We start from the raw sequence: 115,343 nt of genomic DNA, 5'->3' as shown, positions 1-115,343 counted from the left end.
CACCGCACCGCGTTTCGTCCCGGTGCAGGCGCCCATCCCGCTGCGCGTGATCGAATCCGAGGACAGCACCACGTGGTTGACCGAGGTCGACGAGGTCGAGCTGCGCGAGCCGTTCGACTGGCGCACCGGGCCTTTGGCCAGGGCGGTGCTGATCAAGGAGACCGACGGCACCAACGAGCTGATCGTGACGCTGCACTACGCGATCGCGGATGGCGAGAGCGCGCTGTCGGTGGCCAAGCAGGTGCTGTACGCGGCCGCCGGGGAAGCGGGCGAGATCCCGCCCGCCCCGGTGCGGCCGGGCCCGGAAGATCTCTTCCCGCCGCGCTTCCAGGGCGGCAGCGGTGCGCTGCGCACCGCGGCTTCGCTGCTGCGCGACCAGAAGTCACAGCTGCGCAGGCCGCGCAGGCTGGAACCGACCTCGCTGGCGCCGCCCGCGCAGCGGCGCAGCCGGGTGGTGCATCGCAGCCTCGACGCCGACCGACTGGACGCGCTCACCGCGGGCTGTGCACGCCACGGCGTCGGCCTGCAAGCCGCCTTGTCCGCGGCGCTGCTGATGGCGGCGGCCAGGGAAGCGGGCACCGGCAAGGCGACCTGGTACACCGTCGGCAGCTCGGTCGACTTCCGCGACCATCTCGACGGCGCCGCCGCGGACACCGAGGTCGGCACCTATCAGGGCATGATCGCCACCCCCGCGAAGTACGCGCCGTGGGCCTCGCTGTGGGAGATCGCCATCGAGATCGAGCGCGAATACGGCGCGCGGATGGATCGGCGCGATCATCTCTCCGCCTTGAACCTGCTGAAGGTGGCCGCGCCGAAATCGGTGGCCGCCAGCGCGTCCACCGTCGAACTCATGGATACCCGCGGCCCCGGTCATCTCTGTATGACCTACCTGGGCAGCTATCCCTTCCCGGACAAGATCGGCTCCTGGCAGCTGGAAGGCGCGCAGTTCGTCTCCGGCATGTCGGTGAGCGGGTTCATCATGGCCACCGCCAACGCGACCCACGACGAATTGTCCTTCAACGTCGGTTACGTCGAACCCGCGGTGTCGCGGGATCGAGCCGAACGCCTCGCCGATGAGAGTGTGCGCGCGCTGCTCTCGGCCTGCTGACCCGCCTACACCACAAGACAACAGGAGAGTCCCGGCATCGGCGAAGTCGATGCCGTGATTCGCGATATCGATAACTGGATAACTGTGGTAGCAGCTTTGCGTGTCAGAGATCAGGGTGGGCTTGGTTATCCGCGCACAGCCGGTGCCGCGATAGGAGTGACTGTGACATCCGAACCGAGTGCTACTCCCCATAGACCCGAGGCGTGGCCGGTCAGCGCGTACCAACGAGATGTGTTGTCCGTGGCCTTCCGGTACGGGCCTGCGCCGGTCACCAGGAACGCCTACTGCGCGTTCCTGGACGAGCCCTTCGATATGGCCCGGTTGCGAGCCGTGGTCCGCCGGGCACTGCTCGGTGACGCCGCGCTGCGACTGCGTTTCGAATTCTCCGAAGGCCGCTTCTGGCAGTGGATTTCGGACGAGCTGCCGGAAGTCGAGCTGATCGACCTGAGCTGGGCCTCGGACCCGGCCGCGGCCCGCAGGGACTGGGTGAACCGGGCCAATCTGACGCCCTCCCCGCCGCGCCAGCCGTTCCGGGTCGCCGCGCTGGTCGACGGACCCGACCACTTCTATCTCTACGTGGCGATGCACCACGCGATGATCGACGGGTGGGGCGTGAACGCGTTGTGGGCCGCCCTGGTGGACAACTACAGCCGCTCGGACCTGCCACTCGAACTGCTCGCCGAACCGGAACCGGTCACCGAGCAGACCGACCGCGGCGTGAGCACCTACCGCAAGATCGCGGCCGAAGACGAGGAGTATCTGTCCTCTCCGCAGTGGGTCGCCGACCGCGACGCGCTGGTCCGCCGCTTCGAAGGAGTGGTTCCCGCGCTCTTCTCCGGCCGGGCGAGCACCCCGAACGTGGACCGGGGACGCCGGCGCGTGGTGGTGGAACCCGCATTCCTGGACCGGATTCGCGCAACCGGCTTCTCCGTCTTCGCCTTCACCGTCTCGGCGCTGGCCGCGTACCTGACCACCGTCCATCGCTCCGAAGAAGTGGTGATCGGCGTCCCGATGCTGAATCGGCACAGCGCGGAGACCTTCCGCACCGCCGGACACCGGACGAACGTGGTGCCGCTGCGCATCCGGGTCGACCCGGCCGAGCCGCTGTCGGCGGTCGCGTCCGAGGTGACCGCGCAGATCCGGGAACTCAAGCGCTACGAACGCTTTCCCTACGGTGACCTGGCTCGTGCGCTCAGCAGCGATCCGACGGCGCCGCCGCTGTTCGACGTGGCGTACTCCTACATCAAGATGCCGTCGTCGGATCATCTCGACAAGATCCTCGGGACCATCGACATCATCAATCCGGGCACGGTGCTCGAGGCGCTGAACATCCTCGCCGTCGAGCACATGCGCGACGGTTCGCTGAATCTCCAGCTCTACTACGACCGAGACGTCTTCGACGAAAACTTCCCGTTCGAGTCGGTCGTGCGCAGCATCGGCGCGCTCCTGGCGGCGGCGCTGGACCGGCCCGACGCCCCGATCTCGGCATTGCCGCTGATGCCCACGCGAGAGCTGGCCGCCATCACCGCTTTCGAAACCGGGCCGCGCGAAGAGTTTCCGTACACCACGATCGACCGTTTGTTCCGCGAGGCGGCCGCCGAGCACCCGGACCGAGTGGCGATCGAGGCGGTGGCGGGCTCGGGGGAGCGGGCGCTGCGCTACGGCGAGCTGTCCACGCTGGCCGACGGATTCGCCGCCCGGCTGCGGGCTCTGGGCGTGACCGGCAACGAATGCGTCCCGGTGGTGCTGACGCGCTCGACGGAGCTGCTCGTCGCGATTTTCGGCACGCTGCGCGCCGGGTGCGCGTACGTGCCGCTGGACCCGGACTTTCCGGCCACGCGCATCGAAACCGTGCTCGCCGACTGCGGAGCGCGCTTCGTGGTGGCTGGACCCGAGCACCAGGCGGTGTTCGACAAGCTGCGCGTCACCCGGATCACGGTGGCCGACATCGTGCCGGCGCGCGGTATCGAAAATGTCTCGCATCCAGCCGATTTGAGCTATCTCATCTACACCTCGGGCTCCACGGGCGTGCCCAAAGGCGTGATGATCGAGCACCGGTCGGTGGTGAACCGGCTGACCTGGATGCAGCGGCGCTACCCGTTGCACGCCGAGGATGTGATCCTGCAGAAGACGCCGGTCACGTTCGACGTCTCGGTGTGGGAGCTGTTCTGGTGGGCGATCACCGGCGCCAGATCGGCGTTGCTGGAGCCGGGCGGGGAACGCGATCCGCGCCGCATCGTCGACGCCATCGGCGCGCACACGGTCACCGTGCTGCATTTCGTGCCGTCCATGCTGGCCGCGTTCGTCGACGAGCTGGCGGCCGACCCCGCGGCGGTCGCGCGGATCGGCAGCCTGCGCCGGGTGTTCTGCAGCGGCGAGGCGCTACCACCGGCGCTGGTGCGCCGATTCCACGCGGTCTTCACCGCGGCCGGGACGAGGGCGCCGGAACTGGTGAATCTCTACGGCCCGACCGAAGCCACGGTCGACGTCTCCTATTTCGACTGCCCCCGCGACGATGCGCTCGACGTGGTGCCGATAGGTCGGCCGATCGACAACATCGACCTGCTCGTGCTCGATGAAATGGGCCGCCGCGTACCGGTCGGGGTACCGGGCGAACTGAACATCGCCGGCGTCGGCGTGGCGCGCGGATATCGCGGCAGGCCCGAGCTGACCGCGGCCGCCTTCGTCGACGATCGCGCGGTGCCGGGACGGCGGCGCTACCGCACCGGCGATCTGGCGCGCTGGCTGCCGGACGGCAACCTCGAGTATCTGGGCCGCTTCGACGACCAGGTCAAGATCCGCGGCAACCGGGTCACGCTCGGCGAGGTGCACAACGCCATGCTCGGTTGCCGTGGGGTCCGTGCCGCGGCCGTGGTGGACGAACTGTCCGAGGCGCACGGCGTGCAGCTGGTCGGCTACTTCGTCGGAACCGACGTGACCGGCGAGGAGATCGCCGCGCAGATCGCCGACCGATTGCCGCGCTACATGGTGCCCACCCGGCTGATCCGGGTAGACCGAATCCCGCTGACCCGCAACGGGAAACTCGACCGCCGCGCGCTCGCCGAACAGCTCGTCCTCGGACACGGCGCCGAGCAGGTCGCGGGTGTCGAACCGCGTAACGACGTCGAGGCGCGGCTCGCGCGAGTCTGGTGCACGGTGCTCGGCGTCGAGTCGATCGGTGTACACGACAACTTCTTCACCCACGGCGGCGATTCCATTCTCGCGCTGGCCGTGCGCACCGCGGCCGAGGGCGCCGGGCTCTACTTCGACGTGGACGCCTTCTACCAAGCGCCGACCATCGCCGAGCTGGCGCGCGTCGTGCGCGACGACCGGGACGGCGACGACCACGCGCGCGTCTTGGCGCCGCTGGAGACGGTGCCGCTCATCGACCGCGCCGCGCTGCACCAGGTGGAGGACGCGTTCCCGGCCACGGCGCTGCAACTGGGCATGCTGTATCACAGCATCGAGCGCGCCGACTCCGTCACGTACAAGGACGCGTTCCGGTATCGGCTCGAAATGCCGTGGGATGACGCGGAGTTCCGTGCGGCGGTGGACCGGCTGGTGCGGCGCCAGCCCGCGCTGCGCTCGTCGTTCGAGCTGAGCAAATACTCGATTCCGCTGCAGATCGTGCACACCGAGGCGCCCTACGAGCTGGAGATCGTCGACCTCGGCGATACCGACGAGCTGGACGGCGCGGAACTGATCGAGTCCTATCTCCAGGAACGTACGCACGCCCAGTACGACATCTCGGCCGCTCCGCTGTTCGCCATCCGGGTGTTCGTCCGCCCCGGTCCGCACGCACCGGTGGGCACGGTGGACCTGGTTCTGAGCTTCCACCACGCCATCCTGGACGGCTGGAGTGTCGCCACCTCGGTGCTGGAACTGCTGCTGGACTATCTGAGCCACCTCGGCATGACGCAGACCCGCGTCGAGGCCACCCCGCATCCTGCGACCGTTCTGGCCGAGTACGCGCAGGCCGAACAGGGCAGCGCGCACGACACGGCGCGCGAGTACTGGCTGACCGCGCTCGCCGGGGCGGAACCCACCGCCCTCACCGCGCTCGGGGCGCACCAACCGCCGGTCGCCGAGGTCCCGCAAGTGAAGGCGCTGGTACCGCGCTGCTTGGCCCAGCGGGTGACGGCGTTCGCCACGCGCCACCAGATTCCGGAGAAATCGGTCTATCTGGCCGCGCACTGCCTGGCGCTGCGGGCACTCACCGGGCGTGCGGATGTCACCACCGGTGTGGTCAGCCACGGTCGCCCGGACCGCGCGGGTGCCGAACGAGTGGCCGGGCTGTTCCTCAATACGTTGCCCATCCGGCTGGACAGCACCGCGACCACGTGGCGTGCGGCGGTGGAGCAGATCGCGCGCCGGGAACGCGAGGCCTATCCGTACCGCCGCTATCCACTGCGGTCGATCCTCGCCGACGGCGCACCGGCGTTCGAGACGGCGTTCAACTTCGTCAACTACCACGTCTTCCAGCCCATGGTGGTGCTGGACGGGGTGCGTCTGGTGGACGTCGACGTCCGCGAGGAGACCAACTTCCAGCTGCTGGTGACCGCGGCGACCGACCCGCGAGACGGCCGGATGTGGCTGCGGGTCGACGGCCACCACACGCTGACCACCGAGCAGTGCGAGACGGTGGCGCTCACCCAGCTGCGCATGCTGGCCGGGATCGTTGCCGACCCCGACGGGGTGATCGACCGGGGTGTCGGCCCGGCCACCGCCCGCGACGTCGGCACGCTGGTGGCCGAGGCCGCCGCGCTGAACCCGGCGGGCATCGCGGTGGCCGGCGACGAGGAATCCGTCACCTACGCCGAATTGATCGAACGCTCCGATCGCCTGGCGCGTCGCCTGATCGGGCTGGGGGTGGCGCCGGGCGACCGGGTCGGCATTCTGATGAGGCGCCGTCCCGAATTGATCCTGCTCGTGCTCGCGCTGACCAGGATCGGCGCCGCGTGCGTTCCCCTGGACGTCAGCTACCCGCGGGCCAGGCTGAATCTGATGATCGACCGCGCACGCCCGCACCGCGTGGTCGCCGACGCCGACTATCGCGACATCGTCGACGACGCCGCCTTGGTGCTCGACACCACCCTGCTCTTCGACGACCCGGCAGACGACGCGGATGTCGAACTACCCGACCACGTTTCGCCCAACGCGGTGGCCTACGTGCTGTTCACCTCCGGGTCGACCGGCGAGCCCAAGGGCGTCGCGATGCCGCATCGCGGCCTGACCTCGCTGGTGGATTGGCAGATCCGCGCGGCGACCGGCACCGGCCTGCGCAGCACGCTGCAATTGGCGCCGTTGAGTTTCGACGTGTCGTTCCAGGAGATCTTCACCACCCTCGCGGCCGGGTCGACCCTGCGGGTGAGTTCGGCGGACCTGCGGTCGAACGTCGAGCAGCTGCTGAACACCGTGGTGGACGAGGGCATCGAACGGCTGTTCCTGCCGTACGTGGCGTTGCAGGCGTTCGCCGAGGCGGCCGTGGGTCTGCGAAAGTTCCCGACCGAGCTGAAGGTGCTGATCTCCTCCGGGGAGCAGCTGCGCATCACCGACGAGATCCGCGCCCTGTGCAAGGTGGTTCCGGGTTTGGTGCTGGAAAACCAATACGGCCCCACGGAATCTCACGTCGCCACGAAATTCACTTTGCAGGGCCCGGCCGACGAGTTCCCCGCGCTGCCGCCCATCGGCCGAGCCGTCGACGGCGACACGGTGGAGCTGCTCGACAGCGCGCTGCGCCCGGTGCCCGACGGCGTGATCGGCGAGATCTATCTCGGCGGCCGTTCCCTCGCGCGCGGCTACGAGGGCCGCCCCGCGCTCACCGCCCAGCGGTTCGTGGCCACCCATGCGGGCGGAATCCGGTACCGCACCGGCGATCTGGGCGTTCGGGTGTTCTCCGGCGACATCGTCTGCCTGGGCCGCAGCGACAGCCAGGTGAAGATTCGGGGCTTCCGGGTGGAACCGGCCGAAGTGGAGCTGTGCATCCTCGGCCTGGTGGAGAAGTTCCCCGGCATTACCGAAGCGGCCGTGGTGGCGCGCGGCTTCGGCGGTATCGACGGGTCGCTGATCGCGTTCCTGGTCGGCTCGGCGGAACAGACCGATCTGGCCGCGCTGCGGCACGACTTGCGGGCGGTGCTGCCCGCGCACATGGTGCCGTCGCGGTTCATCTGGCTCGACGAGCTGCCCCGCACGCCCAGCGGCAAACGCGATGACGCGACCTTGCGCGATCATGGCGAGCGCGTCGCCGATTCCGTGACGGCGCAACGGGAACCGGCCGACGAGTACGAGCGGTCGGCGGTGCAGTTGCTCGCCGAATACGGCGGTCTGCGCGCGATCGGCGTGGACGACGATTTCTTCGCGGCGGGCGGGACCTCCATCGGGGCGATGCGGGTGGTGATGGCGCTGTCGCGCCGGTGGGGTGTCGAAGTGCCGCTGGACGCGTTCATCAGCGTGCCCACCGCCGCCGGGCTCGCGGCGCTGGTGCGGGCGGGCGGCGATGTCCACCGCACTTTCGACCCGCTGGTGCCGCTCAACCCCGACGGCACCAAGCCGCCGCTGTTCCTGGTACATCCGATCGGCGGGAATGTGCTCTGCTACTTGACCCTCGTGCGGTATCTGGATCCGGATCGTCCGGTGTACGGACTGCAGGCGGCGGGCGCGGACGCGGGTAGTGCGCCGGAGAAGTCGATCGCGGCGATGACCGAGTCGTACCTGGAAGCGCTGCGGCGGGTGCATCCGACCGGCCCATATCATCTGGCGGGTTGGTCGTTCGGCGGCTATGTCGCCTTGGAGATGGCACGTCAGCTGCCGGAGCACGAAGTGTCCAGTGTGACGCTGTTGGACACCATGGCGCTACGCGCGCAAGCGCGCACGCCGATCTCGGAGGAGAAGCTGATCCGGTGGTTCTTCCTCGAGCTGCTGTGGTACGCGCGCGGAAGTCAGTCCGCCCTGATCGATTTCGAGCCCGACGTGCACGGTTCCGAAGAGCTGTTCGCGGCGATGCTGGCCGAGGCGGTGCGGTCGGAGATCCTGCCCTCCGCTAGCTCGCCGCGGGCGATCCGGCGCCTCTACGAGGTGTTCTACGCCAACTACTCGGCGATGCTGGACTACAAGCTCGAGCCCTACGAGCGGGACATCACGCTGCTGCGCGCCACCGAGGGACTGCCGCCGGGCGTCGACTTGGCGCACCAGACCGTCGGCAGCATGTTCGACAGCGCGGACAACGGCTGGAAGCAGTACGCGGCCCGCCGGTTCACGGTGATCTCGGTCCCCGGCGATCACCTGAACATGATGACCGAACCGAACATCAGCGAGGTGGGGCTGCGCCTGGACGAGGTGTTGTCGGCCGCCGATCCCGACCTGGCCCGGGAATGGGACGAATCCATGCTGGACGCTTGACTAGCTCACGAATTCGCCACGGCCGCGATCCCGCGCAGCGCGGCCGTGGTGAATTCGTCCAGCGGATAGAACAATTCGATGGCCAGTTCCGACAGCGTGACGTCGGCCGGCGCGCCGAAGGTGGCCATCGTGCTGAACATCGACAGCTCGCCCGCCGGTGTGCGGATCCGGATCGGCACTTCGAACGGGCTCGGCGGCGTGCCGGCCTCCGCGGGGTCATCGGCGTCCGGCGGTTCCGGGTAGCCGGACACCTCGTCGTACAGCGCCGCCAGCTCATAGTCGCCGCTCGCGCTGACCTGCCTGGCCAGCCGCTCCAGGAACAGCGCGCGTACCTGGACGAGGTTGGCCAGCCGGGACGCCAGTCCGTCCGGGTGCAACACCAGCCGGTACACATTCGGGTGCGGTGCCCGCACGTGCGCGGGAACGCCGTCCATCAGCACGCTCATCGCGGCGTTGCCGGCGACCACGTTCCACAGCCGATCGATGACCACGGCCGGATAGGGTTCGTGCGCGGCCAGCATGGTGTCCAGGGCGGCTCGGACCGGCGTGAGATGCGCGTCGTCGAGGCTGCTCTCCCGATACGCGGGCGCGTAACCGGCGGCCATCAGCAGCGTATTGCGTTCGCGCAACGGCACATCCAGCGTGTCGCACAGACGCAACACCATCGCCCGGCTGGGCGTGGCGCGCCCGGTCTCCACATAGGACAGGTGACGCGCCGAGGTATCGGCCGCCAGCGCCAGATCCAGCTGACTCAACCTGCGCCGCTGCCGCCATTCGCGCAGCAGGACGCCCGCTCTCGATCGCGTCTGCACCGATGTCATTCGATCAGCTAAGCACCCCTGCCACCGTCCGGCCATCGGTGGTGTGCACCTGATTTCGATGTGGGTGGCGCCGCGGGCGCGCGGGACCGGGGTGTCGGACCGGCTGGTTCGCGCGGTGCTCGATTGGGCCGTGGCGGGCGGCCACCGCGTGGTCCGCTTGGAGGTCGCCGAGCGCAATAGCCATGCCGAAGGGTTGTATCTGCGGAACGGCTTCGTGCGGACGGGTGTGAGCGGACCCATCGCCCCGGGCGACGCGCGCAGGGAATTGGAGATGGAATGGCATCTGCCGGAGTCCCGTTTGTCCGATCGTTCGTAGGGTAACCGGCCAGCGATGGCATCCAGGAAATCTGTCCGGCGCCGCGCAGCCGAGGACAGGAGACGGTGATGAACGAACACGAACGCCCGGATCTGGAGACCGGCGGTGTCCCTGACATCGCCGATGTGGGAGAGACGGCCGATTCCGGGCGGCAACGCGATCCCAGCGCCGGTTCGGGCCGCCACGCCGCGAAAGAGTCAGAGCAGGCGGAGCCGGAGGCGGCGACCGCAGGGCGACAGGCGGACGACACGGCAGCCGAAGTGGGCGGCCCTGCCGCCGGAGTGGCAGATATGACGGGGTTGGAGACGCCGACCGTGGGGCCTGAGGCGGAAGAGAGCGCTGCCGAGCTCAGCGCCGCCGCTGCTGCCGGAGTGGCAGGCATGACGGGGTCGGAGACGCCGACTGCCGGGCGTGCGGCGGAGGAAACCGCTGCTGAGGTCAGCGGCCCTGCGGCCGGACCGGCGCCCTTCGCGGAGGCGGAGGCGACCATCGCCGGGCGAGAGGCTGCTGAGTCGAGTGGCACTGGGGCTGGAGCGGCACCGCTGGGGGAGGCGACCGCCGCCGGGCGAGAGGCTGCTGAGTCGAGTGGCGCTGCGGCCGCAGCGGCACAGCAGGCGCAGCCGCAGACCGCCGTTGGGCGAACTGCCGAGTATCAGACCCAGCAGGCCACGCCAGCGGTGGACGAGTCCGTCCGACGCGCGGCCGAGCGCGCAGAGCTGGCCGAGGCCAACGCCGCGAGCGCTGCCGAACTCGGCGCTGCCGGACTGCCCGAAGCCATGGCCCATCCGGGCCGCACGCTCCTGGACACGCTCCGTGACAAGCCCATACTGGCGGCCGCGCCCGCCGCGGTGCTCGCCTTCATCCTCTGGCGCGCCATCCGTGGACGATGATGTTCCGGCCGGTGTGCCTCAGATATGCCGCCGGTAGACCTGCCGGGAACCGCCCTCCGGCCCGGTGGCCGCGGCTTCCGCGGGATTGAATCCCATGTGCTCGTAGAACGCCCGAGCGCCACTGGCCGCCGCGCCGGGATGATCGGCCCCGAAGGTGACCACTTCGAGTGTGCCGGGGCAGCGCACGTACCGGCGTATCGCGTCCGTGGTCAAGGCCCGTCCGATGCCGTGTCCGCGGGCCTGCTCCGCGACGACCAACCAGTCCACCCGGTAGGTCGGCGGCTGCGCGCCGAACATGATGGCGCCGAGCACGTCGGCCCCCGCGGATCGGGCGACGAGCGCCGTGCCTGCCCGAATGTGCCGCAACACCGCCGCATGGAATCCGGCCTCGTCGACCATCGGGCCGAACCAGTGCTCGACCTGCCCCGCCAGTTCGAGCAATCCGGCGAGGTCGTCTTCCCGCGCAAGCCTGACAATCATCCGCGCCATCGTGACAGCATCGGCCGCCGACGTCGACCCCTCGGACGGTTTCGGTCCGCGAACCCGCAGGGCGAGGTCGAGTTTCTCGCGGAAGCGGCCGAAATCCGCCACACCGTGCCTCGGCTCACGCACTTCGCGCAGCAACCGCCTCCGCCGTGCCATCAGCCTGCACGGCCGGTAGCCGCATCAGCGTGATGCCATACGTCGCGATCCAGGCGACCCACAGCAGCCAGCTCACCAAGCCCAGCATGCCTAGTGGGGTGACGTGGTCGAGTACGAGCGGACCCGCTGTCGCCCAGACGAATTGACCTGCGGCCGCGGTCAGTCCGAGCAGGGCATGCCAGCGCCGGATCAGTCCGGTACGCCATCCGCCGATGGAGAATCCGAGCATGGCCACGGCGAGAAACGTGCCGTTGAGGGCGAACAGCGCGTTGTGCAGAGCCCAGAGTCCCGCGGCGTCGCCGGTGCTGTGTGCGAGTGCGAGCCGCGTGGCGGCCACGCCGACGAAGGTGCTGTTCTGTAGCAGAAGTCCCGCGAAACCAGCCAGCGACCAGGCCGATCCGAGGGCCCGTTCACGCGGCCACAGTACAGCGACGACGGCGGCGCCGAACACGATGACGCACGCCCACGCCGCGGGAAGGAACACCGACGACAGTCCAACGGGCCCCGCGGCATCGGCGAAGAAGGCTTCCGCGGCGGCGATGTCGGCGCCGAACCGTGGCATGCCCGCGGGTTCGAGGATCAAGTTCGCGCCGACGATGACGAGCGCGAAGCCGAGGCCCGCCAGGCCGCCGATCCATGTGAAGGGCCGGGCAGATTTCGATTCTTCTATCATATATTGAATATAAGCACCGTAAACCGAAAGGTGAACCATGACCGCGGAACCGGCCCGGCGTCGCTACGACTCGCTGCGCCGCGCCGCCCAGGCCCAGCAGACCAGTGCGGAGATCGCTCGGGCTGCGCGAGAGTTGTTCTTGGCCAAGGGTTGGGCGTCGACTACGGTGCGTGACGTCGCGCGCGCCGCCGGCGTCTCGGTGCCGACGGTCTACGCCGCGTACGGAAACAAGACCGGTCTCACGAAAGCGCTCGCCGACGCGGCCGACTTGTCGGCCGACGTACCCTTGTTGCTCGCCGATCTGGAAGCCGCCACCGAGCCGCGTCGGCAGCTGGCCGCGATGGTCGCCTACGATCGCAGGCTCTATGAGCGAGCGGGAGATGTGATCGTGCTGCTGCGCGAGGCGGGACGCACTGAACCCGAACTGGCCCAGGCGTACCGCGACGGCCGCCGCCGCGGCGACGACGCTCACCGTCAGGTCCTGTCCGCGTGGCCCGTCGGCACGCTGCGCGATGGCATCGACGTGCCGACCGCCGTGGACATCTACGCGGCGGTCTGCAACATCGACGCCTTCACAGAACTCACCGCCGAGCGCGGCTGGTCACCCGGGCGAGTCGAGGCATGGTGGACAGCGCTGCTCACGCGTGAGCTACTGGACGAACGGTGATCAGCACAGTCCCGCCAGTTTGTACAGGACAAGTGATCCCGCCACCGCGACGTTGAGGCTGTGCCCGGTGCCGACCATCGGGATCTCCACGGTGATGTCGGCGAGTTCGAGTCCTTCGGGTGGGATGCCGGTGGTCTCGTGCCCGAGGACGATGATGGTGCGCCGCCGGGCTGCGGGAAGGTCGGCGAGGCGGATCGATTCGTCGGTCAATTCCACGCCGACGATCGCGGAGCCGCCGTGCCGCTGCCGGGCGAGCCATCGCTCGACCCGGCCGTCGACCCAGTGCACGCATTGCCGGTGCCGCAGCGTATTGCCTTGCGCGAGCGCGTCGGGCACCCAGGGCCGTCGCGGCACCGCCAGGCACGCGCCGACCGCGTCGCAGGTGCGCAGCATCGTCCCCAGGTTCACGCCGTGCTTCGGCCACAGCGGTGCGACGAGTAAATGATTCCAGCAACCGTGGCCGCGCCTGCGGCGCTGTCCGCGCAGTTCCGTGCGGGTCCTGGCCCGCGCGGCGCTCATATGGAAACGGGAACTGCCTTCCCGTGGGAGAGAACGAAATTCATCGAGACGATGCTTGGCGGCGCACCGGAGCCATCACCGAGGGCGGAAATGCCCGAGAGTCACTTCGTTCCCCAACGATACGCCAAGAACGCGGCCCGACCTGCTCGGGCCGGACCGCGAATGCACGGAGGGCACAGCCGGACGAAATCCGTTCGCGTTGTCGTTGCCGTGGCACGCGCGCGACGCTTTGGCGTAGGCGGCGCTGCGTCGAGGAAGCCGGGGCGCACTGTCCCGGCTTCGTCATGTCTGGGACTTGCCGCGCCATCGGTCCAGCGCGGCCCCCACTACCGCACGCGCCGCCTTGCCGGTTACAGACTGCGCGGCAAGTGTTTCGAATGCGCGGACATACAACGCAATCTCTCGGGGCTGAGTGATGGTCAGCTCCGCTGAAATCGCCTCCACGAGGATCATCCGATCGTCGAACATGACAAAATTCGTTGCAGGCGTGAGCCATTCGGCCTCGGAGGGCACTACGCCGAACAGCATTCGAGGCAATCCCATGACAGCAAGCAGCCGGTCCAGCTGACCGGTCATGACCTCGGCGTTTCCCACGGTCGTCGACAACGACTGTTCGGCTATCAGGATGTGGAACCGATGGTCACCACGGTAGAGAACCTGTTGCCGCTCGAGGCGTTTCGATACGCCTTGGTCTACGTCGTTGGGTATCCGGTAGAACTCGATGGCGCGGCGTAGTACTGCCTCGGCATACTCGGCGGTCTGGAGAATTCCAGGGATCAACACCGGTTCGTAGATCCGCATGAGCTTGGTCTGTTCGGCCAGCGCCACAGACCGTTCCTGACGTCGCCTGGTTCCGGCGTGCAGCACTCGCCGCCATTCGAGGTATGCGGCTTCGATGTTCCGCACGGTCGCTATCAGGTCTGCTAGTTGGTCCTTGGTGCCGGTGTGGGCACAATACGCGCGTAGATCCTGCTCCGAGGGACTACGGTCCCCGGTTTCGAGCTTTGACACCTTGGACTCGTGCCAGCCCGCCAGGGCAGCGAGCTGGCGTCCTGTGAGTCCTGCATCCTTCCGAATCTCGCGGAGGCGCTTACCGAGCGCTTCCCGCTGTTCGTGTACCGAGTTGGTCACTTCGGGGTGCTAGCCGCCGCGTAGTCCTCGAACGGTGTGGCCAGCTCCCACAGCCGTCGTTTCACGCTGACGCAGTGGTCAACGATCCAAGCGTCGGAGGTGACGGCTACACCGAGTCCGCGCCCTTCGGCATCACGGGCGTGGAAGGCTACTCGCTCGTCATCCAACAACCAGTAGTCCTCAGCGGGTACATCCCCGGCAAGCTGCCGAGGCAAGTACCGGATGTCTTCCCCAGCCGCAATGCTCTGGGGTGCAGTCGTGAGCATCCAACGGTGATAGTCAGTGTGTGGCTCGGTGAGCACCCGCACCCGTCGCACAGCTACACCCCGGCCGATCGTCTCCTCGATCAGCGACAGCCACGGACGAAACCACTCAAAGTCGCTGGCTGGCTCCCCGTCGAGGAACCGAAGCAACGGTTCCGACTCCACGGCGACGCCGTAGGAGTCACGGAGTTCCAGGTGGAACGCTTCGCGCTGGCAGGAACGAAGAAGATCCGGGTACGGATCACCTTGCAGCAGAAGCACCGTAATAGCTCCTCTCTAGCTTCGGCACCTCGATAGCCGTCTCCCCTTCGGCGAGGTCGAGCTGTGCCAGCGTGTCAGGTTCGGTGATCGGTCGGCCGGACAATGTGAAGGTACCCCGGCCGGTGTCTGTCATCGGTGCCCCGATGAACGTATCCGGCTCAGCGAACCCGAGTAGCAAGTGTGGGATCTCGACTGTGCCAGGGTTGCCGGTTCGCCAGCCCTGGACGACATACGAGTGTTCTGTCGCGAGCAGCGTCGGGCACTCGCCGACGTTCGAACCGCCCTTGCCGAGGAACTTCAAGCGCATGATATTGGCTCCCGTCCAGAAGTGTGACTTTGTGTGACACTCCTGTAGGCAATGGTGCCCCCCTTCGACCCGATATACGAGCCGTATAGCGGAGTTCTGTCAAGTTTCGTCAAGTTGGTAGTCCCTGAGGCACTGGGCTCCTTAGCGTCGTACCCGGCCCCCGTGACATGTGACGCCCAACCGGTCACGGGGTGCCTACCAACGGCAGAGGGGAACGACATGGTTGCGGACAAAGTCCGCCCGGGTGACGCGATTCCTGATCGCTCACCGAGGCGCACCGGGCTCTACGAGTTCCCCGGTGGTGTCCTGGAGATGACCGACTACGGCGACGACGCAGGGCCAGGGTTCTATCTGGAGTCGCGTACTCTGCCGCAACGGTTTCCGGGTGCTGCCGAGATGAATCCGCCGGGTAGCCCGTTCGAGCCTGCCGACGCCGAACTGTGCGGGCGTGTGCTGCGACTGCTGCGAGACCTGCCGTGATCACGCTCGGATGGTTCATTGCGCTTGGGGTTCCGCTGGCGGTGTTCGCTGCAGCGGTGTTCTGGCCTGAGCGGATACCGAAGGACCGGACTGTCAGGGGAATCCGCGAACGGATCGAACGCGAGGACACGGGCCGGATGAAGCCCGATGGGTCACGAGAGTACTGATCGGCTCCCGCGATAGGCCACTTTCGCGGCCCGGCCGCTCGGGCCAGGCCGCGAATGCGTAAGGCGCAGCAGGATGCACTGCGTCCTCGGCCCCGCGCAGGGCCGAGCGAAGGCCCCGTGCACCGCTTACGGCCGCAGCACAGATACCAGGAATTCGGTCTGGTCGTATACCGCCTTTTCGAAGACTTCGTCGAAGTAGATGTCGAAATGTCGTGCCGGGTAGCGCTTTACGACCGCGTGCTTGGTGCGTTCGGCGGCGCGCAGCGCCGATTTCACCGGGGCGACGGAGTCGTCGTCGCACAGTGCGTACAGCACCGGCATCTTCAGCGCCTTCGCGCGTCGTCCCGGTGCGTCGAACAGCGCGGAGAACGCCACGCGCGCGGCCACTTTCGGCTCGTAGGTCTCGCTCTCGTCGGTCAGCCTGCGGAAGCCCTCCGGCACGTCGGGTGCGCTCATCAGCGCCGCGGAGCGCTTGCGTCCGGCCAGCCGGATGCGGACGGGCTTGCGCCGGATCGTCCCCAGCAGCAGATCGGTCGCCGCGATGGTGGCCACCTTGGTCACGCTGATCGGTCCCTTCGCCAGCGCCGAGGACAGGCCGCTGGTGAACGGCACCTGCGCGACCACGGCCGCGATGTAGTCGTCGTCCGGCGCGACCGACAGTACGTGCCCGCCACCGAACGAAGTTCCCCACAACGCGATTCGGGTCGCGTCGATCCCGCGCAGGGTGCGCGCGTAAGCGATGGCGGCATGCCAGTCCGCACGCTGGCGTGCGATGCTGAGCAACTGCCGCGGCGTGCCCTGACTGGCGCCGAAATGCCGATAGTCGAACACCAGCACCGCCATGCCCGCGGCCGCGAAACGCCGCGCGTACCGGTCCAGTCCCATTTCCCGATTTGCCCCCAGCCCGTGTCCCATCACCACTAGCGGGCGGGGTTTGGGTGCGCCGTCCGGGCGATAGAGCCACGCCGCGCACTGCTCGCTTCCGGAAGGGAAGCAGACCTCGACACGTTCCATGGCCACTAACCGTACCCAGTATTCTGTTATCGCGGACGAGTTGGTCGGGCGGCCGCGGCGCTGGGAACGGGCACGGTCGTGCCGCCGCCCGGCGCCGAGGAAAGTCCGGACTCCACAGAGCAGGGCGGTTGCTAACGGCAACCCGGGGTGACCCGCGGGAAAGTGCCACAGAAAACAGACCGCCCACGGTCGTAGAGGCCGTGCGGTGAGGGTGAAACGGTGCGGTAAGAGCGCACCAGCGCCCCGGGTGACCGGGGCGGCTCGGTAAACCCCGCCCGGAGCAAGGTCGAAGGCCGCACCGTTCGCGGTGCGGCTGCGCAGGCGTTCGAGGGTTGCTCGCCCGAGCCTGCGGGTGGACCGCTCGAGGCACCCGGCAACGGAGTGTCCAGATGGATGGCCGTCCCCCGGTGCGAACCGGGGACAGGATCCGGCTTACAGACCAACTCGTCCGCCCACACCGCGCTCGCGGCCGTGCCGAGTCGCGCTCAGCAGCGGCGAGAAGAGGTGCCCGTCGTCGGCGGCATGCCGGATCCCGCCACCTGGACCGGCGCATCGCTGCCGGGTAGCGGTGCGCAGCTACCGCCGCCGACTTCGAGGTCGTACGTCCTCAGCGCGGAGGGATCAGCACATCAGCTCGGCCATCTGATAAATGGCCTTGGCTTCCTCCGCGGTCGGCTGGGTGTTGCCGCCCGCCCGCTTGGTGATGTCGGCGACGACGTCGTTCTCGGGCTTGCCCGCCTTGATGTCCGCGCAGGTCTCGGACAGGATGCTCGCGATCTTCGCGTCATCCTTGCCGTCGGCGAGCTTCGGGAACGCGCCACGGAAGCTGACGACGAATGCGCCCGTCTTCACGCTGTCGACCTGGGCGGTGGCGCCTTGCGACGCCGCGGTGGTGGACGAGGCGGCGCTGCTGGGCTTGTCGTCCCCGCAACCGGTGAGGAGCAGGGAAAAGAGGGTGGCGCTGGCCGCGATCGCGGCGGTAGTTCTTATCACGCGCGGGATGCTAGCGGCCGAGGATCACTGCCGCCTCCCGTCAGGTTAACGGGAGGCAACGAGTGTGGGAGAACAAACGCGCGGTCAGGCCGGGTTGATCGTGAAGACCTGAGCCCAGTACGCGGCCTGCTCGGGACCGAGCAGAGGCAGCAGGTAGTCGAACAAAATCGATGACATAAGTGTGCAGCTCCCAATTGTCGACGTATGGCACATTTTCGAAAGCGCGGGCGAACGCGACGCCCGACACGGCGCGTCACGTTAGCAGCGCGGGCGCTGTGGTGTCGCGGCGCGAGATTTTCCTCGTCCCGATTCGTGCGCCACTGGCCGTAAGCGTGATCGACGTCATAAAGTAGTCGCCGTTGGCAAGGGCCCGGTGCGGGGCAGCACCGGGCCATTCATACTTCGATCGCGGGAAAGCAGGTCTCAACACATATGCGAGTAGTTCGCTCCATGGTCGCCGGCGCATTGGTCGCAGGCGCCGCCTCGGTTTTAGCGGTGCTCGGCGCCGGCTCCGCCAATGCGGTCGCGGTGACGCCGCTGCCGGGTGGGGTTCAAGTCGACCTCAGCCCCACCGACACGGTGTGGGTGCATCAGAATCACGTCGGTCTGGCCATCGCCGGGCTGCCGCATCCGTCCGCCGCCTCCTTCGGTCAGGCGCTGGACGCCGCGGCACAGGTGTCGTCCTCGGTCCCTGGTGGCCGGGTCACCTTCACCGTGTACGGTCCGTTCGACCAGTTGAACGGCACCATGCTGGCGCTGCAGTAGGACCGGCACCGCAGCGTGGAACTGCACCAGCGGATCGTCTCGGCGCCGGTAGATTTCGGCGCCATTCGTTCCGAGTTCGGCTTGGCCTCGACGTATCCCGCCGAGGCCAGCGCGGAAGCCCGCGACGCGGTCGACGCGTTCGTGGGCAACCGGGTCGATCGCACGGACATCCCGTTCGTGACGATCGACCCGCCCGGGGCCATGGATCTGGACCAGGCCCTGCATCTCGTACGTACCCCCACCGGCTTCCTGGTGCACTACGCCATCGCCGATGTCGGTGCCGTGATCACTCCCGATGGCGCGCTCGCCAAGGAGTCCGGCGCCAGGGGGCAGACGTTCTATCTCCCCGACGGCACGGTGCCGCTGCACCCGCCGAGCCTGTCGGAAGGGTCCGCGAGCCTGTTGCCCGGGCGAACTCGCCCGGCCGCGCTGTGGACCATCGAACTCGACGAGCACGCCGAACCCCAGCGTTTCTCGGTGGTGCGGGCCGAGGTGCGCTCCCGCGCCCGGCTCGACTACTCCGGCGTGCAGGCCGACGCCGAGGCCGGCCGGTTGCATCCCTCGATCGCGGCCCTGCCGGAATTCGGCGCGCGGCGCATCGCGGCGGGCCTGGCGCGCGGCGCGATCGGGTTGCGGCTGCCTGCGCAATCCGTCGTCCAGGACGAGCGCGCCAACGGACACTGGCGGCTGGTGGTCGAACCGCGCACCGCCGCCGACGACTGGAACGAACAGGTCTCGCTGCTGACCGGCATGTGCGCGGCGCAGATCATGCTGAACGGGAACGTTCCCGCCGCGGAGCGGCTCGCGCTGCTGCGCACCATGCCGCCTCCGGCCGAATCCGCGATCGACTCCATGCGCCGCACCGCGCACGCACTGGGCGTGGCCTGGCCCGCCGAGGAAGCGGTCGGGCAGATGCTGGCGCGGCTGGATCCCAATACGCCCGCGGCGCTGGTGCTGATGTCCGAGGCGACAACGCTGCTGCGCGGTGCGTCCTACACCGTGGTCGCGGGTGCCGCCGGGGCACCGCCCACGCCGGAAGCGCTGCGGCACAGTGCTATCGGCGCGCCGTACGCGCACGTCACCGCGCCGCTGCGACGGCTGTCGGATCGATTCGCGACCGAGATCTGCCTGGCCCGCTGCGCGGGCACGGAGGTGCCGCGCTGGGTACGGGACGGGCTGGTGCGCACGGCCGACACCATGCGGCGCAGCGATGGCGTCGCGAGCAAGATCGAGCGTGCCTGCATCGATCTGACCGAGTCGACCTTGCTGGCGCGGCGGATCGGCACCGAGTTCGATGCCGTGGTGGTGCGCGAGGCCAACGGCAACCGTCCCGCGGTGATCTTCATCGCCGATCCGCCGGTCCTCGGGCCGTGCCTGGGCGAGCCACCGGAGGGGTCGGCGGTGCGGGTACGCCTGGTGTCGGCGGACCCGAGGGAGCGGAAAGTGAGCTTCGCGTACCCGGCGTGAATGGGCGCCTGGTGGGAGCGCAGCGCGCATCGGCTACGTGGGCGAGCCGACGGAACGGGCGACAGTACGGGTGCGGCCTGTGGTCAGCCGAATCAGTGGAGCGGAACCTTCGCTGCCTCGGATGGTTGCGCGTACCGGGTGTAGTCGACGGAGGCGGCGAGTGTGCGCCCAACCCTGTGCAGCGTCGGGTCCCCGATGCTACGGCGCTGGATAGGGTGGACTGCCGCGCCGGGGACGGGCGGGGACCTGACCAGCGGTGATCTACCCGAACAGCGCCGCGGCGGTGGCGGGATAGCGGCTCAGTTCGCGACCGGCCGCGGCGTCCTCGGCGTCCGCGAGGATCTCGTAGAGGTCCGCGGGCTCGCCCGCCGCGGCGGCGTCGGCCGCTCGATCGAGGACCGCCTGGCGGGATTCCACCGCGTCCCGGTGGTCGCCGAGTACCGTCTGCAGCTTCTTCGCGCGGCTGCCCAGATCGGCGGCATCGCCCACTTCCTGCGCCGCGGCCTCGCACGAATACCGTAAACGCTTGGCGCTCTTGCGAATATCGTGTAGCAACTCGATGCGCTCGGTCGCGGCGACCGTCGGCTCGGCGCGGACGAGGGATTCGACCCGGGCGAGATCGCTGCGCAGTATCTCGCCGAAGACGTCGGCGGCCTCCGCCGTGACGCGGGAGTGGCGCAGTGGCGGGTCGGTGCGCCATTCGGATAGTTCGTCGCGCAGCTTGCGGTAGCGTTCGCTGTCCAACGCGGTCAGGATCTCATCGTGGGCCAGGCGATAGCGCTCCCGTTCGGCGATCACCAAGCGCGCGGTGACCGGCCCGAGCTCGGCGGGCGGGGTCTGTCCGGCATGATCGGCCAGGAGGGTGGCGAATCGGTCGCCACGCACCTCCGCGTCGCGGGCCTCCCCGAGCAGCCCGGCCAGCCACTGGAGCTCCGCGCCTATCGCCGCGACCGGCGCCTTGACGAAAAGCCCACGATAGGACCGCAACACGCTACGCAGCCTTCGCGTGGCCACCCGCATCTGGTGCACGGAATCCGCTGCGTCGGAACGGACTTCGGGCTCGGCGGCCAGCAGCCGGTCGATATCGTCGCGCAGTGCCGCGACAAGTGCGTTCGCCGCCGTGGTCACCGCGCTCACCCCTCTTTCGCGAATCGGTCGGTCGCTTCGACCAGGTGATGGGTGATGCCGGGCTCGCTCGCCGCGTGCCCGGCGTCGGCGACGATGTGCAGGACCGAACCGGGCCAGGCCCGATGCAGCTCCCACGCGCTGACCGCCGGGCAGACGATGTCGTGGCGGCCTTGCACGATCACGGCGGGGATGTGCGTGATGGCACCGATGTCGCGCAGCAGCTGGCCCTCGTCGAGGAACCCGCCGTGGCGGAAGTAGTGGTTCTCGATCCTGGCGAAGGCCAGCGCGAACCGGGGCTCGGCCGTTTCGGCGATCCGATCCGGGTGCGGCAGCAGCGAACTCGTCGCGCCCTCCCAGGTGGACCACGCGATCGCGGCCGCGCGGGCGACCTGCTCGTCGGGCGAGTGCAGCAGCCGGTGATAGACCTCGACGAGATCTCGGTCGCGCTCGTCCTCCGGCACCGGCGCGAGGAACTTCGCCCACTCGTCCGGGTAGACGTAGCCGGCGGCGCCGTTGTAGTACCAGTCGATTTCCTTGCGGCGCAACAGGAAGATGCCGCGCAGCACCAGTTCGGTCACGCGTTCGGGATACCGCTGCGCGTAGGCCAGCGCGAGCGTGGAACCCCACGAGCCGCCGAACACCTGCCAGCGCTCGATGCCGAGATGTTCGCGCAACGCTTCCATGTCGGCGATCAGGTGCCAGGTGGTGTTGTGCTCCAGGCTCGCGCCGTCGGCGAGGTGTGGCGTGGAGCGGCCGCAGCCGCGCTGGTCGAACAGCACGATTCGGTAGGCGGCCGGGTCGAAGAACCGCCGGTGGTACGGCGCGGTGCCGCCCCCGGGGCCACCGTGCAGGAACACCACCGGCTTGCCGTCCGGATTGCCGCTGACCTCCCAATACACCGACTGGCCCGCACCGGCCGCCAGCATGCCGGAGTCGTACGGTTCGATCTCGGGGTAGAGGGTGCGCATTCGGCCCGCCCGGGTCAGAAGGCGAGTCCGGAGGCCAGGTCCGGAATTCCCAGTGCTTCGATGGCCTGCTGGCGCACATCGGGGCAGCTCTTGGTGGTGGCGCGGTCGATGATCGGCTTGTCGGCCAGCACCGCGGCGTTGATGCCGCCGTTGCGCAGCGCCCACTCGTGCACGAGCGCGTTGAGCCCGATCTTGCCCAGCGTTCCCCCCTGGATACGCCAGTTGGACAGTTCCGGCCGGATCATGTCGCACAGTTGGTTCGCCGCGGCGTCGGAGATCTCCGGGCTGGCCGGTGTGGTGCGGCCGGTGGTCGTGCCCGGCGTCGCGGATGCCGTGGTCGAAGTCGCGCTGCCGGTGGGGGCCGGGCTCGGCTCGCTGCCGCACGCGGTCAGGGCCGCGGCGGCGAAAACGCCCGCGATCAGCAGGGAGCTGCGTGAAATCCAACGGCTGTACGGCATCGGTACCTCTGGTCGTGTCGGCATTGTCGGCATCGAGTCTGCCATTGATTTCGCCGACCGGCCCGAACCGGTTGATTCCACTGGGAATAGTTCAGCCCAGCGGTTCCAGCGTTGGGCCGGACAGCGCGACGCATGGGCGCACTGCCCGGCCGGTCATCGTCTTCGGTGGGAACGCCGGGTCAGAAGCTGTGTTCGGGCCCGGGGAAGGTGCCCCGGCGCACTTCGTCGGCGAACGCGGCTGCCGCGGAGCGCAATTCGTCACCGATGTGGCCGAAGCGCTTGACGAACTTCGCGGTCTTGCCGCTGGTGTAGCCGGCCATGTCCTGCCAGACCAGCACCTGTGCGTCGGTGTCGGCGCCCGCGCCGATGCCGATGGTCGGAATGGTCAGCTTCCGGGTGACCTGTCCGGCCAGCTCGGCCGGCACCATCTCCATGACGACGGAGAACGCGCCCGCCTCCTGCACCGCGATCGCGTCGGCGATCAACTGCTCGGCACCGTCCCCGCGGCCCTGCACGCGGAAGCCGCCCAGGGTGTTCACGCTCTGCGGGGTGAAGCCGATATGCGCCATCACCGGGATGCCCGCCGCGGTGATCACCGCGATCTGCTCGGCGACGCGCTCGCCGCCCTCCAGCTTCACCGCGTGCGCCCCGCCTTCCTTCATGAACCGGGTCGCGGTGGCCAGCGCCTGCTGCGGCGAGGATTCGTAGGTGCCGAACGGCAGGTCAGCCACCACCAGCGCGTGCGGGGCGCCGCGCACCACACCGCGCACCAGCGGGATGAGCTCGTCCACGGTGATCGGCACGGTGGTGTCGTAGCCGTACACGACGTTGGCCGCCGAGTCGCCGACCAGCAGTACCGGGATGCCTGCCTCTTCGAACAGCCGTGCCGTGGAGTAGTCGTAGGCGGTCAGCATCGCCCAGCGCTCACCGTCGGCTTTCATCTGCCGAAGATGGTGCACCCGGGTCTTGCGCACGACCTTCTTGGTCTCAGCGGGCACCGCACCGTAGGCAGGGGTTTCCGAATCGGATACGGACATCATCGTCCCTTTCGTCTGTGTCGCCTCGGGGCCCGTCCGGGTCCCCGGGATTGTTTGACAAAACCCAGTGTGCCATCCGCCACCCGGGCGGATTAAGGCCGATGACCGGTGCAATTGGTCACAGCGCCAGGTGGGTTTGCCCGAGGGTGCGCCGGTGTTTGCTGGCAATATCAAGGTATGTCGACGGTGCGGAGTGGGCGCGATGCGCTCGTGGTGGCGGTGCTGGCCTCGGTTGTGCTCGGCGCGGGGTGTGCCATCACCCGCACCGAAACGGGGCAGCCGATGCCGACGCCGCCGGTCGGCCTGGAAAAGTTCTATGGCCAGACCGTGCAGTGGGGCGAGTGCACCGGATTCGGCGGACCGGACGACCGCCTTCCGCCGAACACCGACTGCGCGCGGATCACCGTTCCGGTGGACTACGCGGCGCCGGACGGGCCGACCGCGCAGATCGCGGTGTCCCGGGTCCGCGCGACCGGTCATCGCATCGGTTCGCTGCTGATGAATCCGGGCGGGCCGGGGGAGTCGGGCCTCGGCATGTCGTCGCTGGGCAACAAGACACCGCTGGCCGAGCGCTTCGACCGGGTCGGCTTCGACCCGCGCGGCGTCGGCTCCTCCACCCCGTCGATCGTCTGCCAGACCGCGCAGGAGCAGGACGCCGAGCGCGCCGAGCCGCAGGAGGACTACTCGCCGGAGGGGATCGCCGACGCCGAGGCGGACAACCGCCGCTACGCCGACCGCTGCGCGGAGCGGACCGGCAAGGGCTTCCTCGCCCACGTCGGTACCCGCGAGGTGGTACAGGATCTCGACGTCATGCGGGCCGCGCTCGGTGACCCGAAGCTGAGCTATGTCGGTTACTCCTACGGCACCAAGATCGGCTCCGCGTATGCGGAGAAGTTCCCGGACCGCGTGCGCGCCCTCGTGCTCGACGGCGCCATCGATTCCTCGCAGGACCCGGTACAGGAGTCGTTGCGGCAGGCGGCGGGCTTCCAGAAGGTGTTCGACGCCTACGCCGCCGACTGCGCCCGGCAATCGGACTGCCCGCTCGGCACCGATCCGGCGCAGGCGGTGCGGCGGTTCCGCGAGCTGGTCGACCCGCTGTGGGACAACCCGGCGCCGACCACCGACCCGCGCGGGCTGAGCTACGGCGACGCGCTCACCGGTGTGCGTCAAGCGCTCTACACCGACGAGCTGTGGAAGGCGCTGACCCTCGGATTGTCCGAACTGCGCGACGGGCGCGGCGACACGCTGCTGCTGCTGGCCGACCTGTACGACGGCCGCCGCGATGACGGTACTTACACCAACACCACCGACGCGTTCAACGCCATCCGTTGCGTGGACGATCCGCGCATCACCGACCGCGCCGTGACGGGACGGCAGGACGCCGAATACCGCAAGGCGGCGCCGTTCCTGGACGACGGCCGCGGCACGGGTGCGGCGCCGCTGGAACTGTGCACCGCCTGGCCGGTGCCGAACACCAGTGAACCGCACCGGATTTCGGTGACCGGCCTGCCGACGACGGTGGTGGTGTCCACCACCGAGGATCCGGCGACGCCGTACCAAGCCGGTGTCGACCTGGCCGCCCAACTGGGCGCCGCGCTGATCACCTACCGCGGCAACCGGCACACGGTGGCGCTGGCGGGCGGTGTGCCCTGCGTGGACGACGCGGTCATCGCCTATCTGACCGACCTGACCGAACCCGCGCCGGGACTCACCTGCTGAGCTCGTCCGGATCGGTTGCTGAACGGTGACGCGGAGCGTCCCGCGCCGGGAAAAGCTCACAAAGCGGACGATTCGACTGTGCGGAGTCTTCCAAAAAATCCTGCTCAGCAATCTTAAGCGTGTATGTAACACAGATTTAACGCCGGATGCTTACGCTCGCGGGCATGGATCGCCAGAAGGAATTCGTGCTGCGGACGCTCGAAGAGCGGGACATCCGCTTCGTACGTCTCTGGTTCACCGACGTCTTGGGCTACCTGAAGTCCGTGGCGATTGCCCCCGCTGAGCTAGAAGGCGCGTTCGAAGAGGGTATCGGCTTCGACGGCTCGGCCATCGAGGGCTTCGCCCGGGTCTCGGAGGCCGACATGGTCGCCCGGCCGGATCCGTCGACCTTCCAGGTGCTGCCGTGGGCCACCAGCAAGGGCCACCAGCACTCCGCGCGCATGTTCTGCGACATCACCATGCCCGACGGCTCGCCGTCCTGGGCCGACCCGCGCCACGTGCTGCGCCGCCAGCTCAACAAGGCCGGCGACGTGGGCTTCAGCTGCTACGTGCACCCCGAGATCGAGTTCTTCCTGCTGGAGAACGGCCCGCACGACGGCAGCCTGCCGATTCCGGCCGACAGCGGTGGCTTCTTCGACCAGGCCGTGCACGATTCGGCGCCGAACTTCCGCCGCCACGCCATCGACGCGCTGGAGTCCATGGGGATCTCGGTGGAGTTCAGCCACCACGAGGGCGCTCCCGGCCAGCAGGAGATCGACCTGCGTTACGCCGACGCGCTGTCCATGGCCGACAATGTGATGACCTTCCGCTACCTGATCAAGGAAGTGGCCATCGACGAGGGCGTGCGCGCGACGTTCATGCCCAAGCCGTTCCCCCAGTACCCCGGCTCGGCGATGCACACGCACATGAGCCTGTTCGAGGGCGAGACGAACGCCTTCCACGACCCCGACGACCCGCAGAACCTGTCGGAGACGGCCCGGGCGTTCATCGCGGGCATCCTCGAGCACGCTCCGGAGATCAGCGCGATCACCAACCAGTGGGTGAACTCCTACAAGCGCCTCATCCACGGCGGCGAGGCGCCCACCGCGGCCTCCTGGGGCCGGTCCAACCGCTCCGCCCTGGTGCGGGTGCCGATGTACACGCCGAACAAGGCCTCCTCGCGCCGCGTCGAGATCCGCAGCCCCGACTCCGCGTGCAACCCCTACCTCACCTTCGCCGTGCTGCTCGCGGCCGGTCTGCGGGGCATCGAGAAGGGCTACAACCTGCCGCCGGAGGCGGAGGACGACGTGTGGTCGCTGACCACCGCCGAGCGGCGCGCGATGGGCTTCCGCGAGCTGCCCGGCACGCTGGACGAGGCGTTGCAGGCGATGGAGCGCTCCGAGCTGGTCGCCGAGACGCTCGGCGAGCACGTGTTCGATTTCTTCCTGCGTAACAAGCGCAGGGAGTGGGCGGACTACCGCAGCCAGGTCACGCCGTTCGAGCTCAAGGAATATCTCGGGTTGTAACCCCGGAATGACCTTCGGCGGCATGCCCGCGGTCTCGGCCAGGTAATTTGAGAACCATGGTCCGGCCACCGTCTGCCCGCTCCGCTGTCCCCGGCGTCGGTCGGCTCGGATTGCTCGAGCCGTCCGCTGCGGCGTCGCTGCGCGAACTGGGCTGGGACAATGTCGAGAGCATTCCCGTGCTGTGGGCGCTGTCCCGCGCGCCGGACGCCGATCTCGCGCTGAACACGCTCATGCGGCTGCGCGAGGGCATCGGCGACGAGTGGGCCGCGGTCGATTCGGCGATTCGCACGGATACGTCGTTGCGCGGCAGGCTGTTCGCGTTGGTCGGCTCGTCCAGCGCGTTGGGCGATCACCTGGTCGCCAGGCCGTCGGCCTGGGAGATCCTGCGCCGCAAGGACTTGCCCGGTCGCGACGAGGTGATCGCCGATCTGCTGGCGGTCATCGAGGCGGAGCCGGAGCAGGGGCCCAACGCGGCGCCGATGCTGTTCCGTGCCGGGATCTCGGGTCCTGAGGTGGTGGCGTCGCTGCGCCTGCGCTACCGCGACCAGCTGATGCTGCTGGCCGCGCTGGACCTGGCGGCCACCGTGGAGAACGAGCCGGTGCTTCCGTACCAGGTGGTCGGCCGGCACCTCACCGACCTGGCCGACGCCGCCCTGACCGCGGCGCTGGCGGTCGCGGTGGCACGGGTCTGCAAGGACGAGCCGGTGCCGGTGCGGCTGGCCGTCATCGCGATGGGCAAGTGCGGCGCGTGCGAGCTGAACTACGTCAGCGACGTCGACGTGGTGTTCGCCGCCGAGCCCGCCGACGCCACCGCCACGCGGCTGGCAGCCGAGCTGATGAATGTGGCCGGCCAAGCGTTCTTCGAGGTCGACGCGGCGTTGCGGCCGGAGGGCAAGGCCGGTGCCCTGGTGCGGACGCTGGACTCGCACATCGCCTACTACAAGCGCTGGGCGCGCACCTGGGAGTTCCAGGCGCTGCTGAAGAACCGCCCGGCGACCGGTGATCTCGCGCTCGGGCAGCAGTACCGCGACGCGCTGATGCCGATGGTCTGGACGGCCTCGGAGCGTCCCGATTTCGTCGCCGACGTCCAGGCGATGCGGCGCAGGGTGGAGGACTTGGTGCCCGCCGATCTGCGCGAACGCGAACTCAAACTCGGGCACGGCAGCCTGCGCGACGTCGAATTCGCCGTGCAGCTCCTGCAACTGGTGCACGGGCGGGTGGACGAGACCTTGCACGTGCAGGGCACCGTCGAGGCGTTGACCGCGCTCGCGGCGGGTGGGTACGTCGGCCGCGACGACGCGGCGAACCTCACCGCGTCGTACGAGTTCCTGCGCCTGCTCGAGCACCGGTTGCAACTGCAGCGGCTGCGTCGCACGCATACGTTACCCGCCGCCGACGACGAGGAGGGAATGCGCTGGCTGGCCCGCGCCGCGCACATCCGCCCCGACGGCAGGCAGGACGCGGTGGGCGTGCTGACCAGCGAGATCCGCCGGAACGCGGTGCGGGTGCGGCGATTGCACGCCAAACTGTTCTACCGCCCGCTGCTGGAATCGGTGGTGCGGCTGGAGCCCGACGCGCTGCGGCTGAGCCCGGAAGCCGCCATCCGGCAGCTCGCCGCGCTGGGCTACGCGGCGCCGGAACACGCGCTCGGACACTTGAAGGCGCTGACCGGCGGCGTCTCCCGCAAGGGGCGCATCCAGGCTCTGCTGCTGCCGACGCTGCTCGAATGGCTCAGCGACACACCGAATCCCGACGCGGGCCTGCTGGCCTACCGGCGGGTGTCGGAGGGGCTCGCCGACCAGATCTGGTTCCTGCGCGAGCTGCGCGACGAGGGTGCCATCGCCCAGCGGCTGATGATCGTGCTCGGTTCCTCGGAATATCTGCCCGACTTGCTGATCAACGCGCCCGAGACGATCCGGATGTACGCCGACGGTCCCAGCGGTCCACTGCTGCTCGGTCCGCAGACGGAGGAGGTCGCGAACGGCATTCTCACCGCGGCGGCCCGCTACGAGGACCCGAAACGCGCTGTGGCCGCGGCGCGTTCGCTGCGCAGGCACGAACTGGCGCGGGTGGCGTCGGCCGATCTGCTCGGCATGCTGGACGTGCCGCGGGTGTGCCGGGCATTGTCCTCGGTGTGGGTGGCCGTGCTGGAGGCGTCGCTGCTGGCGGTGATCCGGGCAAGTGAAGCCGAGCGTGGATCACCGGCGCCCGCCGATATCGCGGTGATCGGTATGGGCAGGCTCGGTGGCATGGAGCTCGGCTACGGCTCCGACGCCGACGTGCTGTTCGTCTGCGACCCGCGCCCGGGTGAAGACGAGACCAAGGCCGTCAAATGGGCGATCGGGGTGGCCGACCGGGTGCAGCAACTGCTCGGGGCGCCGAGTACCGATCCGCCGCTGCTGGTCGACGCAGGGTTGCGCCCGGAGGGCCGCAACGGCGCGCTGGTGCGCACGCTGGCCGCGTACGCCGCCTACTACGAGCAGTGGGCGCAGCCATGGGAGGTGCAGGCGCTGCTGCGTGCCCACCAGGTGGCAGGCGACCAGGAACTCGGGGTGCGCTTCCTGCACGTCATCGACAAAGTGCGGTATCCGGAGGGCGGTGTGTCGGCCGAGGCGGTGCGCGAGATCCGGCGGATCAAGGCCAGAGTCGACGCGGAGCGCCTGCCGCGTGGCGCCGACCCGGCCACCCACACCAAGCTGGGGCGCGGCGGTCTGACCGACATCGAGTGGACGGTGCAGTTGCTACAGCTGCGGCACGCCCACGAGGTGCCGGGGCTGCACAACACGTCCACGCTGCAGTCGCTGGACGTGATCGAACAGACCGAACTGCTGGACGGGAATGACGTGGCGCTGCTGCGCGACGCCTGGCTGACCGCCACGAAGGCGCGCAATGCCCTGGTGCTGGTGCGTGGCAAGCCCACCGACCAGCTCCCCGGCCCTGGCCGCCTGCTCTCCGCCGTCGCACGTGTGGCGGGCTGGCCCTCCGGCGACGGCAGCGAATTCCTCGACCACTACATGCGCGTCACCCGGCGCGCCAAAGCCGTGGTCGAACGCGTCTTCGGCGCTTGATTGCGTCAGTTGCCGATGTGCAGCGCTCCGGCGATGGTGGGCCAGGACCGGGACAGTTCGTCGGCCCAGTACGGCCAGGAGTGTGTGCCGGTGAGCCGCAGATTCACCGTCGCCGGAATCTGCAGTTGGGTCAGCCGGTTCGCCAGTGCGAGGGCGCATCCGAAGGCTCCGGCTTCGAGCGGGCCTCCGACGGTGATGGCGTCGGGGAGTTCGACCTTGCCGGGTAGATCGTGTTCGCCGGGGACCCCACTACCGCTGGACAGGTAGATCGCGGTGCCGCGCAAGGCTTCCGCGTGTGCCATGGTGTCGTGGGCGAGCCAGTCGGGATCGTTCGGTGGGCCGAACATGTTGTCCGGATTGCCGCCGTAGGTTTCGACGATCCCGCGGGCTTGGGCTTGACCAGCGCCTGCGAGGGTGTAGCAGCCGCTGTGGGCCGCGACGACGGAATACATGCCCGGTGTCCGGAACGTGAGCATCATCGCGGCTTCGGCGCCCATGGAGACGCCCTGGATTCCGTTGCGGCCGCTGCCTTCGAAGTGCGCGTCGATCAGTGGCGGCAGTTCGCGGGTGAGGAACGTCTCCCATTTGTTGGTGCCGAGGACCGGATCGCGGCGCTGCCAGTCGGTGTAGAGATTGGCCGGACCGCCCGTGGTCAGCACGACGTTGACGTTCTTGTCAGCGAAGAATTCTCGCGCCCCGCCGTACTCGATCCAGCTGCTGCTGTTCTCGGGAGCGCCGCGACCGTCGAGCATGTACAGAGTCGGCCGCGGTCGGCTACGGTCGGCCGGGACCAGCACCTGCACCTGCACCACGCGTTTCATCGCGGGCGAGTTCACGAATACTCGCAGCCACCGGTCGGTGATCGGCTCGACACGGTCGATCACGGGTAGGGCCGGGAGGGCAGAGCTTTCCGAGGGGGCTTTGTAGCCGTCCGACGACCCCGTATTCGGGCGCGACGACGGCGGGTCCGCGACAACCACACCAGACGCTGTCGTCAGAGCCCCTAGCAGCACCGCTGCCGGCGCAAGCACCCTGGCGATCCACCGCGTCCGCAAGCGCCGACCATCTGGGCGTACCAGCGCAGACGGGCTCGAACTACCTCGCCGTGCCTGCCGCTTTTCCGCGGTAGGGCGGTGTCGATCAACAGTTTCTTCGCCGCTGGCATTACCAGCACGAACAGCAGGACCCTCGAAGACGCGTTGCACTCCTCCTAGTAGATCAGGAAACATGCAGTTTCTTCACATTGGGAACGAGCAAACCGTGCGACTGTGATGCATATGTTTCGGAGCGGCCGCAACTACCCCGCATCTCCGAGGCCTCGTCACCCGATTCACCCCCCTCGGACCGAAGCCGGGCTCAGGGATCGAGGGTGAGGCCGGTGCGGGCGGCGCGCTGTTCGCCCCAGTCGTAGAGGGCGGTGAGGACCGGGACGAGGGTGCGGCCTTCCTCGGTGAGGGTGTATTCGACCTGCGGCGGCACCGTGTCGAAGACGGTGCGGTGGACCAGGCCGTCGGATTCCAGCTCACGCAATTGCTGAACGAGCATCTTCTCACTGGTGGTCGGCATGCGCCGGCGCAGTTCGCCGTAGCGGTGCACGCCCTCCTTGAGGTGGGCGAGGATCACCGGCTTCCACTTGCCGCCGATCAGGTCGACGGTCACCTCTACGGCGCAGTTGTAGCGCTTGCCGGGCACATGACCTCCGGGTACTCACCGAAAAGTGCGTTCTTGTAACACTGTAATCGTCACGATTCCATGAATGCCGTTCGTATCGACCAACGCAGACATGGAGCGAAAAACCCTATGAAGGTCATCGTTTTCGACCGATTCAAGCCGGGCGTCACGCTGGAGACGATCAATCCCTACCTGCCCGAGGAGGTCGCCAATGTGTGGCGGCTGTGGAAGGCGGGCATCGTGCGGGAGAACTACGCCCGCGCCGACGAGCCCGGCGTGGTGATCGTGTTCGAAGTCGACAGCGTCGAAGAGGCGCAGAAGTACGTCGCGGACTTCCCGCTCACCAAGGCAGGCTACCTGGAGTGGACCTACGTTCCGGTGCAGGCGCCGTTGCCGCTGGAGGCGCTGATGGACCCGGCGGTCGACGTCGCCGAGCCCTACGACCGGACCGCGTGACCATGCGACACGCCTTCGGCCTCAGCATTCCGCAGACCGTTCCGGACGCCTGCGATCCCGCGCGCATGGCCCTGCTCATCTATGACATGCAGGTCGGCATCGTGCATCAGATCCCGGACGGCGACAAGATCGTGCGCGCGTGCGTCCAATTGCGCGATGCCGCGCGGGCGGGCGGTTTCCGAGTGTTCTACACCCGGCACATGTCGCTGCCGATCGCCGCGTCGGGCGTCGCCCAGCTGCGCACCGCCATGCAGTGGCAGCGCGTGGACGACCCCGCCGCGCTGCGCTCCAGCTTTCCCCAGGGCTCACCGCAGTTCCAGCTGGTGCCCGAGTTGGCGCCCGGCCCCGACGAGGTGGTGTTCGACAAGATCACCATGTCCGCCTTCGCCGCGACCCCGCTCGACATCGCGTTGCGCGACTGTGGAATCGACACGTTCGCCGTCGCGGGCATCGCCATGGAGGTGGGCATCGAGCCGACCGTCCGGCACAGCTTGGATTTGGGCTACTTGCCGATCGTGGTAACCGACGCCTGTGGCGCCGGCCATTCGGACGCAGCCGAAAGGTCGCATGCCACGTTGGAATTCGCGGGTGGCTCGCTGACGACGGACACTGCGACGCTCACGGGGTCGATGAGCCGGTGGCCGCGCTGAGGCCGGAGGTCGGTGGCGCCGGGAACGCACAGAACCTCCACACCGGGCACCGACGGCGTATCGGCTACGGGGTCGGAGCGAGCACCTGAATCTCGGCGCCTCGCCGACGTGCGATGCCTGGCAGATAGAGGGGCCAGGTACAACTGAGGTTGTTTCACGCGTGCAGAGGTCCCGGCACCAGGCGGCCCGGGACATCTGCCGCGGCCCGGCGCGGCGAACCATACCGGCGGCACCGGCAGGGCAGGTCAGTCGCGCGTGGCCTTGCCGCCATTCGGAGCTACTGCGAACCATGTCCCGCCGACGCCCTGGCCGAGCAGATCCCCCGGCTTCTTGTCCTTCGAGAAGTAGTACACCGGCCAACCCCCGATGGTGATCTGGCAGGTGCCGTCGGCACGTTCGATGAATCCGACGAGCTGAGGGTCGACCCCCGACGCGTAGACCGATTGGTCACGGGCAACGGTCAGCGGCGGCCAGGTCACGGCACATTGCCCGGCGCAGTTGGATACCGACGGCTTCGCGGTGTCCTTGTCGAACCGGTACAGCGACCGGCCCGGCCCGTCCGACACGTACCGCCCGACATTCGGATTGCTCGTCACATCGAGCTGCACCACATTCGCGGTCCCGGCCGGCGCCGCTCCGCCGTAGATCTTCAGCCAGCCCTGCGTCTTCGCCACTGCGGGAGCCTGCCCCGCAGCGGGTGCCTGCGCAGCGGTGGCCGTGGTCGACGATGTCGCCTGCGACGCCGACGCGGCCGCCGGCTCGGGCCGGCCCTCTTTGTCGCCACCACAGGCGCTCAACAGGCCGGCAAGAACGACCGCAGTAGCCGCGACCGGCACAGCGGCACGCTGGAATCGCTTGGTAGAACTCATATTTCGGTCCTTTCGTCGCCGTTCGACGAGGCGCACACTGCATCTCGTCACCCGTACTACGAACTGTCGCGATCAGCGGTTCACTCGATACGCGGTTCCGTGGTGTGCGCTGCGTCATAGCTGCGGCGCCGAGATGCCGACCTCGCCACCCGCTTCACCGCTTGAATCGACCACGCCCTCCAGCGCCCGTCCGTCACGGCGCCGACTTCCCTGTCGTGGTGGTTCAGCAATTTCGTGGCATTGTTGGCGCGAAAGGTCACGGCCTCCGACGGGGCCAAGCATCGATGGGGTTCCTACTGTGGTTTTGCGCATGTCGGTGTTGCGAGGACGCCGGAGGTTCCGGCGAATGGGATCTGTTGCCGCAGCCGCAGTGGTCGCTGCCGGATCGCTGTTGGTCGCGGCTCCACAAGCGAACGCGGAGGCCGTCGTCGAGCGGATCGAGCGCACCTCTGCGCAGCAATGGCAGATGTACGTCCGATCGCCCGCGATGAAGCGGACCGTTCACCTCGACGTGCTGGTGCCGGCGAACCAGGCGGCATCACGGCCGACCTTGCTGCTGCTGGACGGAAACGGGGCGTCGGAATCCCAGCCGAGCAGCACCTGGACCCTGCGCGGAGGGGCCAAGGAGTTCTTCGCCGACAAGCCGGTCAACGTGGTGATGCCCGTCGGCGGCGGGGGCACGTATTACACCGACTGGTTGAAGGACGATCCCAAACTGGGGCACCAGAAGTGGGAGACGTTTCTCACCTCGGAACTGCCGCCGCTGATCGACCGCGAGCTGAAAGGCAATGGGGTCTACGCCGTCGGCGGACTTTCGATGGGAGCCGGAGCGGCGGCCATTCTGGCCGTGCGACACCCCGGCATGTTCCGGGCTTTGGCGGCCTTCAGCGGTTGCTACACGACCGACGGTATCGGGCAACTCTCGGTGCGCCCCGTGGTCGAAGCGAAAGGCGGGAACCCGGACAACATGTGGGGTACCGCGGGCAATCCGGAGTGGGACGCGCATGATCCGAGCAAACACCTGGACGCGCTACGCGGCAAACCGGTCCACCTGTACGCCGCCACCGGCGTGCCCGGCCCCGACGATCCCCCGTTCGACGACAACTGGTCGTGGCCCAACGACCCGCTCCGGGCGAACGAGATCGAACACATCTCGCATGACTGCACCGTCGCCATCGCGCCCGCCATGAAACTCTTCGGCGCCGACCTCTCCATCGATTACGGCGCCGTCGGCGTCCACACGTGGCCGTACTGGAAGGCCGCGTTGCCCAAATCCTGGCCGACCCTGCAAGCAGGCCTCGGCGTTCGATAGGACTTCGATAAGCCTGAGACTCGCGGCGACCACGGCGCAGTAGTCCGTGGACCTCGTCGAGCAGGTTAGCGCGTCGCGTTCACCGAATAGTAGGTCACGCGTGGCCCGCCGGCACGTCAGTGCGAGATTTGCGACAACGGAGCCGAATACGCTTGACCTCGACCGCGGCCCAGGGAGGACACTGTCGCCATGACCGACAATGAAGTCATCTCAATCGACGTATTCGAACTATCCGCCTCGAACATCCACGGGTTCATCGAGATATGGCACGACCGCTGCGGATACCTCAGTGGCACAGCCGGTTTCCGCGGAGCACAGTTGCACCGTGCGCTCAATGACGACGTCCGGTTTCCTGTCGTGGGTGTCGCGCACTGGGACAGTGCCGAGCACGCCATCTCCGCCCGGAACGAGCCCCGGAGGCGGCAGTGGTTGGACGCGCTACCCGCCGAGGTCCGTGCCTCCACAGCGCTCTACGAGACGTTGTACGACTTCCGGCCGCCCACGGATCGCCAGGTCGATGGCCCCGGAGTCACCTTCATGAACATCTTCGAGATTTCCCCCGACTCGGTGGACGGTTTCGCCGTCGGGTGGAGCGACCGTGCCCGACTCATGCGGTCGGCGTCCGGTTTCCGCGATGTACGCCTGCACCGCGCGGTCACCCCGGAGGCTCGCTTCCGGCTGGTCAACGTCGCCCACTGGGACAGCGTGGCGGCTTGGCAAGCCGCCGCACAGAGCTCGGCCATGACCGCCGCGACGAACATGGCTCGCGTGCACGCGACGCCCAACACCGCGATCTACGAGGTCGTAGGCGAATTAGCCGGAATCGCAACAAAATAGCGCACAGACAGAAACGGCCCCCGCTTTTCGCGCAGTCGCCGATTCCGACATGCTGGTGCTCGAACGACTGGTCTGGCGCAGATCAGACAATCAAGGCTGGTGCGAGCAATGTGCCCACCGTGCTGTCAGTCCGCGAGGTCGACGAGTCCGGCGCTGTCGTTCCACAGTGCTCGAGCCACATCGTCGCTGCGGGCCAGTTCCGATGGGTCCGGCCAGGTGAGTTTCCCTCGGCGTAGGGCGGCGTACATGCGTCCCGCCGGGGGCGTGGTGAGCCCAAGAGTCAGGTCCGCCAAGGTGTTTCCGGCCGCAGAGCGAGTATTGAGGTTGCGGTTGAGTTGGCGCAGTGGCCAGTTCAGCCCCGGCGTGCCCAGTAGCGACCAGGCTGTCCGTAGAGGGAACGACAGGTCTTTGGCCAGCCCTGTCCCGAAGACCTGCCCTGGGTCGTAGGCGATCACCGTGAGTCGCCGGGGCTGAAGATCGGGGTGCTCGGACAACCAGCGTGCGGTGAGTACGGTGCACAGCTTGGACGCGGTGTACGCGTGCTCGCCCGCCTTGCGCGGCCGGGTGTCACGGTCGGGGTCGCGCTCGGGGTGCGCCAGTAGCTCCGCGTCGGCGTGACGCGGCGGCGTCAATCCGGCGTGGTTGGCTGGATCATGTGTGCCGCTGGTGGTGAGCACGATGATGGCCCGGTCCGCGAGAGCGGGCAGCAGCTGGCGCAGCAACAGGTAGTGCGCAAGGTGATTGACGGCGAAAGTCGTCTCGAAGCCGTCGGCGGTTCGACCGGTGATGTCGGGGAGAACCACGCCGGCGTTGAGCACCAACGCGTCGACGGGAGTGTCGCCCAGCCGTTCCCGGACCGACGTCGCGAACGCGCGTACGGAGTCCAGCTTCGTCAGATCGAGCGGCATCGACTCGCCGATTCGTGTCGGTCGGCGCGCCCCCAGAACCAGGCGAGTGTTGTCCGCCTGCGTCAGCCGCTCGGCGGCTACAGCTCCGAACCCTGAAGTTCCGCCCGTCATCACGATGGTCGACATGTTGCCTCGCTTCGGGAAGCCGCCGAAATGGCTTCGAGCGTAATGTACGGCCGCCCCGCCGCCACAGCAATGCTTGCGCTCGATTGCACACACGCCCCACACCGGAGCTTCACCGGCATTGCCTAAGCTCGGCCGCATGCGTAAATGGATAGACCGGGCATTGCTCGGGGTGGGGTGGTGCGCTGTTGCGACGGGTGCCGCCGGGATCGTGCTGCATTTCGGAGCGTGGGAGCGGCGGGGGCTGGTGTTGCTCGCGTCGGGGGCGTCGTACCTGATGATCGGCGCGGTCGTCGGTCTGGTGCTGATGTTGATCGCGCGCGGGTGGCGCAGTGCGGCTGTGGCCGGAGCGTTGGCCATAGCGGTGCTGTGGACGTTGGTCCCCGCGTTCGTGCCGGAAGGGCGGGCCGCGAGCGGCCCACGGATGACGGTCATGCAATCGAATTTGCTCTTCGGCAAGGCTGATCCGGCCGCCGTGGTCCGCGCGGTGCGGGACAACCGGGTCGACGTGCTGACCGTGGAGGAGCTGACCGACGCGGCGGTCGAGAGCCTGGCGGGCGCGGGCCTGCTCGACGAACTGCCCTACCGCTACACAGAACCCGTCGGGGGTGGTGGCGGCACCGGGATCTACAGCCGATATCCGTTGCGGGACAACACGAAATACGACGGCTACATCCTGAACAACGTCTCCGCGACAATGGATCACCCGGAACACGGTCCGATCACCGTCTTCGCATTTCATCCGGTCCCGCCGCCGTTCAATTTCCCCGCCTGGACCGCGGAGATGCGCAAGACTCGCGAAATCCTCGACGCGCACCGCGGCCCGGCCATCGTGGGCGCCGACTTCAACGCGACCCGCGACCACACCGCCTACCGCGACCTGTTGCGCGGCCGCTTCGCCTCGGCCGCCGACCAAACCGGCGCGGGCCTGCTGCCCACCTACCCGGAAGACCGCCGCTGGGGACCGGTGATCGGCATCGACCACATCCTGCTGGCCGACGCCACCGCCGAAGACCTGTACAGCCTCACCGTCCCCGGCTCCGACCATCGCGCCCTCATCGCCCGGATCCAGCTCCACTGATCGGCGACCCGCACCGACCCGTCCTCGCACAGACCACGATCTGTGCGAGGACGCGGAAACTTGCAGACGTCCAGCTCCGCTTCAACGAAACCGAGTGGACCGCGTTCCTTGCCGGTGCCAACGACGGCGAGTTCGACTTCCACTCCGCCTGAAGTAGCTGTCGCAAACGGTCTTCTGCACCTATGCTGACTCGGCGAGGTTGAAGGACGAGGCATGGGCAGCTACTCGGCCAGACGGCTGAACAGTCGTCCTTCTGGGAACCATTGGGGCGTGGGTGATGAAGGGTGGCGACCGTGGATGACATCGAGCGACTGCTTCTCGAGCTGACAGCTTATCTGAGAGACGAGTTCTTGGACTTGGATAGCGCCCGCGAGGTTCGGCGTCAGCTCGACATTGTTCGGCATCAGGTGCCCTTCCCTCCTGCGGACACGATCGAGCAGACTCCGTTACGAAACCTGTTCGACTACGTCGACCTGAAGAGCCATGATGCCATCCTCGGCCGAACACAATGGATTTACGGCGAGTTGGCAGCTATCGATCGAGAGCTGCTGTCGGCATTGGGCGAGACATTGCGCGATGACTTGACGGTGCACGACATCCAGCAGATCGACACGCTGCTATGGGAACTGCGCGACCGTGTCGACACTTTCGAGCTGATGGACGACGGCCGCTGGCCGTTGCAATGCCTCATCGCCTACGTCGACTCGAGGATGAAACGCTCCCTGGAAACGAACTGAACGACTGGGCCCGCGTCTATCACCTGACGGTTTCCCTACGGTGCCGCCGCCCACTGCGCTCGCAAGGAGCCTCCCTCGTCGAACCGGTTCAGACTCCCGGCGGGAGTTGCGGCATGAGTTCCTCTGTCTCCTGGCCTTTGCTGACCGGCGCCGAAACCGCGGGCGACCTGGACGAGGCGGCTCCGGGCTGCTCGCCGACGGACTGGCGGCCGCCGACGTGAACGGCAAGGTGGTGCCGAGCGGCTACCAGCGGCTGGAGGCCTTCCGCACCGGTGTGCTGGACGGGGAGAGCGCCTGCCTGGCCGAGTTCCGCCAGGCGCTACACCGGAAGGGACCGCAGCGAGCTGAGCGTGCCCGCCAAGGCGCGGGCCGCTTCGGCGCCTTTGGTGCGGAAGTGCTCGGTGAAGTACGTGACGTGTTCGCTGTGCTCGTGGAAGTGGTGCGGCGTGAGCACGACCGAGAACACCGGCACGTCGGTGTCCAACTGGACCCGCATCAGCCCGTCGATCACCGCCGACGCGACGAAGTCGTGCCGGTAGATTCCGCCGTCCACGACCAAGGCGGACGCCACGATCGCCGCGTACCGGCCGGAGTGCGCGAGACGCTTGGCGTGCAGCGGGATCTCGAAGGCGCCCGGCACCTCGTACACGTCGACGGTGGCGGGATCGAAGCCGAGATCGGTGTATTCGGCGAGGAAGCCCTCGTACGCCTTGCCGACGATCGAGCTGTGCCAGCTGGCACGGATGAACGCGATGGATCCGGTAGTTCCCATGCCGGGATACTACTGGCCGGTAACGTGCGCTTCCAGCCAGCCGACCACGTCATCGAGCACCTTCTCCTGCTCGGGCTCGTTGAACACCTCGTGGTAGAGACCTTCGTAGCGGATCACCGTGAGGTCCTTCGAACCCGCGCCCCGCTCGATGAGATCCGAGCTGGACGGCGCGGCGATCGCGTCGGCGGTGCCGTGCAGCACCAGCAGCGGCACGGTGAGCTTCGACAGCCGCGTCTTGACCGTGTTGCTCGCGTTCAGCATCTCGGCGCCGGTGCGGGCGGGCAGCATGCCCCGGTAGACCAGCGGATCGTTGTCGTAGGCCGCGACCACCGCCGGATCACGGCTGATCTGCGACGAATCCAGTTTCAGCACACCCAGATTCGGGGTGAACCGGCTCAGCACGGGCGCGAGCATGCGCTGCAGCGGGTTGCCCACCGGAATGTCCAGCGGCGGCGCGGACAGCACGATGCCCGCCACGTCGATCCGCGCCCTGGTGGCCAGATACAGGACGATCAGGCTGCCCATCGAATGCGCGAGCAGGAAGCGCGGCACGCCGGGCTGCTCCCGGCCCGCGATGGACAGCATGGCGGCGACGTTGTCGGCGGCGCCCTCCATCGAGCCGATATTGGCCTTGCCGCCCGCCGACTTGCCGTGGCCGATATGGTCCGGCGCGTAGACCGCGAAACCGGCGCCGACCAGGCGCTGACCGACGTGAGCGTAGCGGCCGGAGTGCTCGGCCACGCCGTGCACCAAGACGATCACGCCACGTGCCGGGCCGTCGGGCAGCCACGCGCGCCATGCCACCCCGCTGCCGACGCCGTCGAACTCGCCCGACTCGGTGCGGATCGCGGGCGCGGCGGGCGGCTCGGTCGGCGTGGCATCGCGCGCCGTCGGCTCGGTCGTCATGCATCGGCTCCTGACGTCAGTGGCACGCTGGTCGCCGCGAAATGCTCGATCAGCCGCCGGTTGAACTCGATGAGTCGAGCGTAGTTGACCCGGGAAAGACGCTCGTCGGTTCCGTGAATCGAGGCCAGGTCGCCCTCGTCCAGCACGATCGGGGCGAAGTTGCACCGGGTGACCGCCAGATCGTCGTAGTGCCTGGAGTCGGTCGCGCCCGGAACGATGCCGGTGGTCACCGCTATCCCTGGCACGACGGCGCGAGCGAGATTCGCGATCACGTCGAACGCGGGACCGGGGCCGGTGATGCGCGACGGCTCCGCCGACATTCCCACCAATTCGAACCGAATGCCCTTGTCCCGCACCACCTTCCGGCAGTGCGCCAGCACCGACGCGACCGAGTCGCCCGGCAGGATGCGGAAGTTCACCAACGCCTCGGCGTGCTGCGGCAGCACGTTCGCCCGCACCCCACCGCGGATCACCGTTGGCGCGGCGGTGGTGCGCACCAGCGCCTCGCTCTGCGGCCGGGCCGCCATCACCCGGGTGATCACCGGCGCAGCGACGCCCGCGAGACCGAGCAGGCGCCGGCGCGGCTGCGGCAGGACCTCCCGCAACCTGGCCAGCATGTCCGCGATCACCGGCGTCAGGCGCAGCGGCATCGGATGGTCTTGGATCCGGCCCACCGCTCGCGCGATCCGGCCGACCGCGGTCTGCTTGCCCGGCATGGACGAATGACCGCCCACCTCGGTGACCGACAATCGGACGGTCGCGTAGCCCTTCTCGCCGAGCATGATCGTGGCCACCGGCTGCCGCACGCCGTCGACGACGCCGGAGGTGATCACACCGCCCTCGTCGAGCAGCAGGTCGGCGTGCACGCCCGCGTGCCGCAGATGCTCGGCCATGCGCTCGGCGCCGTACCCGCCGAAGACCTCCTCGTCGTGCCCGAACGCCAAGTACACCGTGTGCCGGGGCCGCAAGCCCGCCGCGAGGGCCGACTCGGCCGCCTCCAGGATGGCCAGCACGCGGCTCTTGTCATCGATGGCGCCGCGGCCCCAGATGTATTCGTCGTCGACCACGCCCGCGAACGGCGGATGGGTCCAGCGCTGTGGGTCGTCCACCGGCACCACGTCCTGGTGCGCGAGCAGGATCGCGGCGACCCGGCCGGGTTCGCTGCCCGCCCACCGGTACAGCCTGCTGTGGCCGAACCGTTGGAGTTCGAGTTCGGCGTGCACCCGCGGGAAGGACTGCTCGAGGTGGGCGTCGAGGCACTCGAACGCGGCGTTGTCGGTGTCGCGCGGGTCGTCGGTGGACACGGTCGCGCACCGCAGCGCGGCGGCGAGGCGTTCGGCGGTGAGGTCGTCGACGGGTCCCGTCATCGGGCACCGGGGCGATCGGGCATGTTCATGGACACCGTTGCATTGTTCAACATGCCGGGATCGAGGGCGATCGTCTTCTCGTTTCGCCACTTCACGATGCCCTCGGTGAGGCCGCCGGTCAGGTCCGGCTGCCGCGTGCCGGTCAACAGCGGCAGCTCGACACTCGCCGCGGCGACGGTGACCGGGGCGAAGGCGGGGGAGTGCGACCACACGTCGTCGACTACGTCGACGATGCGCACGCCGATCCGGTGTCCGGCCGGAATCGGCCAGTCCTGGGCGAGCAACCGGACCTGCGCGGTGTCGGAGACGGGGGCGATGCCGCGGGTGATGACGGTGGCGCGCAGGTCGGGCGCGATGTCGTAGAGCTCGACGGCGACGGTCGCGCTCGGCGGGCCGCTCAGGCGCAGCGTCGCGGTCGGGATGCCGGACAGGTGCTGTTCCTGCGCCAGTGGCGCGGACACCGACCAGAACTCGCGGTCGGGTCCGGGAACCAGGCCGCGGTCGGTGTAGCGGCCGGGACGCAGCTCGACCTGGACCCGTTGCGCGTCGGCGGGCGGCCACGCGGTTTCCGCGCGCCAGCGGCCGTCGAACTGGCCGACAGTGATCCGCGGTCCGGGAATCTCGACGTCGCGGCCCGCCACGTGCTTGTCGAAGAAGGCGAGCAGTTCGGTGTCGAAGTGCGGTGTGCCGCATTTGTCGTGGCAGGTGCGGTGGCCCCACTGACCGAACCAAGCCCGGTGCGCACCGGGGCCGAGACCGTTCCACAGGTCGAATACACGGTAGGCCCGGGTGTTGTAGTCGACGAAACCTTGACCGAGAAACAACGGAATCGTGTTGCCGCGCAGGGGCGCGACGAGATCACGATCCCGCCAGAAGGCGGTGCCGGGGTCGTGATCGCCGATGTCGGTCAGGTAGTGCTGATAGCACTGCCACGGCAACTGCGTCGCGTTGGACCGGTACTCGCCGCCGTCCTCCGGCCGCGGCGGAGTGGACGCGATGAGCAGATGTTCCAGACCGGCGAAATCGGCTGGGCGCACGCCGCTCTCGGTGATGGGCTTCCCCGAGAACTTCCAGGAAACGCCCTGCATGTACAGGTAGGAGTACGGGTCGACGACCGGCTCGAACGCGGCGACCGCCGCGAGGCCCTCCGGCTTGCCTGCCAGGCCCATCAGCCCGGTCCACCCCTCGTAGGAGACGCCGAACATGCCCACCTTCCCGGTGGACCACGGCTGCCCGGCCGCCCACTCCACCGCGGCCGCGACATCCGCGCGCTCGCCAGGGCCGCCGAAATCCGGGCAGCCGCCGGAGCCGCCGAACCCGCGCAGGTCCACGATGACGTAGGTGTAGCCCGCGGCCAGGAACAGGTCGGCGCTGAGGTTGTCGGTGGACGGGCCACCGGTCAGGCGCGGCTCGCTCAGGTACGCCAGATGCGCGCGGTACGGGCTGACGGTGAGGACGACCGGAGTGCGGGTGTCCTCGGACATACCCGCCGGGCGCAGGATGTCGGCGTGCAGCCGGGTGCCGTCCTTGCTGTCGATGAACGCCTGCTTCCACTGGTAGGGCACCCGGAGCGGCTCGGCGTTCGCCGTAACCGGGGTGAAGGCTCCGAGCAGGAGCAGCAGCCCGCACAGGGCGCGCAGGAGGACGGGTCGTTCGGTCACCATTGGACTATCGAGTTTGCCCGGACGGTCGTCCAGCCCCCGGAACCGGGGTAGTCGGCTGAGCCGTCGTCCCCGCGCCGAGCGGACGCCATCCTGTGTTCATCCAGCTGGACCAGCATCGGCACGGTGCCAGCGGTGAATGAATTCGGTGCCGGGTCGGTCGACGCCGTCGCGACGGTCACCCTGGCGTTGCTGGCCGCGTTCCTGTTCGCGGTGTCGGCGGCGCTGCAACAGGGGGCGGCACGGCAGGCGGCCACCGATTCCGGGCAGGGGCGGTTTCTGCTGATCGCCGCGATCGCCCGCCGGGTGATCACCGACCGCCGCTGGCTGGCCGGTCAGGGCGCGAACGTGGCGGGGTTCGCCGTGCACGCGGTCGCGTTGCGTTTCGGCGGCATCGCTGTGGTGCAGGCGTTGCTGGTCGTGCAATTGCTGTTCGCATTGCCGCTGGCAGCCGTGCGGCGTGGTCGCACGTTGCTCGCGCGGGACTGGGCCGGGACGACGGCGGTGTGCGCGGGCCTGATTCTACTTGTCGCACAGGGTGTTTCCGCGCAGTCCGCGGTGAACACCCAGTTTCTGCCGGAGGCGGGCGCCGGTGTGATCGTCACGATCGTCCTGCTGTTCGGCGCGTCCCGATCGGCCCGCTCCACGCAGCTGCGCTCCGCGCTGGTCGCGGTCGCCGCCGGATGCTGTTTCGCCACGACGGCGGTGCTGGTCGTGCTGGCGACGAGCAGGCTGCCCGACCCGAGCTGGGCACTGCTCGGCATCCCCGTGTCGGCGTTCCTCGGCGGCGTGCTGACCCAGGAGGCATACGCCCGCGGCTCGCTGCCAACGGCGCTGACGGCGATGACGATCACCGACCCGGTACTGAGCTACCTGGCCGGGTCGATCCTCTTCACGGCGACGGTGCAACCACGCCTGCTCCTGGTGGCGTGTGCGGCCACGCTGGTGATCGCGGGCGTCGCGCTGCTGGCGAACTCGCCGACGCTGCACGACGAGCGGGACCGATTCCCGGATGTGGCGCCCGGAGGCGTGCGGTCCGGTCGTGGTCAGTCCAGCCCCTGGGCAGCTTTGAGCCGTTCGTCGAACACGGCGATGGTGTCGTCGGTCAACCGGCCGACCGGTCCGGATAGCCAGGGGCGGTAGACCGTCGTCACCCGGTCGGTCCGGATCCAGCCTTGGACGGGGTCGTCCTCGGCGAGGGGGACGGCAACCAGCCGGTCGGGATCGAATCGTTCGATGGGCGCGACCATAACCCAGTTCTCGCCCGGCGGCAGCAAGTAGCCGGGGGTGAGAATAACGCGGTACGGGGTGCGTTCGTCGTTGTCGCGGCTGGGTCTTTCTCGATCGAAGGTGTAGACGTCGCCGTGGTTCACGCAGCGTGCCCGTTCCCGTGTTCTTCCGCATGCGCAGCGGTGTCGAGCGCCGCCTGTTCCTCGGCGCGCGCAAGGTCGGCGGCTTCGTCGCGGGGCCGGGGCCGGTTGGCGTCCTCCCATAGTGCGCCGATCTTCGCTGCGCGCACGAAGTAGGGCGAGACCTTCTGCCCGTTACGCGCGGCGGCAGCCTCGAAGAACGCGAGATCCGCATCGGGAACGGTGATCGTCAGTTTCGCCATATTTCACACCATACTCTTCGCCTGGCGATAATGCTGGCTACTGACGGCCCAGCCGCATACCGGCGGTCAGGCTGAGCGGGCCGGGGTCTCGTAGTCGGCGTAGAGCGCGAGCATGCCGTCGACGGTCGCCGACCACGGAAAGCGTTCCGCGGCCGCACGAGCGGCACGGCGGCGCTGGGCCGGGGGCAGGGCGAGCAGTTCGCGGACCCCGTCGGCGAGTCCGTGCGGGGAACCGTCGCAGACAACGCCGGAACCGGGCCCGCCGACGAGCTCGCGCGCGGCGCCCGCGGCGGGCACGACCACAGGTGTGCCGCAGGCCAGCGCTTCCAGGACCGCGAGGCCGAAAGTCTCCGCAGGAGAAGGGAAGACCGCGATATCTGCGTCGGCGACAAGGGCGGCCATGGCGGGCCGATCGGTGAGATGACCATGGAAGACGACGGGGAGCCCGGCCGCCAGATGCTCCAGACGGGAACGCAGCGGTCCGTCGCCGATGACGGACAGCGCACAGCGCAGACCCGAGTCGACCAGAACGCGCACCGCTCGGATCGCGCGTTCGGCGCGCTTCTCCCGCGACAGCCTGCTCACCAGCACGAGCCGGATCGGATCATCGGGGTGCGCCGCGACGCGGCGACGTTGGGGGTGAAAGGTCTCCAGGTCGACGCCGAGCGGAACCCGGCGCACGTTGCGCGCGCCGACCCGATCGAACTCGGCGGTGGCGAAACTCGACGTCACCACGACCTTTTCGGCACGCACCCACAGGCGGCGGTTGGCCAGATCGGCCGCGGCGGTGAGCGGGAAACCGCGCGGAACCCGGGAGCGCAAGATCGCGTCGATGCGTTCGTGCGAGAACAACACCAGCGGGACGCCCGTGGCGCGCGCCCACGGCGCGAGCCAGCGGACGCTGAGCTTGTCGCTGCACTCGAGCACGTCCGGGGCGAGCCGATCGAGCACCGGGCGGGTGCGGCGGGCGGTGAGCACGTGATAGCCCGCGTCGCCGAACTTCGGGCTGCGCACCGTGATGCGGTGCCCGGACGCGGTGTGCTCGTCGTCGTCACGCGGGCCGGGCACGACGAGCACACGGTCGTGTCCCGCTTCCGAATAGCCGCGCCCGATCTCGTCGACGCAGGTGCGCAGGCCACCGGAGGCGGGTGTGTAGAAGTTGGCGATCTGCACGATCCGCACTAGCCGACCGCCGATCCGACCAGTTCGGCGTAGGTGGTCGCCCGCGCGCCGGTCCGCAGCACCGCGTCGATGGCGCGCAGCGTGGTGTCGCGCAGGCCGGGCCGGTGCAGGTCGTCGGGGTGCAGCGCTAGCCGGACCAGCCCGCCGCGTTCGGCGGTCCGGCGCGCGACCGTGTCCACCATCGCCGCGCCGAACCGCTCCGACCAGCCCCCACCCGGCCGATGGGAGAGCGCGAACCCGCGGTACCGGCGTCCGGTGCGCAGCTGCTTCGCCCCGAAATGCGAGGTGGTGTAGGTGAACCCCGCCGCGCGCAGCGCCTGCTCCGCGCCGGGCGAGGCCAGCCAGCCCGGCGGAGTGAAACCTGTCGTGTGCAGCCCCGATTCGGTCATCACCTCGGTGGCGGCGCGCAACTTGGCCGTGGCCTCCGCGACGTTGAGCGCGGCGAATTCGGCCGCGCCGCGCGCTACCGCATGCCCGACCGCCCGGCGCGGCCAACCGCCCTCCGGACCGGCCCGGTGCGACCACCCGTGCACCAGGATGTCGTCGCCGCCCTGGCGACGCTCGCGCAGGAATGCCGCGTAGTCCGGATCGCCGGACAGCCGCATCCCCCGCCACGGACCGGGAATCACCAACAGCGAGACGGGAATCCCGAACCGATCGGCATCGGCGCACCAGCGCGCCGTCTCCGCCGCACTCGCCGGTGCGACGTCATGGACGCTCACCACCAACCGCGCACACACGTCCCGGAACGTAACACCGCCCGGTAGCCGCGAGCTGAACAGCGCGGTGCGGTCGTCTGAAAGATCCGACAGTCCGCAGTGCTCGCGCCCGGCGGTGCGTGCGAGGCCGAGGTCGATCGGCTTCGCACGCACTGGCCGATGCGCCGTTCCGGTTGAGAAACCCCTGCATGGGCCGTGTTGTCCGGAGGAGGCGTCGTCCGCAGGCTCCGGCGACATCGGCGGCGACTCGGGCGGCCTGGTGGCGGATCGAGCGACGGGCGGCGGCCGGAAGTGACGTCGGCCCGTCGACAACAGGACCACCGTCGCGGACATCCCGGGACGCTCACCGGACGGGTCGTCGTCGGGAGCGACCGGCTAGCGGACCCGCAGTGTCACGCCGGGTGAGGACGGACTGCCGTGGAGGACCAAGTGGCTCGGGACGGCGGCTGCGCGGTCCTCCTTCTTGTCGTCCTTCTTCTCGTCTTTCTTGTCGTTCTTCTTGTCGTCGCCGGAGAGGTCGAAGGCCAGCCGGATGGTGCTGCTGCGGCCGGGAACGATCTGGTCGAAGTCGTCACGGGACGGGTTGAGTTCGGCGGTGGCCGACGCGTCGGGAGCTACGGAGCGGCCGTCGGTGGTGACCAGGCGTTGATCGGAGATGGCGAATGCTTGTTTACCGTCGGACACGTTGGTGACCGTCAGCGTCACGATGGTGTAGGTACCGCCTGTGGTCGCGGGGCCGGTGGGGTGGGCGTTGGAAACCACATCGGTCACGGTGAAAGCGAAGTCCCCGTCGCGCAGCCCGTGGTCCGCGTCTGCAGGCTGCGCGCCGCCCGAGGGCAGCGGGGGACCGGTCGCGGCCGTGGCGGACGCCTCGCTTGTGGTCGTGCTGGGAACGGGGTCGGACCCGATGCCGCCCAGCAGCCACAGGGCCGCCGCGGCTACGAGTGCTGCCCCGACGGCGACCGGTACCCACCGACGCAGCACGGCCTTTCGCCACGCGGCGGCATGCGCTATCCGGGTAGGTGAGAATTCTCGCGGATCGGGCGTCTGCGACGGCGGCGCGGGCGCCGCCCAGGTCGGCGGCAAGTCAGCGACGGTCATGACGCGGGTCGGCGGTCCACCGCGGGATGCCGCGGAGTCCAGGACCGGTGGGGCCGGTTGCATCGGTGCGGGCAGCCCCAAGGCCCCGCGCGCCGCCGCGGCGAATTCTCCCGCGCTGGCGTAGCGTGCGTCCGGTTCCTTGGCCATGCCGCGGGCGATGACGCTGTCGAGCGCGGGCGGGACATCGCGGGCAGCCTGCGACGCGCGCGGGGGTGCGGACATCAGGTGTGCGCGCATCTGCTGTGCCGGGTCGCCGTCGCCGTAGGGCAGATGCCCGGTGACGGTTTCGTAGAGCACGCAGGCCAGCGAATAGACGTCGGATCGGGCGTCGACGGTGCCGGTGAAGCGCTCCGGCGCCATGTACCCCACTGTGCCCACCACCTGCCCGGTGGCGGTGAGCGCGGTGCCGTCGGCGGCGCGGGCGATACCGAAGTCGATCAAGTACACGAAACCGCTGGTGTGCTCGAGGATATTGCCCGGCTTCACATCCCGGTGCACAAGCCCGTCCGCATGTGCGGCATCCAGCGCCTCGGCCGCCTGGGAGATGACCTCCACGGCCCGGGCCGGCGCCAGAACACCCGACCGCAGCCGCGTCGCCAGGTCGACACCCTCGATGTACGCCATCTCCAAGAACAGATGCCCGTCGACCTCGCCGAAAGCACGAATAGGCACGATGTGAGCGTTACGCACTCGGGCCCCCAACCGCGCCTCCCGCTCGAAGCGCCGCCGATAACCCGGATCGGCGGAATACGCCGCCGACAACACCTTCAGCGCAACGGTGCCGCCGGTACGGTCGCGCGCCAACCACACCTCACCCATACCGCCACGACCCAGCAGCCGTTCGAGGGAATAGTCCCCGAACGAACCGCTGGAGCCGCGCACCGACATACCTTGACCGTATCGCCCGCAGTTCGCCGCAAGACGAGCGGTTCTGGACACCAGCGCGCCGTCTTCGCACTCGCCGGTGCGACGTCATGGATCAGCCGCGAGCTGAACAGCGCGGTGCGGGGAGTGCGGTGCGGCGTCCCCGCCGCAGCCTACGGCTGCAACAGGCCGATCACGTCGCCTTCCGCGTCGGCGGCGCGCGATTCGATCTTGCTATGGCCTGTGTGAAGTGGCCCGTGACGCAAGACAATCCGCCTGGTGTCGCCGGCCTGTACGCGTATGATCAGGCGAGTGCTGAAGCCCGGGGGAAGAATGAGCGAGCCGGTGACCGCGGACTGGGAAGGGTTCGTGCAAGCGCTGGCTCGCTGTCTCTCGGAGCTGCCCTCCCGCGCCACGCTGATCATCGCCGCGCCCGGCAATCGCTTTGTCCAATTCGTCCAGTACGACATCAAGTTGTCCGCTGAGCTGGCCGGCAACAACTACTTGAGTCAACCGATACCGGATGCCGCCGCGCAGGAGTTGCGCACACTCGGCTGGGATGAGCCGCCGCCGCGGCGGGACGCGGGCAACTGGACCAGAACCCTGTTCTGGCCGATCGCGCCGAACACCCTGCTCGAGTTCGCCCGGTCGGTCGCCGTCGGGTTGCGTGATGCCCTGGGCGTGGCCGCTCCCGTGGAATTGCGCGCGATGGGCTGGACCGAGGCGTCCGGTGATCTGGATCTCACCGTGCTCGGGTCCATCGCCCGTCGCGGTTGAAATTGATCGACCCCGCGCTCCCACGGCATAGCCGCGACTACCTGGGCACTATTCTGAGAGACATGGCAGCAGGTAAGCCCACCAAGGAAGCGAAGGCCGCGGCGAAAGCGGCCCGCAAGCAGCAGTCGAGAGAACGCCGCAGGCAACTGTGGCAGGCGTTCCAGATGCAGCGCAAGGAAGACAAGCTGCTGCTGCCGCTGATGATCGGCGCCGTGGTCGGCATCACCGCCGTTGCCGTCGTGATCGGCCTGATCTTCGGGCTGACCTGGTTCCTGGTGCCGCTCGGCGTGGTGCTCGGGGCGCTGGTCGCGTTCATCATCTTCGGCCGCCGGGTGCAGAAGAGCGTCTACCGCAAGGCCGAGGGCCAAGCGGGCGCCGCGGCCTGGGTGCTGGACAACTTGCAGGGCAAGTGGCGGGTGAGCAACGGCGTCGCCGCCACCACACAGCTGGACGCGGTGCATCGCGTGATCGGCCTGCCCGGCGTGGTGCTGGTCGCCGAGGGCGCGCCGCAGCGAGTGAAATCGCTGCTGGCCCAGGAGAAGAAGCGCACCGCCCGGCTGATCGGTGACACCCCGATCTACGACGTCATCATCGGCAACGACGAGGGCCAGGTTCCGATCAAGGACCTGCAGCGCTACCTGACCAAGCTGCCCCGCAACATCGACACCAAGCGCATGGAGCTCATCGAAGGCCGCCTGGCCGCGCTCAGCGCGCGCAGCGGGCCCGCGCTCCCGAAGGGCCCGATGCCCACCGGCGCCAAGATGCGCGGCGTGCAGCGGACCATCCGTCGGCGCTGACCGGCTTACCGACTCTTCGCACGGGCTCTAAATCCCGGGCCTACGGTCGATCGCGCGGGTACGGTCGCCGCCTCGAGCGCGGGTGAGCAGCCAGACGACCCGGTCGTAGGCGAGCACGTGATAGACGATCACCAGCACCGCGAGCGCCACACCCCATCCCGGCAGACCGGCCGACTGCAGCGCGAGCGCCCCGCCGCCGAGCACCGAGAGCTCGATCACCAGGCGCGTCGAGCCGGACACGACAACCTTCGGCTGCCCGCCACGGCTCGGGTCGCCAGGCACCGAGAAGGCCGCCCACACGACTGCCGCAACCAGCGGCAGGGCCACCACCAGCAGAAACTTCCACGGCCCTTCGAACGCGCGCCAGCCGAAGACGCCGAAGGAAGCCACGGCAACGAGCTCGAGCAGGAATCGGACAGCGAGCATCACCGGTTTCAAAGACACCCGCGCAGCCTATCGGCGTGATTTGGTGGCGGGTGGGTCCGATGCCGGGCGGCTCAGCGTGAATGCACCAGCGCCGTACCGGTCGCCCGGTCGTGCATTCCGCGGCCGTCGGCGTCGGTGAACAGCGCGGGCACCACGAACAGCAGCAGCACCTGCCTGGCCAGCGCACGGACGAAGCCGACCGGCACCGGCGCGTCGACGCGGACCGTCCGCAGCCGCAGGAAGTACTGCCCCGGCGTGAAGCCGAACAGCGTCACCGCGCCGACCCCGATAACGAACCAGATCAGCAGCGTCAGGCTCGACGCCGACGTGCTGCGCGCGATGAGCGCCGCGATGCCGAGCGCGATCATCCAGTCCACGAACAGGGCGGCGATCCGGCGGCCCATCCCCGCCAGCGAGCCCGCTCCCGTCTGCGGGAGGCCGAGGTGTTCACCGGGGAACTCGGGAGTTGCCGGATCGCCGGGTTCGGCCGGAGGTCCGGAGAGCCAGGAGCCGGTGATGCGTGCCATGGACCCCAGAATAGGCGCGCGCGATCGGCTGCCCGATGCCGCATAAGCGGAGTTCAGGTCGGCGCGCGGGGCACACGGGGGCAGGACTACCATGCTGTTCGAGCCCGGGTGGTACGCGCCACCCGCCCAGACGCACGTGTAACACCGGCGAAACACGGGCTTGACTACAGGGAAACACGGCATCCATAGCGTCTGGTCGCGACGAACCCATGCAATCGACACTGGCTGGGAACCGATCCGTAAGGAGAACAAGTGACGTTCAGCACGGCCGACGAGGTCATCAAGTACATCGCTGACGAGGACATCGAGTACGTCGACATCCGCTTCAGCGATCTTCCCGGTGTGCAGCAGCACTTCTCGATCCCGGCGAAGGCCTTCACCACCGACCTCGCCGAGGAAGGGCTAGCGTTCGACGGCTCTTCCGTCCGTGGCTTCCAGTCGATCGACGAGTCGGACATGCTGCTGCTGCCCGACTACAGCACCGCGCGCGTCGATCCGTTCCGCGCCGCCAAGACGCTGAACATGAACTTCTTCGTGCACGACCCGTTCACCCGGGAGGCCTACAGCCGCGACCCGCGTAACATCGCGCGCAAGGCGGAGGAGTACCTGCGCTCGACCGGCATCGCCGACACCGCGTACTTCGGCCCCGAGGCGGAGTTCTACATCTTCGACTCGATCCGCTACGACTCGGCCATGAACGGCGCCTTCTACGAGATCGAGTCGGTCTCGGGTTCCTGGAACACCGGCAAGGAGTTCAACCCGGACGGCACCCGCAACCGCGGCTACAAGGTCCGCAACAAGGGCGGGTACTTCCCGGTCGCGCCGTACGACCACTATGTCGACCTGCGCGACAAGATCTCCACCAACCTGCAGAACGCGGGCTTCGAGCTGGAGCGCGGCCACCACGAGGTCGGCACCGCCGGTCAGGCCGAGATCAACTACCGGTTCAACACCCTGCTGCACGCGGCCGACGATCTGCAGCTGTTCAAGTACATCGTCAAGAACACCGCGTGGCAGGAAGGCAAAACCGTCACCTTCATGCCGAAGCCGCTCTTCGGTGACAACGGCTCGGGCATGCACGTGCACCAGTCGCTGTGGAAGGACGGCAAGCCGCTGTTCCACGACGAGGCCGGCTACGGCGGCCTGTCGGATCTGGCGCGCCACTACATCGGCGGCATCCTGCACCACGCGCCGTCGCTGCTGGCCTTCACCAACCCGACGGTGAACTCCTACCACCGCCTGGTTCCCGGCTACGAGGCCCCGATCAACCTGGTGTACTCGCAGCGCAACCGCTCCGCCGCGGTCCGCATCCCGGTCACCGGCAACAACCCGAAGGCCAAGCGCCTCGAGTTCCGCGCGCCGGACTCCTCGGGCAATCCGTACCTGGCCTTCGCCGCCATGATGATGGCCGGCCTGGACGGCATCAAGAAGAAGATGGAGCCGATGGCCCCGGTCGACAAGGACCTCTACGAGCTCCCGCCGGAGGAGGCCAAGAACATCCCGCAGGCCCCCACCAGCCTGGCCTCGGTCATCGACCGCCTCGAGCAGGACCACGACTACCTCACCGAAGGCAACGTCTTCACCGAGGACCTGATCGAGACCTGGATCACCCTCAAGCGCGAAAACGAGATCGCGCCGGTGAACCTGCGGCCGCACCCGTACGAGTTCGAGCTCTACTTCGACGTGTAAGTCGAAACGGCTCTGATCTGCGGCGGAGTATCTACCCCAGGTACTCCGTCCGCAGCTCGTAAGCAGTAGCCGGCGAGTCCATCCGTTCCGCGATCAGTGCATCTGGCCGCGAAGCGGGTGGACTCGTCTGCGTTCGGCGCAGGTCGTCATATCCACTGCGCGGCATTCGCGATCCGACTCTCCGTATGACGCGCTCGTCCTCCCGGAAGATGAATCGATCGCACCCCGGCTGTTCGCCGGATTCGACAACGTCGGCGGGTGGCTCGACAAGGGGACCGATAAAGGCGTACAGCTCCCAATATGCACCCGAGCCGTCATTCTTCGGCAGCAGGTCGTAGCCGAGCTCCCGCACCCTCCTCCAGTTGTCCGCGTCGAACGGATCTCGGATGACGTCTCCCACTCGGACCTCGGTCACGTCCACTGATTCGGTTCGCATCGGCGGAGTCTCGCACAGGCAACCTGAAGGCCGGCTGAAGGCGGCGAGCCGACCGGATCAGCCGCTCGCGCAACGGGTCGCCGAAGTTCGAACCGACGATCGAAACCCGAGCTCAGCTGCGCGTGTTGTCCATGTTGTAGTGCGGTCCGAAGTAGCCGACGTGGACTCTCGCCCGGGGTGTGTCGACGTAGAAGTAGATCCTCGGCGCCAACTGCCCGCCACCCTTGGCGATCTTCAGGTGTGCTTCCATGAAGATGAAGCCGTTCTCCGACACCTCGGTGGCCACGGGGAGAACACGTTGCGCCCGGAGTTTTTCGTTCCGATGCACGGAGTTGGACTCTTTCATCGATAGCTTGTTCGCGGACGCCGGCCAGATCAGCGGGTGGTGCGAGTTCTTGCACCAGTACCAGAAACTCGACGTTTCCGGGTCGCGGGCAAGCGCGTCGGCGTAGGCGTGCAGGGCGCGAAAGCCCTTCCAAGCCAGCTGGCCCAAGGAGGCGTAATTGACTGCCGCATCGAGTTTTTCCAGATCGTGGAGTGCGCTGTCGGGTATGACGAGCCGATCGGACAGGTAGTACTGCGCTTTCTCGACGGCATCGGTGGAGTTTGCCGCGATAGCGGGAGTGGTGACTACGGCCTCCCGCGTCGTCACGAAGTCGTCACTCTGCCCGGTCATTTCGAGGAGATCTCGGTAGTACGCGACCCGGCGATGCAGGATCTCCGACTCCTCGGTGACGGTCGCCAACTCTTCGAGCGCCAGTTGATGGTCGATCGAGTAGTCGACGATCCGGTCTTCCAATTCCCTGACTCGGTGGCTCAGTTCGGCGATCGTGCGCTCGCTACGCCGGATCTCCTCGTCGGCGTAGCTGACGAACTGGTCGATGTCGTGGCCGATGGAGGACAGCTCGTCGAGCGGTTCGGGCGCCGCGTAGTGGTGCGTGGATGGGCGCAGCGGCGAGATCGACTCGAGCAGTCGGGCGATCATCGTTGCCGCACTGACGAATCGGCCGAGGTAGCGATCGGCGAGCGGATACCAATGGCGCCGCACGTCACCGAGAATTGCCGGGGTTACGGCGCTCGAATCCACCGGAGACTCTGGAGTACACATCGGTCTGGCGTGATCAGATTCCGCGGCGCTGGGCCGGGGTGTAGGAGAGGGCGCCGGAGCGCGCGAGGTGGAGGACGAATGCGGCGGCGTTGCGGGCGGCCATGGGCTGGGCGTCGTCGTCTTTGTCCGAGCCCCAGTCGCAGATGCTCTTGATGAGCAGGCTTTCCACTCCCGCGACGCGCGCCGCGGCCTGGAATCCCGCGCCCTCCATGTCGCCGCCGATGGCGTCGGGGTGCTTCGCGGTGAGGCTTTTCACGACGGGCGCGGCATTGAGCAGTTTGTTCCAGGCCAGCATCGGCCCGACATGGACGGCGGTGTCGCTTCTCCCCGGCCAGTCGCGTTGCGCGGCACGGACGGTGTTGAGCAGCATGGGGGAGGGAACGACGCTCTGGCCGCGCAGGCGCTCCTCGATCCGCCCGTCCAGTTCGACGAGCTTGGCATGATCGAGATCCGTGATCTTCTCCGAGATCAGGACATCGCCGAGCCGCTGCCGGTCCGGGCGCAGTCCGTAGCAGATGCCCACGATCAGCGCGTAGTGCGGCGCGAGGTGGCGGATGGCGTCGGCGGTGACGGTGAGCGCGCCCGCGGGGCCGGTGGTGCCCTGCGACCCGGCTTGCACGACGAACAACTCCGCGTCGTTGATCGTCCCCATCGGGAAGACCGGCACGGGACCGTCGTAGGTGGGGGCGGCGACCTTGCGCGTGTGTCCCTCGATGGCGTCGAGCACGGCGTCTCGTTCGACGTCGGCGACGGTGACGATCAATACCCGGGTGTTTCCCATCTGATTCTCTTTCTCGAGGTGGAGCCGTTTCGCGTCTTTGTCCGCGAGGTACTGCGCGCGGAAGGCGACGATCGCGACCAGCACCACCATCGGTGCGGGCAGCGACAGCAGCAGGCCCAGTGCGATCGCGAAATCGGAGACCGGCTCGACGCCCGGCGCGTCCTGCCACAGCAGCCGGTAGGCGATCCAGGCCAGGGCCCTGCCGTAGGTGGTTGCCCCGGCCGAGCAGGTCGCCTCGGTGCAGTTGCCGCGCTCGACGGTCATGACCAGATACGCCAGGGCGAAGACGACGATGACCACCGAGGCGAGGTAGAACCGGAAGAATGCCGGGGGATTGACCGGTCGGCGCGTGAGATCCTCGGGCCTGGCGTCGAAGAAGAGCACCGAGTAGTCCCGGTTGATCACGCTGCGGGTGGTGCCGAGATACGTGCGCGCCTGGTCGGTGGTGACGCCCGTGTGCATACAGATCAGCCGGGTGCTCAGCCGCACGCGGGTGACCTGGCCGCCTTGGTCGGCGGCGTCCTGGCGCACCTTGTCGGCGACCAGGTGATGCAGGCGTCGTTCGATTTGGTCGAAGAGTTCACCGATGCGCTGCTCGTTCTCCTGATGCAGCAGCGGCATGGTCCAGTGATCGGCGGCCAGCGTGCCCGCGGCGCGTGCGCTGGGTTCCTCGTCGCGTCCGAAGAACAACTGCCACACGAACATGATCGACAGCACCGTCACGGTGTAGGCCATCGCGGCGACGGTGACCAGCAGTGCCGGTGCGTGCAGCGCCGCGAACGGTAACAGCGCGACGGCGATGGCCAGCGCGGCCAGGCCTGGAACCGCGAAAACCACAGTGCTCCAATACCGGTCGAGCCAGCGCAACGCGGCAGGCCCGACTCCGGGGCGGTGCCGCCAGGCTTCGGGCCTGGCGATCGGCGGTTCCAGCAGGGCGAAACCGTCGGCGCCTTGCCAGACGACGCGGTCCTCGAGTCCGGCGGCGAACAGCACCAGGGTCAGCGGCGCGCGTGCTCGGAAGATGCCGCTCACGCCGCTCGGACGCACTGTTCGCAGGGCCGACCGCCCTAGCGGCGCGGCCTCGACCCGGCGGGCGGCATGGTGGCAGTCGCGGAGGGAGGGGCGGTAGAACGGCATGGGATGCTTTCCACGGAAGGACATTTGTGTCGGTTCGACATTAAGTAGCCGGTCCAGTTTTTGTCAATGCGACTGCAAGGCGGCCGTTGAGCTACGGTGCGGTAATGACTGAAGACCCGAGATGTATCGCTGCCCTCACGGCGGATCTGGTGATCCTGACCATCCGGGACTCGGCGCTGCAGGTGCTCGTCGTGGAGCGCGGCGCGGACCCGTTCCGCGGTGCGCTCGCGTTACCGGGCGGTTTTCTGCGGGTGGGGGAGAGCGCCGAGGCCGCTGCGGTCCGTGAGTTGCGCGAAGAGACGGGGCTGGACGGAGATTCGCTGCCGCTCGAGCAGGTCGGCTTCTACACCGACCCGGATCGGGATCCGCGCGAGCGGGTCGCCACGTGCGCTTTCCTCGCGGTCGCGCCGGACCTGCCGGTGCCTGCGCCGGACGCGGATTCCGACGCGAGGGCGGCGGCGTGGAAGCCGGTCGCCGAGCTACTCGACGACGAGACGGCGTTGGCGTTCGATCACGTGAAGATCCTGCGGGACGCGGTGCGGCAGGCGCGAATGAAGCTGCAGTACACCACGATCGCGACGTCGTTCTGTCCCGAGGAGTTCACCATCGGCGAGTTGCGCGCGGTGTACGAGGCGGTATGGGGCTGCAAGCTCGATCGCGCCAACTTCCATCGCAAGGTGAAGTCCGCGACCGAGTTCATCGTCGAAACCGGCCGCTTGCGTGAGGGTTCGGGAAGAAGGCTCGGCCGGCCGGCCAAGCTCTACCGCGCCGGTGCGGGGGTCGAGTTGGTCAGTCCCATTCTGCTCGGCTCGCCGCGGCGGCACGACGCCAACTGGCGGTAGGGACATGCGCGGGCGCCTGCGTCGGCGCCCGCGCTCGGGTTATGTCGCGCAAGGGGATCGGCGTGTGTGTGTGCGTCGGGGCCGAGGGTGCGGCGGGGTCGTGCCGAATGGTCCGGCGCGCGGCTCCGCCGGTCTGCTCTTCGGTAGCCTGTCTTAATAAGTGTGACATTGACACTAAGTCGTCGGGTCGGTTATTGTCGCCATGACCATTTCGCGGGGTGGTGACAGCGTCGCCGTCTTCCCCTGCCGATCTTCTTCGAATCCCTTGTGTAGGTATCCATGTTCATGTTTTCCGTAGGACGCGCACGTCGGCTGGCCGCGGCCTTGTGCGTGATCGCCATCCCGATCGGCGGGTGCGCGGCGTCGCACGGGTCGGTCGGGTCCGCTCCAGATCAGCCGAGTTCTTCCGATTGCGCGAAGGCCGAGCGCACACCGCTTCCCAGCGACCGCCCGTTAACCGTTCTGGTCGTGGACAACACGGCCTCGGCCGCGGTCGGCGACCTGCCGCCCAGGGTCCGTCAGGAGTTGCTGGACGCGCAGAAGAGGGGCAACCGGCTTGCGCTGGTATCCGTCGAAGGCATCGGCAAACCCAGCACGGTGGTGCGCACGATCGCGCTGGAGCCATACCGCGGTGTCGACAGTGTGGCTGCCGACAAGGCGCGACCGGTTGTGCTGGCTTGTGTGGCCATCTGGGCGCGGGAAGAGCGGATGCGGCCTTCCGCGCCGGGTAGCGCCATCCTCGATGCCCTCGCCACCGCTGCCCGCCAGAAGCCGGAGCGCGTGGTGGTCGTATCCGACGGGTTCGACAACGCAGCACCACTCCTGATCGATCAGTCCCGGCTCGACCGTTCGCCCGGTGCCGTCGCCGACGATCTTGCGACCGCCGACGCGCTGGCCGCGGAGCTCGCCGGCGTTCCGATTCTCTGGACGAATTTGGGAGAGACCACCCAGCCGGTCCCGCAGAGCACGCGCAACGACCTGCTCAGGTTGTGGACGGCGGTGCTCGAGAAAGCCGGGGCCAAGGTCGAATTCGACGCACAGACAGGTCACCGCCGGGATCCGCACGCGGATCTGCCCAATGACCCCGCGTTCGCCGTCGAGATGACCTCCTCCCGCGTGGAATGCGGTGTGCGCGAGGAAATTCCGGCCGAACTGCTGTTCGCCGGTGACGGGGCGGACGTGCATCCCGGCTCGCGCTATCTGCTCGCGCCCATCGCCGCCCGGTTGGCGGCGGGCTCCTCGTCGTACGCACTGGTGGAGGGTCACACCGCCGCGTACGGCCCGGAAGCGGGCAGGCAGCCGTTCTCCGAGCAACGTGCCAACGCGGTGGCGGAGGCGCTGGCCCAACTCGGCGCCGACCGTTCGCATATCAAGGTGCTCGGCCACGGCTCGACCCGGCCGCGTGTGGACGAGTTCTCCGGCGGCGGCCACTCCGAATCCGCCGCCGCGCGTAACCGGCGAGTCGAGATCACGGTGGGTACGAAGGAGTGCCTGCGATGACATCACGATTTCTCGCAGGTCTTTTCGACGACGACCGGTCCAACACCGGCCGGGTAGTCCGGGACCTGGCCGCCTTCCTCAAGACCACGCACCAGCGGACGCCGCGCGGTGACACCCATGTCCCCAGTCCGGAGGACGGGCTGACCAGCCCCGAGAAGTCGGTGCGCGCCTCGGTGGACAACTCGTTGGCGGCCGCCGACCAGAGAGTTGCGCGCAAGCTCCTCGCGCGGATCAACCGATTGATCACCACCGCCCACACCAATGAAAGGCGATGGGCAGCACTGGTGAAGCTGCTCGACCATCCTCGATGGACCACCACCCGCGGCTCCGCCGATGCCAAGCGGCAATCGGCACGCTCCGGCGGCGCCTCGCGCACCGAGGTGTTCGATCACGACCATCCGCTGGCCTCGCCATGGGTGTTGCTCGTGATCGAAATCGTGGTGCTGGTGGTCGAGTTCTTCTTCTGGTACGCGACCTTCGCCGAGGGCATCGACCGGAGCGTCGCCTGGTACCAGCCGGAACGCATCAACGCGTACCTGCTTGCGCTGTTCGTGCCGATGGCGGGGATCGCCGCGGCGCGGCTGGCGGGTGGACTGGCTCACCGATGGTTCCACGATTACTCCGGGGTCAGCACCCGCAGGCACTGGGCGGCCGTTGTCGCGGTGATTCTTTTCGCCGTGGTGGTCATCGCCGTGGTCCGGCTCGTGTGGGTCCGCTTCGGCGAGAGCGGCACCGCACTCGGCGGCACGAGCCTGCCCGCAGGTGCGATGGCCGCGCTGTTCGGGGCGGTGCTCGTGATCGACATGGCGTCGCGGACCTTCCTGGTGTCCGAGATCCGGCAGCAATACCGGCGGCGCGCGAAGAAATTCCGCAAGCTGGAGAAGAAGCACATCAAGGCGAACGATGCCCAGGCCAAGGCATGGGCGGCGTTGCGCAACCAGATCGAGGTCGGTTACGACCAGGCTTGGCGGATCGAGACGGTTGGCTCGAAGCTGCTCAGCGACAGTGAAGCGCTGTGGGGCAATCCCAGGAGCATTCACGCTGAGCCGCCCGAGCCGAAAGCGCTGGAGACCGTGTCGTTCGACGATGACCGCAGCGCCATGAGTCTTCCTGGGACACAGTCGCTGTACCTGCTCCACCCCGAACGTGGAGTGGCGCCGTCACGGGTCCTGGAAGGCGCCGTGGATTACCTGAAGCGCTACCGGCCCTGGGATCCCGACCAGCTGACCGCCAAGATCCAGCAGGTATGGACCGAGCTGCATCGGGACCATAACGACAAGTCGGATGAGGACGACGAACCGGGCAAGCGGGCCTGGGGCGGCGGAATCTCCGGTCGCCAGGCCAGTTGAGGGATGATCCATGCCCAGCTTGTTGTCTCCCGGGCCGGACGCCGCCGGGTTTCCCGCGCTTACTCCGGACCCGCGTAGCTACCGCGCGCTCGTCCTCATGACCGTCGGCTTGCTCCTGCTCCTGGCCACGCTCGGCTTCGGTGCGTGTCGGCTGTTCGAAGGCGACGACACCGCCCGACCGACCAAGCTGACCGCCTACACACTGGCCGGTCCGCGCAGCCCCAGTTGCCTGAGATTGGTGATCGGAGTGGACGTCTCGGGGTCGATGAGGGACTTCGGGGCGGCCCGTGACGCCGCATTGGCCCAATTGCAGGAGTGGGCAAGCCTGCCCAACACGCTGCGCGACGACGACGAGATCGCGGTGGTGGATTTCGCGCTCGAAGCGGGGGTGCGGTTCCCTCCGACGCCCGCCGCCGCGACCCCGCACCTGCCTGCGGTGGGTGTGCAAGAAGGCTCCGAAACGCTCATTCGGCCGGTGCTCGACCAGATGCGTGGATTCGCGGTCTCGGCGCAGCCCTGCGACGTCGTGCTGATGCTGGTGTCCGACGCCATCCTGGCGGATCTGCCCGCGAACGCCGAGGACGGCAGGCGACTGCTGCGTGAGTACGGCGTACACGATCTGCGATTGCTCGTCCCAGGGGAGAAGATCAAGGTGCCCGACGAGTGGACCCGTGCGTTCCCGCATGCGCGACCGATCAGGTTCGACGGTCTCGATCCGGATGAGACGGCGCTGACCATCGGGAAGACGATCGGCGAGCTCACCGGCCAGCGTTTCGCTCCTACGCCTGTCACCACGACCGCGAGGTAGGCATGGCAATAGACGTGCGCCGACTTCTCGACGACCTCGTGGGCGTCCACCCGGGCGAGGTGACCGCGTTGACCGGAGCCGGGTTGTCCGTCAAGGACCCTCCTCGCTACCCACGGGAGCGGAACTCACCCAGCGGATCTTCGACGCTTTCTTCCTTCCCGGCACGCTCGACGCGATCAGGGCGCTACACGGGCGGTCGTGCAAGACACGCTGTTGTCGGCTCCGATAGGGCATTCAGCCACTTACGTACTACGCGGGACTCCAGGTGGGTGTGCCGTAGACGTTGAGTTTGTCGACGCCGTTGTCGGCCGAGAAGCCCAATCCGACTATCGAGTAACGCCAGGTCGCCCCACACGACTCTGCTGCCAGGGCGAGGGCGTCGACGGCATCGGTGGTGCCGTGGTGCCGGGATGCGAGTTCGCGCACGAGCCAGGTCAGGTCGTATTGCTTCCTTGCGCCCAGGTAGAGCGCGAAGGTAGGTGTGCCGGTACCGCGAGCACGGCAGACGAAGAGGTCGTGATGATGGAGCTCGGCCGTGTCGACGCCACACCGAGCGAGCTCGGACAGCACTTCCCGTGCCGGATCGCCGAAGTAGCGGACCAGTTTCATCGGCACAGCGACGTCGTCATACCGGACCTTCAGGTAGATCTTGTGGTTCACCTCGCCGTGCGCGTCCACCTCGATCCCGGCTGAAGCATGCTTGATGAGCTTTTCGTGCTCGGGTACGGACGCCAGTCCCGCGAAGCCGGGCCATGCACTGCACAACCGGTCGAGCGCCCCCGGCACGACCGTTGGATTGCCGTATACCTTGAGACGGGCCGCGTGATTTTGCAGTGCGGCATGATGGACAACCCCTATCCACGTGGCGAAGCGATACTGCGCCGAGACTTTCGCGGGATCGGGATACAGCGTCGCGACGAAGGAGTGCAGCATGTCGGCGACCGTCTCGTCTCCGTTCGGCAACCACGCGACGAGATCCCGGATCGCGGCGAGCTGAGCGGCGAGGCGAGAGCAGAACCTCGTCTCCCGCGTCGCGGTCTCCGTGACATAACGAATGGCAGGGCTGAACCGCCCCCCGCCACCGGACACGCTGGCTTCGAACGGAATACCGGAGGTGGTCAGCGTGCTGGTTCGGCATCCGTCCGGCCCTCGCGCGTCCGTCTGCCCTGCACCGGCGCGGTCCATCACGGCGCGGATGGCCGCTGGGTCACAACTCGGTGCCAACCGCTCGGCCAAGTCGACCAGGAAATTTCCCGCAGTTCGCGTCATACCCACTGAATTCGGCTCCGCCGACGGATCGACATCCTCACCCATATCGGCGAACTCTCTCATCTCGAACGACATCTCGCTCTTTCGTATGCCCATCCCTGGGGGCAGCGCGCACCTGTGACGGCGGTCTGCCTCGGCGCGGCATACGACTCTTATCGGGACTGGCACGATCTCGCTTCGAGGGTGGCCGCGGCCGCGCACACTCCTGATATTCCCATTACTGGGGACTTGGGATGATGGTTCCACGAGAGTGGAGGACCCCTGATCTTGGCGCCGCGGGGTAGGTCGGCAGCCTGCGGAGGAGTTGTGACGATGGCGACGAATTGGGCCGGCATGATGCATCCCGAAACGGTCTCGGCCCTCGAATCCAGCCGCGCGTCAGTCCATGCCCTCAATGAAATGCTGGAACGGGTCGAGCGGATCCGGGCCAGGCGCCCTTCGCCCAGTTCTCGGGTGATTCCGGAAGTGGACGCGATGGGCAGGCTCACCGATCTGTACATCGCCCCCGGAACGATCGCACACTCCGCCAACAGTCACGAACTGGTGGCCGACATCATGGCTGCGATCCGGGAGAGCACTCTCGACGCCATGCGGCAGCGCGAGATCACTATGCAGGAGACGAAGCTGCCCGAGGTGCCGTGGTCGGGCAAGTGAGACGCGGGGTCGATGGATGGTTCACGGGAGCAGCACGGTGACGGCACTGGAGACTTGGGGAGGAACGGGAGATGGCAGTGAAGTTCCTTCAGGTAGGTCCGGCCGGATCTATGAGGTGTTCAATCCCGACTATTCGGTAGGGGTGGCGTGTGAGCAGGGCGGAAGGATCGTCGGTCTGCACCTCGGTGACGAAATATGGGAGAACACCGACAGCTGGCTGGCCGGTGAGATCCAGAAAGTCGCACGGCTGGCTTACCTGAAGGCTCGGGTCGGCCGGCGCGCGGAACTGTTGGACCGCGGTGTGTCGCCGGTTGTCGCCGACGCGTTGGAGTTGCCGACCGAAGCCGAGTACCGGCTCCAGGAGAAGGCCGCGTTCGGCGCGGGGTACTGATTCCGGCGGGTACGGGTGGGACCGGCCGCACCCGTGTGGTCGCGCATGGCCGGCGTGCTCCCGAGGGCTCGCATCTTAATTCCCCATGGGTGGGGATGCCGGAGAATCGGGGGAAGGGCTGGAAGGGAGAGTGTTCGCCGCCATGAGCGACAAGCTGTTGCACGATTCAGACGACATGCGCAGGACGGGCGCCAACGAGCGCGCCGACAGTGCAGAGCCGTACAACCGGGGGAAAGGGGACCCCGATTGGGAAGGCAAGATCGAGGCCATGTTCGGTAACGCCGCCCACGGATGGAACCAGGCCAGCAAGTATTACATGAAAGTCAGCAACGCCGCACACACGAAAATCGGGGACGACAAAGTTGCTGTCGGCGACACGGCCGATTCGGTGGCGCCTACGATAGATAATGTGGATGTCGACGGCGGCGCGGGCGTGCGCCGTGCGGGTCCGCAGGCTTGAGTCCGCAGGGACTCGCCGATTTCCTGGTGGGAGTATTCCGTGACTGTTTCTCGCCCACGGGCGTTGCATTGCTACACATGTGATCGGGGGTCGTGCAGGTGAGCAACGGTAAGAAAGAGCTCAAGCCGAATGAGGAACTCAAGAACGGCCAGTGGATAGAATCCGATGACGGCAGATATCGCTTCGGGGTCAAGGACAATAAGGCCGTCGTCGAGAGGGTTGATCCCGGCGGGGACGAGTCAAAGAATGTAGTAGTCAACACATTCGGGGAAGTTCCTAAGGGGAAAGATGCCACACTTAAGTTCCAGGATGAGGGGGATTGGGGTGGTGACGGGCGCGAGCTCAGGCTGAACTATTCGAAACCCTCGGGACATAGTACGACAACCGAGCATGCCAAGCTTTGGCTTCCGAAAGACGGCGAGGGTGATTGGAACGATGAGGATCCCCTTTTCCCGGACAAGCTCAAGGTCACCAAAGACGGTACATTGGCCCTCGTCAAGGGGGACCTGCCGAAGGATTGGGATACCTATGATCCCAATAAAAAGCCCGAGTACATCGTCTCGACTATGTTCGATCCCGATAAGGGAGCTCCCGAGACAAAGAAGAAAGAGGGCGAGCCGAAGGCCGGCGGGGATGTCAAGGCGGTCCCGCTCAGTTTAAAGATTCCGGAAGGTGGAACCGGACCTTCGGCCCTGCTTGTCGCATGGAAGGACATGCTGAACAAGAATCTGGACCTTCTCAAGCGTCAAATGGGTGAAATCAAGCCTGAGATGCCGAGAGACGAGATGCTGCCGAAGGAATTAAAAAATCCGAAAACCAAAGAAGAATTGAACTGGAAGCATCTCGACAAACAACACGTGAATCAGCTCTCCGGCCAGGGCCGTACGAACGATGCCTTCAACTCAACTGTCCAGGAAATCGGCCATGCGAGTGCTGACTGGACCGCGCTGGATGCGGACTTCTTCAACACGGTTGCCAAGATTTCGGTTCTGAACCTGGACCACCTCAAGAAGATGCACTCGACTGTCTATGATACGAACGACGCGATCGCTGCCAGCCTGACTGGGGCCATGCCGAAGGGCTACGAGGGCTTCAAGGCAGAATTGGACAAAGATTTTGCGGCCTGGAAGAAGGAGGGGTCGGACAAAGAAGATAAGGAAAGGGAGAATTATCAATACAAGGATCAATGGGGCAAGGATGGCATTCAAAACCCTGCTGAAGAACATGTCGTCTTCAAACTGATGGGCGAAGCGGTCTCTAAGTGTAGAGAGGAAGTCGTTGCCTATGCGGATGAGACTGCTAAATATGCGAAAGAACACGGGATAAAGCCCGAACCGAAGAAAAAGGAAGAAAAGCCCGACGAGAAGCCTGGCAAGGACGAAAAGCCTGGCAAGGACGAAAAGCCGGCTACAAACCACACTCCTCCCCCTGTGAACACGAACACCCCGCCCTACACTCCGCCTCCGGCGCAGACTACTCCCACCGACCAGGCGATGTTCCCGGATCCAGGGTCGAACCCCACGTTGGACGGTTTGGACCTGACTTCGCCGGATCCCACGGATCCCACGGGCACTGTGGACAGTACCCAGCCCCCTCTGGGCGGCACCAGCGGCGATGCCCCATCGGGAACCCCGGACCTCAGTTCACTGATCCAGGCCGCGACGCAGGACTCCGGAAACAACTCGGGCACCGTCGCGCCCCCCAGCAATGTCGCGCCCACCAATAACAGTGGTGGCGGCTCCAATCCGATGGCGGATTACGCGATGATGAGCGCTCTGGGGAACATCATGAACCCAGGCAACCGTGTCCCCGGCGATGACAGAGTCCACGACGACAAGGATTCGCGGGATGAGCGGCAGCAACGCGACAAGAACCGCACCGCGCCTGCGGCCACCGCCAATGCCACTGCTCCGACGGCTCCTCCCGGCGTAACGGCGCCGACCTATGCTGGTACTCCGCCGCCGATTTCGACACCGGGCTCGATGGTGGACGTCAAAATCGGCGAGAACATGACCGTGAAGGCGTCGCAGCCGGTGGCGGAGGCTTTGCAGAATCAGGCGCGGAACGGCGCTACAGATGCAATATCCGCGTATCGGGGAACTGCGGGTGAATTGTCAGCGGATCATCCGCCCGCGGTGATCAATAGTCGTGACCCAGGCGCGTTCAATACGGGCGATATTCTTCAGTGGGAGAGACACAGCGCGCTGATCATCAAGCAAAACAATCAACTGTTCGTCCTGGACAACGGCGTCCCCATTCCCTTTGATCCCAGCCATCCCCCGCTGGAAGAAAAGTATGGCGTTTTCACAGGCTACATCCACCCGACCGGTTTGGATGGTGCCGCCGGTGGCGACCCCGGAGTCGCGGCTCCGCCTCCACCGCCCGTGAGCGCAGGGCAGCAGCCCGCCGGTCCGCCACCCGTTCCGCCGCAGCAGACCTGACCGGCCGGAAACGAGAGCCCTGTTCGGAGGGTGCTGCGAGTCATTTCAGTGGCTGCGCAGATACCAGTCGACAGGGCCTTCGTAGTCGACGGTGCTGCACGTGAACGTGTCCCGCACAGCAGGCGACCGTGGCCGAAAGACGATCGTGTGGGGCGAGGTCCGCGAAGACGATCCTTTAGGCGCGAGCCTTCTCCCCGCGCATCGCGGCCGCCAGCTGGTTCGGCATCGGTTCATGGCGCACGTAGGCGCGGGTGAAATCGCCGGTGCCGTGCGAGATCGACCGCAAGTCGATGGCGTAGCGGCTGAGTTCCAGTTCCGGCACTTCGGCGTGAATCCGGGTTCGTCCGGAGCCGTGCGGTTCGGTGCCGAGAACGCGTCCGCGGCGACTGGACAGGTCACTCAGCACCGGTCCGACGTACTCGTCCGTGACCAGCACCCAGACTTCGGCGAGCGGCTCCAGCACTCGGATTCCCGCGGTCGCGGCCGCCTCACGGAGGGCGAGCGCGCCCGCGGTCTGGAACGCGGCGTCGGAGGAGTCGACCGAGTGGGCTTTGCCGTCGAACAGTGTGACCCGCACGTCCACGAGCGGATATCCGGCGGTGAGCCCACGCGACGCTTGCGCTCGCACACCCTTCTCCACCGACGGAATGAACTGGCGCGGAACGACTCCGCCGACCACCTTGTCCACGAACTCGATCCCCGACCCTTCGGGCAGCGGTTCGACCTCGATCTCGCACACGGCGTACTGCCCGTGCCCGCCGGACTGCTTCACATGCCTGCCGCGCCCGGACGCCTTGCCCGCGAACGTCTCCCGCAACGCCACCACGTGGTCGATCACGTCGACCTGCACCCCGAACCGCGTCCGCAACCGCTCCAAGGCGACGTCGCGATGTGCTTCGCCGAGACACCACAGCACCAGCTGATGCGTCTGCCCGTTGTGCTCGAGCCGCAGGGCCGGATCCTCGGCGGCCAAGCGGGACAGGCTCTGGGAGAGTTTGTCCTCGTCGGCCTTGCTGTGCGCACGAATTGCTATCGGTAGCAAGGGATCCGGCATCGGCCATGGCTCGATCCGCAGCGGATTGACGGTGGACGACAGGGTGTCACCGGTCTCGGCGCGACCGAGTTTGGTGACGTAGGCGATGTCGCCCGCGATCGCCTGCCCGAGCGGGCGCTGCTGCTTGCCGAAGGGGGCGGAGATGGCGCCGATGCGCTCGTCCACCTCGTGACTCTCGTGACCCCGGTCCTCGAGACCGTGGCCGCTGACGTGCACCGTGTCGTCGGGGTGCAAGGTGCCGGAGAAGACCCGGACCAAGGAGACCCGTCCGACGTACGGGTCGGACGCGGTGCGGATGACTTCGGCGGCCAGCTCGCCGTCCGGGTCGCAGCGCAGCGGATGCGGCCCGGCGCCGTTGCTGGCGGTGACGGCGTGCTCGACCGGGGTCGGAAACCCGCCGGTGATCAGCTCGAGGAGCTCGACGGTGCCCAAGCCCTGCTTGGCACCTTCGGGCGCGGGCGCGGCGAAGAGCACCGGATGGAAGCTTCCGCGCGCGACCGCACGCTCCAAGTCGGCGACCAGCGTCGCCAGGCTGATCTCCTCGCCCTCCAGGTAGCGTTCCATCAGGCTTTCGTCTTCGCTCTCGGCGATGATGCCTTCGATGAGACGGTTGCGCGCCTCCTCCAGCGCGGGTACCTGCTCGGGCGAGGGGTCGCCCTGGACCTCCGTTCCGGAGGAGTAATCGCCCACGCAGTGCGGCAGCAGCTCCACCATGCCGGTGACCGGCCGGTGGCCGTCCGGGTGCTTCGGGCCGTACACCGGAAGGTGAAGCGGCAGAATGCTTTCCGTCGATCCGCCACCCAGCACGGTTTGGCATGCCTCGGTCATCACGTCGTACTCGTCACGCGCCGTATCCAGGTGGGTGATCACAATCGCGCGCGGCATGCCCACCGCGGCGCACTCCTCCCACAGCGCTCTGGTCGCCCCCGCGATTGCCTCCGCCCCCTCGGCCGCGGAGATGACGAACAGCGCCGCGTCGGCCGCGCGCAGTCCCGCCCGCAGCTCGCCCACGAAGTCCGCGTACCCCGGCGTGTCCAGAAGGTTGATCTTCACTCCGCCCCACGTCACCGGCACCACGGACAGCTGCACCGAGCGGTGCTGGCGATGCTCGATCTCGTCGTAGTCCGACAGCGACGTGCCGTCTTCGACCCGTCCGGCGCGATTCACCGCCCGCGCAGTGAGCGCCATGGCCTCCACCAGCGTGGTCTTTCCCGATCCGCTGGGCCCGACCAGGACCACGTTGCGGATCTGCTCGGGGCCCTCCGCCGCCACCACGCCGTTGCCTGCGGGCGCTCCGTTGGTCTTGTCCACCATGCGTCTCGCTCCTTTGCCGACACCTGCGGTACATCCACCTTCCCACCGGGCGTCACCTCTCGTCCACGAATCGGGAGATCGAACTGCGACGAGCGCCGATCGCGTCGAAGGAGGTTTCCTCAGCTCGCGGTGCCGCTGCACGGCCAGTGGGTTCGGATGCGCCGAGAACCGTCCGTACGACGCCTGGAGGGCTGTCTGCGGGCTAGTGAAAGGCATCCTTGCGGCCCAGGCCGAGGCCAAGTCGATAGCTCGATGGATCGCACGGTGAGCAGGTACCCGGTCCGGGTGCCACCTGACCTGAATGGTCGATTCAGGGTCCCTGTCGTCGTCGACAGCCGTCGCGATCTTTCCGCCACCGCTATCGCGGCTCGAGCGCGGCCGGAGCGGCGGTCGAGCTCGGCGACCGCGAGGGTCGGTGGGTCGGGCTGGTCGCTCGCGGACCCCGTCCGGCGCCTTGCCCAGGTACAGCCGAGGAACGAACCCGGGCCAGATTGTGGTGGCGAGCGCTCGAGGACGGTGTGGCCGCCGCTGCCGACCAGTGAGGTCCTTGTCGGATAGGTTGCGGTGATCTTGATGGTGTAGCCCGGAACCGTCCCGCTGCCGAGCTATCTGCCGGGACTCGATCCGAGAAAGCGGGTTGACGATGTGGAAGGAGCAATAGATGGGCAGTCGCATTCTCGTCACGGGCGGAACCGGGGCATTGGGCAGGCTGGTAGTCGGTCGGTTGCGCGAACAGGGCCACGACGTCCGGGTGCTCTCCCGACGCCCTGGTGCGGGCACACACGTCGGCGACCTGCGGACGGGTGCGAGCGTATCGGAGGCTGTCGCGGGAACGGATGTGATCGTGCATGCCGCCTCGGACTTCCGTCGGTGGGGTGCACCGGACATCGCGCAAACCGAGAATCTGCTTCGCGCCGCGCCTGGTGTCGAGCAGCTTCTCTACGTGTCGATCGTGGGGATCGATCGCATCCCGTTCCGGTATTACCGCAACAAGCTGGCCTGCGAGCAGAAGATCATCGACAGCGGGGTGCCGCATACGATTCTGCGGGCGACGCAGTTTCACGAGTTGATCGCGTCCGGGTTGCGGACCGTCGAGGGGTGGCCAGTTGCGCCGTTGCCCTTGGACTTTCGATTCCAGCCGGTCGCTGCCGCCGACGTAGCGCGGCGGGTCGCCGAGTTGGTCAAGGGCGGACCGGTGGGCCGTGCTCCTGACTTCGGTGGTCCGGACGTACTGACGTTGGAGCAGTTGACGCAGGTGTGGCGGGACGCCCGGCAGCGTCCGCGACGGATTGTCCGTATCCCGGTGCCGGGAAGGGTCGGCCGCGCGTTCCGGGCGGGGGAGAACACCTGCCCAGGTCATGCCCATGACGGACAAACATGGGCACAGTTCGTCGCTTCCGATCCCGCGAACGCCTACAGCCGCACGTCTCGGCGTCGATAACGGCCGGTTGTCTCCGCCGCCGCAGTCCCGGCAACTCTGCGCATGATGCATCTCATGCCAACAGTTGCCGAGACGTCGGGGGCTGAGCCGGCAGCCGAGCCGAACGAGGTCAGCTCAGTTGCCGGATATCCCCGCGCACCCGATAGAAACCGCCGCGCGCGGACTCGGCCACGCCGTCGACCACGTATCGAGCGCCCGCACGGCGAATATCCTTGGGGAACTGGACATTCCATCCGTGCTGATATCCCGGGGAGACGACGCGGACGCGCAGCGCGCCGCTATGGTCCACGCATTCCACGATGACACCGGTTCCGGCGTCGGACGTCACCTCGACGGTGGTGCTCGGCACCACGGCGGAGATCTCCGGAGCCTTCACCGACACCGTCTCGGGCAGCACACCCTGCTCGGCGTCGCGGATGGCGGCTTCGCCGACATCGAGACAGGCCAGCGTGCCGGTGGTGGTCACCAGATACAGCTTGTCGTCGTGGTACTGCATGGAATAGGCCGAACCGCAGCCGGTGGCCAATTTCCACAGCCGGTTTCCGGCGGCGTCGAAGCAGTACACCGAGGAGTAGTTGTCACCGGCGAAGACGTAGCGTCCGTCGGGTGAGGTGGCGCAGGAGAAGACCGCGGCATCGCACTGGTAGGTCTGCTCGGCGCGGCCGCTCTTGGCCACCATGCGGACCTGGCGACGGTCCGTACCGGCATAGACGGCGTCGGATTCTTGCCAGCCGAACAGCACCTCGCCGCCGGTACCGGTCTGCCACAGGGTATTTCCGCTGTCCAGGTCGTATTTGGTGACACCGGCGGAGTGCCCGTGGTAGACGCCGTTCGGGTCGATGCGCACCATCCACCCTGAGTCGCCGGTGCTGCGGCGGCTCCACAGCGACTCTTCTTCGTAGTCGATCACGGTGATGCCGCCTTGGCGGTCGGAGACGCCGAGGATGCCGTCGTGAATATCCAGCCAGTAGATGTCGACGTCGGCCGCGATGTCGTAGGCGGCCCTGGGCACCTTGCCCGACAGGTCGTAGACGCGGCCGTCGTCGCATCCGGCGTAGATCCAGAAGTCGTCGGCCACAATGCATTTCACCGAATCCGGCAGGCGATAGCGGCCGGTGACCACGCCCTCCGGGGTCAGGGTGTACACGTCACCGCTCTCGTTGCCCACCCAGCAGCGCCGCTCGTCGACGAAGATGCCGAAGGCGGCGGCGCCGGAGTCGAAGCTCCACAGCACGGGCGCGGACTTCGCGGTCGAGCGCTGGCTGCTGATCGCCCGCCTGGTCACCGGACGCCTGCCCCGCGCACCCATCACCGCGGGCGCATACCCCTTGCGAACCTTCTCGCCGATCTTCTTCGCCGCGGCCGCCTGCGCCTTCTCCTCGGTGGCGAACGAACTGACCTTCGTCTGCCCCTGCTCCCCGATGCGACCGAAACGAACACTCACCTGCGTGCCCGCGACGACTACCTCGTAGAACTTGTGCGCCGAACCGCTGTCCTCGGACAGTTCGAGATAGGTGGTTCCCCCGATTGTCATGTGCGCCTCGCCTTTTTCGTCAGATCAGAACGGGACGAAAGTTAGCAAGGGGGACCGACATTCGGCGTGCTCCCGATGGATCGCAGCAGTGAGCGCATGGCACAGCGCTCCGGTAGCGTCGGCTGTCGAGGTCGCGGCCGCGAGCTTTCCGTGGGTTGTGGAAGCGCTGACGTTGGCGCAGGTGTGGCGGGCCGCTCGGCAGCGTCCGCGCCGGATGGTCCGGATCCCGGTGGCAGGGAGAGTCGGCCGTGCGCTCGGCGTCGATAGGTTCGGTTGGTTGTCAACCCATTCCGTTCGGCAACCGCCGAAGATCCCTGGCTCAGGTGTAACTCGGATCGTTCTCCTCTCGAAACCCTTCGATCGTGACCTGAACGACCCGCTCGAGCTGGGACCGTATGTCGGTGCTGTCGGCGGGGACGGCTTTGATGGTTGCTCCGCTGCTGACGAGGTAGCGGCCGTCCGGGTAGTCCATCACGTGGAAGCCCCGGGCGGGTGCTGGGCGGTTGTCCCATGCGGGGCCCGCGTAAACCGCGACGTGGGCGATGGTTTTGCGGGGCCGTTCGAAGAATTGTTCCGCTCGAGCGCCGGGCGGTGGAGGAGCCCCGACCCGGTACGGGCCTTCGTCCTCGATGTCGAGGTCGTGCCGGGAGAGCTCGATGCCGGGGCCGCCGCCACGCGGAGCGTCCGGCAGCAGGTCGACGACGCGACGGCTCACCTGCGCCGCGTCGATCAGCGACATGCGCACGGCCCCACCGCGATCCGGTGACGAGGTCGGTTCCTGTACGAGCAGCACGGCGTGCCGGTACTGCACGGCGGCGTGGATGCGTAGTTTGTCCTGTCCCTGGAATCCCGCGACCTCGATGCGCGCCTCGGGTTCGGCCAGCACGCGCAGCGCACCGTACAGGGACTCGTCCCAGCGCCGGTGCAGTCCGGCGGCTTCGGATTTCCACTCCGCTTCGTACTCGGCGACCGTGTCCGCGGTGGACCGGTATTGCAGCGGGTACGGAAGCACGTCGCGCTCCGCGGCCCGCCACAGCACGGTGAAGCCGAGCGCCGTGAACGACCACTCCGGTCGGCTCATGATGCCGGTTCATCCGTCGAGCACCGCAGCCCCGGCCTGCGTGGCAGCGCGGCGCCGATGCTTCGTGCGTTCATGCGCCGATCACCGGGGGAACCGTCTTCACGCTGTTCTCCTCGCCGAGACCGGTGAGTTCCTCGCCGTTGCGCTGGTTCACCAGGTAATCCTTGACCTGGTGTTCCTTGTCGTCATCGCCCTTGCCGCGGGCGCCGGGCGGCACCATGCCCGGCATCCCGGCCATACCGGGGCGTCCGGTGCCGGAGCGTGCCGCTGCGGCGGCGGGAGCAGTGCCCGGAGCAGCCGGAGCGCCGTTGATGCTGCGGCCGGGCGCCGGGGTGCCGAGGCCGGGCACGCCGGGGTTCGGTGTGCCGGGCGAGCCGGGACTGGGTGTTCCGGGGCGGGTCGGTGACGGATCGGTGCCAGGGGTGGTGCTCGCCGGTCGGGTCGATGGGTCGGTGCTCGCGGGCGTGGTCTGGTCGGTAGTGTTCTGTTGCTCGGCAGGCGGATTCGCGTCCGTCGGGACGGTGTTCTGCGCTGTATCGTGCGCACCCGGCGGCTGTGTGGATTGTGCGCTCGTGGGTTTGTCTCCAGAACCAGGCAGTTGGGGTTGCCAGTCGTTGTTCGGTCCGGACGGCTGGCCGCCGGACTCGTGCACGGGATTATGCGGTTTGGGTACCAGCGGAACGCCGGTGTCCGCCTCCCGGACCGCGGGATAGAAGACATTCCTGACGACGTTCACCGAAGCGTCGTGGGCGGTATCGGCACGATGCTGGTTCAGCTTCCACGTCGGTCCGGGCACCCAGCTCGCCACGTTGCTGGTCCACGTGTGACCCGGCGCCTCCTGCACGGCGGGCCGCGTGACCTCGATGCCCGACCGGATGATCTTCACCTTCTCGGCGATGATCTGTACCGAACCGATCAGCCCGCCGGACTTGTCGACGTACTCTTTGACCCCGTCCGCCGCGCCTTTCGCCGCCGCGCCCTCCCACTTACCTTCCATGGCCTTGCCGATCTCCGGGCCGAAACCCTGCAAACCCTGCTCCAGCCGGTTCCGAATGGACTCCCACCGCTGATGCAACGCGACGACATCGGTGATCGACATCGCTTGCACGCGTTCATAGAGATCGTCGATGCCATCCGGATTCTTGTATGCGCTCTCCGGGACTTTCGGTGACTGGGTCTGCAATTCGGTGCCACCGCGCATGATCTCGGCGATGCGGTTGCGCGCGATGGACGCGTCGGGACTCTCATCGCGCGAACCGTTATCAGGCGGGCCGGATTTCGACTGCTCGTACAGTGCGGCGCCGATCGCGACCATGAACGGTAGACCCACGACCATTCCCCCCGATCAGTTCAACAGAGTGTTCGTGTTTTGCGCGTTGGTCTCGTCCTGGGCGCCGATGCGGTCGACGGAGACCTGGATGGTGTCACGCATCAGAGCCAGCACCTCGATGTGCTCCCTCAAGGCGGAGTCTACGTCACCCTCACCGCCGATTGCCTTGCCGCCCAGCATCTTAGCCAGCTCGTCTGCGCAATCGAAGCGGCCGAGGCCGCTCACCTTGCTTACCCACTGCAGATCATCGCGTAGCTGGTTGTAGAGCTCGATCTGCCGACTGCACGCGTCCCGGCACGCCTGTGCGACCGACTTGTCGAGATACAAGCGGCCCGCCTTGGCTTCATCGGCGAGATACCTCCACCGTGATATGTCTTCTCCCAGTGCCATTTGATGATGTCCCTCTGCCTAGTGCGGAAAGCTCGGTACGACAACCTCTGCGGCAGCACGTGCACTGGAACACGGCTCCGCGGGGTTCTTTGACGACGCGCGGTTTGAAATGGTTACCCCGAACGAGCCGAAGTTCGCGGGAAAGATGAGATCGCAAAGCTCGTTGAACTTGTCGGAGGACCTCCGATGCTGGACACCGTCACGCCCGGCGATCGATATATCAGAAAAGTTGATGTTATCCGGCTTGGCCTTGAAATCGTTGACGGTGTAGATCGTCGCGGACACCCCTAGGTTGAAGTCCTCGTTGTTCCACGAACACACCTTCCACCCTGATTCCTCGACACCCGCGACCCCCGAACGTTTCGTTTCCGGGCGGACGCCGATCTGCTGCAATGCGCTGTTCGAAACCTGCGTACACGGATCCCACAGCGCGGCCGTCGCCGCCGACGTATCAGTGACGGCACTCGGCGTGGCGGTGCCCTCCGTACCCGATCCGCACCCCGAGGCAACCAGTGCCATCCCAGCGAGCGCCGCCACCGTCGCCGTCGTCTGTCGTCCCACCGAAGCCTCCCGATCCGGGCCGTCATAGTCGTCCCTGAAGTGTAGGACGCACGAACGCATCGTCTGGTTCCACCGGATTCGGCTCCTTCTCGTGGTCCAGGTGCGCGAGCCTGTTCACGGCTGAGACGCGCCGGTCTCGCGTTGTGCAGCGGAAGAGCGCGGGCGGTCGCAGCAACTCGGGGAATCGCTGGAGGATCGAGGCGTTCGCGGTCGGACTGTTGCCATGGCCCTCGATTTCCGGTTTCCGATCCGGCTCTGCGAGGAGGTGTATATCCTGCGGAGACAATTGCTTTCGGGTGGGACATGCAGGGGAAATCAGCCAATGATCGGGGGCGCTGGACATGTACATGACGACCGGTGAAGTCATCCGGCGGATCAGGAAATCCATCGGCATGACCCAGACTGAACTGGGCGCGCTGATCAACTTCTCCCAGCCTGCAGTCTCGGGTTTGGAGCGCGGAGGTCCTGCCTCGCACGATGTTCGCGTTCTTCGGCTCGTCGCCCGTGCACTGGGGGTTCCGCTTGCCATACTGGTAGTGGAGTCGGACCAGGAGGCAGATGTGGACCGTCGCAACTTCTTCAGAGCAGGGGTACTAGGGAGTGCGGGGGCGGCCATGATGTCGGCAACCGCCCCGGCAAATGCCGCATCGGCGTCCGGCGTGAAAGTCGGTGCCAGCGATGTCGCCGCCCTCAACGAGAGCGTGAACCAGATCCACGAGCTGGATTTGGTGGTCGGCGGTGACCGGTTGTGCCGCGTGGCCGTCAACCAGGTTCGCTACGTCGAGCAGCTTCTCAACCACGGCAGCTACACCGAGGAGATCGGGCGGGCGCTCACCAGCGCGTGCGCCGAGATGATGACCGCCGCAGGTTGGGTCCACTACGACGCGGGCCGTCTCGATGATGCACGCCGCTTCTACGCGGACGCGGCGCACGCCGCCAATGCGGCTGGTGATGGGATCGCCGCGGCGCATGCATTGGGCAACGCCAGCTGCCTCATGGTGAGTGGTCCCGGGGAAATGAGGGGACATCCCTTGGCCGTGCAGTACGCACAGGCCGCATCACAGGCAGCGCTTCGCGACGGCGGTCCGAAACTGCGAGCATTGATGGCGATCCGTGAAGCCGAAGCCCAGGCAGCACGTGGAGACAAGGCCGCAATGACAGCGGCAATTAGCCGAGCGTACCGTGCGCATGAATCCACACGGGGACATGACCCAGACTGGGTGTTCCTGCCCGAGGCCGAACTGAGCTTCATCACCGGCAAGGCCCGCATGCGGGTGGGTGAGCACGATGCTGCGACCATCCACATACAAGCCGCCATCGACAGCTCGTCCGCCTGGCCAAGAGAGCGCGCTGCCTGGCAGCTCAACCTTGCTCGAAACCTCGTCGATGCCGGTGACCTCGCCCAAGCGTGCGCTCTGCTGACCGACAACTTCGATACCATCAGCAGCCTCGCCTCCACCCGCCTGCATCAGCGAATCGACTCAATCGCCAGCCTGGTTCGCACGCATGCTGCAATACCGGAAGTGCGGGAGTTCTTGGCGCGGCGTGCCGCGCGGGTCGCCGACGTTCGTCGCCCCACCGAAGCCGCCCGACCTGCGCCGTAAAGGTCGTCCCTGAAGTGTAGGACGCACCATCGCTCGTCAGGTTCCACCTGATTCGACACCTTCTCCTGGAGCGGCCGCTCGGGGTGGCCTACGCACAGCTGAGACGAGATAATCTCGCTTCGCGCACCGGATCGACGCACGCTCGGTTCTTTCGGCTGTGACATGCGCGTTGCCTCCGGCGTTCGAATGGTTCACGCCTGGCCGGCCACCGAAACCCGCGTACCGTTCCACCCCCGTGGAGGCGTGCGACGCGTCGCCGATCGTCATCCAGATTGTTCGCTCAAAGATGCGAATCCAGTGCGCCGTCCAGATATTTCTGCTGTAACCGCCGGTATGGATCGCCAGTACCGCAACCTGTCCACGGCGCTGCACGGGACGACCCGCGAGTTCGCGAGGGTAGTCGATTGGCGGTTGGTTTCGGGCATATCGCGCCGCCATTCGACTATCCTCGTCGCGTTGCTGAACTCGGATACCAGCGAACCTATCTGGACCGGGCACCTACACATGGGTTATCGCGAAACTACGAGTGGTGTCGTGGCGTGTCGGGATCTTGAATTCCATTGTGGCGGCGCGGTTGCAGACCGGTCCCGGCGCACTTGATGATCGAGTGCACGACAGTGCTGATGTGCGGGCGGAAGGCGTCGCGTGGCGCGACGACCCATCGCCGGTAGCCGGTCCTTTCGTCGCCTGGGGACGGCAGGACTACTTCGCCGCCATCGGGGACGATCGTCGCGGCAGCGCGCAGCAGTGCGGTGAAGACATCGCTGTCAAGAGTGCCGGTATCGTCGGGGCGGGCGAGGATGCTCCAGCGGCCGGACCCGTGCGCGATGACGGGTCCGAGCAGATATTGCCGGGAGAGGTCGGTGTACACCATTTCACCGAGCCATTCGGGGACCGTGACCGCGGCGACGGCACCTGCACGCAAGGTGATTCGCCCCGTTTCGCCGTCCACGAAACACGGAAGTCCGCAGATGTGCCGGTAGTACAGACAGCGGGTCAGCGTGGGGTCGGCCGGTGCGCCCATGGCTGGCCCATGGTGGCGGCTCGGCTGGGATGGGGAGTTGGGGTCGCGATCCGATTCATGGGTCATTCGTGATGTGTCCATTCGGGTTTCGAAAATGAGAATTGGGAAATCAGTCCCAGAGTTGCGCGCAGGGCAAAGGCGGGAGGCCGTCGTGCAGCTCGTCATCGACGGTCACGATGAGTTCCGGAAAACGCCGGGCAAGGTGGTCGGCCACGCTTTCGGCTTGTTCGGCACCGGCCCGATAATCAAGGCGCAGTGCGCCGGATTCGATACGGATATGGCGGATTCGGCGTCGGTCCGGCGGCTCTGCCGGCACACCCGGCTTCACCGCGGCTTGCTGTTGTCCGGCACCATCCGCCCGCTGTCGATCAGCACCTGCCGTGCCGCCGCTTTACGAGGACAGAGTCTCGCGCGGCAGTCCACGTGCACCCGCATCACCTCATGCGCTTGACCGATGGTGAACGGCAGGATCGGCTCCTGATGGGCAGCCGTGTCGCTCAATGCGAGCAGCTGATACACAGCAAGGAAATTCATGGACGCGACGCCTCTCCGTTTCGAGCACCATTGGTCGGCGGTGCCCGGTGCCGGGGGCTGTCGCCACCGGTCCGTCACCCTGGCGGGCCAGTGCGCCGCTGAAACGTGCGGCGTCGGCCCGGCACCGGGCACCTACCGCCGAACGTAGAATCCGAAACCGCCAGGTGGGAGCGCGGATTCCGGTTTCCGTTCCGGCTATCGGGAGAGGCGTATATCTCACGGATGCCGCCGTTCTCGGGTAACCCCTGACCTCTTCATTACGAGAATCCGGCGGCCTCGGGTTAGCCTTCCACTGCAGGGAAGGAACTCGAACGACGTGAATCCGTATCCGGCTGGGGAGCCGTATCCGAACGCGATGCCGGTTCCGTACGGCGGGCATCCGCCGCAGGGGGCACATCGGCCAGCGCCACAACCGCATCTGTATGGGCCGCAGCCAGAACCGCAGGCAGGGCAACCGTATCCACCAGCGGCACCACAGCAAGCGCGGCAGCCATCTCCGCAGCCGCTGCAGCAACATCCGGCGCCGCAGCAAGGCGGTGGCCAGTATCCGCCGCCGAACGCGCAGTACGACCAGCCCGCCCCGACGGCCGGCGGGCAGCGGCTCGTCTTCGACTATGCCGCCGACGCGGAGACCGCGGGACATCTCAATCGCGCGGCCTTCTTCGCCATCTTTGATCCGACTCGGTTTCTGCTGTTCTTGGGCCTGTTCGCCGGGCTGTTCAGCCTGCAGATAGTCGTGAATGTCATCCGCGAGGGCACCGAGGGATTGGGCGACGGTGCGGTCGGCGGCATCGCGTTCCTGCTCGGCTTCATCGTGATCTGCATGGTCGTCGGTGGGCTCCGCGCCTGGGCCGCGCGCCGCAAACGGATCGCCTCCTACGCCTTTCCGGGTGCATCCATGCATGTCGAGTACGACGGTGAGGGTTTCGCCCTCCGCACGCCCGTCGATAATTGGCGCATCCCCTACCGGAATGTCCGGCGCTTCAGGCTCCGCCGCGACGTCGTGGAGTGGAAGTTCCGCAGCGGCGCGTGGTATCTGATGCCCGTAGAGCTCATGCCGCCGCACGCACAGCAGTTCGTGCAGGCTCGATTGACTGCGTGACCTCGAGAGGTGCCCCAGGCCTGCTGGCAGGACTATCGGCTGGTCCTAGATGAGCTAGAAGCACGTGGAGTCCGCTGACCGGCGCGCCCCAGCTGTGATCCAACCGAGGCGCGGCGTTGCTAAGATTACCGCAGCAATGACCAGGTTCAGGTCAGCTGAGTGCCTTGTCGGCAGTCAACGGATTTTCCTCCGCATCGACTTCTTGGTAGTCGATGCTGAATTCCAGGCCGGCGTTTCGGGAGCGTTCTGCAAGCTTCCGCAGCCGAGCAGTGGCGAGGTCCGAGGCCGGTGGAGGCACTCTGCGGAAATGGCAGCGAATTTCGATAGCTAGGTCGATTCGTTCCAGCTCGATCCGCCATATCGTAAGTGTGCCAATTGAGGTACGATGCATGGAAGACGATATCGATTACCGACTGTATCGGAATCGTCAGCAAGTTGAATTCGGAGCCGTGATCGTAAAAGTTGATTGACGATGTGGAGGAGTGAAGGTGGGGAACGATGTGTCCAGGGCGGACGTGGTGAATGCGGTGGATTTCTTCCGTGCCGCCATGCAGTTCGAGTGGACTTGGAGCGTTGATGATGTGGAGCGGTTCAGCGAGATCGTCGGCTGGACGCCTGCTGAATTCGGTTCCGAGACCACGGTTGTCATGATGACAAAGGCCCGGCTCGCGAAGCCTTTCGCCGTGTTCACGGTCGCTGATCAGAAGATAGACGAAGTTACCGTCCACCTCACCGACTTCGTCGAACCGCAGTCCCGAGAATTCTTGATAAATGTATTCAACGCTGCCTGCGTGTCCTTGATCGATGTGCTCGGCGACCCCGTCGTGCGTGTGCCCGGACGCAACGCAAAGATTCTGTGGAGGACGCCGAAATTCATAGGGGAATTGCTTGTTCTCGACCGGAACGTCACCGTTTCGGTGGTCCGGCCGGACAGTCGGTTGATCGTGGACGAACTTCAAGCGCACGGAGTTCTCGACTGACCTTCGGGGACCTAGCTGAGGCCCGGCGTTGCTCCGACGACCGGTGCCAGCTCGGTCAGGTCGAGGTCCTCGCCGTCCATCCAGCCGTACGCGGTCAAATCTTTGGGAGTGTCGACGCGCAAAGCGTCCCGCAGTCCACTTGTCGTCGCTCGGGCAAGGGTGGTGTATCCGGCGAACGGGGTGGGCCAGGGTAGGCGGCGATGCCAGTTTCCGACTCGACTTCCGTAGTGTGCTGGGTCGTGCCAGCCGGTAGAACGCAGAAACTGCTCGGCCTCGGACGTAATCGGCTGGTCGAGAAACTCATTGCTCGCCAGTTCAGCGTACAACTCGGTGTCGTACTGAGCGAACTGGACATATCGTTTCCCGCTCGCTTCCAAAATCAACTTCGCGCTGCTCGGCAGTTCTGAGAGGAAGTTGGCTAGTCGTTCTGTGAACGCCTCCCATTTGGCGGCGGTGTACTCCACCATCGCCTTTCGCACCTCGATCTCGTCGATCAAGTGCGGTACGTCGGGTGGGATCAGGGACACAACTACGCTGCGGTCGAGCAGCGCCAGTTCGATCGCGCACTCGGATACTCGCCACCAGGACATCGGGCTCGGACTGGTTACCTCTAGGTCCGGAGCGCCGAGACTTTGGCTCACTCGCGTGCTGGTCGTATCGAACACTCCGGCAAGGAGATCGTTTGCATCGGGATCGACAATATCGGTCACGGAAACAGTCACCCGTTTGATCCTGTCGCCGATCATCTCGAAGTAGGCGTCTGGGTTGCTGAGATGAGCACGCGTCGTCAACCACACTACGGTGGCATCTTCGATCTCCTGCCGTTGCCAACCCACGGCGGCACTGAATCGTTCGACATCGGGGACCTCCCACGTCCAGTGGAACCGGTGGGCGGCCTCGATGACATCCATCGTGGCTTCGATATCGACGTCGAAATTCTTACTCATGCGACCAACTTCCGGGTGCCATATCCACGATATTCTTGGTCAACGCTCACGGCTCAGACCTCGCTCGTTTCCTTCACGTGTGCGGGCCCGCCTTATCTGTGCGGCCTCACGTTCCCGAAGCTCGCGCAGACTCTGCGCTTGGAGCGGTGAGGCTGCGCCCACATCATGGAGTCTGACGATGTCCAACGCCCTCACGTCCACGCCCTGCCACATCCTGATGGCGATGTAGGTGTCTCGCCGTTCCTGTGAATCGTATGGAACCCGGACTGGTTCCACATCAGGTCCCCGGTTGACCTCGACCTGCACCACCGGTGGTGCCGTTGATCGCTCCGCTTGTCTGTCCCGGACAGGTGACTCCGCCGACAGCCGCGCATCGGGATCCTTGCCGTAATACTTGAGCACAGCCGCTACCTTTTCCAAGTCGCCAGCGGCCAAGGCTCGCAATGTCTCTCGATACTGCGCGGCATGGGCTCGCAGCTTGTCGGCTGCCTCTCTGCGATATGCCAGTTCCTGTTCTCGTTGATGTTGGTCAGCGGCGCGCACCGGCTGTTGATTCATTGCCTCTATCTGGCGCTCAACCGATTCGGCGAACCTTGTATCCGCCTCCCGTAGGAACGTTCTTGCCTGCTCGCGCCACTGTCCTCGGACCAGTTCCGGAGTGCGTACCCTGTCGGCACCCAGCTCGAGGGCTTGCTGGGGGCCCTCCATGAGGAACTCGGTCACGGTGACGCGGTCTAGTTCGACGTGGACCAGCATGTAGTCGATGCGCCGGGCGGCGATCGCTTGTTCCATCGCCCGTGCGAGTTCCGGGTTGTCCCGCGCCAGTTCCTGTCTGGCTTGCTGCAAAGCCTGATCGTTCCTGAGCATCCAGTCCCGATACAGTTGGGTTCCTTGCTGTACGCGAAGCCCGTCCACCATTCTGGAACCGAGTGAGGATCCGAACCCCTTGGCCTCCAGAATAAGAACGCGCACTTCTTCCCCGGCCCTTCCTGGGACAAGGGCGACCAGATCGAGGGTGTTCGCTCTACCTGGGCCATCTCCCTCGCGGCCCGTCAAGATCAATGCGTTCTGTGGCAGGACATCGCGGGCGCCATTCATTCCTGCGAGCTCGGCGCGGTTGACCACAGCCCAGATTGCCTCGGAAGTCTCGATGGCCGCACTTCTGAGTGCAGCGATCTTTTCCAGCCGGCTTGTATCACCGGCCTCCAACGCACGCGAATTCAATCCAGCGATAGTGGCTCGAAGATTTTGCCTGTTGAGATCTTTTGCGGTAACCCCGAGTTCGGCGGCCAGCTCGTCTCGGTGCTGTATCAGTCTGTCGCGCTTCTCCTTTGCCTGCCCTTGCTCAGCTACAAGATGTTTGTGCTTGGCCTGAGCGGCATCGGACAACTCGTGAGTGCGGGTATCGCCATAGTTGGCCGCGATATCCACCTCGGAGCGCCGGTACGGGTCGCTGGCGAATTTGCCATCCGGCCCGCGGAGGGAGCCGTTCGAGTCACGCCATGTTTCCTCCCCATCTCGTGGATAGTGCTCGCGCCCATCCGCACTGACCCAGGGGCCAGAATGCCGTTCGACTGCGGTGTCCATACCTCTGTCGAGGTTCGGGATACCCTCGGTGGCCCGTACTTCAGACGTCTGCGCAGGGGTGTCTCTCTCGACGTGCGGTGGGTCGGGTCGGTTGTCGGGGGTGGGGTAGATGAGTCGTAGGTTTTCGGCGAGGATGGCGGCGGCGTTGGGGTCGATGCTTCGCTCGGGTGTGGGTGGGGGGTCGGTTGTCGGGGGTGGGATGAACAAGCCGCATGTTCTCGGCGAAGATCGCGGCCGCGTTGGGGTCGGTGCTTCGCTCATGGGGTATGTCAGGTCGGTAATCAGGGGTGGGATTGATGAAGCGCAGGTTTTCGAGGTACGCCGGATGGTCGTAGCGCGGTACGTTTTCGGCGCTCCGTTCAGGAGTGGGGTTCGGCGGATTCCGGCGGTCATCGGGTTCGCTGGAATGATCCCGCGAGCGTCCTGGGTCGGCGGGCGCTGATCCACGGGCTGGGATCGGTGGCACCTGCCGGTTGGGGTTCGGCGAGGTGACCTGCGCAGAGGTTGGTGCAGGGTTTGCTGTGCCGCTACGTTCGTGGACGTCGTCTAGAACTCGAACGTCCCGTGTTCCGGCCAGGTCCCGTCCGGATTCCTGTTGGCGTATGCCCACGCTTTCGCTCGTGCGCAGGTGGGATGGATCGCGGAAGTGTTCGTCCGGGAGCGCAGGGTCTGCTTGTCGATGATCAGATGGCGTTCGATGCTGGGCTCCGACGTCATCGACGACGCTTGTACCAAGTACTCCACTTCGGTCGGGTCTTCCTGCATCCGTTGGATATTCACCGTCCACTGCGGCGGGTAGACCTGACCGCCCATCGGCAGCCGCCCGGTCCGTTTCGCCGCCGTGTAGTCGTCCATCACCATCGGTACCGACCAACTGGGGTACTCGATCACGACCCCGGTCTCGGAATCGATCACCAATTTCGTCAAGCCGAGTCCCTGTCCTGCGGCGGTCTCCTCCGGTGTCAGGATCGGGACGCAGACCCACCCGTTCTCGAACTGATGAATCCGGAATTCCCGTGCGGAGTTGAATATCTCGGCCAGGTACCGAACCACCTGGTCCTCGGTTCGAATCTCCGGCATTGTTTACTCCTTGGTCGGGCGGAATGGGTGTGAACCATAGCTGCGTCGAGTCGTTGACCATCCGTGTCGGTGGGTGGTCCGAGGTTTCACCGGACTGCGGATCCCACCACACCGGGCCACTGGCGCCTGGCGGGTAGACGATCACAGTGGCGTGGGTGCCGTCTGTGATCGGGTCTCCGTTCGAGTCGTATCGGAGGTTGCCGTCACTGTCGCGCGCGTGCCATTCGTTGACGATCAGCGCTGCCGAGCCAGGGCCGAGATGGGCTATCAAGTCGTGGACTGCGGCGAATTGATCGGGTAGGGACAAGCCATGGCCTACCAAGCTCGACAGATCGCTGCCGAGCCATCGAGCAGCGCGTTCCAGCCCGTGCTGTTCGCCTGTACCGTCGTCGACTGTCCCATCAGGCAGTAGATCGGGCCATCTCGGTAGCGATACCTGGGGAGAACCGAAGAACGAGGCCAGAGCCGCCAACGCGCAGTCGAGACAGTTGTTGCGGCGGCCCTGAAAGCCGGGACCACCGTCGTTGACGAGCTGGCCATAAGGGTGGGTGCGTGGGTCCGCGCCTCGCGTGAAGCGATCGCCGTCGCGGAGCGAGTCCTCGACCATCGCCTGGTACGCCTGATCCTCCAAGTCGTCGAGCCGGTTGTGGTCGATGACCCGAGTTTCGGGCAGACCGGTGAACCTGGCGGGGGCGTTTGCGGCAGCGATGTCGTTGCTGATCTGCCGCAGGTCTTCCGTGCCTACGGTCGGCTGATTCTGACTATCTGCAGGCAGGCCTAGATGCTCGCGCAGGTGGTTGGCGAGCACATCGGGGGTGTCGTGTGGATGCCAGGTTCTCGGGTCGCCCGTTCCGTGGTCGACGTTGACGGAAAGGTGTGCGGTGGACGGGTCGTTGGTGAAGACGACGTCGACCATCAGCCAATCGCCGCTGAGTAGTCGGCGGCCATAGTTGAAGGCGCGGTCGGTTGCCAGGTGGGCGTTTTCGATCAGACTCCGCATTTCTTGCGGGGAGATGTGCGCGCCGGCTTCGAGGTGGATTCGCACACTGAGTACGGCAATATGCTCGGGTCCTTCCGTGTACCGCCGCATCTCATAGGCGGGAACGCCGGTTGCTCGGTTTGGCCGGACACCGATGACTCGACCGTCTTCGGGTGCTCGGCGTCGGTAGTTCTCGCGTGCATTGCGCGCTTCGAGTGCTCGCTGTATTTCCGGGTCTATCGGACGGCGATGATCGGGCAGCTCGGTATGGCGTGCTGAGCTGCGCGGATCGTGCGGTGGCACAGGATTGTGTGGGTCCTGACGCCGTGGTTCCGAACCCGTGTTCCGTTCGATGCGCGGGTCGGCGTGTTGTCTTGGATCGCGGTTGGTGTGCTCGGACTGCCTGCGTGGGTGCGGAGCGGGTTGTCTCGTCTCATGCGGTGCGGGGTTGAAGTGGGGAGGACCCGGCTGGGGTTGAGACGCGAGCGGGTGTGGTTCCGCTACGCGCGGCGGTGGCGATGGGGTATGCGTCGGCGGGGGTGGAAGCGATTCGGGAGCTCGCGTTGAGGGCAGATCCGCGAACGTTGGGCGTGTTTCGGGTGTGTGCGGCGGCACCGAATGTTCAGCGCGCGGCCACCAATCGGGCCGGCGATGGGAATTGGCGATGTAGTTCGGATCCTGGTGGGCCCACATCGGCGGAGCCGACTCCGCATGCGGTGGCGTCGATGGCGACCGCGGAGTAGTCGGTGGCAGCGATTCTGGTGCCCGCGTCGACCGCCACGTGTCCTGCTGCGGCGGAGGCTGGGACTCAGGAGCCCGATGGTTGGCGTGCTGTTGGCTTTGGGCGTCGAGCCAGTTACGCACCTGAATGTCGTACGGGCTCGCACCCAGCGGGTAGGCGTGGGCGGCCTCGATCTCCTGTGGCGTCGGCTGGTAGCGGCCGATGTGCGGGTTGTATTCGCCGTAGTAGAACGGATCGGGCGGGATCACGCGACCGTCGTTGAAATGGGCGACGTACCTGTGGACGGCTGGGTCGAAACCCGACCGGTGCGGTGGAGGTGCCGGGAGAGCAGTTCGGGTGTGCTGCGGTGGGTGTTCCGTTGCGGGAAGACCAGACTGAGCATCCTGCTGCTGGGCTTGCTGGCTGGACTGCTGTTGCTGGTCGAGCGTTGGAAGATCGTGGGTGTCGGCGAAGCGGGGATTGTCCAGGTGGGCGAAGCGCGGGTTGTAGATTGGATCGCCGACCGTGACGGATACCAGGTTTCCGCTGGCGTCGACGATGATTTCCCGCGGCCAGACCCGGTAGACGGTGTCGCTGGATATTCCGCCAGGGGCCAATATCTCGGCTTCCCTGTGGCTGCCGGTTTGATACCGGCTGTGGGCTGTGGCGTCGTGGAAGGTGGCGTCTACATCGATGCCGTGCGGGTGGTACAGCTCGTGCATATACATCGTCTGCCGGAAGGTGCCGTCGGGCAGACGTGTCAGCTGTCCCTCGTCGGCGAGCCGGTTCAGGTCGTCGCGTGCGATCTCCGTTTCCCGGGCGATGGTGTGCTCCGGACTCCTGGACAGCGACACGAACCCGTCAGCTTGGCCTGGTCCGGTGTGGCCGACGTGCGCACCGATGTTGAGGTTGCTGGGATCGCGGGGCGCGAAGCCGAGGCCGAAAATCTCCGGCCCGCGCGAATCCATGCGAAACAGCGCGTTCCGGGCGTCGAGGAACGCGTCGCCATCGCTCCGGTCACGCCATACCGGCGACAGGCCGTCGCCGTGGTGGCTGACCACCAGCCTCGTAGGGTCGATCGGTGCTGCTGCGTGGTCGAGCGCCTCGCCGGGCATGGTCCGGGTCAGGTGATCGGGCAGCCGGCTGTCGGGGCATCCGGGTTCGAATGCATCGGGCTCGACACTCGCGTAGCGCCGCCGCACGTGCGGATTGAGGAGGTCGTGTTCCACAACCTCGGTGAGGTACTCCGGGTCCAGCTGGTCGGGAGTCTCGCGCAGCGGCTCCTGCTGGTGGCTCTTGACGACACCATAGTTGGTGAGAGCCAGGCTGCCATTCTGAAGGCCCCGGACGACGTCGTCGTACGACATGCCACGCTCGGCGGCGAATTCGTCAATGAACCGCCGCTCATGATCGAGAAGCTCGGAATGTCGTGTCGAGTTGCGCGGATCATGCGGTGGCACAGGATTGTGTGGGTCCAGGCGCTGTGGCTCCGAACTCGTGTTCCGCTCGATGCGAGGGGCAGGATGTTGTCTCGACTCGCGGTTATCGGTGATCGGGTCGGATTGCCGGCGTGGGTGCGGAGCGGGTTGTCTCGTCTCGTGCGGCGCGGGGTTGGTGTTCCGGGGGCCTGGATCAGCGAACCGGTTCGTCGGAGCATGCTGGGGCGGGACAGTGTCCGGACGATATGTCGACTCCTGCCGACCGCGGTCGGCCTCCCACTGGCGGGGGGAATCCGGGTGCGTGTGTTCTGTTGCAGGATAAGCGTTCTGCGGGCGCTGGGGGCTTGGGCGCTCCCGCTCGATATGAGGCCGCGGGTTCGCTGATTCCCGGTCTAGTCGGTCGTCTCGCCTCGTTCCCGATCGATCCGCTTCAGTTCCGACTCGCCCCAGGCTTGCCAGATCTTGATCTGCTCCTCGGTGGCTGGGCGTCGGCCCTTCGCTTCCTTCTCTCGCCAAGCGGCCATGTTGCGTGCCACCCGTTCCCGAATCTCGGGATCCGAGCTCTCTTGTTTCATCGTAGGACCGAGGGCCTCTCGTGCTATCCGTTCCATTTCCTCTGGACTGATGGCCATCAGGATTCCTTCCGAGATCGGTGAGATAGATGATGTGCTTGCCATTTTCGAATGTACGGTTATCGACGCGGAAGCGGTGGCCAGGTGGGAAGACTACTTCGTCCTGCTGGCCGCTGGCCCAGGAAATGTCCTTGCCGTGCCGGGATTCGATGATGAGTTCGATATTCCCGCCCGGCATGGATGACTCTTTGTCCGAGGAGGCGAAGCCACGGTCTCGCGGTGTGTTCTCTACCTGGTATTCGTCGAGAAACCTCTGCAGCAGAACGGGATCGGCGATGTATAGCGACCGGTGGACGACTCCGTGGTAGTCGGGCAGTCTGTTATATGCGCCGACCAGAGCGCGGATTGCCGCATCGTATTCCTTGAGTGCCCGGGCATCGCCGTCACGAGTGGCTCGGTTGACGTGCTCGTTCAACGACAGGAACTGGTTGTGCCGGATGGCAGCGATCTCTGCGTCGGTCAACCGAGCCACTTCGGGATGGTCGTGGACCGCCCTGGCGCGTATTCCGGCGACCTCGTGCAAGTAGTGGGGATGATTGCGTGCGTACTCGTCTGCCGCGTCACGGTCGCGGAAGTCGGGGTTGGCGTAGTAGGGCCGGTCCTCGACCGGAAGCGTTCCCCGGCGCGCCGCAGACTCCGGTTGTGGTGCAGTGGAATCGGCGTAATCGCGGATCGCCTGATCCCACGAGTCGCCCCGCCGTGGCGTGTCCGCATGACCGCTGCGGGGACGTCGACGAAAGAAGCTGCCGGGATCTCGAGGCGGTGTGGTTGTGGTGGACGGGTTTTCGGTTCGTCGTGTGGAGTGTGGAGCCGGTCCACGGTCGGACTCCCGCGGACGGGCAGTGTCCGGATGCGTGTGTGCTTCGCGGGGACCGCTGTGGTCGGTTACGAGGCGATCACGCCGTTCTGGGGCCACTGCTTCTCGCGTCTGGCCCGGATCATGATCTGTCCTGCGGCCGCTCGGAAGATCCCGTCCTCCGGTTGGTCCGTGCGGGCGGTGTTGCTCGTCTTGTCGATGATCAGTGTGCGGTCGAGGTTGTCCCTCGTCTCCCCGAACTGGTACTCCACTTCGCTCGGGTTGTTCCTGGTCTGGTTGTAGTAGATCAGCAGTGCCATCGTGTCGTCCCCACAGTGTGTCGTAGCGTTCGCCGGTTCGTGGCGGTATGTCGTTGGACCAGTGGTGGTCGAGATTCGCGTGTGCGTGTGCGTCCTGATACGTCGATTCCGGATGAGCACGCAAATAGGTGGACTCGGCCAGCTCGTGTTCGAGCAAAACGATATCGGCGGGCAGTGGATGTCCGGCACGCAGCCGGATCCATGCCTCGGCGATGTCCGGATCGGCGTCGAACCTGCGGTGAATCAGGTTGCCGTCATAGTCGGTGATGGGGTGTTCTTCGCGAAACAGGTGGTTCTTGATCTGCTCCACGTCGTCGCGGGTGAAGTGCGAGCCGTCGGCGCGCGGATGTTCATCGAGTGTGCGCGCGATATCGTCGATGTCACGATCGTCGCGGCGGAAATGGTCGTACGCGTCCTCCGCCCAGTCGAACGCTGCGAAGTCGTCGCGTGGACGCACGGCACCACCCGAATGCGACATCGACTCGGGATTCACGGGGCCCGGATCGTCCGCGTCCGGCTGCCGGCGAGTACTCGGGTCGGTGGGTCGACTCGGCTGTGCCGCGTCCGACGTATCGCCCCGTCGCGGAGTACCGGTGGCCGTGGCACGGTCGGAGATGGGTGCCGGGTGCGCGGTACCGACCGATGATGCACGATCGGGTGGATTCGCGCGGTGTACGAGGTCTGCTGGTGGGACGCTGGTGCTGCCGGGCCCGCTGGTTGCGGTCGGCGGCGAGACGACCGGCGAGGCCGATTGTGGCGGAGCTGCCGGGCGCGTGGTCTGGTCGGGCCGAGGTGTGGCGACGGGTGCGGACTGCGATGGACCGACCGATGTAGCGGGGTCGGGAGTGGGGACGCTCGAGCGCTGGCCCGCTTCGGTAGTGTGCGCGAAGGTTCCTGCGAGTGTGCTGGGTGGCACGGCCGCTGGAGATGCCGTTGTCACAGCGCTCGAGGTGACAGTGTCCGTTGGCGAATTCGCCTGGGCATCCGGTCGGGGCGTATGGGTTGAGGGCGGTGCTGCGGCAAGGGGGCTGGTCGTGCTCGGTGTTGCGGTGTCCGGTGTCGTCGCCGCCTCTACGCGCTGGCTTGGCGCCGGGGCGGCCTGGTCGACGATGGGCGGCGGATTGTCGACGCTCGACTGGTTGTGGATGCCCGGCTGCGAGCCGGATTGATCAGCGACGGCATCGTACGCAGCGGGTGCAGGATTCGATGGGGCGGTCGGTTGCCCGCCAATTTCGCTCGGAATGTGTGATGAAGGCGCCGGGCTGGGCGAGACGTTGTGTGCCGTGTCGTTGAGAGACGTCGCCTGGTTGCTGCTGAGCGTGGGCGGGCCCGGATCCGAATTCGCCATGCTGCTGGTGCTATCGGATGGGCTGCTGGCATGTGAGGGAGCCGGGGTTGCCTCGGCGCCGACAGGGGTAGCAGTCCGAGTCTGTGGTTGCGAATTATCCGAGACCGGATCGGCGCTGTCGGGCGAGGGCAGGGTGAGACTGGAGTTTTCGTCGCCGCCCTCGCTCGTGGGAACTGTCGCGTTTTGGGCCTGTGTCGAGCTTGCCGGGGCAGGCGCGGTGTTCTCCGCGGGATTCGACGTGGGGGAGTCGCTGTCGGTTCCGTTGGCGTTGGTGTGCGCGCTCGTGGGTTGGGTTGCTTCGGGTTCCGGCTGGGTGCTGCTCGGCTGTGTTTGTTCCCCGGTGTCGCTTTGGGCGGGTTGGGTGCGTTCGGGCTGGCTGTCGCTGGGCGCGGGCGAGGTCGGGCCGGGGTCGTCTATGTCGGGCGGCGTTGTGTCGGGATCGGTGTCGGTGGGGCGAGTGCCGGCGGCGGAATGGAGTCCGTGTGGTACGCCTTGTGCAGCGGAGGATGTGATGCTTTCGAGGGTGAGTTGGAAGGGTTGGTCGGTGAGGGCGGCGACTGTTGCCGCCGCGGCGGTTTCACCCGCGATGCCGGTGGCTGTTTCGGTGGTAGCGGCGATGCCGGCTCGGCCCAGGCGGCTGGTGGCAACGTCGTCGACGCCGGACAGCAGGCCGCTGCGGCCGAGCCCGCCACCGACCGCGCCACCGGCCGCGCCTGCGAGGGCGGCGATTCCGGCGTCTTTCCAGTCTCGAAGCGTTACTTCGTCGCGGCGCCCGTCGGCGAGCTGGAAGATTTTGACGCCGATTTCCAGGCCGCCCTCCTCCAGTGCCTCGTTGATCGCGGCGAGCAGGGCCACGCGGGCCGCGGCTTTGGCTGCGGCGCGGGTGAGCATGCGGGCGATCAGTTGTTTGATCGCCATGCGGATGGTGACCTGGGTGGCCACCCGCAGAACGACCGCGCCTCCCGCGCTGAACCCGGTCCACGCGGTCGCCAGCAACGGCGCCACCTCGATCGCGAAGATAACCATCGCGCCGATGATGACCAGTTTGGTGTGCTCTATATCGGCTGCGCCGTCGCCGATTTGGTCGGCCAAGTTGTCGATGTATTTGACCAGTGCCTGCCAGGCGCCTTCCTTACCCGCCAGTTTGTCCCAGTGGGCGGCGATCGCGTCATGGGTCTGTCCGTCGATCGCCGCCAGTGCTTGCTGCATCGTGTGCGCGGCGTCGTCGTCGAGCTCGTTCAGCGCGGCGGACATGCCGGACCATGCGTCGGCCACCCGTCGCATCGCCGTCTCGTCGCCCTCGGGCCAATCTCCCGCGCCGACCAGCCATTTGGCGGCCCACTGCAGCCACCCCGGGATTTCGATGCCCATCAGGTCTGGATCTGGTTGATCTGGGTGGCGTTGGTTTGGTCGCGGTTTTGCAGCGTGTTCGCGATGGCGACCATGCTTTCGCCCAGGTTGTTCAACGTTTTGCCGAGGTTGTCGATACTGGTCAACGCTTTGGGGACATCAGGGGTGTAGTCCTTGGCGAAGTTCTGGCCGATCTTGTCCGAACCCCAGCATTCGCCCTCGGCCTCGATGACCCGCCGCAGGTTGGCCGCGGCGGCGGCGATCTTGTCGGCGACGTTGGTGAAGCCTGGCCGGGTGGCGCGCAGCGCATCTGGGTCGACACGGAAGTTCGTCACAGGCGGTCCTGCAGGTAGGAGTGGTTGTGGTAGTACTCGGAGAATCGACCCATGCGTCTACGTCGCGTCGGATTCTGTTGCCAGACGGGCACGTTCATCAGCCTCCGACCACTCATGCCACCAACCAGTCAGATGTGCACCGGGGATGGTGGGCTGAAGCAGGTCGTCGCCCGGCCTGCGTTCTGGACCGGGGTTGAATGACAGCCAAACCGACTCCTGCGGGCACACTTGCTCGAGCAACTCGCGGCCCGAGACGACTTGCCGCAGCCAGGGATTCACGTCCTTCGGCAACCTGATCGGCGAAGTGTAGATATTCAACTTCCGCATCGAACCGTAGGGCCTGAACGGCCACCCGTGCCGGCCCTGCGGATCATCCGGGGACAGCACCACGATGAACTCGCCGCGACTGAACGCCTCGATCAACCAGGCGACGTTGTTGAACCCCCACATTGCTCGCCACAGCACCAGCTCGAACTCGTTTGTCAACTCCACATCGACCGACTGCGGGACGGGTATGAATTCGGGGTTCACCCAGGTTTCGGCGAATCCGCCGTTGCCGTCGGCCAACCGCCCACCGAGCACGTTCTGCTTCCGAAGTGCGGACTTGTCGGCCCTTGGGTCCGTGAAGTATTTCCACTTGCCGGGGTTCGCCTGCGCCCAGGCGAAGTCGGAGGCCGTCGGTTCGGGCAAGATCCGGCTCCGAAAATCTTCATTCACGTAGTCGGAAAGATGGAGCTCCTTCATCGCCGCCCCCCGACAACGGTGTGGTGGACGCTGCGTTTCCGAACAGCGCTGGACGCCCATGGGCACCTTGACTCGATCAACTCAGAACCCCACCTCTCGAAACCAAGTACCTTGCAGCACAGCTAGATCAGCCATGACTTCGGTGGACCGTAGCCCTCTTCCCTGGCCTCGTCTTCATCGGTCCAATCGGATGGCAGGACGTAATTGTCCCGGCCGTGCGTGCGCTTGGAAGCAGCGGTCCCCGCCTGATCGGGGGCCTCGCGCAGCGTCGATCGTGTTCGGCACACGGGCCGGTCCCTCTTCCAGGCCGTCGTGGCGCTCGTCGCTCCGGACCAATTCCTGGCGGAGAGTGTCGAACAACGGCAACGTCGGTGTCCCCGGAACGAGTGGCCCGCAGCGCTTCCGGGTCGACACGGAAGTTGGTCACGGGCGGTCCCGCAGATAGGAGCGGTTGCGGTAGTACTCGTCCTCGGATTCCTCATCCAGCGGTGCGGGTTGGTCCTGTGCGGCGGGAGGCTCCGGAAACATCGTGCGGACCAGATCACGGATGCTTGGCGCGCCGGGCACCAGATCCGAGAGATCGGGAATCCCACCTGCTGACGCTTCGAGAGGCGCGACGGCCTGTTGGGTGGCCTCCAGCGCCATCCGGGCGGCGGCCTGGACGGCCTCGGTGATGGAGTGACCCAGCTTCTCCGGCGTGGAACGCTTGAACGCCTCCGGCTCGACGTGGACTTCCACCGGAACACCGGCGGCGTTGCTGACCACGCGGATCAGGTTGTTCGACGACCACGCTGTGACCGCGGTGCTCGCGAGCGCGGACTGCGCCTCGGCCAGGTTTCTGCGCTGTTGCTCGAAGACCTCCAGCAGCGAGTCGACCTGGTCACGCAGCGCATCGGTGGATGGCTGCGCCGCATCGCGCCCACTGTCCTGCACTGCAAACCCCCACTTTCGAGAATCCGGCCCGTTGCTGAATCTGACGCAGCGGCCCGACGATCGGTTCCATCGAATGTCAGATTCCATCACCGGCCATGCGGGCGCCGCAACTGCAAGGATCACCCGCACGTTCGTGTGACGGCCGTTGGCTGGATCTGGCCGCGACGCAGTTGCGATGTGCCGGACGGGCGCGGAACTGCGAAATAGGCTGCGATTGCCCTCCGTTCGCACTCAGCGTCGTTCCGGCAGGATCGTCCCGTGCTCGTCACGGGGGAGAACACACCATCGTGTTGACCGCGCGGTTTCAGCCGGGATCGGCCAGCCGTCCATTCGGGAATCGTGAGACGGTGCTGGCTCGCTTCGACGAGCTGCTGGCCGAAGCGGCCGAACAACTCCGGGTCATGCTGCTCAGCGGTGTCGGCGGGATCGGCAAATCACGGCTGGTCCCCGAGCTGCGTGTGCGAACCGGTCCTATCGCGCGGCGACCATCGCATCCACCGTCTCCGGGGACAGCATCTCGTCCGCCACCAGGCCTGCCAAACCCACGAACGCGCCGTTCTCGCCCAGCTGGGAAGGGCCGATGTCGAGGTTGCGCAGTGCGCTCGCGTGCGCGTTCGACTCGACGGTGCGTCGCATTCCCTCGAGAAACGGAGGCAGCACCCCGATCGCGCCGCCCACGCGGACATAGGTCGGGTTCACTATCGACACCATCGTCGCGACCACGGTCCCGACGAGGCGCCCGGCCTTTTCGGCCGACCGGATCGCATCGGGTCTGCCGTCGCCGACGAGCCGGACGACATCGTCCACCGTGCGCACGCCGAGCGGTCGCAGCTCGCGGGCCAGCGCCTGCCCGCTGGCGCTGGCCGCGACGCACCCGCGGCGGCCGCAGCTGCAGCGCTGCGGGCTGCCCTCGATCCGCATGTGCCCGATCTCCCCGGCGGAGCCGCTCTCGCCCCGGTGGACGCGTCCCGAGATCACCACGCCCGCACCGATTCCGGTGCCAACCTTGACACCCACGAGAGTCGCGCCGGGACGGCCCAGCGCGCAGAAGTCGCCGAACGCCAATGCATTCGCGTCGTTCTCCAGCAGAACGGGGACGCCGAGCGCGTCGGCGAACGGTTCGCGCAGCGACGCGCCGTTCCAGTCCGGCATGGTCGGTGGCGCCACGGTGACTCCGCGCTCATGATCGATCTGCCCGGGCACCGACAGCGCCATCGCGCAGAGGGTGTCCGCTCGCCCGGTCTGTCGCAATAGTTTCCGGCCCGCGTCGAGCAGCATCGGCACGATCTCCCGTGGACTGTGCCGCAGCGGCAGCCGATGGTCCTCGCGCGCGAACACCGTCCCGCGCAGGTCGACCACCGCCAGCGTCGCATGGCTCTGTCCGAGGTCGGCGACCAACGCGGTGCGGCCGGTGTCGTCGACCTCGAGCACTTCGGCACGCCGTCCGCCGCTCGATTCACGGTGGCCCGCTTGGCGAACGAGGCCGAGAGCGCGCAGCGCCTCCAGCCGCTCGACCATCGTCACCCGCGACAGGCCCGCACGTTCTTGCAGTTCCAGCCGCGTCAGCGGGCCCGCGGCGCGCAGCAGGGCGAGCACGTGTCCCGGTGAGGTGGGGCTCGACGGCGTGGAGGTTGTCGCGGGCATATTGACAATATCCCTCAACGGACTTACGTTAACCAAACTGACAAAAGTCCGAAACGCGGTGTGCCGGAACAGGAGCCATGCATGTCGGTATCCGGTGTGACGCGCAGATCCTTCTTGCGCGCGGCGGGCGCCACGGCGGCACTGTCCGCCGCGGCCTGCACCGGCTTCCCGACCAGCGGCAACGGCGGGATGATCTTCCTGTCCACGCAATTCCGTCCCGCTGATGAGGCCGAGCGGTTTCGCGGCCTGCTCGCCGATACCGCACCCGGCGTCGGTTACGTGACCATCGAGGAGAGCCCGTTCTCCAGCCAGGTGCGCAGCCAGGTCGACGCGGGCTCGACACAGATCGGCCTGCTCGGCGGCCTGCACGGCGATATCGCGCCGCTCGCCGATGGCTACCTGCAAGACCTCACCGGTCTGCTCGCCGACCTCGGCGACCGAGGCTGGTCCGCCGATTACCTGAGACTCGCCAAGGTGGGCACCGACAACACGTGGTACATCCCTTGGGCCACAGCGAGTTACGTCCTCGCCGCACACGCCGATGCGCTCGAGCACCTGCCGTCCGGTGTCGACGCCACATCGCTGACCTATGACCAGTTCCTCGACTGGGCCATCGCCGCGCGCCGCGCCAACGGCAACCGCCCGATGCTCGGCCTGCCCGCGGGTCCGAAGGGTCTGCTGCACCGGTTCACACAAGGGTTCCTGCTGCCCTCGTTCACGGGCGGACAGATCACCACCTTTCGCTCGAACGAGGCCGTGACGGCGTGGCAGTACTTCCGTGAGCTGTGGGCCAACTGCGCGCCGTCGAGCACGAATTACGACTTCATGCAGGAGCCGCTCGACAGCGGCGAGGTGCGCGTGGCGTGGGACCACGTGGTCCGCCTCGTCGACGCGCCCGAGCGCGATCCCCAGAACTGGCGGATGCTGCCCGCCCCGCGCGGCGAGCGCGGCCTCGGCTACATGGCCGTGATCGCCGGACTCGCGGTCCCCAAGGGCAGTTCGGACCCCGAACTCGCGCAGCGGACGATCAGCACACTCACCCGCCCGGAAACCCAACTCCGGCTGCTGCGTTCCAACGGCTTCTTCCCGTCCGTCGACACGGCGATCCCGGACGACCTGCCACCAGCCGTCCAACTGGAGGCCGACGCGGTGCGCCGACAGCAGGAAGCGCCGGGCGCCATTCTCTCGCTGCCACCGGTGGGTCTCGGCCAGCGCGAAGGTGAGGTGAGCAAGGTGTTCAAGGACAGCTTCCGCTCGATCGTGCTCGACGGAGCGGATATTCGAGCCACCCTGGATCAGCAGGCACGGGTGCTCCAGGGCATCCTCGACGACCTGAAAGTACCGTGCTGGGCTCCCGACCCCGCCGCCGACCTCTGCCGGGTGGGATAGCCATGATGTCGCGACTGCGCTCTCCGTGGATCCTGCTGTTGCCCTCGATCGTGCTCATGCTGGCGCTGTTCGGCTGGCCGCTCGGGCAGGGCGTGCTGGAGGCCTTCCGTGGTGACGACGGCTTCACGCTCGCCAACTGGGAGCGATTGTTCAACGATCCCTATATCTTCAGCGCCCTGCGCAACACGCTCGTGCTGATCGTGATCGTCGTGCCGATCCAGCTCGTGCTCGCCGTCGGCATGGCGCTGCTCATGCAGGCGCGGCCGCGATTCGCGGGCGGCCACTTCTATCTGTGGTGCCTGCCGCTGGCGATCTCCGAACTGGCCGCGGGCCTGGTGTGGCTGTCCATTTTCGACAACCGCGGCTATTTGAACTCACTGCTTGTCGGGCTCGGTCTTTCGGAGGACGGTGTGCAGTGGCTCAGCTATCAGAACACCGGCACGATGCTGCTCGCGGTGGTGATCGCCGAGATCTGGCGGGCGACGTCACTGGTGTTCGTGATCGTGGTGGCGGGCGTGCAGATGATTCCGCGCGACTACGACGAGGCCGCGCAGGTGTTCGGCGCGAACTTCTGGCAGCGGCTGCGGCACGTGACGCTGCCGCTGCTCGGACCGAGCCTGCAGGTGGCGCTGATCCTGCGGACGATCCTCGCGCTGCAGGCGTTCGCCGTCGCGCAGGCATTGACCGGACGTGACTTCCCGCTGCTCGTCGGTGAGACCTATGAGTGGTACGCGAACCTGCAGAACCCCGCGGTCGCCAGCGCCGTCTCGCTGATCGTCCTGGCGATCTCGCTCGCCACCGCGGTGTTCTACCTGCGGACGGTCCGGCAGCCGGAGGAGGCGCGGTGAGCCGCAACGCGATGGACCAGACCGAGCAGCGCATCCTGCCACCCATCGATCGTGCACCGCTGCGCAGGCGCCGCTGGCGCAGAGTGTGGGTGCAGGTGGCCTGCCTCGCCGTGACCCTGTTCATGGCGCTGCCGATCGTTCTCATCGGACTCGCCGCGGTGTCCTCCCGCGAGGCGCTCAACGAGTTCCCGAAGCCGTTGATCCCCGCCGATTTCTCCACCGAGACACTGGTCGCCTTCTTCCAGGCCACCGGAACCGTCCAGGCACTGGGCAACTCGGTGCTCGTCGGCCTGTACACGGTGTTCTGGTCGCTCGTGGTCGGCGCGCCAGCGGGATATGCCTTGGCGCGTCATGCGTTTCGGGGCAAAGACACCTACCAGGTCTTCATTCTCTTCGTGCGGGCGTTGCCGATCGTGGTGCTCTCGGTGCCGCTCGCCACGATGTTCCTGCGGATCGACGTCTACGACACGGTGTTCGCCGTGACGCTGGTGCACACCACGCTCGCGCTGCCGACCACGGTGCTCATCACGGCGAGCATCTTCGTCGCGGTGCCGGCCGATCTGGAGGAGGCCGCGCGGGTCTTCGGCTGCACCCGCTGGCAGGCCGCGCGCACGATCGTGGTGCCGCTCGCGCTGCCCGGCCTGGCCGCGTCGTCGATCTTCACGTTCGTCTTGTCGTGGAACGAGATTCTCGGCGCGACGATCGTGACACTCGGGCACCGCACGTTGCCCGCGCAAGTGCTCACGGCGCTGGACGAGGCGTCGACCGCGTACCGCTTCGCGGGCGGTTTCGCGTTGATCATCCCGGCGCTGGTGTTCATCTTCGTGATGCGGCGCTACCTGGTGAACATGTGGGGGACGACGCTCAGATGACAGGGGTTCGCTGATGGCTGAAGTGGTGGTCCGGGATCTGGTGAAGACCTATCCCGGCGGCACGGCGCGCGCCACCGACGAGGTCTCGCTGGAGATCGCCGACGGCGAGTTCATGGTGCTACTCGGGCCGTCCGGCTGCGGCAAGACGACCTTGCTGCGCATGATCGCCGGACTGGAGCTGCCCGACTCGGGGCAGATCGTCATCGGCGGCAAGGACGTCACCTATCTCGAGCCGCGGCGGCGCAACCTGTCGATGGTGTTCCAGTCCTACGCCGTGTTCCCCAACAAGAAGGTCGCCGACAATATCGGCTTCGGCCTGCGGGTACACGGCGTGCCCGCTGACGAGGTCCGCCGCAAGATCGCCTGGGCTGCCGATCTGTTGCAGCTGACGCCGTATCTGGACAGGTACCCGGCGCGGTTGTCCGGTGGACAGCGTCAGCGTGTCGCGGTGGCGCGGGCGATCGTGATGGACGCCGACGTGCTGCTCATGGATGAGCCGCTGTCCAATCTGGATGCGCTGCTGCGTCTTTCGTTCCGTGCGGAGCTGAAGAAGCTCGTCGCGGAACTGGGCACCACCACGATCTACGTCACCCATGACCAGGTCGAGGCGCTGTCGCTGGGCAACCGCGTCGCCGTGATGCGCGACGGGGCGATCGTCCAGTGCGGCCCGCCCACCGAGGTCTACGACGACCCCGCGACGGAATTCGTCGGCGGTTTCCTCGGTAGCCCGCCGATGAACTTCCTCACCGGCGCGGTCGCGGCGGGAGACGACGGGCTGCGCATCGACCTGGGTGGGCAGTCCCTGGCCGTGCCTTCGGCGCTGTCGTCGTTCGAGGGCGGAAAGCTCCGGCTCGGTATCCGACCGGAAGCCATCGCGGTGGACAACGGTCCCGCTGACGTGACGGTGCGCGGCGAGCTCCAAGTGCTCGAACCGCTCGGCTCGTCGACTCTGCTGACCACCGACATCGGTGGGCAGACGGTGAAAGTCCAAGCGCCGCCAGGCTTCCGGGCCGACGCGGGCGGCACGTTGACGCTACGCGTGCCGCCCGAGGCATGCCGCTGGTACGACCCGGAGACCGGATTGCTGTTGGAGGTCGAGTGATCACCGCCGCGGGCGACCGCGATATCCATTTCCAGCCCGCCCGGCTGGTCGCCCGTGCCACGCTGGTTCTGCGGGACAACGACACGGGCAACCTGGTCACCGCGGCGCCCAAGCTCTATCCGCACATGTGGAGCTGGGACGCGGCGTTCATCTCGATCGGACTGGCCTACTTGGACGTGAACCGTGCTGTCACGGAACTGAGCACGCTGCTGGCCGCCCAATGGGCCGACGGGATGATCCCGCACATCGTGTTCACCGACGACAGCGACTACTTTCCGGGGCCGGACCGCTGGGGCACCGACTCCGCGCCGCAGGCGCCGTCCGGCGTTCGCACGTCCGGGATCTGTCAGCCGCCGGTGCACGCGATCGCGTTGCGCCGCATCGTCGAGATCGCGCGTAAGACCTCGCAGGCCGACGCCGAGCTGGCCGAGCGGTTCGCGCGGCGCGCCTGGCCCGCGCTGTATCGCTGGCATCGCTGGATCGTGCGACACCGTATGCCCGACGCGAGCGGCCTGGTGTCGATCGTGCACGGGTGGGAGTCCGGCATGGACAACTCCCCACGCTGGGACGAGCCCTACGCTGCTGTCGTCCCCGGCCCGGACCTTCCGCCGTACACGCGGCTGGACCTGCGGCAGGTGAACGACGCGAGTGAGCGGCCGAGCGCGGAGGAATACGACCGATACCTCTGGCTCATCGAGCAGATGAAGCGCGTGAACTACCACCCCGACGAGGTCGTGCGCACGTCGAGCTTCCTGGTGGGCGATGTATTCACCACCGCGGTGTTCGCCGTGGCCAGCGATACCCTCGCCGGGCTCGGCGCGGACCTCGGCGCTGATTCCGGGCACATCGGCGACCTGCGTGCGTGGGCGGCCCGAGCGCGGGAAGCGGTCGCAGGCAGTGTGCATCCCGAGACCGGTATGGCGCGCGACCGCGATATCCGGCACGGCCGGTGGCTGACCACCGAATCCATCGCCGGGTTCGCGCCGCTGCTGTGCGGCGGCCTGCCCGCCGACGTCGAGAAACGGCTCATGTCCACCCTGGACGGCCCGGACTGGTCGGGCAATCCACACCTGCTCGCCGCGGTGCCGCCGTCGGTGTCGCCCTCGTCGCCGGCGTTCGACGCGCGTTGCTATTGGCGTGGTCCGCAGTGGCCGGTGATCACCTGGCTGTTCGGCTGGGCGTTCGAGCAGCGCGATTGGCCGCGGCACGCGAGCGAGTTCCGTGCCCAGGGCGTGCATTTGGTGTCGGACGGTTCGTTCGGCGAATACTACGAGCCGTTCACCGGCAAGCCGCTGGGCAGCACGAACCAGTCGTGGACCGCCGCGGTGGTGCTCGACTGGCTGTGCGGGGTGTGGTGAGCTTCGGCTCACCAGGCGGGGCGGATCGGTCCGTGTGGCGCGATCTCGACCAAATCGGCGACGAGCTGCCCGAAGCGCGCCTCGCCCAGTGCCTCTCGCCATGGTGCGACGGCGGCCTGGGCTGCCTGATCGGCGGCGCGGGTGGCGGCCCAGCCGTTCTCGGTCAGCTCCAGCAGCCTTGCCCTGGCATCGTGTGGGTGCGGTCGACGCAGCACATATCCCTTGCGGACCAATTCCTCGACGAGTTGGGCGGCGGCCTGCTTCGTCACCCCCAGGTGCTCGGCCAGGTCGGCCGTGGTGGCGCCGCCGAAGGAGATGCGGGCGAAGGCGAACCCGTGGGCCGGACGCAGGCCCTCGAATCCCTGCCGGGCGACCCGATCGTGGATCTCCTGCACCAACTGTCCCGAGAGTGCGAGCACGAGCGCGGAGAAGGCCAGGGCGTCGTCCATGGCTTGACTGTAGCTGGTCAATCTGCTTGTCTATATAGACAACCAGGTTGTCTATATGGAGTTCTAATGTCTTTCATCCGCAGTAACGAGGCCGTCGTGCACGAGATCCACGGCGCCCGCTTCACTTCCTACGTCAGTCCGGCCACTGGCAGCCGGGACCTCGCAGCGTGGCGCACCGAAGTCCCGGCGGGAACGGTGCCTCCGGCGCACGTGATCAGTCACGAAGAAGCGTTCTATGTTCTGTCCGGTCGACTTCGGTTCACCATCGACGGCGAAGCCGCCGAACTCGGAGCCGGTGACGCGGCGGTGGCTCCAGCGGGCTCCGCGCTATCGGTCGCCAATACAACCGACGAGCCGGCGCACATGTGGGTGACTACGCGTGTCGGCCTCAGTGCCGAGCTGGCCGACGGCAGTACCCTCACGCCACCGTGGGCCAACTAGTCAGGAGGAATGCTCTGCGCCGCAGCGGTCGGTGGTGCCAGCAGGGCTGCGGCCGTTGCGATCAGGGCGGTGTCCGTAGTCGGGTCGGCGTGGTCGGCGATGCCGGAGCGGAATAGTGCCGCGCCTTCGATGAGCATTGTGAAGAGGCGTGCGTTCGTGTGGCAGATGTCTTCGGGTACTTCGGGATTCCGTGTCCGGATGACGTGCGTGACTTGTTCTTGGTAGGTCCGGTAGAAACCGCGCACCGCTTCGGCTATCGATTCGTCGCGGGCAGCGAGCGCCCACACTTCGGTGTAGATACGCACGAGCCGTGGGTCCTCCTGCTCTGCCAGTAGCGCTCGGATCAGATCGGCGACGGGTTGGTTGGACGTCAGCAGCGGGCTCAGGCGTTGCAGGGACTGTTCGAGGGCGCGATTCAGTACGGCGGTGACCAAATCGCCGCGGTTCGGAAAGTAGTACTGCAGATGGCCCAGCCGTACCTCTGCGGCGGAGGCGACGGCGCGCATGGTCAGTTCGCCGTGTCCGGCATCGATGAGGATCCGTTCGGCGATGTCGAGCAGCTCGCTTCGGCGTTGGGTTCCCTTGGTGGTCCGGGCGACGCGGGGCGGCTGGGTCATGCGGCCCTGCTCGTCTCGGCTACGGTGTCGATCCGCACACCGTGCTTCGCCAGCATGGCCGGAACCTCGGTGGGCGCGGGTGTCTGCTCGGGGAAGCTCATGCCGGGAGAGGCGGGTGCTCCGTCCAGCCCCAGAACCCGGTGAATTCCGAGCAGTGCGCCGACCGCTGTGAGGTGGGCTTGCCCGGCCGGGTCGGTCACAACGGCGCTACGGGTGATTCCGCCGTGGGTGACATCGACGCGTACTCGAGCGACGCCGCCCTCGCCCGGTGCGTACAGCAGTGTCCGCCGCGCAGCGGCGAAACAGTCGCCGCGCCCCCAGCGGAAGAATCCGATTCGCTTGGCCGCGAGCAACGCGGAGGTGGACGCGGCAGAACTGAACCCGATACGGGTTGCTGCCGTGGTGGTGCCGAGTGTCAAGGGCAGTGTGAACTGTTCCGGCGTGTCGATGCGGGCGACCCGGGTAACGCTGTCGCCGATGCGGACTCGTCGAACGTCGCTCAGCGGCATCACGGTGCGCCGCAGCCCGTCCTCGATCACCTCGTAATCCAGTCCCAGCCGGTCCATGAACTCCACCGAGTCGGCCCCGGCCCGGTCCCGCAGGTCCCAGCGGATCGCCACCTCGACGGTGTCCGCGCCGCCGAGTTCGTCGGCGAGATGGGCGGTGACGAGGCTGGTGACGCCACCCATCCAGGCCGAGGACAGCAGGACCGGCGCGGTCGGACCGAGCATCGAGGCAACGGTCGCAGCTCGTTGCAAACGGCTGGTCCAGCGGGTGATGTCCACGAACGGCACCCCGCCCGCGATCGCCGCCCGCAGGATCCGGTCATCGGGATCGTTGACCAGCCCAGCCACCGCTCGCACACCGGCCCGGAAAGGAGCCGGATCGGCCAGATCCCACCTGCGCAGCGCCGCACCGGTTTCCGCAGCCAGATCCCGACCGCGTTCCACGGACCGGCCGGTGAGCACCAGCGGCAGCGACGCAGCCGCCATCCGCGCCAACTCGGCGCCAACCGTGCCGTACCCGCCGACCAATAGAACCGGGCCCTGCGCATCGAACTGGAGGTCATCGTTCACATGCTTAATATAGGTCGGTTGACCTAAAAAGTCATTCGCGGTGTTCTCTCGTCCCGTAGTCTGGGACAAATCACCTAGCCGAGGCACCGATCCAGATGCCGGTGATGACATTGGCCATGATCGATCGATCGGATTGTGTCTGCCCGTAAACGGCGACGACGGTGCCGACGCGTATGTCGGCCGGACGGGCCGCAGTCACGACGTACATCTTGGTGGCGCTGTTGCTACGGACCTTGACGCTGCTACCGGTCAGATTCTTGATCACTAGTGTCGTACCGTCGTTGGCGGTGACCTTCCCGACGGCGACCCCGATGCCCAGCCTGGCGGCAGGGGGCACGGATGCGGACGTTGCCGCGGGCGCGGTAGTCGGTGGTGCCGTGGTGCTCGGGGGAGTGGTGGTGGCGCGGAGTGACGTTGTCGGCGTCGCCTGCTGCTCGATGGAACGGTCGACGAACAGGCAACCGGAGACCACCAAAAGCACTACGCCGATACAGAGCCCGACGAGCGCGGCTGTCCCGGATCGATACAGGTGATCCGTGAAATGCTCTGCGCCTAGCTTTTTCGGCGAACTCATCGCCGTTGTTCTTGCCTTGTAACGCGATTCGTATGCGGACGTGGCTGGCGCTTCGCTGTGCGCATCCGACGGCGAACCGATGCCGCTCCCGGTGTCCGAGCTCGCGTTCATCCTGGAAATGGTTGCCGCTGAGAGTGTTCCGGGATCGTCCCAAGCTGAGCTGGTGGACCCACTCTCGCTGCCATGCGTGCTCCACCGGGGCATAGAACGAGCGTATGTGTCCCCGCCCACGTCCTTGTTGTCACTGGCGGGAGTACGGACGCGACCAGCGCCGACGGGCGCTCGTCGGCTCAGTCGCTTGATCCGAACATCATGGGGTGCATGCCAACTACCTGTTGTGGGTGGTCCGTTTTCCGATGGCGGCGCTGAGAGCGTCGAGTTCGGCGAGGACGTCGGTTGCCGCCCAGATTCGATTGCGTTTGTTCTCCGAGAGCACCTCGAGGATGCCGACTTCGGTCAACCTACCGAGGGCGCGGTACACGCTGGCCTCGGTGGTGCCGGTGATCTTCTGTGCCGTGTCCGCGTTGAAGATCGGCGTGTCGAGCAGTGCGGCCAGTACCGATTCGTCTGCGGAGTTCGCTCGCGGCTTGGCGCGGGCACTCCACTGTGCAGGGAGGTCGGCGAGGGCACGGGCGGATTCCTGCGCGGCCTCGCAGGAGTGGATCGTTGCGACAGCGACGTATTCGACGAATTCGTCGACACATCCTTCGCGGTATCTGTTCAGCTGGCTGAAGTAGCGGCCGGTGTCGGCGAGCATCGCTGATGCCAACGGAACCGTGACTCGCTGGGTGAGTCCGCGTCGCCGCAGCGCCGCGCTGATGAGGGCGCGGCCGATGCGGCCATTGCCGTCGGTGAACGGATGGATTGATTCGAACTGGGCATGCGCGATGGCGGCCTGTGCGAGGATCGGCAGGTCGTTGCGGCCGATGAAGGCGATCAGGTCGTCCATCAGCTCAGCAACCAGCTCCGGCGGAGGCGGAACGAACAGCGCGTCGATCGGGGTGTAGTCACTGCCGCCGATCCAGTTCTGAACCGTGCGCAGCGAGCCGGAGTCCCGAGCGGTGTAGAAGTCGGGGGCCATCAGCAGACGGTGCGCCTCCAGGATGGAATCGAGCGTGATCGGACCGTCGGCGGCTGCGGCCACGAGTGCCGCCAAAGTTCGCACGGCCGCCAGTTGCGATTTGGCCTCCTCGCTTGCCTTCCCCCCGGCGACCGCTTTGCCGAATGCGCGCCAGCCTGCGTCGATGTGTTCGATCTTCGACGATGCCACGGACTCACTGCGCAGCAGGAAGTCGGCCAATGGCGCCAGGTGCTGACCGTAGCCCGCCTCGAGCCGCGCTACCGCGATCACCGCGTCCTCAAGCGCTCGCGCGACCGGCCCGGCGGGTGTGTACGGGAGGTCGGCGATGCGTGGTGGGATCGAGACTTCGATCTCGGTGAGGGTACGGTCGGCGCGTGAGCCTTGGCGGTGGCGAGGGCTCCACGGGAGGGTGTCCGCGTCGTGAGATGGCCAGCTCATGACCCCTCCTTCGAAGGAAGAACTGCGACTAAATGCGCGCATAATATACTTTGTCTATACTAATCTATGCTAAGTGTGTGCCACCTGTACTTTGGTGTGAATGGTCCGATGGCTATCTCGGTATTTCACCTCATGGCCGGAACGATCGATGCGTGACGAACAGGCGATAGCGCGTCTCTCCGCGGACTTGGCGCCGCTGTGGCAGGCATTGCATCGGCGTCTGTCGACAGGCCGGCCGGTGAGTCGAGTCAAGGTCGGGCCGCTTGACATCGGTCAGCAGACCGCCCTGGCGGATTTCTTCGGGTCGTCTCGACTGCCCGGTGAGTACCGGATAGTCAGCTTGGCCGAGGTCGATGCGGTGCTGCTCGAGGTCAGCGGGGCGGATGCCTACACGGTCGTCGAGCACCTCGTCGGACCGGTTGGCGACAGATCAGCCGAGCGAGCTGCCGAAATGGCTGCTCGACAGCAATTGTGGGCGTGGTTGTCCGGCCACGACGTCGTGCGCGCACAACCTGTTCTGGAGGAGTGGGTGGCCTCGACGCGGCGCGCGGGACTGATGACGAAGTCGGTCGAATACACGAGATTCGAGCTGGGGCGGGCGTTGCGCGTCCTGCGCGAACTGCCGGGAGCGGGTGTCCCTTTGCCGGTATTCGCCGAGCGAGTGCTCGGCGACCCGCACGCACTCGACGACGGAACGCGGTTGCAGGCCACGGTCGTCCGCGCACTGGCCGTGCTGTACGACGGCGAGCCGCCAACCGATGCCATTCAGTTGCGCGCCCTGTGGGAGCGTGCCGGGGTGGCCGATGACGAACTGTCGTCCACTGTGCTCGTCGCTGGTTTGCCGACCAGCGCTGCCGACGGAGTGGTCGGCGAGATCTTGCGCACCTGTGCGAGCCGTGGGCTGGCCGCGGTTGTCACACTGCAACAGATCCGATGTGAGCCACAACTGGCCGAAGCAGCCGGTCGAGTGTGGGTGGTCGAGAACCCCAGCATTCTCGCGATGGCGTTGGCGCGCTTCGGCGATCGTTGCCCGCCGATGGTGTGCACGGCCGGGTGGCCGAGCAGCGCCTGCGTGCATTTGCTGGATCGGCTGTCGCGGGCGGGAGCCGAACTTCGCTACCACGGTGACTTCGACGGTGAGGGTTTGCGGATCGCCGCCAACATCGTCGCCAGGTTCGGGGCGGTGCCGTGGCGGATGACCAGCGCGGATTACCTCTCGGCGGTGGGGGCGAGCGGACCCGCCGCCGGCCGGGTGACGCCGGTGCCGTGGGATGGCGACCTGTCCGAGCACCTGCGCCGGACCGGCCTGGCGGTCCCCGAGGAGCGGGTTGTCGACGTCCTGCTCGCCGACATCGAGCCGTGAATGTCGGCCCCTGGGGCTATGGTGGGCAGTCGAGTCGCCAGCCAGGGGGAATTGCTATGGACCCGATTCGTGTTCCGCCCGAGATGTTCCGCTTCACCAGCGGCGATCGCGCCGGTCTCTATGTGTCGGTGCTGCACGCGTTCGGTGAGGCGAACGAACGTCTGGAGACTGCGCTCGGCATCGACGAGGTCCGGGCGCGGCTACGGTCGGTCGGATGGTTGGAAGCCGTCGAGGACGACGACCTCACCGCGGCGCTGGACCAGCTGCACACCTGGAATCTGGTCGACGTGATCCAGAACCATTCCGAAAACTACCGCACGGCAAGCGAATACGAACGCCGCAACCTCCAGTACTCGCTCACCAGGCAGGGGGAAGCCGCATTCGCCGGTGTCGTGCACGCGATGACGGTCCTCGCCTCGACCGGCGCCCTGCAGACCGCCGTACTCGACGCGATCTCCGACCGGCTGGCCGACCTGGCGCACGAACTCGACTCCGGCCCGGACCGCCGAGTGTTCACGGTGTTGAGCGAGCTCGAGTCCCACTTGGAGGCGCTGCGCGGCAACACCAAACAGTTCAACGGCGAACTACAGCGACTGCTGCGTGCCGACGGCGTCGACCTCACCGTATTCCACGAGGTCAAGGCCGCCACCGTAGCGTATCTCCAGGAGTTTCTGACCAACATCGAATACCGCACGCACGCCATCACCTCCCGCATCCAGTTGATCGAGAACTACGGCGTCACCCGCATGCATCAGCGCGCACTGCTCGGAGCCGAGCTGCCGCAACTGAGCGGCGCCGATCCGGGCTCCACGTGGTTGGAGCACCGGCGGGCGCGCTGGGACGGTCTGCGAGCCTGGTTCTTGCCCGCCGACGGGACGACCCCGCGCATCGACCAGCTACGACAAGTCGGCCGCAGGGCCATCATCACGCTGCTGCAGGTGCTCGACCGGATCACCGAGTCGCGCAGGAGGTCCAGCAGCGCCGCGGCCGACTTCCGTGCACTGGCACGGTGGTTTTCGGTGCTGCCGGAGCAGGACGACCTGCACCGGCTGTGGTCCACGGCCTTCGGGCTCAGCTCGGCGCGGCATCCGCATCTGGCGCACCCCGACCCGGAGCTGGTGAGCTACACCGCGTCGTGGCACGAGGCGCCTGCGGTCGAAGTCTCGCCGTTGCTGCGTTCGTCGGGTCGTACCGAGCGCTTCGGCAGGACCGGCGCGATTCCTGATGTCGCGGCGATCAAAGCCGCCAGGGCTGCCAGGGCCGCGGCCGAACGGGCCGAACTACAAGCGGCGTGGGACATGCTGGATACCGGTGGAACCGTGCGCCTTTCGGGTTTCGGCGAACTGGATCACGGCGTGTTCGAACGGCTGCTCGAGTTGCTCGGGCGAGCGCTGGGCAGCGCGCCGGAAACGAACGGAATCCGGCGGGGCAGCACCACGGATGGCCGTGTCGAGATCGTTCTGCGCACCCCGCCGGACGGCGGAATCGCCGAACTGAAGACGCCGCGCGGCGTGTTCCGCGGACCCGACTACATCGTGGAGGTCACCGCGCTCGGTCGCGGTGCGCGGCGACGAGGAGCATCCGCGTGATCACGGTGCGAGCGACTCACGGGAGGAAGCCTTGAGCGAGCTCGCCAATCAACTGGTGATCGCCGAGCGTGAGGAGATCACCCGCGGCGTGCGGCATCTGCTCGCCGATCCTTTGATCACCGAACGTGCCGCACCGGATGTGTTCGACGTGATCCGGCGGCGGCACGATCCGATCGCGAAGTGGTTCGACTACCACTGCGGCTGGACGCTGATCGTCGAGCCACGTCTCGGCTATGCCCGCCTGGTCAAAGTACGCGCGGCCCTCGATCCGACTCGATCTGCCCGCCGATTGCGTTCCGGCAGAGCAGAATTCGATCGCAGACGTTACGTCCTGCTGTGTGTGGTGGCGGCGGAACTTTTCGCCGCCCCGGTGACGACGATCGGTCTGCTCGCAGGGCGGGTGCGTGTCGCCACCGCGGAGGACCCCGTGGTGGCGAGCTTCGATACGGCCAGCCGCACGGAGCGAATGGCTTTCGTGGACGCGCTGCGGTTGCTGGAGGCGTTCGGTGTGCTCGAGGCAATCGACGGAGCCGCCGATTCGTACGTGGAGTCGGATACCGCGAAGGTGCTGTTCCGAGTCGATACCACGCTGCTGTTGCGTTTGCTGGCGCTCCCGACCGGCCCGTCGCAACTGGGGCTGCCCGCCGAGGAGGTGTCGCTGCGGTTCGACGACGTCCTCACGGAACTCACCAGGGAACGCCGCTACGGTCTGGCGGCTGCGCCGGGCAGGCATGCCGACCGCACGGGTGTCTCCGACGTTCAGCGCAATCTGTGGTTGCGGCACAGTGTATTTCGTCGTCTGGTGGACGATCCGGTGGTGTACTTCGACGAACTCACCGAGGACGAGCGAGCCTACCTTGCTTCGCCCACCGGCAGGCAGTTACTCCGTCGCGCTGCCGAACAGGGCGGTTTCGTTCTCGAAGAGCGGGCCGAAGGATTGTTGCTGGTCGACCCGGACGGCATCGCCACCGACAGCCGGTTCCCCGATGACGCCGGCACCGCCAAGGTGGCAGCGCTCCTCCTTCTCGACGCCATGCCGGGCCCGACCACCGCCGAACAGTTGCAGCGCAGCGCCGCCGGAATCCTGGACCGGTTTCCGCGCTGGGCTCGCACCTATCGCGGTGATGACGGCGCGCGGCAACTCGTTTCCGATGCACTCGCCGTGCTGAAGTCGTTCGGGCTGGTCCGCCTCTCGGCGTCGGGACTGGTGATCCCGCTGCCCGCCGCCTCCCGATACCGCGTCAGCGAGATCCGCACAGCCGACACCGCCGAGGAACCGTCATGACCGTGACTCAGTTGCCGCAACCGCTGCCCGGCGCGGAGAAAAGCGTCCGGTGGGTGCCCACTCGCGCGGGAATACTCAACGTCTGGCGCTACTACAACGAGGTTTTCGAATTCCACGACGGGCGTCTGCTGCTGCGCGGCCCGAACGGCAGCGGCAAATCCAAGGCGCTGGAACTGCTGCTGCCCTTCCTGTTCGATGCGAACCTGCGGGCCAATCGGTTGTCCACCTTCGGTACCGGTGAACGAACCATGTATTGGAATCTCATGGGTGAGGGCGCGTCCGGTGCCACCCGGGTCGGATACGTTTGGCTCGAATTTCGGCTTTCCGGGGAGACCGAAAGGTGGTTCACTTGTGGTGCGCGGCTACAGGCCACCAGTCGGACCACGTCGGTACACGCGGATTACTTCACCACCGAGTTGCGGATCGGCACAGCGGACTCCGAGCGGGAGCTGGTGCTGACCGAATCAGGCCGCCCGCTGACCCGTGCGGCACTGGACGAGCGGCTCGGCGCCGGAGGAAAGGTGCACGACACCGCGGCCGACTACCGCGCGAGAGTGCGTTCGACGCTGTTCCCCACCTTGAACGAGCAGCGATACGACGCGTTGATCACCGCTTTGCTTCAGTTGCGGACGCCAAAACTGTCGCAGCGACTCGACCCGGCCCTGCTGTCGACGCTGCTGTCGCGCGCGCTGCCGCCGCTGAGCCACGACGAGATCGCCGACCTCGCCGAGGGCTTCGAGCGTCTCGACGCGCAGCGGGAACGGCTGGCGCGCTTGGATGCCGAGGTCGCGGCGACTCGCACGCTGGCGCGTCATCAGCGCACCTATGCCCAGCGGGTACTGCGTGCCGGGGCCGCCGCGCTCATCTCGGCCACCACAGAGCTGGAGAGAATCTCCAGTGCGGCGAAGAAGTCCGCTGACGAGTACGAGCGTACCGAGCAGCGTAAGCGCGAGACCGAGGACCGCATTACCGCACGTAAGGCCGATCTGTTGCACGCCGAGTCCAGGCGTGACGGGCTCACCAAAACCGACGCCTACAAACAGGGCTTGAAACTCGTCGACTTGCGCAAGCAAACCAGGAGCGCCGAGGTGCGGGCAGAGCGAGCCGAGGCGGAGGCGCAACTGAAACAGTCTGCCGCGGCGACCGCCGCTGAGCAGCACGCCGCAGCCGTCGAGTCCGAACGGCGGCTGGCAGAGATCGCAGAGCGGAGCGGCATCGAAACCCGCCAAGCCGCGCACCGCGCCGGACTCGTCAGCGTGTACGACGAACTGACCCGCGATCCGGAAGCCGACCAGTCCCGAGCTTTGCTGCGCGCAGCGGTGCGGGGCAGACGCGACCGCATCGGCGATATGGCTCGCGCGCTCGACCGACACGAACGTGCCGTCGACTCGCGTACCGACGCCGAACAGGCATTGGAGACGGCCAGAGAGGAGTTCCTGCAAGCCCGGGACGCGCAGACCGCGGCCGCCGAGGAACGCGCACACGAACTCGATGCCCTGCATGACCGCCTGCGCGACTGGGCAGTCGGATGTCGCGCACTGTTGTTCGATGATCCGGACGCCATCGCCGATCTCGCGGATAGCCGATCAGCACTGAGCGACACAGTGAACACGGTGGTCTCGGCCGCGTTGGAGGATGTGGCACGGCAGGAGACCCGATGTGAGCGGGAAATCGACGACGCGGAAAGCAAGCGCGGCGAGCTGGCCGCCAAACGGGAACGCCTCGCCGACGAACACGACATCCCGCCCGCCGCCCCGGCCTGGCGCACCACCGACCGGAGCCGGATGGCCGGCGCACCCCTGTGGCGGCTGATCGACTTCGCCGACGGACTGCCCGGTAGCACCGCGGCGGGTATCGAGGCGGCCCTCGAATCCGCCGGGCTGCTGGACGCCTGGATCGGTCCAGGTGGAGCCGTGGAAGGCCACGATGTGTTCGCCGACCACACGGCTCTCGAGCCGGTCACCGGTCGCTCCCTGGCAGAGGTTCTCGTTGCCGTCCCCGACAGTCCCGTTTCCCCTGACGTAGTGCGCGGGCTACTGGCCACCATTGCCTTCGGCGACCGACTTCCCTCCGCGTTTGTCGCGGCAGTCGGCGCCGATGGCAGCTGGCGCATCGGCAACCTCAACGGCAGCTGGCACAAGGATCAGCCCGCCTACATCGGCGCCTCGACCCGCGAACGCACCAGACAGCGGCTCATCCGCGAACTCGACGGCGAAATCGCCGAGTGCGACCTTCGGCTGCGCGAGCAGGACGCCCGACTGCGGCAGCTGGTCACTCACCGCGGCCTCATCGAGTCCGAGCGCGACAGGCGGCCTGATCACGCGCTGCTCCTGGCTGCCGAAAGCAAGCTCACCCGCACCGAATCAGACCTGGCCGCAGCCGATCGTCAGGTTCGCAAATCTCTCGAGACCGTCGCGGTAAAGGAAGCCGCGGTCAAAAACGCGCTGCATGGCCTTTCCTTGCTCGCCGCCGGCACCGGACTCCCCACCGAACGCACCGCTCTCTCGGCCCTGAACGGAGCCATCGACGATTTCGCTGGTCAAGCCGACGTCTGGCTCGACGCTCACCGCGACTTGCGGCAGGCCCGCGCGACTACGAGTGAGCGCGCCGAGCACGCTCAGCAGTCCGCCGCCGACGCGGCCGACCGCGCTGAAGCCGCTGCCGAGTCAGCCGACGAGTACCGGCAAATGAAGACCGAACTCGAAGCGATCGAAGAGTCGGTCGGGCGTGACTACCGCGAAGTGCTGGCCGAGATCGAGCAGCTCCGCGTCCGAATCGAGGAGCTCAACGGCAACCTCGAACAAGACCGCGCCACGCTCACCGACCTCGCCACCGAGGTAGGTCGTCTCGCCACGCAGAAGACCGCCGACGCCGAGGCCAAAGAGACCGCGACCGCGGTGAGAGACGCTGTCGCGCTGCGCTTTCGGCATCTTTCCACCGGAATCTTCCCAGACGACAGCGCGCTTCCCGATCTGCTGAAATTCCGGGAGACGCTGGCCATCTCGGATGGTGTTCGGGCCGCACTCGACGCCGCGCGGTTGGTCGCCGCGGCCTGGCCCACCGTGCCGTACGCTCCGGCGAACCTCAACGAAGCCGTGCGCCGCCTCAACGAGGCGGTGCACGAATGCCGCACGGCGCTCAGCGCCCGCGCCGATCTCGACCTCGAAACCGACGAGGACGTTCAGGTCTTCACCGCCGTGGTCGACGGAGTCCGGGTCGGCTGCGCCGAACTGCTCCAGGTCCTCGTCGCCGAAGCCGAACAGAGCAAGAACGAGATCACCGAACAGGAACGGCGGTTGTTCGACCAAACTCTGACCGGCGACACCCGCCGCCACCTCGCCGCCCGCATCCGACAAGCCAACGACCTCGTCGACAGCATGAACGCGCGGCTCGAGCGCGTGCGCACCGCCTCCAACGTCGCCGTCCAATTGGTCTGGCAGGTAGGCAAAGATCTCCCACCGGGCACCAAGGCCGCCCGCGACCTCCTGCTCAAGGACCCCGTCCGCCTCAGCGAGGCCGACCGCGAATCCCTGCACCGCTTCCTGCGCGACCGCATCGAGGAGGCGAAAGCCGACGACACCGCCACCAGCTGGGAACAGCAACTCGCCCAGGTCTTCGACTACACGACCTGGCATCGTTTCGTGGTCAAGATCGACCGCGGCAACGGGGAAGGCTTCCAGGAGCTGACCAAGAAACTGCACGGCGCGCTCTCCGGCGGCGAGAAGGCCATCGCGCTGCACCTACCGCTGTTCGCCGCCGTCGCCGCGCACTACCAGGCCGCGACCCAGGCCCCGCGCGTGATCTTGCTGGATGAGGTGTTCGTCGGAGTGGACACCGTGAACCGGGGACAGATCTTCGCCCTGCTGACGGCGTTGGACCTGGACCTGATGCTGACCTCGGATCACGAGTGGTGCACGTATGCGGAGTTGAGCGGGATCGGGATTCACCAGATCGTGGGCGGGGACGGGAATGACGCGGTGACGACGGCGCGGTTCACCTGGAACGGGCAGGAGTTGGTCGAGGCGTGAGCCGAGGTTGTGACCTGATCAGCCAATCGGCGTCAACGACAGCGCCTCCCCGTCGGTGAGACGAGGAGGCGCTGGAGGAGGGGCCGAACGTTAGTACGGCCCGTTGACGTTGTCGATCGAGCCGTAGCGGTGAGCCGCGTAGTTGCAGGCGGCGGTGATGTTGGCGACCGGGTCCCAGATGTCGAAGGGGGTGCCGTCGACGTGGTACGCGTTGAAGGTCGGGTCGATCACCTGGAGCAGCCCCTTGGAGGGGGTTCCTTTGGCGGCGTTGGAATCCCACGTGTTGATGGCCCGGGGATTGCCGCCCGACTCACGCATGATGTTGCGGTGGATGCTGTCGTAGCTACCCGGAATGTTGTGGACACGCATGACGTCGAGTGACTGGCGAATCCAGCCGTCGAGGTTGTTCTCGTAGACCGGGGGCGGCGGCGGAGGCAGGACGCCCAGAGGGGGAAGCGCGGGCAGCGGCGGCAGTGGGGGCAGGCCAGGCAGACCGGGGGCGTCGGCGACCGTCGCAATACGGGACGGAACGCTGTCATCGGCTACCGCCACCCCAGCGGAGGCACCAAGGGCGACGATGCCGATCGCGGCCGCGAGGACGGCACCTTTACGAAGCGATCGGTGGCGGAAAGGAGAAAGGCGTGACTCAGGCATTGCGAAATCAGTTCCTTGATCGTGCGGCGATCCGCCCCGACAAGGCAGCGCGGATCGACAGCGGGCGTCCAGTGGGGAGTTCGCCCGTATCGGCCATGTGCTGTTTTCGGATTTCGTTGTGAAAGGCCAGGGTTCGAATTCCTGGCGGCGCGATGCGGGAACTACTCGGGGCGGTGCCCCTCGGGTGCCGCTGTCGTACCCGGGGGAGAATCCAGTCACAGGCTGGTCACTGGTTCCTCTGGTCTCTTCCGGACCTGATATCAGCTTGATCACGATAGATTAACATTTGGCAAACTAGTGGTAAACAAGTGAAATTGCCGATCTTGGAGAGCTCTGGCTGAGCGGCTCGATATACCGCCTGATCAGGCGCTTCGTGTACAAACGTGATATGCAACACAATGCGGGACTTTTTTGTAACGCGGGTGCTTTTATCTCGATCCGATCACCGGGTATCACGGGGCCGTACGCGGAGCAAGGTATCTAACAATTATTTCGACCTGCCGAGATCCTTACGGCGCGACGCCACGCCCACGTGTAGGAGTCGTCCTGGGGGCACTTTCAGCAAGCTATGCGTATCACCGGCCCGGTGCTAGCCGATGCCCCGCCAGACTTGTCGACTTGGACCGATCGGACGCGCGGGTTGCGGGCCTTGTTGATCTCGAGTTTGCCGTAGTCGCGAAGGAAGTCCCGGCGCAGTGCGAGGGTGGTCATCATTCCTCGGTGGTGCTCATCGCCGCGACACGTGCAGCGAGACGGTCGACAGCGGCGAGCAGCGCTCGGGGTGGGAGCGAGAGATCGAGGGTGTGGCAGTGGATGGTGACTGGGCTGTTGCGTATGCGGTGTGCGATCGGCGTGGCATTGCCCTGGGCATAGACGAGATGTCCGTGCCGGGTTCCGGAAACAGTGCAGTACGCCAGCATCTGGTATAGGTCGGCATCCGGAAAACCTTGGGGCCGCTCGATTTTGTACTTCGCGTCGACAACTGCGCGCACGGTGCGATTCGGTGCCAACCAGACGAGGTCGGGTCTCATCGTCACCCGGTCGGCGGCGTCCATGGCCATCCGGTGCTGTGGCGCGCAGCGACCGCCCCTGGGCGCCAGCGCCTCGCTCAGCCCGGTGCAGACGAAGTCCTCGAAGACCTTCCACATGTCGAACATGTAGCCGGTGACGGTCAGGTCGCCGAACCGATGCTCGAAGGACTGCGCCGAGAGCACGATGTCGGCCAGGCGCAGGGCGGCATGGAACCTGTGGTTGAGCCGACTCGGTTCCCAATGTGGCACGGCCGCACCACGCGGCAGGTACGTCACCTCCGAGAGCGCGAGCCGCAACCGGTGCAGCCGCTTTCGCGCTGATTCGCTGACCCGGGGTACGGTCAGCAGCCGGGTTGTGG

The 115,343-nt window shown here is 66.9% G+C and carries 98 protein-coding genes, 1 other RNA gene and 2 pseudogenes (2 of these 101 only partly in view); 45 read left to right on the top strand and 56 right to left on the bottom strand.

The genetic code is table 11. The features are described 5' to 3' along the window. Both ACWPXK_RS22660 and ACWPXK_RS22655 read left to right on the top strand, forming a co-directional pair. Window positions 1–1,108, top strand: partial view of an FAD-dependent monooxygenase gene (locus ACWPXK_RS22660; RefSeq protein ID WP_454198188.1) — the 3' portion only. It extends 1,364 nt beyond the left edge of the window; only the last 1,108 of its 2,472 coding nucleotides appear in the window; the start codon falls outside the window, past its left edge; it ends in the stop codon at window positions 1,106–1,108. A 162-nt stretch (window positions 1,109–1,270) separates the two neighbouring features. Beyond that, a complete protein-coding gene (locus ACWPXK_RS22655; RefSeq protein ID WP_454198187.1) occupies window positions 1,271–8,506 on the top strand; it encodes an amino acid adenylation domain-containing protein in 7,236 nt (2,411 codons plus the stop codon). Window positions 8,507–8,511: 5 nt separating this feature from the next. On the opposite strand, the gene ACWPXK_RS22650 is transcribed toward ACWPXK_RS22655, so the two are convergent. Further along, window positions 8,512–9,327: a helix-turn-helix domain-containing protein gene (locus ACWPXK_RS22650; RefSeq protein WP_454198186.1), complete on the bottom strand. Its 816-nt coding sequence runs from the start codon at window positions 9,325–9,327 to the stop codon at window positions 8,512–8,514. Between the two features lie 43 nt (window positions 9,328–9,370). Here ACWPXK_RS22650 and ACWPXK_RS22645 point away from each other — a divergent pair, with 43 nt between their 5' ends. Continuing rightward, window positions 9,371–9,643 (top strand): GNAT family N-acetyltransferase, encoded by a 273-nt coding sequence (locus ACWPXK_RS22645; RefSeq protein WP_454198185.1) that lies wholly within the window; start codon window positions 9,371–9,373, stop codon window positions 9,641–9,643. A gap of 68 nt (window positions 9,644–9,711) precedes the next feature. Further along, window positions 9,712–10,533: a hypothetical protein gene (locus tag ACWPXK_RS22640; protein ID WP_454198184.1), complete on the top strand. Its 822-nt coding sequence runs from the start codon at window positions 9,712–9,714 to the stop codon at window positions 10,531–10,533. Between the two features lie 18 nt (window positions 10,534–10,551). Here the strand turns inward: ACWPXK_RS22640 and ACWPXK_RS22635 are convergent, their stop codons facing one another. Both ACWPXK_RS22635 and ACWPXK_RS22630 read right to left on the bottom strand, forming a co-directional pair. Next, entirely contained in the window at window positions 10,552–11,013 is a 462-nt protein-coding gene (locus ACWPXK_RS22635; RefSeq protein WP_454198183.1) for a GNAT family N-acetyltransferase, read from the bottom strand. Window positions 11,014–11,137: 124 nt separating this feature from the next. After that, entirely contained in the window at window positions 11,138–11,848 is a 711-nt protein-coding gene (locus tag ACWPXK_RS22630; RefSeq protein WP_454198182.1) for a hypothetical protein, read from the bottom strand. A gap of 37 nt (window positions 11,849–11,885) precedes the next feature. Between ACWPXK_RS22630 and ACWPXK_RS22625 the strand changes: the two genes are divergently transcribed. Continuing rightward, complete coding sequence (locus ACWPXK_RS22625; RefSeq protein ID WP_454198181.1) at window positions 11,886–12,515, top strand: TetR/AcrR family transcriptional regulator; 630 nt, start codon at window positions 11,886–11,888, stop codon at window positions 12,513–12,515. Here the strand turns inward: ACWPXK_RS22625 and ACWPXK_RS22620 are convergent, their stop codons facing one another. The 4 genes from ACWPXK_RS22620 to ACWPXK_RS22605 form a co-directional block, all read right to left on the bottom strand. Beyond that, on the bottom strand, window positions 12,516–13,034 hold the full coding sequence (locus ACWPXK_RS22620) for a TrmH family RNA methyltransferase (protein WP_454198180.1): 519 nt from the start codon (window positions 13,032–13,034) through the stop codon (window positions 12,516–12,518). Window positions 13,035–13,316: 282 nt separating this feature from the next. Next, the gene (locus ACWPXK_RS22615; RefSeq protein ID WP_454198179.1) at window positions 13,317–14,165 is read right to left on the bottom strand and encodes a helix-turn-helix domain-containing protein; all 849 of its coding nucleotides are present in this window, start codon (window positions 14,163–14,165) and stop codon (window positions 13,317–13,319) included. Beyond that, the gene (locus ACWPXK_RS22610; RefSeq protein ID WP_454198178.1) at window positions 14,162–14,689 is read right to left on the bottom strand and encodes a DUF6879 family protein; all 528 of its coding nucleotides are present in this window, start codon (window positions 14,687–14,689) and stop codon (window positions 14,162–14,164) included. The genes ACWPXK_RS22615 and ACWPXK_RS22610 overlap by 4 nt, the downstream gene beginning before the upstream one ends. Continuing rightward, the gene (locus tag ACWPXK_RS22605) at window positions 14,670–14,996 is read right to left on the bottom strand and encodes a hypothetical protein (protein WP_454198177.1); all 327 of its coding nucleotides are present in this window, start codon (window positions 14,994–14,996) and stop codon (window positions 14,670–14,672) included. The genes ACWPXK_RS22610 and ACWPXK_RS22605 overlap by 20 nt, the downstream gene beginning before the upstream one ends. Window positions 14,997–15,215: 219 nt before the next feature. Here ACWPXK_RS22605 and ACWPXK_RS22600 point away from each other — a divergent pair, with 219 nt between their 5' ends. Then, entirely contained in the window at window positions 15,216–15,476 is a 261-nt protein-coding gene (locus tag ACWPXK_RS22600; RefSeq protein ID WP_454198176.1) for a hypothetical protein, read from the top strand. Between the two features lie 293 nt (window positions 15,477–15,769). Here the strand turns inward: ACWPXK_RS22600 and ACWPXK_RS22595 are convergent, their stop codons facing one another. Continuing rightward, on the bottom strand, window positions 15,770–16,657 hold the full coding sequence (locus ACWPXK_RS22595) for an alpha/beta hydrolase (protein WP_454198175.1): 888 nt from the start codon (window positions 16,655–16,657) through the stop codon (window positions 15,770–15,772). Window positions 16,658–16,693: 36 nt separating this feature from the next. On the opposite strand from ACWPXK_RS22595, the gene rnpB reads away from it, so the two are divergent. After that, window positions 16,694–17,108, top strand: an RNA gene (gene rnpB, locus ACWPXK_RS22590) — RNase P RNA component class A. Window positions 17,109–17,278: 170 nt separating this feature from the next. On the opposite strand, the gene ACWPXK_RS22585 is transcribed toward rnpB, so the two are convergent. Next, on the bottom strand, window positions 17,279–17,650 hold the full coding sequence (locus ACWPXK_RS22585; RefSeq protein ID WP_454198174.1) for a hypothetical protein: 372 nt from the start codon (window positions 17,648–17,650) through the stop codon (window positions 17,279–17,281). A gap of 450 nt (window positions 17,651–18,100) precedes the next feature. On the opposite strand from ACWPXK_RS22585, the gene ACWPXK_RS22580 reads away from it, so the two are divergent. After that, on the top strand, window positions 18,101–18,415 hold the full coding sequence (locus ACWPXK_RS22580; RefSeq protein WP_454198173.1) for a hypothetical protein: 315 nt from the start codon (window positions 18,101–18,103) through the stop codon (window positions 18,413–18,415). 15 nt (window positions 18,416–18,430) lie between these two features. Next, the gene (locus ACWPXK_RS22575) at window positions 18,431–19,882 is read left to right on the top strand and encodes an RNB domain-containing ribonuclease (RefSeq protein ID WP_454198172.1); all 1,452 of its coding nucleotides are present in this window, start codon (window positions 18,431–18,433) and stop codon (window positions 19,880–19,882) included. Between the two features lie 261 nt (window positions 19,883–20,143). On the opposite strand, the gene ACWPXK_RS22570 is transcribed toward ACWPXK_RS22575, so the two are convergent. From ACWPXK_RS22570 to panB, 4 genes are all read right to left on the bottom strand, one after another. After that, complete coding sequence (locus tag ACWPXK_RS22570; RefSeq protein ID WP_454198171.1) at window positions 20,144–21,010, bottom strand: CHAD domain-containing protein; 867 nt, start codon at window positions 21,008–21,010, stop codon at window positions 20,144–20,146. 5 nt (window positions 21,011–21,015) lie between these two features. Further along, on the bottom strand, window positions 21,016–21,978 hold the full coding sequence (gene pip, locus ACWPXK_RS22565; protein WP_454198170.1) for a prolyl aminopeptidase: 963 nt from the start codon (window positions 21,976–21,978) through the stop codon (window positions 21,016–21,018). A gap of 14 nt (window positions 21,979–21,992) precedes the next feature. Beyond that, the gene (locus ACWPXK_RS22560) at window positions 21,993–22,436 is read right to left on the bottom strand and encodes a hypothetical protein (RefSeq protein WP_454198169.1); all 444 of its coding nucleotides are present in this window, start codon (window positions 22,434–22,436) and stop codon (window positions 21,993–21,995) included. A gap of 179 nt (window positions 22,437–22,615) precedes the next feature. Beyond that, window positions 22,616–23,473, bottom strand: a complete 858-nt coding sequence (gene panB / locus ACWPXK_RS22555) for a 3-methyl-2-oxobutanoate hydroxymethyltransferase (protein ID WP_454198168.1) — start codon at window positions 23,471–23,473, stop codon at window positions 22,616–22,618. 177 nt (window positions 23,474–23,650) lie between these two features. On the opposite strand from panB, the gene ACWPXK_RS22550 reads away from it, so the two are divergent. The 3 genes from ACWPXK_RS22550 to ACWPXK_RS22540 all read left to right on the top strand — a co-directional run bounded on the left by ACWPXK_RS22550 (window position 23,651) and on the right by ACWPXK_RS22540 (window position 29,765). Beyond that, entirely contained in the window at window positions 23,651–25,192 is a 1,542-nt protein-coding gene (locus ACWPXK_RS22550) for an alpha/beta hydrolase (RefSeq protein WP_454198167.1), read from the top strand. 164 nt (window positions 25,193–25,356) lie between these two features. Continuing rightward, complete coding sequence (gene glnA, locus ACWPXK_RS22545) at window positions 25,357–26,697, top strand: type I glutamate--ammonia ligase (protein WP_454198166.1); 1,341 nt, start codon at window positions 25,357–25,359, stop codon at window positions 26,695–26,697. 56 nt (window positions 26,698–26,753) lie between these two features. After that, the gene (locus ACWPXK_RS22540) at window positions 26,754–29,765 is read left to right on the top strand and encodes a bifunctional [glutamine synthetase] adenylyltransferase/[glutamine synthetase]-adenylyl-L-tyrosine phosphorylase (protein WP_454198165.1); all 3,012 of its coding nucleotides are present in this window, start codon (window positions 26,754–26,756) and stop codon (window positions 29,763–29,765) included. A gap of 5 nt (window positions 29,766–29,770) precedes the next feature. On the opposite strand, the gene ACWPXK_RS22535 is transcribed toward ACWPXK_RS22540, so the two are convergent. Continuing rightward, entirely contained in the window at window positions 29,771–30,649 is an 879-nt protein-coding gene (locus ACWPXK_RS22535) for an alpha/beta hydrolase (RefSeq protein WP_454198164.1), read from the bottom strand. A gap of 472 nt (window positions 30,650–31,121) precedes the next feature. Beyond that, window positions 31,122–31,457 carry a winged helix-turn-helix transcriptional regulator gene (locus ACWPXK_RS22530; RefSeq protein ID WP_454198163.1) on the bottom strand — a complete coding sequence of 112 codons (336 nt, stop codon included), beginning with the start codon at window positions 31,455–31,457 and terminating at the stop codon, window positions 31,122–31,124. Between the two features lie 108 nt (window positions 31,458–31,565). On the opposite strand from ACWPXK_RS22530, the gene ACWPXK_RS22525 reads away from it, so the two are divergent. Then, the gene (locus ACWPXK_RS22525; RefSeq protein ID WP_043689051.1) at window positions 31,566–31,892 is read left to right on the top strand and encodes a YciI family protein; all 327 of its coding nucleotides are present in this window, start codon (window positions 31,566–31,568) and stop codon (window positions 31,890–31,892) included. A gap of 2 nt (window positions 31,893–31,894) precedes the next feature. Then, window positions 31,895–32,542: a cysteine hydrolase gene (locus ACWPXK_RS22520; RefSeq protein ID WP_454198352.1), complete on the top strand. Its 648-nt coding sequence runs from the start codon at window positions 31,895–31,897 to the stop codon at window positions 32,540–32,542. Between the two features lie 245 nt (window positions 32,543–32,787). Here ACWPXK_RS22520 and ACWPXK_RS22515 read toward each other — a convergent pair whose 3' ends face one another. After that, complete coding sequence (locus ACWPXK_RS22515; RefSeq protein WP_454198162.1) at window positions 32,788–33,411, bottom strand: hypothetical protein; 624 nt, start codon at window positions 33,409–33,411, stop codon at window positions 32,788–32,790. 346 nt (window positions 33,412–33,757) lie between these two features. Between ACWPXK_RS22515 and ACWPXK_RS22510 the strand changes: the two genes are divergently transcribed. Together ACWPXK_RS22510 and ACWPXK_RS22505 are read left to right on the top strand one after the other, a co-directional pair. Beyond that, complete coding sequence (locus ACWPXK_RS22510) at window positions 33,758–34,723, top strand: alpha/beta hydrolase (protein WP_454198161.1); 966 nt, start codon at window positions 33,758–33,760, stop codon at window positions 34,721–34,723. A gap of 189 nt (window positions 34,724–34,912) precedes the next feature. Beyond that, a complete protein-coding gene (locus ACWPXK_RS22505) occupies window positions 34,913–35,560 on the top strand; it encodes an antibiotic biosynthesis monooxygenase family protein (RefSeq protein ID WP_454198160.1) in 648 nt (215 codons plus the stop codon). Window positions 35,561–35,685: 125 nt separating this feature from the next. Here ACWPXK_RS22505 and ACWPXK_RS22500 read toward each other — a convergent pair whose 3' ends face one another. Further along, window positions 35,686–36,594 (bottom strand): SDR family NAD(P)-dependent oxidoreductase, encoded by a 909-nt coding sequence (locus ACWPXK_RS22500; protein ID WP_454198159.1) that lies wholly within the window; start codon window positions 36,592–36,594, stop codon window positions 35,686–35,688. A gap of 136 nt (window positions 36,595–36,730) precedes the next feature. Here ACWPXK_RS22500 and ACWPXK_RS22495 point away from each other — a divergent pair, with 136 nt between their 5' ends. The 3 genes and pseudogenes from ACWPXK_RS22495 to ACWPXK_RS22485 all read left to right on the top strand — a co-directional run. After that, window positions 36,731–37,672 carry an endonuclease/exonuclease/phosphatase family protein gene (locus ACWPXK_RS22495; RefSeq protein ID WP_454198158.1) on the top strand — a complete coding sequence of 314 codons (942 nt, stop codon included), beginning with the start codon at window positions 36,731–36,733 and terminating at the stop codon, window positions 37,670–37,672. Between the two features lie 293 nt (window positions 37,673–37,965). Next, window positions 37,966–38,409: a hypothetical protein gene (locus ACWPXK_RS22490; protein ID WP_454198157.1), complete on the top strand. Its 444-nt coding sequence runs from the start codon at window positions 37,966–37,968 to the stop codon at window positions 38,407–38,409. Between the two features lie 161 nt (window positions 38,410–38,570). Next, window positions 38,571–38,722, top strand: a pseudogene (locus ACWPXK_RS22485) (metallopeptidase); the annotation flags it as partial. A gap of 6 nt (window positions 38,723–38,728) precedes the next feature. Here the strand turns inward: ACWPXK_RS22485 and ACWPXK_RS22480 are convergent. From ACWPXK_RS22480 to ACWPXK_RS22465, 4 genes are read right to left on the bottom strand one after another with little or no spacing between them, the layout of a single operon-like run. Further along, entirely contained in the window at window positions 38,729–39,181 is a 453-nt protein-coding gene (locus ACWPXK_RS22480) for a 6,7-dimethyl-8-ribityllumazine synthase (RefSeq protein ID WP_454198156.1), read from the bottom strand. A gap of 9 nt (window positions 39,182–39,190) precedes the next feature. Then, on the bottom strand, window positions 39,191–40,087 hold the full coding sequence (locus tag ACWPXK_RS22475) for an alpha/beta hydrolase (protein ID WP_454198155.1): 897 nt from the start codon (window positions 40,085–40,087) through the stop codon (window positions 39,191–39,193). Continuing rightward, the gene (locus ACWPXK_RS22470; RefSeq protein WP_454198154.1) at window positions 40,084–41,454 is read right to left on the bottom strand and encodes a M20/M25/M40 family metallo-hydrolase; all 1,371 of its coding nucleotides are present in this window, start codon (window positions 41,452–41,454) and stop codon (window positions 40,084–40,086) included. Before ACWPXK_RS22470 ends, ACWPXK_RS22475 begins: the two co-directional genes overlap by 4 nt. Further along, a complete protein-coding gene (locus ACWPXK_RS22465; RefSeq protein WP_454198153.1) occupies window positions 41,451–43,118 on the bottom strand; it encodes a CocE/NonD family hydrolase in 1,668 nt (555 codons plus the stop codon). The genes ACWPXK_RS22470 and ACWPXK_RS22465 overlap by 4 nt, the downstream gene beginning before the upstream one ends. A gap of 132 nt (window positions 43,119–43,250) precedes the next feature. Between ACWPXK_RS22465 and ACWPXK_RS22460 the strand changes: the two genes are divergently transcribed. Continuing rightward, the gene (locus ACWPXK_RS22460; RefSeq protein WP_454198152.1) at window positions 43,251–44,258 is read left to right on the top strand and encodes a DMT family transporter; all 1,008 of its coding nucleotides are present in this window, start codon (window positions 43,251–43,253) and stop codon (window positions 44,256–44,258) included. Here the strand turns inward: ACWPXK_RS22460 and ACWPXK_RS22455 are convergent. The 5 genes from ACWPXK_RS22455 to ACWPXK_RS22435 form a co-directional block, all read right to left on the bottom strand. Then, on the bottom strand, window positions 44,162–44,488 hold the full coding sequence (locus ACWPXK_RS22455) for a hypothetical protein (RefSeq protein ID WP_454198151.1): 327 nt from the start codon (window positions 44,486–44,488) through the stop codon (window positions 44,162–44,164). The genes ACWPXK_RS22460 and ACWPXK_RS22455 overlap by 97 nt on opposite strands. After that, on the bottom strand, window positions 44,485–44,727 hold the full coding sequence (locus ACWPXK_RS22450) for a hypothetical protein (RefSeq protein WP_454198150.1): 243 nt from the start codon (window positions 44,725–44,727) through the stop codon (window positions 44,485–44,487). The genes ACWPXK_RS22455 and ACWPXK_RS22450 overlap by 4 nt, the downstream gene beginning before the upstream one ends. Window positions 44,728–44,793: 66 nt before the next feature. Continuing rightward, a complete protein-coding gene (locus tag ACWPXK_RS22445) occupies window positions 44,794–45,909 on the bottom strand; it encodes a glycosyltransferase (RefSeq protein WP_454198149.1) in 1,116 nt (371 codons plus the stop codon). Then, on the bottom strand, window positions 45,909–46,781 hold the full coding sequence (locus tag ACWPXK_RS22440; protein ID WP_454198148.1) for a DUF2334 domain-containing protein: 873 nt from the start codon (window positions 46,779–46,781) through the stop codon (window positions 45,909–45,911). The genes ACWPXK_RS22445 and ACWPXK_RS22440 overlap by 1 nt, the downstream gene beginning before the upstream one ends. 222 nt (window positions 46,782–47,003) lie before the next feature. After that, entirely contained in the window at window positions 47,004–48,617 is a 1,614-nt protein-coding gene (locus ACWPXK_RS22435) for a protein kinase domain-containing protein (protein ID WP_454198147.1), read from the bottom strand. Window positions 48,618–48,905: 288 nt separating this feature from the next. Here ACWPXK_RS22435 and ACWPXK_RS22430 point away from each other — a divergent pair, with 288 nt between their 5' ends. Both ACWPXK_RS22430 and ACWPXK_RS22425 read left to right on the top strand, forming a co-directional pair. After that, window positions 48,906–49,370 (top strand): TY-Chap domain-containing protein, encoded by a 465-nt coding sequence (locus tag ACWPXK_RS22430; RefSeq protein WP_454198146.1) that lies wholly within the window; start codon window positions 48,906–48,908, stop codon window positions 49,368–49,370. A 62-nt stretch (window positions 49,371–49,432) separates the two neighbouring features. Then, window positions 49,433–50,167 carry a DUF4191 domain-containing protein gene (locus ACWPXK_RS22425; RefSeq protein WP_454198145.1) on the top strand — a complete coding sequence of 245 codons (735 nt, stop codon included), beginning with the start codon at window positions 49,433–49,435 and terminating at the stop codon, window positions 50,165–50,167. Window positions 50,168–50,194: 27 nt separating this feature from the next. On the opposite strand, the gene ACWPXK_RS22420 is transcribed toward ACWPXK_RS22425, so the two are convergent. Continuing rightward, window positions 50,195–50,611, bottom strand: a complete 417-nt coding sequence (locus ACWPXK_RS22420; RefSeq protein WP_454198144.1) for a YrdB family protein — start codon at window positions 50,609–50,611, stop codon at window positions 50,195–50,197. A 53-nt stretch (window positions 50,612–50,664) separates the two neighbouring features. Continuing rightward, window positions 50,665–51,120, bottom strand: coding sequence for an RDD family protein (locus ACWPXK_RS22415; protein ID WP_454198143.1), 456 nt, complete (start codon window positions 51,118–51,120; stop codon window positions 50,665–50,667). Window positions 51,121–51,372: 252 nt separating this feature from the next. Between ACWPXK_RS22415 and glnA (ACWPXK_RS22410) the strand changes: the two genes are divergently transcribed. Continuing rightward, the gene (glnA, locus tag ACWPXK_RS22410) at window positions 51,373–52,809 is read left to right on the top strand and encodes a type I glutamate--ammonia ligase (protein WP_454198142.1); all 1,437 of its coding nucleotides are present in this window, start codon (window positions 51,373–51,375) and stop codon (window positions 52,807–52,809) included. A 31-nt stretch (window positions 52,810–52,840) separates the two neighbouring features. On the opposite strand, the gene ACWPXK_RS22405 is transcribed toward glnA (ACWPXK_RS22410), so the two are convergent. The 3 genes from ACWPXK_RS22405 to ACWPXK_RS22395 form a co-directional block, all read right to left on the bottom strand. Next, complete coding sequence (locus tag ACWPXK_RS22405) at window positions 52,841–53,245, bottom strand: hypothetical protein (protein ID WP_454198141.1); 405 nt, start codon at window positions 53,243–53,245, stop codon at window positions 52,841–52,843. 112 nt (window positions 53,246–53,357) lie between these two features. Further along, window positions 53,358–54,293 (bottom strand): hypothetical protein, encoded by a 936-nt coding sequence (locus ACWPXK_RS22400; RefSeq protein ID WP_454198140.1) that lies wholly within the window; start codon window positions 54,291–54,293, stop codon window positions 53,358–53,360. Between the two features lie 73 nt (window positions 54,294–54,366). Continuing rightward, the gene (locus ACWPXK_RS22395; protein WP_454198139.1) at window positions 54,367–56,166 is read right to left on the bottom strand and encodes a 5'-methylthioadenosine/S-adenosylhomocysteine nucleosidase family protein; all 1,800 of its coding nucleotides are present in this window, start codon (window positions 56,164–56,166) and stop codon (window positions 54,367–54,369) included. A 209-nt stretch (window positions 56,167–56,375) separates the two neighbouring features. Here ACWPXK_RS22395 and ACWPXK_RS22390 point away from each other — a divergent pair, with 209 nt between their 5' ends. From ACWPXK_RS22390 to ACWPXK_RS22375, 4 genes are all read left to right on the top strand, one after another. Continuing rightward, on the top strand, window positions 56,376–57,113 hold the full coding sequence (locus ACWPXK_RS22390) for an NUDIX hydrolase (RefSeq protein WP_454198138.1): 738 nt from the start codon (window positions 56,376–56,378) through the stop codon (window positions 57,111–57,113). Between the two features lie 468 nt (window positions 57,114–57,581). Beyond that, the gene (locus ACWPXK_RS22385) at window positions 57,582–58,613 is read left to right on the top strand and encodes an OmpA family protein (protein ID WP_454198137.1); all 1,032 of its coding nucleotides are present in this window, start codon (window positions 57,582–57,584) and stop codon (window positions 58,611–58,613) included. Continuing rightward, the gene (locus tag ACWPXK_RS22380) at window positions 58,610–59,962 is read left to right on the top strand and encodes a hypothetical protein (protein ID WP_454198136.1); all 1,353 of its coding nucleotides are present in this window, start codon (window positions 58,610–58,612) and stop codon (window positions 59,960–59,962) included. The genes ACWPXK_RS22385 and ACWPXK_RS22380 overlap by 4 nt, the downstream gene beginning before the upstream one ends. Window positions 59,963–59,972: 10 nt before the next feature. Continuing rightward, a complete protein-coding gene (locus tag ACWPXK_RS22375; protein ID WP_454198135.1) occupies window positions 59,973–60,770 on the top strand; it encodes a hypothetical protein in 798 nt (265 codons plus the stop codon). Window positions 60,771–61,019: 249 nt separating this feature from the next. Here the strand turns inward: ACWPXK_RS22375 and ACWPXK_RS22370 are convergent, their stop codons facing one another. Further along, the gene (locus ACWPXK_RS22370; protein ID WP_454198134.1) at window positions 61,020–62,114 is read right to left on the bottom strand and encodes a hypothetical protein; all 1,095 of its coding nucleotides are present in this window, start codon (window positions 62,112–62,114) and stop codon (window positions 61,020–61,022) included. Between the two features lie 237 nt (window positions 62,115–62,351). Here ACWPXK_RS22370 and ACWPXK_RS22365 point away from each other — a divergent pair, with 237 nt between their 5' ends. From ACWPXK_RS22365 to ACWPXK_RS22350, 4 genes are all read left to right on the top strand, one after another. After that, window positions 62,352–62,693 (top strand): hypothetical protein, encoded by a 342-nt coding sequence (locus tag ACWPXK_RS22365; protein WP_454198133.1) that lies wholly within the window; start codon window positions 62,352–62,354, stop codon window positions 62,691–62,693. 115 nt (window positions 62,694–62,808) lie between these two features. Continuing rightward, entirely contained in the window at window positions 62,809–63,084 is a 276-nt protein-coding gene (locus ACWPXK_RS22360) for a hypothetical protein (RefSeq protein WP_454198132.1), read from the top strand. Window positions 63,085–63,226: 142 nt separating this feature from the next. After that, on the top strand, window positions 63,227–63,544 hold the full coding sequence (locus ACWPXK_RS22355) for a hypothetical protein (protein ID WP_454198131.1): 318 nt from the start codon (window positions 63,227–63,229) through the stop codon (window positions 63,542–63,544). 98 nt (window positions 63,545–63,642) lie between these two features. Beyond that, a complete protein-coding gene (locus ACWPXK_RS22350; protein ID WP_454198130.1) occupies window positions 63,643–65,985 on the top strand; it encodes a hypothetical protein in 2,343 nt (780 codons plus the stop codon). 175 nt (window positions 65,986–66,160) lie between these two features. On the opposite strand, the gene ACWPXK_RS22345 is transcribed toward ACWPXK_RS22350, so the two are convergent. Beyond that, the gene (locus ACWPXK_RS22345; protein ID WP_454198129.1) at window positions 66,161–68,353 is read right to left on the bottom strand and encodes an elongation factor G-like protein EF-G2; all 2,193 of its coding nucleotides are present in this window, start codon (window positions 68,351–68,353) and stop codon (window positions 66,161–66,163) included. A gap of 661 nt (window positions 68,354–69,014) precedes the next feature. Between ACWPXK_RS22345 and ACWPXK_RS22340 the strand changes: the two genes are divergently transcribed. Further along, window positions 69,015–69,794 (top strand): SDR family oxidoreductase, encoded by a 780-nt coding sequence (locus ACWPXK_RS22340; protein WP_454198128.1) that lies wholly within the window; start codon window positions 69,015–69,017, stop codon window positions 69,792–69,794. A 109-nt stretch (window positions 69,795–69,903) separates the two neighbouring features. On the opposite strand, the gene ACWPXK_RS22335 is transcribed toward ACWPXK_RS22340, so the two are convergent. The 5 genes from ACWPXK_RS22335 to ACWPXK_RS22315 all read right to left on the bottom strand — a co-directional run bounded on the left by ACWPXK_RS22335 (window position 69,904) and on the right by ACWPXK_RS22315 (window position 74,690). Continuing rightward, window positions 69,904–71,328, bottom strand: coding sequence for a WGR domain-containing protein (locus ACWPXK_RS22335; protein ID WP_454198127.1), 1,425 nt, complete (start codon window positions 71,326–71,328; stop codon window positions 69,904–69,906). Window positions 71,329–71,647: 319 nt separating this feature from the next. Then, a complete protein-coding gene (locus ACWPXK_RS22330) occupies window positions 71,648–72,409 on the bottom strand; it encodes an ESX secretion-associated protein EspG (RefSeq protein ID WP_454198126.1) in 762 nt (253 codons plus the stop codon). A 70-nt stretch (window positions 72,410–72,479) separates the two neighbouring features. After that, entirely contained in the window at window positions 72,480–73,739 is a 1,260-nt protein-coding gene (locus tag ACWPXK_RS22325) for a hypothetical protein (RefSeq protein ID WP_454198125.1), read from the bottom strand. A 15-nt stretch (window positions 73,740–73,754) separates the two neighbouring features. Next, window positions 73,755–74,129: a hypothetical protein gene (locus tag ACWPXK_RS22320; protein WP_454198124.1), complete on the bottom strand. Its 375-nt coding sequence runs from the start codon at window positions 74,127–74,129 to the stop codon at window positions 73,755–73,757. Between the two features lie 18 nt (window positions 74,130–74,147). After that, the gene (locus ACWPXK_RS22315; protein WP_454198123.1) at window positions 74,148–74,690 is read right to left on the bottom strand and encodes a DUF3558 domain-containing protein; all 543 of its coding nucleotides are present in this window, start codon (window positions 74,688–74,690) and stop codon (window positions 74,148–74,150) included. Window positions 74,691–75,031: 341 nt separating this feature from the next. On the opposite strand from ACWPXK_RS22315, the pseudogene ACWPXK_RS22310 reads away from it, so the two are divergent. Further along, window positions 75,032–75,208 (top strand): annotated as a pseudogene (locus tag ACWPXK_RS22310) (helix-turn-helix domain-containing protein); the annotation flags it as partial. A 1,606-nt stretch (window positions 75,209–76,814) separates the two neighbouring features. On the opposite strand, the gene ACWPXK_RS22305 reads toward ACWPXK_RS22310, so the two are convergent. From ACWPXK_RS22305 to ACWPXK_RS22295, 3 genes are all read right to left on the bottom strand, one after another. After that, complete coding sequence (locus ACWPXK_RS22305) at window positions 76,815–77,318, bottom strand: DNA-directed RNA polymerase subunit beta (RefSeq protein ID WP_454198122.1); 504 nt, start codon at window positions 77,316–77,318, stop codon at window positions 76,815–76,817. Window positions 77,319–77,427: 109 nt separating this feature from the next. After that, entirely contained in the window at window positions 77,428–77,646 is a 219-nt protein-coding gene (locus ACWPXK_RS22300; RefSeq protein WP_454198121.1) for a hypothetical protein, read from the bottom strand. Further along, window positions 77,643–77,852: a hypothetical protein gene (locus ACWPXK_RS22295; protein ID WP_454198120.1), complete on the bottom strand. Its 210-nt coding sequence runs from the start codon at window positions 77,850–77,852 to the stop codon at window positions 77,643–77,645. The genes ACWPXK_RS22300 and ACWPXK_RS22295 overlap by 4 nt, the downstream gene beginning before the upstream one ends. A gap of 316 nt (window positions 77,853–78,168) precedes the next feature. Here ACWPXK_RS22295 and ACWPXK_RS22290 point away from each other — a divergent pair, with 316 nt between their 5' ends. Continuing rightward, entirely contained in the window at window positions 78,169–78,954 is a 786-nt protein-coding gene (locus ACWPXK_RS22290) for a hypothetical protein (protein ID WP_454198119.1), read from the top strand. A gap of 488 nt (window positions 78,955–79,442) precedes the next feature. Next, window positions 79,443–79,934 (top strand): DUF6301 family protein, encoded by a 492-nt coding sequence (locus tag ACWPXK_RS22285; protein WP_454198118.1) that lies wholly within the window; start codon window positions 79,443–79,445, stop codon window positions 79,932–79,934. Window positions 79,935–79,945: 11 nt separating this feature from the next. On the opposite strand, the gene ACWPXK_RS22280 is transcribed toward ACWPXK_RS22285, so the two are convergent. The 8 genes from ACWPXK_RS22280 to ACWPXK_RS22245 form a co-directional block, all read right to left on the bottom strand. Beyond that, window positions 79,946–80,881: a DUF6301 family protein gene (locus ACWPXK_RS22280; protein WP_454198117.1), complete on the bottom strand. Its 936-nt coding sequence runs from the start codon at window positions 80,879–80,881 to the stop codon at window positions 79,946–79,948. Window positions 80,882–80,920: 39 nt separating this feature from the next. Next, window positions 80,921–82,468 (bottom strand): hypothetical protein, encoded by a 1,548-nt coding sequence (locus tag ACWPXK_RS22275; RefSeq protein ID WP_454198116.1) that lies wholly within the window; start codon window positions 82,466–82,468, stop codon window positions 80,921–80,923. A gap of 40 nt (window positions 82,469–82,508) precedes the next feature. Further along, window positions 82,509–91,154 (bottom strand): toxin glutamine deamidase domain-containing protein, encoded by an 8,646-nt coding sequence (locus ACWPXK_RS22270; protein WP_454198351.1) that lies wholly within the window; start codon window positions 91,152–91,154, stop codon window positions 82,509–82,511. Then, the gene (locus ACWPXK_RS22265) at window positions 91,154–91,468 is read right to left on the bottom strand and encodes a WXG100 family type VII secretion target (RefSeq protein WP_454198361.1); all 315 of its coding nucleotides are present in this window, start codon (window positions 91,466–91,468) and stop codon (window positions 91,154–91,156) included. Before ACWPXK_RS22265 ends, ACWPXK_RS22270 begins: the two co-directional genes overlap by 1 nt. 57 nt (window positions 91,469–91,525) lie before the next feature. Next, window positions 91,526–92,212 (bottom strand): hypothetical protein, encoded by a 687-nt coding sequence (locus tag ACWPXK_RS22260; RefSeq protein WP_454198115.1) that lies wholly within the window; start codon window positions 92,210–92,212, stop codon window positions 91,526–91,528. 122 nt (window positions 92,213–92,334) lie between these two features. Continuing rightward, a complete protein-coding gene (locus tag ACWPXK_RS22255; protein WP_454198114.1) occupies window positions 92,335–92,499 on the bottom strand; it encodes a hypothetical protein in 165 nt (54 codons plus the stop codon). Window positions 92,500–92,635: 136 nt separating this feature from the next. Then, on the bottom strand, window positions 92,636–93,145 hold the full coding sequence (locus ACWPXK_RS22250) for a YbaB/EbfC family nucleoid-associated protein (protein WP_454198113.1): 510 nt from the start codon (window positions 93,143–93,145) through the stop codon (window positions 92,636–92,638). Between the two features lie 471 nt (window positions 93,146–93,616). Beyond that, window positions 93,617–94,789, bottom strand: a complete 1,173-nt coding sequence (locus ACWPXK_RS22245; protein ID WP_454198112.1) for an ROK family protein — start codon at window positions 94,787–94,789, stop codon at window positions 93,617–93,619. 81 nt (window positions 94,790–94,870) lie between these two features. Between ACWPXK_RS22245 and ACWPXK_RS22240 the strand changes: the two genes are divergently transcribed. From ACWPXK_RS22240 to ggh, 5 genes are read left to right on the top strand one after another with little or no spacing between them, the layout of a single operon-like run. Then, on the top strand, window positions 94,871–96,178 hold the full coding sequence (locus ACWPXK_RS22240) for an ABC transporter substrate-binding protein (protein ID WP_454198111.1): 1,308 nt from the start codon (window positions 94,871–94,873) through the stop codon (window positions 96,176–96,178). A gap of 5 nt (window positions 96,179–96,183) precedes the next feature. After that, the gene (locus ACWPXK_RS22235) at window positions 96,184–97,026 is read left to right on the top strand and encodes a carbohydrate ABC transporter permease (protein ID WP_454198110.1); all 843 of its coding nucleotides are present in this window, start codon (window positions 96,184–96,186) and stop codon (window positions 97,024–97,026) included. Beyond that, window positions 97,023–97,898 (top strand): carbohydrate ABC transporter permease, encoded by an 876-nt coding sequence (locus ACWPXK_RS22230; protein ID WP_454198109.1) that lies wholly within the window; start codon window positions 97,023–97,025, stop codon window positions 97,896–97,898. Before ACWPXK_RS22235 ends, ACWPXK_RS22230 begins: the two co-directional genes overlap by 4 nt. Before the next feature lie 13 nt (window positions 97,899–97,911). After that, window positions 97,912–99,000: an ABC transporter ATP-binding protein gene (locus tag ACWPXK_RS22225; protein ID WP_454198108.1), complete on the top strand. Its 1,089-nt coding sequence runs from the start codon at window positions 97,912–97,914 to the stop codon at window positions 98,998–99,000. Further along, window positions 98,997–100,358 carry a glucosylglycerate hydrolase gene (gene ggh, locus ACWPXK_RS22220; protein ID WP_454198107.1) on the top strand — a complete coding sequence of 454 codons (1,362 nt, stop codon included), beginning with the start codon at window positions 98,997–98,999 and terminating at the stop codon, window positions 100,356–100,358. The genes ACWPXK_RS22225 and ggh overlap by 4 nt, the downstream gene beginning before the upstream one ends. Before the next feature lie 8 nt (window positions 100,359–100,366). Here the strand turns inward: ggh and ACWPXK_RS22215 are convergent, their stop codons facing one another. After that, entirely contained in the window at window positions 100,367–100,807 is a 441-nt protein-coding gene (locus ACWPXK_RS22215; protein WP_454198106.1) for a MarR family winged helix-turn-helix transcriptional regulator, read from the bottom strand. A 66-nt stretch (window positions 100,808–100,873) separates the two neighbouring features. Here ACWPXK_RS22215 and ACWPXK_RS22210 point away from each other — a divergent pair, with 66 nt between their 5' ends. Further along, complete coding sequence (locus ACWPXK_RS22210; protein WP_454198105.1) at window positions 100,874–101,248, top strand: cupin domain-containing protein; 375 nt, start codon at window positions 100,874–100,876, stop codon at window positions 101,246–101,248. Here ACWPXK_RS22210 and ACWPXK_RS22205 read toward each other — a convergent pair. From ACWPXK_RS22205 to ACWPXK_RS22190, 4 genes are all read right to left on the bottom strand, one after another. Next, on the bottom strand, window positions 101,245–101,865 hold the full coding sequence (locus ACWPXK_RS22205; RefSeq protein WP_454198104.1) for a TetR/AcrR family transcriptional regulator: 621 nt from the start codon (window positions 101,863–101,865) through the stop codon (window positions 101,245–101,247). The two genes, ACWPXK_RS22210 and ACWPXK_RS22205, sit on opposite strands and share 4 nt — an antisense overlap. Beyond that, a complete protein-coding gene (locus ACWPXK_RS22200) occupies window positions 101,862–102,941 on the bottom strand; it encodes a saccharopine dehydrogenase (RefSeq protein ID WP_454198103.1) in 1,080 nt (359 codons plus the stop codon). Before ACWPXK_RS22200 ends, ACWPXK_RS22205 begins: the two co-directional genes overlap by 4 nt. Before the next feature lie 70 nt (window positions 102,942–103,011). Next, window positions 103,012–103,626, bottom strand: a complete 615-nt coding sequence (locus tag ACWPXK_RS22195; RefSeq protein WP_454198102.1) for a hypothetical protein — start codon at window positions 103,624–103,626, stop codon at window positions 103,012–103,014. A 217-nt stretch (window positions 103,627–103,843) separates the two neighbouring features. Beyond that, a complete protein-coding gene (locus ACWPXK_RS22190; protein ID WP_454198101.1) occupies window positions 103,844–105,034 on the bottom strand; it encodes a Fic family protein in 1,191 nt (396 codons plus the stop codon). A gap of 148 nt (window positions 105,035–105,182) precedes the next feature. On the opposite strand from ACWPXK_RS22190, the gene ACWPXK_RS22185 reads away from it, so the two are divergent. From ACWPXK_RS22185 to ACWPXK_RS22170, 4 genes are read left to right on the top strand one after another with little or no spacing between them, the layout of a single operon-like run. Next, window positions 105,183–106,397 (top strand): TIGR02679 family protein, encoded by a 1,215-nt coding sequence (locus ACWPXK_RS22185; protein ID WP_454198100.1) that lies wholly within the window; start codon window positions 105,183–105,185, stop codon window positions 106,395–106,397. A gap of 56 nt (window positions 106,398–106,453) precedes the next feature. Then, on the top strand, window positions 106,454–107,986 hold the full coding sequence (locus ACWPXK_RS22180; protein WP_454198099.1) for a TIGR02677 family protein: 1,533 nt from the start codon (window positions 106,454–106,456) through the stop codon (window positions 107,984–107,986). A gap of 31 nt (window positions 107,987–108,017) precedes the next feature. Beyond that, window positions 108,018–109,271, top strand: coding sequence for a TIGR02678 family protein (locus ACWPXK_RS22175; RefSeq protein ID WP_454198098.1), 1,254 nt, complete (start codon window positions 108,018–108,020; stop codon window positions 109,269–109,271). Then, on the top strand, window positions 109,268–113,299 hold the full coding sequence (locus ACWPXK_RS22170) for a TIGR02680 family protein (protein ID WP_454198097.1): 4,032 nt from the start codon (window positions 109,268–109,270) through the stop codon (window positions 113,297–113,299). The genes ACWPXK_RS22175 and ACWPXK_RS22170 overlap by 4 nt, the downstream gene beginning before the upstream one ends. A 90-nt stretch (window positions 113,300–113,389) precedes the next feature. On the opposite strand, the gene ACWPXK_RS22165 is transcribed toward ACWPXK_RS22170, so the two are convergent. After that, window positions 113,390–113,953 carry a transglycosylase SLT domain-containing protein gene (locus ACWPXK_RS22165; RefSeq protein ID WP_454198096.1) on the bottom strand — a complete coding sequence of 188 codons (564 nt, stop codon included), beginning with the start codon at window positions 113,951–113,953 and terminating at the stop codon, window positions 113,390–113,392. A gap of 710 nt (window positions 113,954–114,663) precedes the next feature. Further along, window positions 114,664–115,343, bottom strand: the 3' portion of a protein-coding gene (locus ACWPXK_RS22160) for an McrC family protein (protein ID WP_454198095.1). Its footprint extends 517 nt past the window's final position; 680 of the gene's 1,197 nt are visible here — the last part of the coding sequence; its start codon lies beyond the right edge, outside the window — the gene reads right to left on this strand; its stop codon occupies window positions 114,664–114,666.

It is taken from the genome of Nocardia sp. Marseille-Q1738 (assembly GCF_965283145.1).
Note: the sequence above shows the minus strand (reverse complement) of the source record. Positions and strands in the feature narration are given on the sequence as shown.

Excerpts from the sequence above, each read along its gene's own strand:
- ACWPXK_RS22650 (WP_454198186.1), bottom strand. The coding sequence starts at position 9,327 with ATGACATCGGTGCAGACGCGATCGAGAGCGGGCGTCCTGCTGCGCGAA.
- ACWPXK_RS22640 (WP_454198184.1), top strand. The coding sequence starts at position 9,712 with ATGAACGAACACGAACGCCCGGATCTGGAGACCGGCGGTGTCCCTGAC.
- ACWPXK_RS22635 (WP_454198183.1), bottom strand. The coding sequence starts at position 11,013 with ATGATTGTCAGGCTTGCGCGGGAAGACGACCTCGCCGGATTGCTCGAA.
- ACWPXK_RS22630 (WP_454198182.1), bottom strand. The coding sequence starts at position 11,848 with ATGATAGAAGAATCGAAATCTGCCCGGCCCTTCACATGGATCGGCGGC.
- ACWPXK_RS22625 (WP_454198181.1), top strand. The coding sequence starts at position 11,886 with ATGACCGCGGAACCGGCCCGGCGTCGCTACGACTCGCTGCGCCGCGCC.
- ACWPXK_RS22620 (WP_454198180.1), bottom strand. The coding sequence starts at position 13,034 with ATGAGCGCCGCGCGGGCCAGGACCCGCACGGAACTGCGCGGACAGCGC.
- ACWPXK_RS22605 (WP_454198177.1), bottom strand. The coding sequence starts at position 14,996 with ATGCGCTTGAAGTTCCTCGGCAAGGGCGGTTCGAACGTCGGCGAGTGC.
- ACWPXK_RS22600 (WP_454198176.1), top strand. The coding sequence starts at position 15,216 with ATGGTTGCGGACAAAGTCCGCCCGGGTGACGCGATTCCTGATCGCTCA.
- ACWPXK_RS22595 (WP_454198175.1), bottom strand. The coding sequence starts at position 16,657 with ATGGAACGTGTCGAGGTCTGCTTCCCTTCCGGAAGCGAGCAGTGCGCG.
- ACWPXK_RS22580 (WP_454198173.1), top strand. The coding sequence starts at position 18,101 with ATGGTCGCCGGCGCATTGGTCGCAGGCGCCGCCTCGGTTTTAGCGGTG.
- pip (WP_454198170.1), bottom strand. The coding sequence starts at position 21,978 with ATGCGCACCCTCTACCCCGAGATCGAACCGTACGACTCCGGCATGCTG.
- ACWPXK_RS22560 (WP_454198169.1), bottom strand. The coding sequence starts at position 22,436 with ATGCCGTACAGCCGTTGGATTTCACGCAGCTCCCTGCTGATCGCGGGC.
- panB (WP_454198168.1), bottom strand. The coding sequence starts at position 23,473 with ATGTCCGTATCCGATTCGGAAACCCCTGCCTACGGTGCGGTGCCCGCT.
- ACWPXK_RS22550 (WP_454198167.1), top strand. The coding sequence starts at position 23,651 with ATGTCGACGGTGCGGAGTGGGCGCGATGCGCTCGTGGTGGCGGTGCTG.
- glnA (WP_454198166.1), top strand. The coding sequence starts at position 25,357 with ATGGATCGCCAGAAGGAATTCGTGCTGCGGACGCTCGAAGAGCGGGAC.
- ACWPXK_RS22540 (WP_454198165.1), top strand. The coding sequence starts at position 26,754 with ATGGTCCGGCCACCGTCTGCCCGCTCCGCTGTCCCCGGCGTCGGTCGG.
- ACWPXK_RS22525 (WP_043689051.1), top strand. The coding sequence starts at position 31,566 with ATGAAGGTCATCGTTTTCGACCGATTCAAGCCGGGCGTCACGCTGGAG.
- ACWPXK_RS22520 (WP_454198352.1), top strand. The coding sequence starts at position 31,895 with ATGCGACACGCCTTCGGCCTCAGCATTCCGCAGACCGTTCCGGACGCC.
- ACWPXK_RS22515 (WP_454198162.1), bottom strand. The coding sequence starts at position 33,411 with ATGAGTTCTACCAAGCGATTCCAGCGTGCCGCTGTGCCGGTCGCGGCT.
- ACWPXK_RS22510 (WP_454198161.1), top strand. The coding sequence starts at position 33,758 with ATGGGATCTGTTGCCGCAGCCGCAGTGGTCGCTGCCGGATCGCTGTTG.
- ACWPXK_RS22505 (WP_454198160.1), top strand. The coding sequence starts at position 34,913 with ATGACCGACAATGAAGTCATCTCAATCGACGTATTCGAACTATCCGCC.
- ACWPXK_RS22500 (WP_454198159.1), bottom strand. The coding sequence starts at position 36,594 with ATGTCGACCATCGTGATGACGGGCGGAACTTCAGGGTTCGGAGCTGTA.
- ACWPXK_RS22495 (WP_454198158.1), top strand. The coding sequence starts at position 36,731 with ATGCGTAAATGGATAGACCGGGCATTGCTCGGGGTGGGGTGGTGCGCT.
- ACWPXK_RS22480 (WP_454198156.1), bottom strand. The coding sequence starts at position 39,181 with ATGGGAACTACCGGATCCATCGCGTTCATCCGTGCCAGCTGGCACAGC.
- ACWPXK_RS22475 (WP_454198155.1), bottom strand. The coding sequence starts at position 40,087 with ATGACGACCGAGCCGACGGCGCGCGATGCCACGCCGACCGAGCCGCCC.
- ACWPXK_RS22470 (WP_454198154.1), bottom strand. The coding sequence starts at position 41,454 with ATGACGGGACCCGTCGACGACCTCACCGCCGAACGCCTCGCCGCCGCG.
- ACWPXK_RS22465 (WP_454198153.1), bottom strand. The coding sequence starts at position 43,118 with ATGGTGACCGAACGACCCGTCCTCCTGCGCGCCCTGTGCGGGCTGCTG.
- ACWPXK_RS22450 (WP_454198150.1), bottom strand. The coding sequence starts at position 44,727 with ATGGCGAAACTGACGATCACCGTTCCCGATGCGGATCTCGCGTTCTTC.
- ACWPXK_RS22435 (WP_454198147.1), bottom strand. The coding sequence starts at position 48,617 with ATGTCGGTGCGCGGCTCCAGCGGTTCGTTCGGGGACTATTCCCTCGAA.
- ACWPXK_RS22425 (WP_454198145.1), top strand. The coding sequence starts at position 49,433 with ATGGCAGCAGGTAAGCCCACCAAGGAAGCGAAGGCCGCGGCGAAAGCG.
- ACWPXK_RS22415 (WP_454198143.1), bottom strand. The coding sequence starts at position 51,120 with ATGGCACGCATCACCGGCTCCTGGCTCTCCGGACCTCCGGCCGAACCC.
- ACWPXK_RS22405 (WP_454198141.1), bottom strand. The coding sequence starts at position 53,245 with ATGCGAACCGAATCAGTGGACGTGACCGAGGTCCGAGTGGGAGACGTC.
- ACWPXK_RS22390 (WP_454198138.1), top strand. The coding sequence starts at position 56,376 with ATGACTGAAGACCCGAGATGTATCGCTGCCCTCACGGCGGATCTGGTG.
- ACWPXK_RS22380 (WP_454198136.1), top strand. The coding sequence starts at position 58,610 with ATGACATCACGATTTCTCGCAGGTCTTTTCGACGACGACCGGTCCAAC.
- ACWPXK_RS22375 (WP_454198135.1), top strand. The coding sequence starts at position 59,973 with ATGCCCAGCTTGTTGTCTCCCGGGCCGGACGCCGCCGGGTTTCCCGCG.
- ACWPXK_RS22370 (WP_454198134.1), bottom strand. The coding sequence starts at position 62,114 with ATGTCGTTCGAGATGAGAGAGTTCGCCGATATGGGTGAGGATGTCGAT.
- ACWPXK_RS22365 (WP_454198133.1), top strand. The coding sequence starts at position 62,352 with ATGGCGACGAATTGGGCCGGCATGATGCATCCCGAAACGGTCTCGGCC.
- ACWPXK_RS22355 (WP_454198131.1), top strand. The coding sequence starts at position 63,227 with ATGAGCGACAAGCTGTTGCACGATTCAGACGACATGCGCAGGACGGGC.
- ACWPXK_RS22345 (WP_454198129.1), bottom strand. The coding sequence starts at position 68,353 with ATGGTGGACAAGACCAACGGAGCGCCCGCAGGCAACGGCGTGGTGGCG.
- ACWPXK_RS22340 (WP_454198128.1), top strand. The coding sequence starts at position 69,015 with ATGGGCAGTCGCATTCTCGTCACGGGCGGAACCGGGGCATTGGGCAGG.
- ACWPXK_RS22335 (WP_454198127.1), bottom strand. The coding sequence starts at position 71,328 with ATGACAATCGGGGGAACCACCTATCTCGAACTGTCCGAGGACAGCGGT.
- ACWPXK_RS22330 (WP_454198126.1), bottom strand. The coding sequence starts at position 72,409 with ATGAGCCGACCGGAGTGGTCGTTCACGGCGCTCGGCTTCACCGTGCTG.
- ACWPXK_RS22320 (WP_454198124.1), bottom strand. The coding sequence starts at position 74,129 with ATGGCACTGGGAGAAGACATATCACGGTGGAGGTATCTCGCCGATGAA.
- ACWPXK_RS22305 (WP_454198122.1), bottom strand. The coding sequence starts at position 77,318 with ATGGGCGCACCGGCCGACCCCACGCTGACCCGCTGTCTGTACTACCGG.
- ACWPXK_RS22295 (WP_454198120.1), bottom strand. The coding sequence starts at position 77,852 with ATGAATTTCCTTGCTGTGTATCAGCTGCTCGCATTGAGCGACACGGCT.
- ACWPXK_RS22280 (WP_454198117.1), bottom strand. The coding sequence starts at position 80,881 with ATGAGTAAGAATTTCGACGTCGATATCGAAGCCACGATGGATGTCATC.
- ACWPXK_RS22275 (WP_454198116.1), bottom strand. The coding sequence starts at position 82,468 with ATGGACACCGCAGTCGAACGGCATTCTGGCCCCTGGGTCAGTGCGGAT.
- ACWPXK_RS22270 (WP_454198351.1), bottom strand. The coding sequence starts at position 91,154 with ATGGGCATCGAAATCCCGGGGTGGCTGCAGTGGGCCGCCAAATGGCTG.
- ACWPXK_RS22260 (WP_454198115.1), bottom strand. The coding sequence starts at position 92,212 with ATGAAGGAGCTCCATCTTTCCGACTACGTGAATGAAGATTTTCGGAGC.
- ACWPXK_RS22245 (WP_454198112.1), bottom strand. The coding sequence starts at position 94,789 with ATGCCCGCGACAACCTCCACGCCGTCGAGCCCCACCTCACCGGGACAC.
- ACWPXK_RS22240 (WP_454198111.1), top strand. The coding sequence starts at position 94,871 with ATGTCGGTATCCGGTGTGACGCGCAGATCCTTCTTGCGCGCGGCGGGC.
- ACWPXK_RS22235 (WP_454198110.1), top strand. The coding sequence starts at position 96,184 with ATGTCGCGACTGCGCTCTCCGTGGATCCTGCTGTTGCCCTCGATCGTG.
- ACWPXK_RS22225 (WP_454198108.1), top strand. The coding sequence starts at position 97,912 with ATGGCTGAAGTGGTGGTCCGGGATCTGGTGAAGACCTATCCCGGCGGC.
- ACWPXK_RS22215 (WP_454198106.1), bottom strand. The coding sequence starts at position 100,807 with ATGGACGACGCCCTGGCCTTCTCCGCGCTCGTGCTCGCACTCTCGGGA.
- ACWPXK_RS22210 (WP_454198105.1), top strand. The coding sequence starts at position 100,874 with ATGTCTTTCATCCGCAGTAACGAGGCCGTCGTGCACGAGATCCACGGC.
- ACWPXK_RS22205 (WP_454198104.1), bottom strand. The coding sequence starts at position 101,865 with ATGACCCAGCCGCCCCGCGTCGCCCGGACCACCAAGGGAACCCAACGC.
- ACWPXK_RS22195 (WP_454198102.1), bottom strand. The coding sequence starts at position 103,626 with ATGAACGCGAGCTCGGACACCGGGAGCGGCATCGGTTCGCCGTCGGAT.
- ACWPXK_RS22190 (WP_454198101.1), bottom strand. The coding sequence starts at position 105,034 with ATGAGCTGGCCATCTCACGACGCGGACACCCTCCCGTGGAGCCCTCGC.
- ACWPXK_RS22185 (WP_454198100.1), top strand. The coding sequence starts at position 105,183 with ATGCGTGACGAACAGGCGATAGCGCGTCTCTCCGCGGACTTGGCGCCG.
- ACWPXK_RS22180 (WP_454198099.1), top strand. The coding sequence starts at position 106,454 with ATGGACCCGATTCGTGTTCCGCCCGAGATGTTCCGCTTCACCAGCGGC.
- ACWPXK_RS22170 (WP_454198097.1), top strand. The coding sequence starts at position 109,268 with ATGACCGTGACTCAGTTGCCGCAACCGCTGCCCGGCGCGGAGAAAAGC.
- ACWPXK_RS22165 (WP_454198096.1), bottom strand. The coding sequence starts at position 113,953 with ATGCCTGAGTCACGCCTTTCTCCTTTCCGCCACCGATCGCTTCGTAAA.